97 protein-coding genes (2 of these 97 only partly in view) are annotated in these 115,343 nt (G+C 50.4%); 28 read left to right on the top strand and 69 right to left on the bottom strand.

All coding sequences use genetic code 11. The features are described from left to right. Positions 1 to 932, bottom strand: the 5' portion of a protein-coding gene (locus Pan241w_RS04765) for an aldose epimerase family protein (protein WP_232107356.1). The gene continues 118 nt to the left of window position 1, outside the view; only the first 932 of its 1,050 coding nucleotides appear in the window; it begins with the start codon at positions 930 to 932; its stop codon lies off the left edge, out of view. Positions 933 to 1,670: 738 nt separating this feature from the next. Here Pan241w_RS04765 and Pan241w_RS04760 point away from each other — a divergent pair. From Pan241w_RS04760 to dnaA, 4 genes are all read left to right on the top strand, one after another. Next, positions 1,671 to 2,303, top strand: a complete 633-nt coding sequence (locus tag Pan241w_RS04760; protein ID WP_145211718.1) for an RNA polymerase sigma factor — start codon at positions 1,671 to 1,673, stop codon at positions 2,301 to 2,303. Positions 2,304 to 2,309: 6 nt separating this feature from the next. Further along, positions 2,310 to 2,876 (top strand): anti-sigma factor family protein, encoded by a 567-nt coding sequence (locus Pan241w_RS04755; RefSeq protein WP_145211715.1) that lies wholly within the window; start codon positions 2,310 to 2,312, stop codon positions 2,874 to 2,876. A gap of 124 nt (positions 2,877 to 3,000) precedes the next feature. Continuing rightward, positions 3,001 to 3,936 carry a GNAT family N-acetyltransferase gene (locus Pan241w_RS04750; protein WP_145211712.1) on the top strand — a complete coding sequence of 312 codons (936 nt, stop codon included), beginning with the start codon at positions 3,001 to 3,003 and terminating at the stop codon, positions 3,934 to 3,936. A gap of 348 nt (positions 3,937 to 4,284) precedes the next feature. Beyond that, on the top strand, positions 4,285 to 5,805 hold the full coding sequence (gene dnaA, locus Pan241w_RS04745; RefSeq protein WP_145211709.1) for a chromosomal replication initiator protein DnaA: 1,521 nt from the start codon (positions 4,285 to 4,287) through the stop codon (positions 5,803 to 5,805). A gap of 25 nt (positions 5,806 to 5,830) precedes the next feature. On the opposite strand, the gene Pan241w_RS04740 is transcribed toward dnaA, so the two are convergent. From Pan241w_RS04740 to Pan241w_RS04725, 4 genes are all read right to left on the bottom strand, one after another. After that, on the bottom strand, positions 5,831 to 8,119 hold the full coding sequence (locus Pan241w_RS04740; protein WP_198000324.1) for a tetratricopeptide repeat protein: 2,289 nt from the start codon (positions 8,117 to 8,119) through the stop codon (positions 5,831 to 5,833). A gap of 483 nt (positions 8,120 to 8,602) precedes the next feature. Beyond that, entirely contained in the window at positions 8,603 to 9,235 is a 633-nt protein-coding gene (locus Pan241w_RS29265) for a hypothetical protein (RefSeq protein ID WP_198000323.1), read from the bottom strand. Positions 9,236 to 9,397: 162 nt separating this feature from the next. Continuing rightward, positions 9,398 to 11,560 carry a type II and III secretion system protein family protein gene (locus Pan241w_RS04730; RefSeq protein ID WP_145211703.1) on the bottom strand — a complete coding sequence of 721 codons (2,163 nt, stop codon included), beginning with the start codon at positions 11,558 to 11,560 and terminating at the stop codon, positions 9,398 to 9,400. A 465-nt stretch (positions 11,561 to 12,025) separates the two neighbouring features. Further along, positions 12,026 to 12,610, bottom strand: a complete 585-nt coding sequence (locus Pan241w_RS04725; protein ID WP_145211700.1) for a hypothetical protein — start codon at positions 12,608 to 12,610, stop codon at positions 12,026 to 12,028. 470 nt (positions 12,611 to 13,080) lie between these two features. Between Pan241w_RS04725 and Pan241w_RS04720 the strand changes: the two genes are divergently transcribed. Next, positions 13,081 to 13,674 (top strand): hypothetical protein, encoded by a 594-nt coding sequence (locus Pan241w_RS04720; protein ID WP_145211697.1) that lies wholly within the window; start codon positions 13,081 to 13,083, stop codon positions 13,672 to 13,674. Positions 13,675 to 13,704: 30 nt separating this feature from the next. Here the strand turns inward: Pan241w_RS04720 and mtnA are convergent, their stop codons facing one another. Beyond that, on the bottom strand, positions 13,705 to 14,787 hold the full coding sequence (gene mtnA, locus Pan241w_RS04715; RefSeq protein ID WP_145211694.1) for an S-methyl-5-thioribose-1-phosphate isomerase: 1,083 nt from the start codon (positions 14,785 to 14,787) through the stop codon (positions 13,705 to 13,707). Positions 14,788 to 15,023: 236 nt separating this feature from the next. Between mtnA and Pan241w_RS04710 the strand changes: the two genes are divergently transcribed. Both Pan241w_RS04710 and Pan241w_RS04705 read left to right on the top strand, forming a co-directional pair. Then, positions 15,024 to 15,698 (top strand): 3-keto-disaccharide hydrolase, encoded by a 675-nt coding sequence (locus Pan241w_RS04710; RefSeq protein WP_232107355.1) that lies wholly within the window; start codon positions 15,024 to 15,026, stop codon positions 15,696 to 15,698. A gap of 54 nt (positions 15,699 to 15,752) precedes the next feature. After that, on the top strand, positions 15,753 to 17,042 hold the full coding sequence (locus Pan241w_RS04705) for a Gfo/Idh/MocA family protein (protein ID WP_145211691.1): 1,290 nt from the start codon (positions 15,753 to 15,755) through the stop codon (positions 17,040 to 17,042). 645 nt (positions 17,043 to 17,687) lie between these two features. On the opposite strand, the gene Pan241w_RS04700 is transcribed toward Pan241w_RS04705, so the two are convergent. The 4 genes from Pan241w_RS04700 to Pan241w_RS04685 all read right to left on the bottom strand — a co-directional run bounded on the left by Pan241w_RS04700 (position 17,688) and on the right by Pan241w_RS04685 (position 22,568). After that, positions 17,688 to 18,986: a hypothetical protein gene (locus tag Pan241w_RS04700; RefSeq protein WP_145211689.1), complete on the bottom strand. Its 1,299-nt coding sequence runs from the start codon at positions 18,984 to 18,986 to the stop codon at positions 17,688 to 17,690. Beyond that, complete coding sequence (locus Pan241w_RS04695) at positions 18,983 to 20,515, bottom strand: PQQ-like beta-propeller repeat protein (protein WP_145211686.1); 1,533 nt, start codon at positions 20,513 to 20,515, stop codon at positions 18,983 to 18,985. The genes Pan241w_RS04700 and Pan241w_RS04695 overlap by 4 nt, the downstream gene beginning before the upstream one ends. A 73-nt stretch (positions 20,516 to 20,588) precedes the next feature. Beyond that, on the bottom strand, positions 20,589 to 21,620 hold the full coding sequence (locus tag Pan241w_RS04690; RefSeq protein WP_145211683.1) for a DUF1559 domain-containing protein: 1,032 nt from the start codon (positions 21,618 to 21,620) through the stop codon (positions 20,589 to 20,591). A 285-nt stretch (positions 21,621 to 21,905) separates the two neighbouring features. Continuing rightward, the gene (locus tag Pan241w_RS04685; RefSeq protein ID WP_145211680.1) at positions 21,906 to 22,568 is read right to left on the bottom strand and encodes a hypothetical protein; all 663 of its coding nucleotides are present in this window, start codon (positions 22,566 to 22,568) and stop codon (positions 21,906 to 21,908) included. 225 nt (positions 22,569 to 22,793) lie between these two features. Between Pan241w_RS04685 and Pan241w_RS04680 the strand changes: the two genes are divergently transcribed. Further along, positions 22,794 to 23,459 carry a hypothetical protein gene (locus Pan241w_RS04680; protein ID WP_145211677.1) on the top strand — a complete coding sequence of 222 codons (666 nt, stop codon included), beginning with the start codon at positions 22,794 to 22,796 and terminating at the stop codon, positions 23,457 to 23,459. Between the two features lie 143 nt (positions 23,460 to 23,602). Beyond that, entirely contained in the window at positions 23,603 to 24,064 is a 462-nt protein-coding gene (locus Pan241w_RS04675) for a hypothetical protein (protein ID WP_145211674.1), read from the top strand. Here the strand turns inward: Pan241w_RS04675 and Pan241w_RS04670 are convergent. Both Pan241w_RS04670 and glgP read right to left on the bottom strand, forming a co-directional pair. After that, positions 24,059 to 24,931: a sugar transferase gene (locus tag Pan241w_RS04670; RefSeq protein WP_145211671.1), complete on the bottom strand. Its 873-nt coding sequence runs from the start codon at positions 24,929 to 24,931 to the stop codon at positions 24,059 to 24,061. The two genes, Pan241w_RS04675 and Pan241w_RS04670, sit on opposite strands and share 6 nt — an antisense overlap. Before the next feature lie 362 nt (positions 24,932 to 25,293). Beyond that, a complete protein-coding gene (gene glgP, locus Pan241w_RS04665) occupies positions 25,294 to 27,447 on the bottom strand; it encodes an alpha-glucan family phosphorylase (protein WP_145211668.1) in 2,154 nt (717 codons plus the stop codon). A gap of 409 nt (positions 27,448 to 27,856) precedes the next feature. Between glgP and Pan241w_RS04660 the strand changes: the two genes are divergently transcribed. Further along, positions 27,857 to 28,726 (top strand): NAD(P)H-hydrate dehydratase, encoded by an 870-nt coding sequence (locus tag Pan241w_RS04660; protein ID WP_232107354.1) that lies wholly within the window; start codon positions 27,857 to 27,859, stop codon positions 28,724 to 28,726. 54 nt (positions 28,727 to 28,780) lie between these two features. On the opposite strand, the gene Pan241w_RS04655 is transcribed toward Pan241w_RS04660, so the two are convergent. Then, the gene (locus tag Pan241w_RS04655) at positions 28,781 to 29,998 is read right to left on the bottom strand and encodes a C45 family autoproteolytic acyltransferase/hydolase (RefSeq protein WP_145211662.1); all 1,218 of its coding nucleotides are present in this window, start codon (positions 29,996 to 29,998) and stop codon (positions 28,781 to 28,783) included. A gap of 432 nt (positions 29,999 to 30,430) precedes the next feature. Here Pan241w_RS04655 and Pan241w_RS04650 point away from each other — a divergent pair, with 432 nt between their 5' ends. After that, positions 30,431 to 32,947, top strand: a complete 2,517-nt coding sequence (locus Pan241w_RS04650; RefSeq protein ID WP_145211659.1) for an MMPL family transporter — start codon at positions 30,431 to 30,433, stop codon at positions 32,945 to 32,947. Positions 32,948 to 33,747: 800 nt separating this feature from the next. Here the strand turns inward: Pan241w_RS04650 and Pan241w_RS04645 are convergent. From Pan241w_RS04645 to Pan241w_RS04545, 21 genes are all read right to left on the bottom strand, one after another. Beyond that, positions 33,748 to 34,545 carry a phytanoyl-CoA dioxygenase family protein gene (locus Pan241w_RS04645; protein WP_145211655.1) on the bottom strand — a complete coding sequence of 266 codons (798 nt, stop codon included), beginning with the start codon at positions 34,543 to 34,545 and terminating at the stop codon, positions 33,748 to 33,750. A gap of 141 nt (positions 34,546 to 34,686) precedes the next feature. Next, positions 34,687 to 34,974, bottom strand: coding sequence for a hypothetical protein (locus tag Pan241w_RS04640; protein WP_145211652.1), 288 nt, complete (start codon positions 34,972 to 34,974; stop codon positions 34,687 to 34,689). Further along, the gene (locus Pan241w_RS04635) at positions 34,971 to 35,402 is read right to left on the bottom strand and encodes a hypothetical protein (protein ID WP_145211649.1); all 432 of its coding nucleotides are present in this window, start codon (positions 35,400 to 35,402) and stop codon (positions 34,971 to 34,973) included. The genes Pan241w_RS04640 and Pan241w_RS04635 overlap by 4 nt, the downstream gene beginning before the upstream one ends. A gap of 30 nt (positions 35,403 to 35,432) precedes the next feature. Further along, positions 35,433 to 35,882, bottom strand: a complete 450-nt coding sequence (locus tag Pan241w_RS04630) for an NUDIX hydrolase (RefSeq protein WP_145211646.1) — start codon at positions 35,880 to 35,882, stop codon at positions 35,433 to 35,435. Between the two features lie 68 nt (positions 35,883 to 35,950). Continuing rightward, complete coding sequence (locus tag Pan241w_RS04625; protein WP_145211643.1) at positions 35,951 to 36,406, bottom strand: NUDIX hydrolase; 456 nt, start codon at positions 36,404 to 36,406, stop codon at positions 35,951 to 35,953. 6 nt (positions 36,407 to 36,412) lie between these two features. Beyond that, the gene (locus Pan241w_RS04620; RefSeq protein WP_145211640.1) at positions 36,413 to 36,691 is read right to left on the bottom strand and encodes a hypothetical protein; all 279 of its coding nucleotides are present in this window, start codon (positions 36,689 to 36,691) and stop codon (positions 36,413 to 36,415) included. Between the two features lie 9 nt (positions 36,692 to 36,700). Continuing rightward, on the bottom strand, positions 36,701 to 37,084 hold the full coding sequence (locus Pan241w_RS04615) for a hypothetical protein (RefSeq protein WP_145211637.1): 384 nt from the start codon (positions 37,082 to 37,084) through the stop codon (positions 36,701 to 36,703). 87 nt (positions 37,085 to 37,171) lie between these two features. Then, on the bottom strand, positions 37,172 to 37,990 hold the full coding sequence (locus Pan241w_RS04610) for a DUF2314 domain-containing protein (RefSeq protein WP_198000322.1): 819 nt from the start codon (positions 37,988 to 37,990) through the stop codon (positions 37,172 to 37,174). A gap of 225 nt (positions 37,991 to 38,215) precedes the next feature. After that, positions 38,216 to 38,590: a hypothetical protein gene (locus Pan241w_RS04605; protein WP_145211634.1), complete on the bottom strand. Its 375-nt coding sequence runs from the start codon at positions 38,588 to 38,590 to the stop codon at positions 38,216 to 38,218. A gap of 129 nt (positions 38,591 to 38,719) precedes the next feature. After that, a complete protein-coding gene (locus Pan241w_RS04600; RefSeq protein WP_145211631.1) occupies positions 38,720 to 39,274 on the bottom strand; it encodes a GrpB family protein in 555 nt (184 codons plus the stop codon). A 32-nt stretch (positions 39,275 to 39,306) separates the two neighbouring features. After that, the gene (locus Pan241w_RS04595; protein WP_198000321.1) at positions 39,307 to 40,068 is read right to left on the bottom strand and encodes an amidohydrolase family protein; all 762 of its coding nucleotides are present in this window, start codon (positions 40,066 to 40,068) and stop codon (positions 39,307 to 39,309) included. A gap of 16 nt (positions 40,069 to 40,084) precedes the next feature. Further along, the gene (locus tag Pan241w_RS04590) at positions 40,085 to 40,822 is read right to left on the bottom strand and encodes a carbon-nitrogen hydrolase family protein (protein WP_145211625.1); all 738 of its coding nucleotides are present in this window, start codon (positions 40,820 to 40,822) and stop codon (positions 40,085 to 40,087) included. 68 nt (positions 40,823 to 40,890) lie between these two features. After that, positions 40,891 to 41,556: a dual specificity protein phosphatase family protein gene (locus tag Pan241w_RS04585; RefSeq protein WP_145211621.1), complete on the bottom strand. Its 666-nt coding sequence runs from the start codon at positions 41,554 to 41,556 to the stop codon at positions 40,891 to 40,893. A gap of 78 nt (positions 41,557 to 41,634) precedes the next feature. Beyond that, entirely contained in the window at positions 41,635 to 42,318 is a 684-nt protein-coding gene (locus Pan241w_RS04580; RefSeq protein ID WP_145211618.1) for a class I SAM-dependent methyltransferase, read from the bottom strand. Between the two features lie 88 nt (positions 42,319 to 42,406). Then, the gene (locus tag Pan241w_RS04575) at positions 42,407 to 43,051 is read right to left on the bottom strand and encodes a macro domain-containing protein (protein WP_145211615.1); all 645 of its coding nucleotides are present in this window, start codon (positions 43,049 to 43,051) and stop codon (positions 42,407 to 42,409) included. Positions 43,052 to 43,204: 153 nt separating this feature from the next. Further along, positions 43,205 to 43,687 (bottom strand): hypothetical protein, encoded by a 483-nt coding sequence (locus tag Pan241w_RS04570; protein ID WP_145211612.1) that lies wholly within the window; start codon positions 43,685 to 43,687, stop codon positions 43,205 to 43,207. Positions 43,688 to 43,935: 248 nt separating this feature from the next. After that, complete coding sequence (locus Pan241w_RS04565; protein ID WP_145211609.1) at positions 43,936 to 44,775, bottom strand: alpha/beta hydrolase family protein; 840 nt, start codon at positions 44,773 to 44,775, stop codon at positions 43,936 to 43,938. A gap of 216 nt (positions 44,776 to 44,991) precedes the next feature. Continuing rightward, positions 44,992 to 45,381: a hypothetical protein gene (locus tag Pan241w_RS04560; protein ID WP_145211606.1), complete on the bottom strand. Its 390-nt coding sequence runs from the start codon at positions 45,379 to 45,381 to the stop codon at positions 44,992 to 44,994. Between the two features lie 73 nt (positions 45,382 to 45,454). After that, positions 45,455 to 46,963, bottom strand: coding sequence for a glutamate synthase subunit beta (locus Pan241w_RS04555; protein WP_145211603.1), 1,509 nt, complete (start codon positions 46,961 to 46,963; stop codon positions 45,455 to 45,457). 112 nt (positions 46,964 to 47,075) lie between these two features. Then, positions 47,076 to 51,692 carry a glutamate synthase large subunit gene (gltB, locus tag Pan241w_RS04550; RefSeq protein WP_198000320.1) on the bottom strand — a complete coding sequence of 1,539 codons (4,617 nt, stop codon included), beginning with the start codon at positions 51,690 to 51,692 and terminating at the stop codon, positions 47,076 to 47,078. A gap of 267 nt (positions 51,693 to 51,959) precedes the next feature. Continuing rightward, a complete protein-coding gene (locus Pan241w_RS04545; protein ID WP_145211600.1) occupies positions 51,960 to 52,949 on the bottom strand; it encodes a LysR family transcriptional regulator in 990 nt (329 codons plus the stop codon). Between the two features lie 619 nt (positions 52,950 to 53,568). Between Pan241w_RS04545 and Pan241w_RS04540 the strand changes: the two genes are divergently transcribed. Beyond that, entirely contained in the window at positions 53,569 to 54,816 is a 1,248-nt protein-coding gene (locus Pan241w_RS04540; protein WP_145211597.1) for a hypothetical protein, read from the top strand. 108 nt (positions 54,817 to 54,924) lie between these two features. On the opposite strand, the gene Pan241w_RS04535 is transcribed toward Pan241w_RS04540, so the two are convergent. Continuing rightward, positions 54,925 to 55,158, bottom strand: coding sequence for a hypothetical protein (locus Pan241w_RS04535; protein ID WP_145211594.1), 234 nt, complete (start codon positions 55,156 to 55,158; stop codon positions 54,925 to 54,927). A 527-nt stretch (positions 55,159 to 55,685) separates the two neighbouring features. Here Pan241w_RS04535 and Pan241w_RS04530 point away from each other — a divergent pair. Further along, positions 55,686 to 56,009 (top strand): antibiotic biosynthesis monooxygenase family protein, encoded by a 324-nt coding sequence (locus Pan241w_RS04530; RefSeq protein WP_145211591.1) that lies wholly within the window; start codon positions 55,686 to 55,688, stop codon positions 56,007 to 56,009. 16 nt (positions 56,010 to 56,025) lie between these two features. On the opposite strand, the gene Pan241w_RS04525 is transcribed toward Pan241w_RS04530, so the two are convergent. Together Pan241w_RS04525 and Pan241w_RS04520 are read right to left on the bottom strand one after the other, a co-directional pair. Continuing rightward, positions 56,026 to 58,431, bottom strand: coding sequence for a M1 family metallopeptidase (locus Pan241w_RS04525; protein WP_232107460.1), 2,406 nt, complete (start codon positions 58,429 to 58,431; stop codon positions 56,026 to 56,028). A 161-nt stretch (positions 58,432 to 58,592) separates the two neighbouring features. Further along, positions 58,593 to 59,600 carry a glutamate cyclase domain-containing protein gene (locus tag Pan241w_RS04520; protein ID WP_145211588.1) on the bottom strand — a complete coding sequence of 336 codons (1,008 nt, stop codon included), beginning with the start codon at positions 59,598 to 59,600 and terminating at the stop codon, positions 58,593 to 58,595. A gap of 654 nt (positions 59,601 to 60,254) precedes the next feature. On the opposite strand from Pan241w_RS04520, the gene Pan241w_RS04515 reads away from it, so the two are divergent. The 11 genes from Pan241w_RS04515 (at position 60,255) to Pan241w_RS04465 (ending at position 71,452) form a co-directional block, all read left to right on the top strand. Further along, positions 60,255 to 61,523 (top strand): c-type cytochrome, encoded by a 1,269-nt coding sequence (locus Pan241w_RS04515; protein ID WP_145211585.1) that lies wholly within the window; start codon positions 60,255 to 60,257, stop codon positions 61,521 to 61,523. 99 nt (positions 61,524 to 61,622) lie between these two features. Next, the gene (coxB, locus tag Pan241w_RS04510) at positions 61,623 to 62,459 is read left to right on the top strand and encodes a cytochrome c oxidase subunit II (RefSeq protein ID WP_145211582.1); all 837 of its coding nucleotides are present in this window, start codon (positions 61,623 to 61,625) and stop codon (positions 62,457 to 62,459) included. Then, positions 62,456 to 64,297: a cytochrome c oxidase subunit I gene (locus Pan241w_RS04505; RefSeq protein ID WP_145211579.1), complete on the top strand. Its 1,842-nt coding sequence runs from the start codon at positions 62,456 to 62,458 to the stop codon at positions 64,295 to 64,297. Before coxB ends, Pan241w_RS04505 begins: the two co-directional genes overlap by 4 nt. A 27-nt stretch (positions 64,298 to 64,324) precedes the next feature. Beyond that, entirely contained in the window at positions 64,325 to 65,290 is a 966-nt protein-coding gene (locus tag Pan241w_RS04500; RefSeq protein ID WP_145211576.1) for a COX15/CtaA family protein, read from the top strand. A 1-nt stretch (position 65,291) separates the two neighbouring features. Next, positions 65,292 to 66,224, top strand: coding sequence for a heme o synthase (gene cyoE, locus Pan241w_RS04495; RefSeq protein ID WP_145211573.1), 933 nt, complete (start codon positions 65,292 to 65,294; stop codon positions 66,222 to 66,224). Between the two features lie 66 nt (positions 66,225 to 66,290). Further along, positions 66,291 to 67,307 (top strand): cytochrome c oxidase subunit 3, encoded by a 1,017-nt coding sequence (locus Pan241w_RS04490; RefSeq protein ID WP_232107353.1) that lies wholly within the window; start codon positions 66,291 to 66,293, stop codon positions 67,305 to 67,307. 79 nt (positions 67,308 to 67,386) lie between these two features. Next, a complete protein-coding gene (locus tag Pan241w_RS04485) occupies positions 67,387 to 67,797 on the top strand; it encodes a cytochrome C oxidase subunit IV family protein (protein WP_145211570.1) in 411 nt (136 codons plus the stop codon). Continuing rightward, positions 67,787 to 68,749: an ABC transporter ATP-binding protein gene (locus tag Pan241w_RS04480; RefSeq protein WP_145211567.1), complete on the top strand. Its 963-nt coding sequence runs from the start codon at positions 67,787 to 67,789 to the stop codon at positions 68,747 to 68,749. Before Pan241w_RS04485 ends, Pan241w_RS04480 begins: the two co-directional genes overlap by 11 nt. Further along, on the top strand, positions 68,746 to 69,606 hold the full coding sequence (locus Pan241w_RS04475; RefSeq protein WP_145211564.1) for an ABC transporter permease: 861 nt from the start codon (positions 68,746 to 68,748) through the stop codon (positions 69,604 to 69,606). The genes Pan241w_RS04480 and Pan241w_RS04475 overlap by 4 nt, the downstream gene beginning before the upstream one ends. Positions 69,607 to 69,650: 44 nt before the next feature. Continuing rightward, the gene (locus tag Pan241w_RS04470; RefSeq protein WP_145211561.1) at positions 69,651 to 71,051 is read left to right on the top strand and encodes a DUF420 domain-containing protein; all 1,401 of its coding nucleotides are present in this window, start codon (positions 69,651 to 69,653) and stop codon (positions 71,049 to 71,051) included. Positions 71,052 to 71,140: 89 nt separating this feature from the next. Further along, positions 71,141 to 71,452: a hypothetical protein gene (locus tag Pan241w_RS04465; protein ID WP_145211558.1), complete on the top strand. Its 312-nt coding sequence runs from the start codon at positions 71,141 to 71,143 to the stop codon at positions 71,450 to 71,452. Positions 71,453 to 71,473: 21 nt separating this feature from the next. Here the strand turns inward: Pan241w_RS04465 and Pan241w_RS04460 are convergent, their stop codons facing one another. Next, positions 71,474 to 72,415: a hypothetical protein gene (locus Pan241w_RS04460; RefSeq protein WP_145211555.1), complete on the bottom strand. Its 942-nt coding sequence runs from the start codon at positions 72,413 to 72,415 to the stop codon at positions 71,474 to 71,476. A gap of 321 nt (positions 72,416 to 72,736) precedes the next feature. Between Pan241w_RS04460 and Pan241w_RS04455 the strand changes: the two genes are divergently transcribed. Continuing rightward, positions 72,737 to 73,057: a Dabb family protein gene (locus tag Pan241w_RS04455; RefSeq protein ID WP_145211552.1), complete on the top strand. Its 321-nt coding sequence runs from the start codon at positions 72,737 to 72,739 to the stop codon at positions 73,055 to 73,057. 19 nt (positions 73,058 to 73,076) lie between these two features. On the opposite strand, the gene Pan241w_RS04450 is transcribed toward Pan241w_RS04455, so the two are convergent. The 10 genes from Pan241w_RS04450 to hpnC all read right to left on the bottom strand — a co-directional run bounded on the left by Pan241w_RS04450 (position 73,077) and on the right by hpnC (position 88,225). Continuing rightward, positions 73,077 to 73,853, bottom strand: a complete 777-nt coding sequence (locus Pan241w_RS04450) for an ABC transporter ATP-binding protein (protein ID WP_145211548.1) — start codon at positions 73,851 to 73,853, stop codon at positions 73,077 to 73,079. A 15-nt stretch (positions 73,854 to 73,868) separates the two neighbouring features. Continuing rightward, positions 73,869 to 74,906 (bottom strand): FecCD family ABC transporter permease, encoded by a 1,038-nt coding sequence (locus Pan241w_RS04445; protein WP_145211546.1) that lies wholly within the window; start codon positions 74,904 to 74,906, stop codon positions 73,869 to 73,871. Between the two features lie 3 nt (positions 74,907 to 74,909). After that, on the bottom strand, positions 74,910 to 75,929 hold the full coding sequence (locus tag Pan241w_RS04440) for an ABC transporter substrate-binding protein (RefSeq protein ID WP_145211543.1): 1,020 nt from the start codon (positions 75,927 to 75,929) through the stop codon (positions 74,910 to 74,912). A 135-nt stretch (positions 75,930 to 76,064) separates the two neighbouring features. Then, entirely contained in the window at positions 76,065 to 78,383 is a 2,319-nt protein-coding gene (gene metE / locus Pan241w_RS04435) for a 5-methyltetrahydropteroyltriglutamate--homocysteine S-methyltransferase (RefSeq protein ID WP_145211540.1), read from the bottom strand. Positions 78,384 to 79,079: 696 nt separating this feature from the next. Then, positions 79,080 to 79,571: an ankyrin repeat domain-containing protein gene (locus Pan241w_RS04430; RefSeq protein ID WP_145211537.1), complete on the bottom strand. Its 492-nt coding sequence runs from the start codon at positions 79,569 to 79,571 to the stop codon at positions 79,080 to 79,082. Positions 79,572 to 79,757: 186 nt separating this feature from the next. Continuing rightward, a complete protein-coding gene (locus Pan241w_RS04425) occupies positions 79,758 to 80,270 on the bottom strand; it encodes a carboxypeptidase-like regulatory domain-containing protein (protein WP_145211534.1) in 513 nt (170 codons plus the stop codon). Positions 80,271 to 80,382: 112 nt separating this feature from the next. Continuing rightward, a complete protein-coding gene (locus Pan241w_RS04420; protein ID WP_145211531.1) occupies positions 80,383 to 81,369 on the bottom strand; it encodes a DUF1559 domain-containing protein in 987 nt (328 codons plus the stop codon). Positions 81,370 to 82,472: 1,103 nt separating this feature from the next. Beyond that, positions 82,473 to 83,552 (bottom strand): ribonucleotide-diphosphate reductase subunit beta, encoded by a 1,080-nt coding sequence (locus Pan241w_RS04415; protein ID WP_198000539.1) that lies wholly within the window; start codon positions 83,550 to 83,552, stop codon positions 82,473 to 82,475. 71 nt (positions 83,553 to 83,623) lie between these two features. Continuing rightward, on the bottom strand, positions 83,624 to 86,470 hold the full coding sequence (locus Pan241w_RS04410; protein WP_145211528.1) for a ribonucleoside-diphosphate reductase subunit alpha: 2,847 nt from the start codon (positions 86,468 to 86,470) through the stop codon (positions 83,624 to 83,626). A gap of 780 nt (positions 86,471 to 87,250) precedes the next feature. Next, the gene (gene hpnC / locus Pan241w_RS04405) at positions 87,251 to 88,225 is read right to left on the bottom strand and encodes a squalene synthase HpnC (RefSeq protein ID WP_145211523.1); all 975 of its coding nucleotides are present in this window, start codon (positions 88,223 to 88,225) and stop codon (positions 87,251 to 87,253) included. 299 nt (positions 88,226 to 88,524) lie between these two features. Here hpnC and der point away from each other — a divergent pair, with 299 nt between their 5' ends. Further along, on the top strand, positions 88,525 to 89,937 hold the full coding sequence (gene der, locus Pan241w_RS04400) for a ribosome biogenesis GTPase Der (protein WP_145211520.1): 1,413 nt from the start codon (positions 88,525 to 88,527) through the stop codon (positions 89,935 to 89,937). Positions 89,938 to 90,937: 1,000 nt separating this feature from the next. Here der and Pan241w_RS04395 read toward each other — a convergent pair. The 3 genes from Pan241w_RS04395 to Pan241w_RS04385 form a co-directional block, all read right to left on the bottom strand. Continuing rightward, positions 90,938 to 91,279: a hypothetical protein gene (locus Pan241w_RS04395; RefSeq protein WP_145211518.1), complete on the bottom strand. Its 342-nt coding sequence runs from the start codon at positions 91,277 to 91,279 to the stop codon at positions 90,938 to 90,940. Between the two features lie 259 nt (positions 91,280 to 91,538). Beyond that, entirely contained in the window at positions 91,539 to 92,441 is a 903-nt protein-coding gene (locus tag Pan241w_RS04390; RefSeq protein ID WP_145211515.1) for a hypothetical protein, read from the bottom strand. Between the two features lie 63 nt (positions 92,442 to 92,504). Beyond that, entirely contained in the window at positions 92,505 to 93,377 is an 873-nt protein-coding gene (locus Pan241w_RS04385; RefSeq protein ID WP_145211512.1) for an amidohydrolase family protein, read from the bottom strand. Positions 93,378 to 93,952: 575 nt separating this feature from the next. Between Pan241w_RS04385 and Pan241w_RS04380 the strand changes: the two genes are divergently transcribed. Next, positions 93,953 to 95,803 (top strand): MutS-related protein, encoded by a 1,851-nt coding sequence (locus Pan241w_RS04380; RefSeq protein WP_145211509.1) that lies wholly within the window; start codon positions 93,953 to 93,955, stop codon positions 95,801 to 95,803. 17 nt (positions 95,804 to 95,820) lie between these two features. Here Pan241w_RS04380 and mgtE read toward each other — a convergent pair whose 3' ends face one another. The 13 genes from mgtE to csrA all read right to left on the bottom strand — a co-directional run bounded on the left by mgtE (position 95,821) and on the right by csrA (position 109,650). Beyond that, positions 95,821 to 97,167 (bottom strand): magnesium transporter, encoded by a 1,347-nt coding sequence (gene mgtE, locus Pan241w_RS04375; protein WP_145211506.1) that lies wholly within the window; start codon positions 97,165 to 97,167, stop codon positions 95,821 to 95,823. Positions 97,168 to 97,380: 213 nt separating this feature from the next. Continuing rightward, complete coding sequence (gene rpsI, locus Pan241w_RS30000; protein ID WP_390620981.1) at positions 97,381 to 97,992, bottom strand: 30S ribosomal protein S9; 612 nt, start codon at positions 97,990 to 97,992, stop codon at positions 97,381 to 97,383. Between the two features lie 70 nt (positions 97,993 to 98,062). Next, positions 98,063 to 98,530, bottom strand: a complete 468-nt coding sequence (gene rplM, locus Pan241w_RS04365; protein WP_145223192.1) for a 50S ribosomal protein L13 — start codon at positions 98,528 to 98,530, stop codon at positions 98,063 to 98,065. Positions 98,531 to 98,901: 371 nt separating this feature from the next. After that, positions 98,902 to 101,163 carry a flagellar hook-associated protein FlgL gene (flgL, locus tag Pan241w_RS04360; RefSeq protein WP_145211503.1) on the bottom strand — a complete coding sequence of 754 codons (2,262 nt, stop codon included), beginning with the start codon at positions 101,161 to 101,163 and terminating at the stop codon, positions 98,902 to 98,904. Between the two features lie 69 nt (positions 101,164 to 101,232). Next, a complete protein-coding gene (flgK, locus tag Pan241w_RS04355; protein WP_232107350.1) occupies positions 101,233 to 102,933 on the bottom strand; it encodes a flagellar hook-associated protein FlgK in 1,701 nt (566 codons plus the stop codon). A 71-nt stretch (positions 102,934 to 103,004) separates the two neighbouring features. After that, positions 103,005 to 103,526 carry a flagellar export chaperone FlgN gene (flgN, locus tag Pan241w_RS04350; RefSeq protein WP_145211500.1) on the bottom strand — a complete coding sequence of 174 codons (522 nt, stop codon included), beginning with the start codon at positions 103,524 to 103,526 and terminating at the stop codon, positions 103,005 to 103,007. A gap of 139 nt (positions 103,527 to 103,665) precedes the next feature. Beyond that, positions 103,666 to 104,040, bottom strand: coding sequence for a rod-binding protein (locus Pan241w_RS04345; protein WP_145211497.1), 375 nt, complete (start codon positions 104,038 to 104,040; stop codon positions 103,666 to 103,668). Between the two features lie 60 nt (positions 104,041 to 104,100). Beyond that, positions 104,101 to 105,183, bottom strand: a complete 1,083-nt coding sequence (locus Pan241w_RS04340) for a flagellar basal body P-ring protein FlgI (protein ID WP_145211494.1) — start codon at positions 105,181 to 105,183, stop codon at positions 104,101 to 104,103. A 38-nt stretch (positions 105,184 to 105,221) separates the two neighbouring features. Continuing rightward, positions 105,222 to 106,169, bottom strand: coding sequence for a flagellar basal body L-ring protein FlgH (locus Pan241w_RS04335; RefSeq protein WP_145211491.1), 948 nt, complete (start codon positions 106,167 to 106,169; stop codon positions 105,222 to 105,224). Then, positions 106,166 to 107,287: a flagellar basal body P-ring formation chaperone FlgA gene (gene flgA / locus Pan241w_RS04330; RefSeq protein WP_198000319.1), complete on the bottom strand. Its 1,122-nt coding sequence runs from the start codon at positions 107,285 to 107,287 to the stop codon at positions 106,166 to 106,168. Before flgA ends, Pan241w_RS04335 begins: the two co-directional genes overlap by 4 nt. Before the next feature lie 68 nt (positions 107,288 to 107,355). Continuing rightward, positions 107,356 to 108,156: a flagellar basal-body rod protein FlgG gene (flgG, locus tag Pan241w_RS04325; RefSeq protein WP_145211485.1), complete on the bottom strand. Its 801-nt coding sequence runs from the start codon at positions 108,154 to 108,156 to the stop codon at positions 107,356 to 107,358. A gap of 72 nt (positions 108,157 to 108,228) precedes the next feature. Beyond that, positions 108,229 to 109,002, bottom strand: coding sequence for a flagellar hook-basal body protein (locus Pan241w_RS04320; protein WP_145211482.1), 774 nt, complete (start codon positions 109,000 to 109,002; stop codon positions 108,229 to 108,231). Positions 109,003 to 109,431: 429 nt separating this feature from the next. Further along, the gene (csrA, locus tag Pan241w_RS04315; protein WP_145211479.1) at positions 109,432 to 109,650 is read right to left on the bottom strand and encodes a carbon storage regulator CsrA; all 219 of its coding nucleotides are present in this window, start codon (positions 109,648 to 109,650) and stop codon (positions 109,432 to 109,434) included. Positions 109,651 to 110,075: 425 nt separating this feature from the next. Between csrA and Pan241w_RS04310 the strand changes: the two genes are divergently transcribed. Then, positions 110,076 to 110,738, top strand: coding sequence for a hypothetical protein (locus Pan241w_RS04310; RefSeq protein ID WP_145211476.1), 663 nt, complete (start codon positions 110,076 to 110,078; stop codon positions 110,736 to 110,738). Positions 110,739 to 110,745: 7 nt separating this feature from the next. Here the strand turns inward: Pan241w_RS04310 and Pan241w_RS04305 are convergent, their stop codons facing one another. The 5 genes from Pan241w_RS04305 to Pan241w_RS04285 all read right to left on the bottom strand — a co-directional run. Further along, positions 110,746 to 111,609, bottom strand: coding sequence for an HDOD domain-containing protein (locus Pan241w_RS04305; protein WP_145211473.1), 864 nt, complete (start codon positions 111,607 to 111,609; stop codon positions 110,746 to 110,748). Positions 111,610 to 111,858: 249 nt separating this feature from the next. Continuing rightward, positions 111,859 to 112,743: an RAD55 family ATPase gene (locus Pan241w_RS04300; protein ID WP_145211470.1), complete on the bottom strand. Its 885-nt coding sequence runs from the start codon at positions 112,741 to 112,743 to the stop codon at positions 111,859 to 111,861. A 76-nt stretch (positions 112,744 to 112,819) separates the two neighbouring features. Then, positions 112,820 to 113,935, bottom strand: coding sequence for a D-TA family PLP-dependent enzyme (locus tag Pan241w_RS04295; protein WP_145211467.1), 1,116 nt, complete (start codon positions 113,933 to 113,935; stop codon positions 112,820 to 112,822). Positions 113,936 to 113,963: 28 nt separating this feature from the next. After that, positions 113,964 to 114,803: an amidohydrolase family protein gene (locus Pan241w_RS04290; RefSeq protein WP_145211464.1), complete on the bottom strand. Its 840-nt coding sequence runs from the start codon at positions 114,801 to 114,803 to the stop codon at positions 113,964 to 113,966. 45 nt (positions 114,804 to 114,848) lie between these two features. Next, positions 114,849 to 115,343, bottom strand: partial view of a sodium:solute symporter family transporter gene (locus Pan241w_RS04285; RefSeq protein WP_145211461.1) — the final stretch only. Its footprint extends 1,497 nt past the window's final position; 495 of the gene's 1,992 nt are visible here — the last part of the coding sequence; its start codon lies beyond the right edge, outside the window; its stop codon occupies positions 114,849 to 114,851.

Below are 115,343 nucleotides of genomic sequence, written 5' to 3'. Positions count from 1 at the left end.
AGTCCACCATTCTTGGGATATCCGCCGCTTGCTTCGGTCCCATCCAGAAAATTTCCGGTATAGAACTGAATTCCCGGTTCGGTCGTGAAGATTTCCATAACACGACCGGAGTCGGGATCTTTAACACGCGCCGTAAACGCCGGTTGTTTCTCTGAGGGATTAACGACCCAGCAATGATCGTAGCCTCCTTCAACCTGCGCAATGCGTTCGCCGATTTTATGAGCCGAGGTAAAGTCCATCGGCGTCTCTTTGACTGCAGCCAGTTTGCCTGTCGGAATTGCCACATCCGAGACCGGGAGATACTGATCACAATTCAAAACCAGTTCCTGATCCAGAATGGTTCCTTCTCCTGCCAGATTCCAGTAACAATGATTGGTCACATTGATCGGCGTGGCCTGATCGCTAGTCGCCGTATAGTCGATCTTGAATTCGTTGTCATTATTGAGCGTATAAACCACGTTCAGTGTCAGCTTGCCGGGATAACCTTCTTCACCATCTGGACTCACCAGACTTAAGCGAACTCCCACTTCATCTTTCTTGGAAAAACTTTCCGCCGCCCAGACTTTCTTATCGAAACCCTGCTCGCCGCCATGTAAGTGGCTGGGCGGGTTATTCTGGGCTAGTTGATACTCTTTGCCATCCAGCGTGAATTTGCCATCGGCAATCCGATTCGCATAGCGGCCGCAGATCGCACCAAAATAAGGACCTTTTTTCTCATACTCAGCTAAGGTGTCAAATCCGAGCGTGATATTTTCCGTTTTCCCTTCGCGGTCCGGCACATACACGGCAGTGACAATCGCACCATAGTTGATAATGCTGACACTGACCCCTTTATCATTGGAAAGCAAAAACTGGTTGATTTCCTGACCATCAGCCGTGGCTCCGTAAGGCTCACTTTGAATGGCCAATTGAAATTCATTTCCCGTATTCATCGCAGCATCCTTAGAAGTTTCATTCTCTGAAGTGGCCTTAGAAGAATCAGTCGGGGGCGACTTTTCCTGTGAGCACCCCGTCAAAAAAATTAAGAGACCTAGCAATCCGCTACATAATTTCCATTGAATCATCAAAGTATCCTCTCCCTCAGGCCTCATGAAATTGACAGGCTCAGTCCTTAATCATCAGAAAACCAGAATAACAAATCCCACCGCAAATGTAATGCAGAAACACAGATTGCCTCATCCAAACGTTCCCCTCTTGCAGCACGGCTCATACGCAAGATCTGTGAATCCAGACCCACTCACACGGGGTTGAAAACCACGCGTTTGGAACAAAACCCGTCCAAACCCCGTTTTTCTCTCCTCTCGCTGCAGGCAACAACTAGCTGCTCTACCACAAGCGCCCTATCGGGCAGATCGTTATATTCAGAATGAAAGCCAAAACGGAATCTGACGAAAATATCCTCGCAGTCACCATAATTCCATGAATATTGCGCGACCATCATGTTAACAAACCACCTAAACTAATAATCTATAAACACTTAAGGAATTAATTGTTTCCTGCGGCAAATCCTCCCCAAAACGAAGTTTTGCTAGGTATAATTAAGGGTAGGCATATTGATTAGGAGTCTTTTTAACTTCGATTACAGAATTTACAATAAATTCCCATCATTTCTCCCCTCTTAGCCGTAATAAGGTCAAAGCGTGACATTAACGCGGAGAGGGGAGGTAGACATGCAGTTAGAAATGGTCGATAAAAAAATTGAGGAAAGAGACTCTCTACCATCTGGTGGCGTAATTAGTGATGCACGTTTGGTAGAAGCAGTTCGCAAGGGTGATGACAGCGCATTCGGGGAGTTAGTCCTTCGTTATGAGAGACGGCTTATCCGAGTGATTATCCAATTTGTCAAAAGCCCGGAATTAGCAGAAGATCTGGCTCAGGATACATTCCTGAAAAGCTACGAACGGCTTGATCAGTTCGATACGTCCAGGCGTTTTGGTCCCTGGCTGTTTCGGATTGGAGTTAACCAGGCGCTGGATTACCTGCGGAAACAAAAGAGACGAGGCTGGTGGTTGTTATTTAGCGACAGCCCCTCTGAGACTCCCTTTGATCCATCCGTACCGGATCCAAGGAACAAACTTGATATCAATCAGGAAGTTCAGGCGATTCTGGAAGAAATTCCCGAAAAGTATCGGACTGTACTCGTTTTGCGAGATCTGGAAAACTTTTCGACTTCCGAAATTGCCGCAATTCTGGATCGCAAAGAAGCGACAATTCGCTGGCGATTAGCTGAAGCGAGAAATCGTTTTCAAAAACTGTGGTCAAACCGGCAAAATGTTGAAAACTCCATGTCCGGCAAGGAATAAAAAGACATGTACTGCACGCAATGCAATGGTTTAAAGTCAAGAGTCGCTCTGGCCGTCGGTAACGACTTGTCCGGCGCCGAGCTGGATCTCTTGGAAAAGCAACTCAAAAACTGTGAACAGTGTCGTTCCCAATATGAGGAACTGCAAAAAAGCTATGAAGCACTTCAGAAACAGTTCGACAGTGCTCCTGTGCCTTCATTACAGGATAGCGTCTGGCCTCAGGTTTCTGCCAAAATTGCAGCACGTCGCCGGAGAAATCGTCCGACGCAGTTCAATTTTCTCCTACCAACACTGACAACGGTTGCCTGCTGTCTGGCACTGCTTCTGGTGACAAATTCACCACAAACAGAGCAACCGACATTTGATCCGGTAACGGGTTCGCCTCATCCGGTGGGCCTATTGGGTTTTCAGAACCTGAATCCTGTCGATAATGACCTGCAGAATGCTGCGGATCGTCAGTGGGGATCTCCCGAGGGATTACTGAAAACAAATAGCAATCCCTATGGCTACAATTTACCTCGATTAAGACACGATGTGACAAATTCCTATAATTTACACTCCGTTAAATTTTAAGAACTCCTCTCCTTTCCAAACTAAGGCTGGTCAACCGACCAGCCTTTTTTTTATGATACTGCTGTAATCAGTTTGAGTTATATGCTGTTGTAATTCCTCTGCTCCCGATAAATGAAATCTGACAATGTCTATCACCGTCTCTCTCGCCACCACTGACGAACAGTCTGAAGCGTCTGCGTTTATCTTTGCGGATTCATCAGAAGCAGAGCGAGAGACACAAATCCAGGAATTTCTGGAATCGATTCACGGCGGAAAAAAAGACCAGCACCAGATTCTGATTGCCAGAGAGGGCGGAACGCTGATTGGCGCAGGCGTACTGGTCTTTACAGATACCTCGACCGCCTTCTTTTGGCCTCCCTTTACCAGAGACCATGATTGTGCCGACGCTATTTTACAGGAGATGAGCACACGCATTGAGCGTTCCGAGGTTAGTATCGGTCAATCGTTGATCGACCCGGGACAACTCAATCAGCGAAAAATACTGACTCGGAATGGCTTTCCTCACCTGACTGACCTGCTGTTTATGAGGCATCCACTGTCTCAAATCAGTCAATCCGACTCAAAGGAAACGGAACCGCTTGAGTGGGTACAATATGATGAACAGCAAAACCGCCAGAGATTTCTGGATCTTCTGGACCTGACCCATCAGGCTTCACATGACTGTCCAGTACTGAATGACATTCGAACCGCTGAAGAATCCTTAGAATCACATCGCAGCTCTGGTGACTCCGACCAGCAACACTGGTACTTGTTTCAGCGGGAGGGAATTGATTTAGGAGTGCTCCTGTTATCTGAACACCGGTCCGACAATGTCTGGGAAGTGGTCTATATGGGAGTCGCTCCCGAACAGAGGGGACACGGCTATGGAAGTGCCTTTATTCGTCACGGACTACAACAGGCACAGGCACAAAACCAGTCTGGCGTCATCCTCGCCGTTGATCACAAAAATTCGTATGCGATAAAGATTTACGAAGATTTGGGATTTGTCAGACAAAACACATTAAGCGTCCACGCACGATTACGTTCGCAATTCCCTGAAAAAAAATCAGATATTAATTAACATGTTTTGAACAAGAGCTTGTTCTGCCTGATAAAATAATTTTTCGCCAAATTTGTGATTTTCTGCTGGTAAAACGGCTTTTGATTTCGGTCTCAAAATTCTGAAAAAATTCCTCTCCGTTTCTGTTTGACTCTTTGCCAATTCAAGCTAGTATCGGAATCACTGAATGAGTAAACGCAGCGTCGCCTAAGACAATTGCCTGAGATCTTTTCGGCGCTGTTATCAATGGAGCTTTTTAGCGCATCATTTCCAAATATACCTCACAACCATGATCGATACTGAAAAAGCAGGATTTCGCTTTTTCCTGTATTATGGGTGGAAATTTTGCGCGCGGGGGGAGGGTGCAAGATGCAACCCACGTCTTTGGCAGTGGAGGGTACGCTTTGTGTTTCGTCAACAAAGCGACCAACGGAAGCCAAGCTGGGGCCTGCGACAACTGAATCCAATGCGCAATCAATCTATCAATTGCTCGCGCAGCAGGTCGGTGAACGTAGCTTTCAGAACTGGTTTGCTGGAAAAGTCAGTCTCAAATTGGATGGGAACTTCCTTGTCGTAGGAGTCGCCAGCCCGTTTTTATTGACTTGGATGCAGAAAAAATTTTCCTCACCCATTTACGCGACCGCTGTCGCCTGCATCGGCTCTGCGGCTGAATACCGCTTTGAAGTCAATCCCGAGCTGGCCGGTCAGGAAAACAACAATTCTGCAAAAAACGAATTGGCTGAGACCGACGCAGATCATTCAACGGGTTCAACAACGTCGACAACGGAACCGAAACCAGAACGCGAACGGCTTGAGCAGAATCAATCGCGCAAGCAGGCTCCTTATAAAGGCAGACGCTTTTCCGATCTCAGTTCGTTTGTCACCGGAAAGTCCAATCAACTGGCGTTCATGGCAACCCAGCAGGCCAGCGATCAACCAGGGGCTCTGTACAACCCATTATTCATTCACGGCGGTGTGGGAGTCGGCAAGACGCACCTGCTGGAAGGATTCTACCGCAAGGTCAGACAGCAATACCCATCTCTGCAGGTTGTTTTTCTCACGGCTGAATCATTCGGAAACTATTTCTCAAAAGCTTTGCAGGAACGATCGCTGCCCGGTTTTCGCCAGCGATTCCGAAATGTCGATGTCCTGATCATTGATGACATCGACTTCTTTGAATCCAAGCGCATGTTTCAGGAAGAACTGCTGCATACGATCAAACACCTGGAAAGCCATGGTCGGCAGCTGGTTTTCTCGTCTGACAGGCATCCCCGTCTGTTAACCAAAATGAGTGAGGAACTAACCACACGATTTCTGTCAGGCTTAGTTTGCCGCATGGAATCGCCGGAAACCGAATTGCGGCTCGAAATTGCCCGTCAACGCGCCTTGAAATTAAAAACCCGTATTACCGAGGGCGCATTGGAATATGTTGCCAGGCGTTTTACGAATAATGTGAGGGAACTGGAAGGCGCCATCAACTGCTTGCAAACCTATCAGGTAATGACAAATCAGAAAATTACTACATCGATGGCGCGTCAGATTCTGGCAGACCTCGAACGCGATTGCATCCGGATTATCAAACTGGATGATATCAAGCAAATTGTCTGCAACACATTTGGAGTCTCCGAGGCCGATCTGAAATCATCTCGTAGAGCGAGAAATATCAGCCAGCCCCGTATGTTGGCCATGTTTCTAGCCCGAAAACTGACTCAAGCCGCTTATAGTGAAATCGGCGACTTCTTTGGCGGACGCAATCACAGTACAGTCATGTTCGCTGAAAAACAGGTCCGTAAATGGCTCGAGAATCATTCGTCCATCCAGGTCGCACTCCAGGAATGGCCGACGGAAGAAATTCTCGAATCGCTGGAGCAACAGCTCCTGGCCAGTTAACGCACGAAATCAGAACTCACCGAGATCAATACTGCCCCTGGCGTGTGGGAAAGTGATAACGTGAAGCAGGCTGTTGCGTTGCCGGCTGGTCTGCCCCCCACTGAAAGGGTGACGATGATTGCGGAGTCGCATTCTGGTTCATCAATGCCCGGTTCTGATTCTGCACTGGATTCATCCCTTTAGGATAGCCATTTTGCTGAAGCCCCTGGTTTTGATCCGATTCCATTGTCCGCACATTGGCTGGCGCAACGGCGGGGTTACTCGAATACAAGGCAGACGGAGGTAGTGTGGACGGAACTTGTTGAACACCCTGGTACTGCAAAGACGCATTCATCACAGCCCCTTGCGGAGAGGCTTGATTGGAATACTCATATCCTGCCTGCCTGATCCCGCTATTTGACTGCTGCTGATAAACCGGCTGTCCAACCTGAGCCTGTTGGATATTCTGGCCGCCGGGTCGAAATACATTTTGTGACGGTACCTGCGCGGATGCAGGTAGAATCGTTCCTGCATTCATCTGAGCACTCATTAACGGGGAACCATTCGATTGGTTCGGGCTCCCCTCGGCAACAGGAAACATCTGACCGGGTCCCAGGTTCATACCCGTCCGTGCTGCTTCCCGAATCAACTCCTGATCGCTTTGTTGCTGGATATTTCCCGAAGCAGGTTGTCCCTGCTGCGCGGGAGACTGTGTCGCATTAATCTGGTAACCAGGAAACTGTCCCGGGACATGATACTGATTTCCATATAAAGGTTGTCCCGCCCGAGGAACATTCGCAGGCATATTTTGCTGTGGAATTTGCTGGACTCTCATTTGCTGCCCCCCGTGAGGCAGATTCTGATTCTGCACTGGTTGCTGCGGACGTACCCCCTGTGCAATGGGATTTTGATAAGGTTGGTTTTGAAGCTGTCTGACAGGGGCCTGATGTAATTGTCGCTGATTCTGATTTTGATTCAGTTGCTGTTGTTGGTATTGATTCTGTTGCTGCTGTTCTTTCAATGCCCAATAGTTTGATGCCTGCACAGCCTGGGCGATCCCCGGATCACCAACAGGAGGCCAGGCCTGAATCTGAGTTGATCCCGCTACAGGAACAGCGGCGGGCGGACTTGGTTCCGAAGGAGCGGGCATCATTGGTTGTGAATTTTGATAATTGTTGACCGGCATCGGTGCACTGTCATACTGACCTGCCAGCGCCTGATTCGGGTTAATCGCTGGCAGCTGTTGTGCTGCACTCCGTGCCTGGATTGCTTTTTCCCGTTCGCGCTTCATCATTTCTGCAATCTGCAACGTGGGATTATTGCTGGCTTGATTCATTACTGGCTCTGTTGCAGCATGAGGATTCCCAGTTGCAGCGTATTGAACCGGCTGTTGATATTCAGTCTGAACCTGCCCTACCGGCTGAATCCGGGGAACCGAGTTGTCGGGAGCAACCATCTGAACCGGATTTTGATTCGGTACCTGCTGCTGCACTTGCTGCGGTGCTACGCCTGGCTGTACTGTTGGTTGATTCGGATCCACACCTGGAAACAGTTGTGCAAACTTCAGTTGTGCCTGTGCTTCGCTGCCTGTCATTCGAAACAGAGCCAGTGCCTGGTCGTATTGTCCGGTACGTCCGTAGAACCAGCCAAGGTGATCAAGCGAGCGGACATGACCGGGTTGATATTTCAGTGCCTCCTGCAAATACCGTTCACCGTAATCATCACGTCCCTGTAACATGTAAGAATAACCTATATCGCTGAGTAGATCAGAGTTTGACGGATCTAATTTGAGTGCGCTCAGGTAATAGGCTTCGGCTGCAGGAAAATTCTGCTTTTTATCTTCAATAATCGCCAGACGATGCAATGCTTCATAGTTATCTGGATCCATAGAAAGCACGCGTTGATAATACCCTTGTGCTTTCTCAAGATTCCCTGCCCGGTCAGCATCGTATGCCAGGTTCAATTCGCGCAGGACCTTCGATTCATCTGTCGCGATCTCCGGCTGTTGAATCGGTTTTTGGGTAGAACTCAAAGGCAATGCCTGAGATTCTACTTTCGCAGTCAGACGTTTTAGCATTTCCTCTTGTGTTGAAATCTCGGCCAGACTCTCCGGGGAGTCAGATTGTGCGTTTCTCTGCTGTCTCTCCAAACGCCCTTTTTCGCGTTCCGCTGCCATCGCTTCTCGCAAATTTTTCTGGATCGCTGATTCTTCTTCCGTCTCACTCGATTTTTGAGTGAGCGACTCGTTTTTCAAAAAGCGACGAGAAAAAGGAGCAGACTGGCATCCATACACTAAAATGCAACAGAATGTCAGCAAAACAGTATGTTGAAACATTCGAGTTTTCATCGGGTATCAACCTTGATTCAGCGAGTACAGAGCAGATTGCTCTGCTTTATTTGATTCAATAATTACTTCGAAGCCATTAATCTAAAGCAACGACAACAGCAAGATTCCTGAAGAGACAGCGCAAACGCTTGACCGTTGCCTGGATCAGAATCGACCGTGTAGAGGCTTCTTCGATTGAATGAATAGCCTGGAAATGGGAATTGTGATTTAGGGGGAATTTTGAGAGAAATGATTAGACTTGAGATTCAGGCGAGGATTCTATGACGTTTCGTAAATCATGTCGATACGAATCTGAAAACTAATTACCAACTCGCATTTTCGAGAGGTTTTCAGTTGAATTGAGCCTGATGTGTTTTTCTTAAGCCACTGTCAAATAAGCATTTAAAAACGCCATAAAAGCAAAGCTCGTATGGCGTTTTTGATCGTTTGAAGATTTGAGTTCCGTTTTAACCAACAGGAACAGACCTGGAATTAAAATCCAACTCCACCGCCCCCACCGAAGCCACCGCCACCAAATCCTCCACCACCACCGCCGAAGCCGCCGCCCCCTCCAAACCCGCCGATTCCTCCGCGTGTTGAGATGAAACGATAGTAATCAATTTCGGCTTCGCGTGAATTTAAAGAGCGACCATATGGTGTAGAGACAATCGTTCGCTGATCAGCATCCTGGTTTCCCAGGTCGGTTAAAATCCGGGCAACCAACTGTCGTCGATACGCGTCTAGCTCGGGCGCGTAGTTATTATCACTCCGCTCCACAATCACAGGGTAAGGATTGCTTCGCATTCGTGCCCCAATTTCGAGAATATGATCTTTACCATTGGTCGTTAACTCGGCACTGTTCTCTACAAATTCATTGCGGTTGATAATGAAATCGACGGCTTCCGCGTTGGATTCCATCGTGTGATAATGCGCACGATTCACGCTGCCGAGTGGATAGACCTCTGGAATGGCAAATGAACGTTTATGGAATCCCCAATTGCCTCCGCCACCACCAAAGTGGCATTTTCCACACTTTCCTCCCCCCCAACTGCAGCAGCCGGCAACCAGCACGATGCAGGTAGTGGAAAGAATCATTTTATGAAATATTGATAGTCGGGCCATCATGTCCCTCAATTATTTTAACGACGTTTTTTTGCATTTATGATCTCCAGCATCCAACTTCACTTTTAAAGTCAAGCAAAATTGAATCTGGTTTCAAAACCAGTCATGATGTTCTGACTGATTTCACACAGCCAGAAAAAAAGGATTCATCATTCTGGGAATTAACTACTTTGACCTGCTCCAGGGAAATTTTGAACGACTTTTCTGAGGCTCGGCAGATTCCCGTCTCATCCGGGGATCCACATAACCAGCCGGTTGTACCCAGGTATTTTTATCAGTTGTTCGGTTCTGGAATCGCTCTTTGATCATTTGAGTGAATCCACGCTGATTCTGTTGCTGCGAGAGACTTTCCTGATACGCGGCTGAATGAGCTTGCGGCCCGCTGACCCCCGGTGCTGGTGGTGGAGGTAATGGCTGATGCTGGTTCGAACGAATCGGTCCTGGTGGTCGGACTGGTCTCGGCTGAGCCGGGAAGGTACTCCCTCGTTGAGGAATCGGCTGTGTTGTTGAGCCTTGCTGAAACGTTCCCGTGTTCATCGGCGGATAGTACGGCGAAGCAGGTGCAGGATTGAACATTCGATATCCGACGGGAACTCCTTGCCCTGCCTCACGACCATAAGGCTGCAACTGATAAACCTCTTTGTCAGGAGCCCCTTCTGTCATCGCATACTTATACAGTTCTTTATCTCCCGGAATAGTCACTTCATGTCCCGGATAAGGGGGCACTTCATCTTCTTCCATCGGTCGAACCAGCTGTGGTGTCACGGTAATCAACAATTCGGATTCGCCCCGGCTCGACTGTTTTGAACTGAAAAGATAACTGCCCACGAGTGGAATTTCTCCCAGCCAGGGAATCCGAGTCACACCCACAGAAGAATCGCTGCCAAACAAACCAGCCAGAACAATCGTCTGCCCTTCGCGCAGTTCCACTGTGGTCTGGGCTCTTCGGGAATTCAAACCGGGAATCCCCTGAACCGAGTTGGAATCGTTAATCTGACTGTATTCCGGAACGATTCGCATTCGAATCAAATCTTTGTCGATCACAATCGGCGTTACAACAATCGAGGTACCAAATCCACGGAATGTAGTGGACGTCCCCTGGGCTCCCCCGACACCAACAATTGTCGGTACAGCAAATTCACCACCGGCAAGAAAACTCGCCGAGTGACCACTTAATACCGTTAACGTCGGTCGCGCCATAATTTTCGTAGTACCGTTCTGCGCCAACGCGTTGATCAATACATTCACTTCACCGGCTTCAAAAATACCCGTCAGAGTGGAAGGCACTCCCCCCATTGTCGAACCGATAAATTGACGACCGTTGTCAAACAGCACGGCTAAATCAACACCCAGCTGCCGCATCATCGTGCGGTTCATCTGTGCAATCGTCACATGAATCATCACCTGGAATTCGCCCGGAATTTCCAGCATATTTACTATGAGAGAAGAGGCATAATCGAAATTGACCCCCGCATACGTCGAGTCAACCCCGGCCCCTCCATAGCCGACCCCCGTTGCATAAGGCTGTGGTCCCCCCAGGTTCCCGTCATAGTTGATCACTTCACCGCGAATTACCGACAGGATCTTCGCTGCTTCGGTTGCATCGGAAGCTTCCCCTTTTACGATAATCTTTCGCGACAGGGGAATCAGGTAGACTTTACTGTTCGGAAACAGAACCGCAATCTTGCGTTCCAGCTTGCCGTAATCAATCCGTCGCTGGCCTTCCAGACTCGGATCCTGAATGGTATGAACCAGGTACGTAATCGGGGTATCATCCCCTTCAAACCAGAGTGTTAAAGTCGTCGTCCCCAGCTGCAAGCCGACGATCGAAACTTCAGTCGGCGAGTAGGTGACAAATTCGATGATCGAAGGATCGGCAATCGCATACCGACGGATTCGTGAATTCGTGATGATCAACTGACTCCGGCGAATGATGATTTCCATTTCATCAAAAATTCCCGGCGTTGAACGGATCTGTGTAGGGAGTGGCTTTCTCGTAATGCGTCCCGTATCCTGCACCATCTGTACCCGTGGACCACGTGTCTGGTGTTGTACGTTCTGGATCGGGATCATTCCCTGTGGAATCTGTTGTACCTGCTGGCTCTGTTGGTATTGTCTGGAATCGCTTGGAGGCACTTGTATCGGATCGGGAGCGTACCGTGAGTCTCCTTGAGCAGCAGGAGCTGGCAACTGCAGCATAGAAGGCCCCTGGGCCTGCGCCATCGAAAGTGAACCCGTTATCACAATCGCGATCAGCTGAATCGCATTGCGAAAACGATGCTTCTTTAATAATCGAATTGCCGATCCGTGGCAGTTCTGCTTGAACATCCGCAGTTGCTCCCCAATTACCTGCAAAGAGGAAAAAGGTAATTCGCGTTATATCTGTGTATTTTTCTGGGATGAATCATCGCTCCAGAACCGGAACGAGAGGATTGAGAACCCATATTTGTATCTATTTTATGACAGAAAGTTTTCCCTAACTTACTGTTAAACAATCACTTCAGGGCATGTCTCAAATCGCGGCGATCAATTCAAAATTGGGGTCATTTATCCAAATTTGAAAAATAGAGAACGCAATTTGGGTAGATACATACCACATTGTATTGTTTGTATCGGCTAATCATGAAAATAGGATTAGACTGGTTCAACTTAATTTTCCTCTTCTATCGCGCAACTTGAGGATAACCCCTTCAAATTCAGTGACAAAAAAAACGCCCCAGCGGTAAACCGGGGCGTTTCAAGACAACAACTAATCAACGTCTGCTTATTTCAATTTTCTCTTCTTAGATTTGATTACCAGCGATAATTCGTATCACGGTTATATGTTGGAGCACCCGGGTTGTACCAGGGGCGGCGGTAACTGTAGGACGGAAATCGCAAATGACCATATTCATTCGATCGATAAAACCCGGGACCGAAATGCCGTGTATAAGGATCAGCAGACAAACCCTGATTTTGCATTCCAACGTTCGCTTCGTGATAACCACCAAACCAGGTCTGTCCGGCTCGAATACCAACGCTCGGCCCTTCCATGCCATACGTACCGCCGGGCCCTTGAGTCGCACTATAGTAATAAGGTGATCCGACTTGCGGCACCACGTTATTCGGTAACCAATATTGATTACCGCCTCTGACATACGGACCACCTCGATATCCGGGAACAGGGCGAGTCAACGCATCCGGATTTGTAGCAGGTCCTGCCTGCGGTTGAGGTTGCGCATTCGCCGCCGGGTCTGGACGTGGAGCCACATTACCGGGTGGAGGGGGTAAAGTGGCTGATTTTCCCAAATCAGCGCCGGGGATGACATCATCGGCGTAAACAAATCCGGAGCCGACGAAGATCATCACCATGATTGTAGTGATTTTATACTGTTGCATAATTGCTCTCTTACGCCTCATGTAAGTATTTCAAATGATCATCATGATGATGAAAAAGCACATTCATCACACTCTAAAAACTGCGTCTCGCTAAGTCATTTCGTATCTATCAATGATCGCGATGAATGCCGAAGAATGTCAAACTGACATCACTCGCGTCTACTAATAAACCTACATCATTTTTTGACTCAAAGCGGAACAGCACGTTTTTTTTTGAAATCTGAGCACGCTTTCGGCAGATTCTGCCGGTCCATTTTCACTGGATGATCTAACCCGATTTGAAAATATTCAGGTTGTAGCGCGCGTATGTGATTTACATCCTGCGAATTTTGTGATGAGCCTGAAGGAAAGACCGTTTGATCATCCGATAAATAAGAGTAAGGGAGAGTCTCTCTCTGATAACAAGCTTAACGATTGTGCCAGTTCACAGAGCATCGTCTCTGTCTGTTAAATACAGAGGAATTTCGGATATGTCGACCACCATTTTTGCCATTGCCATCGCAGCTGCCGTCAGCGGAGATCCTATGATTTCGAACGGAGGCTACTATGGTGCCGCCGAACTTCCGTACGAAGCAAGTTACCCCATGACCAGCGCCGGAGTCACCAGCGGACTCTATGGAGACCCGCTCTACCCCTTCGATTCCCAATACCCCTGGCAGCACGGCTACTTTCAGGAAATTTCTCCTTATAGTGGCTACCATTACTTCAAACCGTATAACTACCGGCACGTCCTTTCGCAAACACAGACCGCGTCCGGCTGGGGCATCACCCCTCAATTAGCCTACTCGCAGCATTTCTGGAATCGATATCAGGAACAGGCCACCTGGAAAAACTATGCACTGCCTCCTCGTGAACAAGACATCGAAGAAATCCAGAAACGGAAGCGGGCGTACCAGGAACAACAACGCAACTCGACTTATCTGCAGCAACAACCTGCCATGGTACCGGTTCAATATCAGACAGCCCGACCTTATCAGCAGCAACAGCCCCAGTATCAACAACAGCCAGTGCAGCCTCAGTATCAGCCAGCGACACCGGGATACAATCAGGCGCCCCGCTACTAAGATTCGAAGTTTCCCTTCTTAAACTCAACTTCAAACCGGGTCCGAAGAGAGCACGCGCATAACTTCCTCTTTCGTCACCGGCTCAATCAAACCGCGCTCGGTGATGATCCCTTGAATATATTTCGCGGGTGTCACATCAAACGCCGGGTTATACACGTCGACTCCGTCAGGCGCGGTCTGCTTGCCAAAGCCATTGGTGATCTCTTCCGGCAATCGTTCTTCGATCGGAATTTCCTCGCCGCTCTCCAGACTCAAATCAAACGTGCTGGAGGGGGCTGCGATATAAAACGGAATCTCGTGAATGCTGGCAAGCAGTGCCACCGAATATGTGCCAATCTTGTTCGCCGCATCGCCATTCGCGGCAATTCGATCCGCGCCTGTCACCACCGCCTGAATTTTCCCTTCTTTCATCACCCAGCCCGCCATCGAGTCGCTGATCAATGTCACGGGAATGCCACGCTGCATTAATTCCCACGTTGTTAATCGTGCGCCTTGCAGCAACGGTCTCGTCTCGTCTGCATAAACGTGAATCTGTTTTCCCTGTCGGGCCGCCTCAAAGAAAACTGCCAGAGCCGTCCCTCCTCCTGATGTCGCCAGACCACCCGCATTGCAGTGTGTGAGAACGCCATCCCCCTTGGAAAGCAGTTCCGCACCGACCTCACCAATCTGATGGCACATCTTTAAATCTTCAGTCTCAATCAGCCGCGCTTCTTCCAGCAATAGTTCATGCATCTCTGAATTGGAAAGATCCGGAGAACTCTCCGCCAGCTTCTGCATCCGATCCAACGCCCAGAACAGATTGACGGCGGTCGGCCTGCTCTCCGCTAAATAGGTCGCAGCTTCAATGAGTCTCTGGTCGAAGTCCGGCCTCTGTGTCCCAGTCCCGGTTTGTACCGCCAGCACAATTCCATAAGAGGCGGCAATTCCGATTGCCGGCGCGCCGCGAACGCGCAGCTTCTTTATCGCTTCCCAGACCGTCTCTACATCGCGACATTCGATTTCGCGAAACTCCGTTGGCAGCAATGTCTGGTCGATCATCTTCAGATATCCATCTGTTCCGCCAACCCAGCGCATTGTCGCAACATCTGCCCCTGCTTGATTCTCTAAATTCATATCCGTTCTGCTTCTATTGAAATGACCATGTGGGAAATCCATTTTCATATATCTTAGCGATTCTAATCAAAAATGCCTCAAACAAAAAACCATGCGCTTTCACCGGGTTTTCCATTGATTCTGGTAAACGCACTTTGGTATGCTCGATTCTGCACACCTTTTTAAAGATCCTTAAATATCACAGGATTTTCCTTCCTGACTTACAAGCAATTGCGAAATATCAAGGAATCAACACGATGCTCCAATTCACAACCCGAAAGTTTACTGCCCTCTGTCTGTTGGCGTTCGCCAGTCTCTCTGTCGAGCCTCTTGTCGCGGAAGAACATTGCGACAGCGATTTTGTCAGCATCTTCAACGGTAAAAACCTCGATGGCTGGGAAGGTGCCACCGACGGATATTATGCCAAAGACGGCATGTTGATCAGCAAAAAAGACAGCGGCGGAAATCTCTTCACGGACAAAGAATACAAAAACTTTGTTCTGCGGTTTGATTTCAAACTCGAACCCGGCGCGAATAACGGCATCGGCTTCCACGTGCCACGTCACCCCAAAACCAGCCCCGCTTATGCCGGAAAAGAAATCCAGATCCTTGATGACACAGCGAAAAAATACGCCAAGCTTCAGAAATACCAATACCACGGTTCGCTTTACGGCACCGCTCCTGCCAAACGCGGTCACCTCAAACCAGTTGGGGAATGGAACACACAGGAACTTCTCGTCGATGGCAACAAAGTCAAAGTCACATTGAACGGCACCGTCATTGTCGACTTCGATATGACCGACGCCAAGAAAAACGGCACCATCGATCACAAAGATCACCCCGGACTGAAACGGGAAATCGGGCACATCTGCCTGTGTGGTCATGGCGCGAAAATTGAGTTCAAAAATCTGCGAATCAAAGAACTCAAGTAAGCGACTGAGCTTTCCACATCGATCACTCCTTAATTCAAAACAGGATAAGTACGCATGAGTTCTGAAAAGAAAGCGGCTTCCTCTGAAGTCACGCGCAGAAGTTTCCTCCAGACCGGCGGCACTGTCGCAGCCGGCCTGGCCTGGACCGCACAAAGCTACGGCAGTATTCTTGGCGCCAACGACCGGATTCGCGTCGGCTTCATCGGCGCGGGCGGCATGGCCAACGCCCACATGAATACGTACAACGCCATCAAGGATAAAAACAACGTCGAAGCCATCGCGGTTGCCGACTGCTGGAAAACCCGTGCCGAAGAAGGAAAAACCAAAACCGGCGCCCAGCATGCTTTTGACGACTATCGCAAGGTTCTGGAAATCAAGGACATCGATTACGTCACCATCGCCACGCCGGAACACTGGCACGCGCAAATGACGATCGACGCTCTGGATGCCGGCAAAGCCGTCTATTGTGAAAAACCAATGACGCACAGCATCCCCGAAGCCCAAGCCGTCATCAAAAAACAGAAAGAGACCAAACTGCCGATCCAGGTCGGCGTGCAAGGCATGTCCGACGATTCCTACTCCTCCGCCGCCAAAGCGATTGAAGAAGGTGTGCTCGGTCAGGTCGTACAGGCCCAGATCGAATACGTCCGCCGCTACGGTTCGCAAGGCCCCTGGCGTCGCCCCGGTCTCAAAGACGATGAACCGAAACCGGCCGACCTCAACTGGGACGCCTGGCTCGGACACGCACCAAAGATCGACTGGAACCCGCACCATTACTTTGAATGGCGCAACTATTCTCAATACTCGGGTGGTATCTGCACCGACCTGTTCATTCACCGCATCACGCGAATCATGAAAGCCTGCAACCTGCTCTACCCCCGTCGCGTCGTCGGCATGGGTGGCATCTGGCAGTGGAATGATGGTCGCACCCTTCCTGATAACTTCGAAATGATTTGCGAATACCCGCGCGGCATGACGGTTTATGTTCTCGGCACGATGAGCAATCGCGTCGGTATCGATCACTTGATTCGCGGCTATCGAGGCACCCTCTACTTCACCCGTGAAGGCTGGGTCGCGAAAGACAAAGACGGTAAGGTGCTCGCGGAACATAAAAAGTCGGGTGCTGAAGATACCAAGCTGCATCACACGAATCTGCAGAATCATCTGCGCAACGGCGAAGCCCTCAACTGTCCGAGCGAACTCGGTCTGGCAGGAGTCGTCGCGGTCAACATGGCAAATGAATCCTGGCGTTCCGGCCAGATGATGGGCTGGGATACCAAAAACGAAAAGATGGCTCCTGCCAACACGCTGGAACTCAGCCACGTTCCCGAAACCAATTCCTGAACCAGAGCCGCGCATGTCGCAACGCTTCAAAAACCGAATTAAGGTTGACAGCATCAGGAATTTGCCAATCCACAAAAACGCCCTGTTTTCAGGGCGTTTTTTTCGTATGGACACATCCACGCCCTCGTCTAACATGCGGAGATAACGTCGCGCGCGCGAGTGAGCACTACTGGTTCAGGTGAAATCTCCAAACCACTGAGAAAATCAGCACCATCAAACCCGCTTGTTTCAGCACGATTTTCCAAAACCGTGCTCATCCGCACCTCAGTTATCGTGCGACATCGTAGCGCGGAATCGGGCCCAGACAGGAAATTGAAAGCACTTCTTAGCATATCATCGCTCCTTCGAAAGGTAATTTTTGTCGCTCCCTCTTGACACCTTCACGCCCCGGAAGAAAATTCATATTAATAAGTTTGTCAAATCCAGGTAGGGGCGACCCTATGTGGTCGCCCGCACTATCGACGTTGTTCTTATGGTGACTTTCGAACGTTACAACCGGTGCCTTCACAAGCAGAATACAACATCGAATCTCACCAGGCGGGCAGGCACATAGACCTGCCCCTACGAATAACATTTATCGTCGATCCTTTCAGCAACTCAAGAGCAAGTATCCTACCCGAAAGTCACACGACCCACGAACTGAAGCTACGGAACCAGTGCTGATGCAGAACTTCCCATCCGTTCCCACACCTGTTTCAATTCCGGGATGGTTGCAGGAAGTATCTCTGCCAGATTTTGACGATCGGATTCAGACATCTTTTGAGACAACAACGACTCATCATCACCGCTAATCACCCCCTTCAATCGCTGATAGACATAGGTTCGCACGGGTTCAGCTAATGATCGAAACGCCTTCGAATAAATCATGTAACTGCAGGGAAATTGAAACAGTCGTCGCTCGAGATCGAACTGTCGCAGAGACCGCCCCTGAGAATCAAAGGGGCCCTGTTTCGCAAACTCAGTTGCAAACGAGGAAGTCCCCTGGATTGGAAATTCCAGTTTCGCTTCTTTCTCAAACAACAAATACTTCACCAGCTGCTCCACTTCCTGCTTCCAGACTGCGTCCTCTTGCTCTGTATCTCCGTTATGCACATCAATCTGCCAGGCATAGTTCGTGCGGATGATAAAATTGTGCGCGTCGATCTGATGCTCAAAAACCATCAGTGCCACAAGATCACTATGCGGGCTTGGATAGTGGGCGATCTCTTTCAGTGATGAAAGATTCTTGAGATTCAGCCCTGTCTTGTTTTCAATCGGCTTCTTCGGCCGCTTTGAGGAAGCCAGGTGAAAATTTCCCATATGCGTTGTTTTTCCATGCGTGCCCGTTACATACCAGCCTCCCCAACGCTCTGAAAGCGGACTGGAATGGTCCGTTCGAAAACTGCCCGCCGAGATCACCGGCAGTCCCACCGGATCAACGAACATCGAGCGCACCAGCAGACCGGGAATATTTTTCGTGCGCGTCGAAGCATGACAAGTCATGCAACTTGCCACCTGTCGCTGAAGTTGAGGCTTCTTCGCTGGCGTCTGCTTCAACGTATAAAACACCATCCCCAGTTTTTCATCAGTCACCATCAGTTCCAGCATCCCGTCCTGAACGTAGCCGACATACGCATCGTCATTGAAATACAAAGCCCGCGGTCGATCCGGCCCGATCAAATGCCGCTGCAAACTCGTTTTTGAAAACGGCAGCATTTGTGATGAAATAGAAATCTTTAGATCCTTGAGCAACGGAAGCAGATAACCGAAATCGTCTGCATACTCCCATTTTTTTTCGCCAGTATCCAGCGCCCTCTGTAATTGGGTGATCACATTCTGCGGCGTCGCATCACTATAGTTGACCGGTGCAGCTTCAAAATTAAGAGGCGGCGCCGCCTCGGCAAATGGGCTCTGCAACAATATGACTGTGAAAAGCGCAATCAGATTTTGATGAAACACATTCATTGCGCAGCCCCTCCGGTTGTCGTCACTTTCTCTCCCTGCTGGTTTTGATCCCCAACAGGAAGTTTACGAATGCAATACAAGCGGCTCCCCGTGCGCATTACCAGCGCACCATTCACCGCCGCATACCCATATTGTACCGGATCGGCAAAGGTCAAACCATTGCGTGTTCGCGGCCGTCCACCGGTATTGCCGCTGTTTTCACCAGCAGTCCTGCTTCCGGATTGCTGCGCGGTACTTCGTCGCTTTCCAGCTTCCGCCCGACGTTTCAGGTCAGCTTCCCCCGCCTCGGTCGCACCATCAATCAGTTCGTTTTCTGCCAGAATCCGAAACTCTCGCCCGGCGGCAATCACCGTCGTCAGGCCATCTTTGCCGGGAAAGTAAATCCGATCACCGAGTCCCAAAGGCGTCGCCCAGCAGGGCTGCCCCAGCCGTTTGACATACACCTGCTGGCCTGTTTCCGCATCAAAACAATACACGACCCCCACCTTATTCACCCAGTACGCCAACCCCTGATACACCATTGGCGAACCAAAGGTCGGCATGGCTTTACTGGTTTTCCAGAGAATCGTCTGTTGAAATTCCTCACCGACGCGTTTGACCTGCATCGCAAAATTCGATTTCTTCGCGTCCGCCAGCCGCTCGTCGTGCATGCCGGGAGACGCACTGATTAAAAACTTGCCATCACCAAAAGACAACGGCGTGCAAGCCCGATTGCCGCCAACCTCTTCGTACATCCACAACAGTTTTCCCGTAGAGGGATCATAGCCGTCCACGCTGCCGCTCGAACTGCAGACGATTTGATCGGCCTGGTCAATCTTCAATAGCGCAGGTGAAGCATAACTCTGTCGGCTGAAGCGGTCGGTTTTCCATTTCGTCTTTCCCGTCTGCTTATCTACGGCCAAAAGATACGAGGGTCCTTCATGATCAATCAGCACAATCACCGTGTCTTTTGTCTGCACCAGTGAAGCAGCCAGACCAATGCGGACTTCAAATTCGCCGTAATCCTCCGTCAAAGAACGCGACCAGAGCTGCTTGCCGTCGTGGTCGAGCGCCAGTAGATTCCCCGTTTCGAAGAACGCATACACGCGCTCCGCATCCACAACGGGAGTCGGAGCCGAACGACTCTGAAAATAATTCCCGCGCACCGGCTGTGATGAGGCGGTCTTAAAATCCCAGAGTAATTTCCCCTGCTTCAGATCCAGTGCCACCACATGACAGTCGTTTTTCATCTCCCCTTCAATTGACGTCACAAAGATCCGGTCGCCCCAGATCACCGGACTCGATTGCCCTTTGCCGGGAATCTCAGTCTGCCAGGCGATGTTCCTGGTCGGTGACCACGTCAGCGGCAGAGAATCGGCAGTCAACGCTGTCGCTCCCGCGCCTTGAAAACCGGGCCAGCGCTGCACGTTTGATTTTTGGGTTGATGGTTCTCCTGCCAGACAGGCCACTAATGTAAACAGCACAATCCCCGCTGAAAGCAGGCTGCTTCGCCAGCCTGCCAATCGTGAATTTGATACACGTTGATTCATCTTAGTTTCTCCTCGAAACGTTAGAAATCGATTTTTATTATTTTGAATGAAACAGAAGGGTCAACGCCGGTTGCTAAAACTCGCCGATGACTTCACCGCCCCCTTTAGTTCCGAGAGCCCGCCAGAGAGTAAGATCGATGCTGTCACTCACAAACCGCACCGAGGCATCTCCCAGACCCACATGCACACCGCCGATATGCATACTCCGTGGCGCAAACCAGCCGAACCCGTTGCGATGCACATCGGGCACATCCGAGTTCGGCGTCATATAGGTGTTGAACGAGGTCAGGTGCTCGCGGCCCCAGATCCAGGAACTCCGTCCACGCCCGTCATAATTGCCCGCCGCATTCGCCGCGGCTGCGATATCCGGATTGTGTCCCGGCGCACTTGTGAAACCTTCACCGGCAGCCCCCATTCCGCCGCCCCGATAACGGGCCATCTGCCGCTGTGGATCAGTCACCAGACCGCTGCCGTCCAGTTTGTTCCCCATTAACGACTCTGACAGAATCAATGTATTCGAAGAACCATCCGTCAGATCCCGAAAGCGGCTGGCCGATCCCCAGAAGAACATTCCGTTCGTCCGCGCGCGTGTGTCATAATTCGTCCCGGTCCCGTCTCCCGTGCAGACGACATAATTTGTGCCGGCAAAGACGCCGCTCCCCGTATTCGCATTTTGAAAAATGGGAGACTCCGGTTCACTCGGACACAGAAACAACGGCAATACCTGCCCTGCAACCGTATTATGAACCGGATTCATCGACTGACTGCCTCCCGAACCGACCATTAGGGGGATATCAAAGTCGATCAGATTTTGCAGGTTGCCTTGATCCACAAACGGGAGAATCCGCGCCTGCACCGAGTAGCCATAGGCACTCTCGGAAGACAAACCGGGAAAGACACGATATGCACTTTCATAATTATGAATCGCCAGACCAATCTGTTTCAGATTATTTTTACACTGTGCCCGCCGGGCTGCTTCCCGCGCCTGCTGAACCGCGGGCAACAACAGGGCAATCAAAATCGCAATGATGGCGATGACGACTAAAAGTTCAATTAACGTAAACCCGCTGCGCGCACGCCGCCGGTCAAATTCAGGGAATAACATGGAGTTTCCTCGCAAGATAAAGATTAAATAGTGTGGTTCTATTCAATTCACCGCGCGTACCTTCCGCGCAGAAGTGAATGAGAAGCTTTAAAAACGTCTGAATCCGGGAGGTCTGTGCGGCCGGTGGTAGCACGCTCACAGCAGGCCCGTAACCAGCCTTGTGGAGAGCGAGCCGCGTCCCGCCGTAAGCGCACCAGCACAAGCCGCACGTCCTTCCGCCCGATTGATTCACAGTGCGCAGCAGCACCCCGGAATCAAAGCGTGGAGACGAATTCAGGCTATCGCTTATACAGCCGACAGCACACGAGGAGGTGGCTCGGGCGGCTCAACCGCACGTGCAGGAGCAGTCAGCGAAACAGGCAGCGACCAGACAACAGGATCAGCGTGAACCAGGCCGGCCTGAACTTCTGGCAGAATCGCCCAAGGCAGACTGTTCCAGAACAATCCCTGCCCCTGACATTTCTGCACGAAGACGCCGATCACAAACTGTATCTCACTCTCTTCCTCAGCCGCTTTGACCGTAGGCACATTCGCCGAATGTGAATGAGAAGAAGAACAGCAACTCTTTGTTTTAGCAGCCGTTGGAATGAGCTGGCTTGCCTTGGCCGACTTGGTTTTTGAGCAACAGCCGCCTGCTTTACAGACGGAATCGGCCGATTCTCTGGCAGCGGCTGCGATGACGTAAGTCGGCGGAGTAACACCATTTGCTTCAGCCCAGGCCACCTTTTCCCGGTTGGTAAAACAACAACAGCCCTTCCAGCACGCTTCGGCAGACTGACAACCACAGGGACGATTCTGACAGGGGTAAGCAACACTCTGGTCTTTTTTGTCCGGGGAACGGGAGGCAACCGGCAGCGGAACAAACGAGGCGCAAAAAGAGACGAGCACCAGCAAGCTGATCAGCCTGCGTGCCCTGAAACGCCTTAAATTACCGAGCCAGACAAACATCAATTAACCTCGCGCCAAATCTCATCGACGCCGTAAATAAACATCTCGTTGGCTCGCTCTCCACGCCTTCAAGATTATCAGGAACGCACACGCAAAGCAAGCAAACAGAATTGATGACCACTATTAATTCTTCGCATAAAGCACGGTGGTAGAAAAAAATAATCCGCACTGGGGCATCAACTGTGTACAATCAGTGAAAAACTCTGAGAGCGATTCATCTCTATTATGTTTAAAATGCTCAAGTCAAAATGGCTCGTTTTCTTTGGAGAGCAAATAACTAAACACGACCCTAAACGAAGTGACAATACACTGCTTTTATCAGCAAACCTTCTCTTTGCCATATTATTAATTTTAGAGCTTGGTTCACGCGAAATAATTTCTGTCCCAGTAGAAACTTTGCTATTAATTACTATTGGAACAATTCTTTATATTCTCTCTCAGGCAACGCGAATTGCCAGAAAAAAACGACCTCAGCTACAATCTGAAATATCAGAAGCTAAAAACAGTAGAATCAATTTCACGAATAAATCGACGTTCATTCAATCAGTTATTCTCTTTGTTTCTCTTTTCACGCTCGCATCATTAAAGTTCTTTGTTCCCAATATTTTAAAAATTGAAATCCCTAAGTTACATGACGGAATCGTAAGTTCTCTGGACCATGAAGATTATGATATCATTTTGAAAAACGGTGACCAGACTTTATTCTTATTCGTTAATTCAATGTTCAGAAAAAATATGAAGCAAGTTCAACTGGGAGATGTGGTTCGATTTTCTTATTCCGATCATCAATTGATAGCGATCTACAAAAAGAATCAGCCGATTTTTACCTTTGATGACTATCTCTTAGCTAGTAAAGCAATGGAACGAAGGCTAGGTATCTTTTTTTTGTAATGTCCTTCTGTTGGTTATTCTGGTTTCTGAGAGGTTTTTTCCAAGTAATTGATTCTACTCCAACAGAAGTCCATCTAGAACAGTGACTTTTACAGCATGCTGGTCACAACTCTTTGTCTTTAAAATTGATTAGAGGAACATGAATGTTCCAATCAAAACCTTTGATCTATCTCTGCATACTCATCGGCACCGGTCTGGGCTGGTGGTATGCCTTGCATATGAGTTCAGAAAAAATTGTGACGCTTCCTGGCAGAATGGTGCTTCATCAGGGCGTGGTGGCACAGTTCCATATTCTGTATTATAGCGGTGCGGTGCTCGGGGCCATTGTGGGAAGCTGGAAACAGCAAACGTCGTTCTGCCTCGCGCTCACTGGTATGACTATGGGACTGATCGTCTTTTCCATCCTCGGCCCACTGGAAACAACAATCGAATCACATCGATTTCAACTGACTTCCTATCATCTGGTGATGCACAGAACCATTCAAAACACGATCGGCATGCTACTGGGCGCGTTCCTGTTTCTCTTCTGGCCAGAGATAGGCGGGTTCCTGAATCGCATCAGTGGCACACTTCAAGCTGACGACACACCTGCGCAAAATTTATAGTGCGCCGCTGCCGGTCAGGATCACGCGGATCGTTCGGAACAGGATCTTCATGTCATTCCAGAAACAGCAGTTCTGCAAATACATCAGATCGAGCGAGACTTTTCTGCGAAAGCCTTCAATGTTGTTATCGTATCCATTCACGATTTGCGCCACGCCGGTCAGACCGGGCTTCAACCCCAGTCGATTGATGTAGTTGGGAATCTCTTTGCTCAATCCTTCAATGAACTCCGGGCGCTCGGGACGAGGGCCGACTAACGTCATTTCCCCTTTAAGCACATTCCACAACTGCGGCAGTTCATCCAGCCGTGTCTTCCGCATGAAGCGTCCCAGACGGGTCACGCGCGGATCACCTTGCACCGCAAACTGGGCACCGTTTTTCTCGGCGTCTACCGTCATCGTACGAAACTTATATAACGTAAACGGCATTCCGTAGCCAGTTTCATCACGCCGATCCGAACCGGAAACGCGACGATCAGAACTCAGATCGAGTTCCAGTAAATCAATCTGTTCCTGACGGCGATCACTTTTCGCTTTGTTTCGTAAATTCAAACCGACACGGGTCTGCTTGAAAATTGCAGGGCCGGGCGAGGTGAGTTTGACCAGCACGACCAGAAACAAGAGCAGTGGAGACAACAAAATCAGCATTGTGAAAGAGACAACAATGTCGAGCGACCGCTTCATAAAACGGGTTCGCTCCGACAGATTGCGAACATCGACGCGTGGCTCTTCCAATTCCAGACGGGTTAACCAACTGGTATTCCGCCAAAGCTCCACATCCAGATAACCATTCACCAGGTCGGATAATTCTCCCGGAGGAATCTGACCTTTATACGGAACACTGGACTGTCCTGCTGCCATCGAACTCATTGGATAAACGCCTTCTGCTGAATCGAGCTATCTGTAAAGCGTTCCCTCACGACAAAACTCGCACACCCAGATCTCAAATGCAGATCAGGCGCTGAATGCCTTGCGACATCGGCCTACGACCCGATCGAATTCCGGGAAATTTCAGGAGCCGGGGAACACTCTCGTAAGTACTTCTACTTAAAAGTTAGCTCGTGGATTCCGACGATGTTGAGCAAGAGTTTCAGAAAACCAGCCCGCAAACAGACTCCGTCTTGACAATAGGAACTGACACAAAAAAAACGGTTACAGGAAAGAGAGGGATTCCCTCTCCTGTAACCGTTGTAATGATTATAAGCCGCTGGATTGAATCCGAGGCTCGATGCTTAGAGAGAAGAGTCTCCCTTAATCTGGCTGGATAAACCACCGGCTGCCGGTAGATACATCTTTTCTGCGTAGTCCATCACCATCCGGTCAGCGTTGAACCGCCAACCCAGAGTACGAATGGCGCGTTTCATACGGTGGATCCATCCCAGAGGAAGATCGTCTTCATTGCGTTTATAATACAAGGGAATGACTTCTTCCTTGAGTACCTTCATCAGATTCAGACCATCGCGGTCATCCTGAATTTCCTGATTCACGTGCGTCCGCCCTTCTCCAATGGCAAACCCGTTGCTGCCATCAAAGGCTTCCGCCCACCAGCCGTCCAGAATGGAACAGTTGAGCCCGCCGTTCAACACCACTTTCTGACCACTGGTTCCGGAAGCTTCCAGCGGACGACGTGGGTTGTTTAACCAGACATCAACGCCCTGCACCAGATGCCGCCCGAGGTTGATATCGTAATCTTCCAGCAACACGATCTTACCGCGGAACGGCGGCTCCTGCGTCAGTTTGAATATCCGCTGGATAATCTGCTTGCCGCGTTCATCAGCCGGGTGTGCTTTACCCGCAAAGACGAACTGCACAGGCCGTTCTGAGTCTTCGATAATTTTGAGGAACGTATCCATATCCTTCATCACGAGGTCTGCACGTTTATAAGGTGCGAACCGTCTAGCAAAGCCAATCAGCAATGCATCCGGATTCAAAGCCGTTGATAAATGGCCGATTTCCGTATCAGATGCCCCGCGGCGTTGTGCCTGTTTCACCAGCAGATCGCGCGAAAACTGAATCAGCCGGTTTTTCAATGCCTGGTGCGTTTCCCAGAGATCCCCGGGCGAAATTTCTTCAATCCCCGCCCAGACATCAGCTTCCCCTGTTCGATAATACCACTTCGTCGGCAGCACACGGTCATAAATCACACGCATCGGCGCTGCCAGCCAGGTCGGCATATGCACGCCGTTGGTGATGTGGCCAATCGGAATTTCTTCTTCGCTGCGCCAAGGCCATAACGAGGCCCACATCCGCCGACTGACAACACCGTGCAAGTTCGAAACCGCATTCGCCAGACGACTCAGTTTGAACGCGAGCACCGTCATACAGAACGATTCGCCTTCGTTCTGCGGATCAACGCGGCCCAGGCTCATCAATGCATGATGATCGAGCCCCAGTTGATCGCCCAGCGGACCGACGTGTTCTTCCAATAACCCTGCATCAAACCGGTCGTGACCGGCGGGAACTGGCGTATGCGTTGTGAAGACACAGGCAGCCGCCACATCCCGCAATGCATCGTCAAATGAAAATCCGTCTTCATGCATCCGGTTGCGAACGCGTTCCAGAGGAGCAAACGCCGAGTGACCTTCATTCATATGAATCACACTCGGTTCGATGCCAATCGCTTCCAGTGCACGAACGCCGCCGATCCCCAGCATGATTTCCTGTCGAATACGCGTCCGTTGATCGCCGCCATATAAGCGGGCCGTCAGATTACGATCTTCTTCACTGTTTTCAGGAACGTCTGTGTCTAACAGATACAAGTGCACGCGGCCCACATCAATCCGCCACACCTTGGCAAAGATTTCGCCCGAACGCGTCGAGACAGAAATTGAAACTGGTTTTCCATCCGGGGTCAACGCGGGAGTAATTGGCAGGTTCTTGGTTTTCGCTTCCGTATACGATTCCTGCTGCCAGCCCTCTTTATCAATATGCTGTGAGAAGTACCCCTCTCCGTAAAACAAACCAACGGCCACCAGAGGCAACCCCAGGTCCGATGCACTTTTCAGATGGTCGCCCGCCAGCACACCCAGACCGCCCGAATAAATATGCAGCGATTCATGAATCCCGAACTCGGCTGAGAAATAAGCCGCACAGCGATGCCCTAAGATCGTGGCATTCGTGGAACCCCAGGTTTCAGAACGCTCCATGTATTCCTGCCAACGACGGTAGGCCACATTCACACGCGAATGCAGACTGAGGCTGCTTAATTTTTTATCCAACTCCTCCGGCGAGTACTCTTTCAAGAGCAGCACGGGGTTATGATTCAGTTCGGACCATTTATCTGGATCAATCAGATGAAAAATCTGAGTCACATCCGGCTGCCAGCTCCACCACAGGTTGCCGGCCAGGTCACAAAGTTTTTCATAAACAGTTTTTTTTGTAGCCATTGAAGATCCATCCAATCAATTACGATGTATGTAATTCTGTCATCCCCCAGAGTCTTTCCGAGGTTGATTCTTATTTGAGTTCCACTGCCTGATCGAACGCGCAGACGCGATGATGTGAGTATAATGAAATATATTTCATTCTAAAAAGGCAAACAAAGTATAATGAACTCTTCCCTGACGGGGAGTCTTAAGGGTCATCGTTTCAACAGGATAAATGGAAGTTCCACTCATTCCCTCCACCCCATTTTTCTCAGTCAACCTATACTAACCGCCAAGAATCTGATGCAATACTTTAGTACAAGTAAGAAAAACCGAACGACTAAACCAACGGCCATTGAAGCCGCCGCGTTCTTTGCCAAAATGAAGTCACATTTTACTCATGTTGTTTGAATTTGAAAGAAGTTTTGTCATGAATATTCAACGAATTTCTGACCTGCCCGCACTACCACAGCGTCCTGAAAATTCTCACAAGGGGACATTCGGAAAAGTTCTGGTCATCGCCGGCAGTTCAGGAATGAGTGGCGCCGCCTGTCTCGCCGGAACCGGAGCCCTGCGCAGCGGTGCGGGACTCGTCTTTCTGGCAATTCCCGAAACGATTCAATCCATTGTAGCGACTGTGAACCCCTGTTATCTGACAATCCCGCTCACGCTGGATCAGGATGCCCAACTCACTGCTGAATCCGAATCACAGTTACTCGATCAAATTCCCAGCTTCGATGCCGTCGCCATCGGTCCCGGCTGCGGACAACAGAAATGGTTCCGGAAGTTAACCCTCAAACTGTTTGCTGAAGTCGAGCAAACGTTGATTGTCGATGCCGACGCCCTGAATGCCCTCGCGCGTTCAGACAAACCGCTTCCCACCGCAGCAGGACCGCGGATTCTAACGCCGCACCCCGGCGAATTCTCGCGGCTGATCAACAAACCGATCTCCAAAATCGAAGCGCAGCGCGAAACCCTTGCAATAACGTTTGCAAAAGAACAGGGTGTGATCCTCGTATTGAAAGGTGCGCACACCGTGATCACCGATGGCACACGTCTTGCCATCAATCCTACCGGCAACAGCGGAATGGCGACCGGCGGCAGTGGTGATGTGCTGACCGGAATCCTGACGGCGCTGGTCGGACAGGGCATGCAGGCTTTCGAAGCCGCACAACTCGCCGCTTATATACATGGATTCGCCGGAGATCTGGCCGCAGCGGAAATGTCTGAAATTGCGATGATTGCCTCAGATCTCCCAGAATTTCTGCCGGAAGCCTGGCTGCAACTCATTGAGGAATAAACCAGCAGACAGGCACAGGCCCGCTGATCTGCCTGCCTGCTGGGCTTCCTGAATCTATTTCGTTTTCTGTGAAACCGCCTGACCACTAGGCATCGGATAAACGGGTGCCTTGGCATCCGGCTTTCGTTTCAGCAACTCAGACAATTGAAAACTGAAATACTTCTGATTCGCAGCCGGCTTCCCATCCGTGCTGGCATTCGCGACCCAGAGCTTGGTCGATTTGGGCTCGAACAACACATTATGCAAATTGGATTTCATCGCCACCGGGCGGCTCATCAATTCAATCGCCGACTCCGCGGTAAAGGAACCATAACCATTCTGCACGCGCTTCGAGAGTTCTTTGTACCGATCGCCGGCTGACAGGAGCGCAGCATCCTTCACCGGATTGGGAAGCAGTGGATGCGATTCGCCGGGCTGAATCAGTTCCATTTTTTCCCAGCTCGTCGCCATACCAACCGACCGGTTTGTTTTACCGTCGGCGATCACATAATAATATTCGCACGTTCGATAGTTATCGCGAAAAACGGCAATTGCTTCATCAAGATTCTTGGACGTCTCCAGCACTTCTCGTACGAGAAATGCCATCGGCACTCCCGACCAGTGCCCCAGACCCCGGCCTCCCATTTCTCCAATCGAAACGGATTCCATATTCATTCCGGTGACCGATCCGATAAAACCGGCATAGGAAACATTCACAAACGGAATGCCCCCCTTAGGCTCGGCTACCACCAGGACTGCATGATCCTGCAAACCCCAGTCGCACGCATAATCTAAGACACGACCATGGTATAAGGTCCCGTCTTTTGTCGCAGAATTCGCAATTGAAAACCCACTGCAGTGGAACATTTCCGGAATAAAATTGGTTGCCCGCACATCTTCATACGCGATCTCGGCCCCCGCAGCCAGGCCCCGCATTTCATCCACATACTTCTGAGGTGTGTAAGGCTTTTGAATCTGGATCACTGTTTCAATCGCCTGACGCGGCTTCAATTTCACCAGTCCAAAATCAACCAGTGTTGTCTCGCCCTTCTCGTTCAACAGGTTGTACATGTTCTTTCGTACGTGTTCCTTCAACAGAACACCCTGCTGATATCCCATTTCATAATGGGTCCCTTTCAGGTGCAGCACGAAGTAACCGTCAATCTTCTCCAGCCAGCCTTCGCCACAACGGGCAATCGTTTGCGCAGAAGCCATCACAGGTGACAGGCAAACCACGAAGAACAGGACTAACAATATAGATAGACCTGAAAGACTACGCTGATTACGAAACATAAGAAATTCCTTTTCATCGTCAGAACGATTGTAGAGAAATGAAGCGATTTCAGTTCAGCTCGAATTCGCCATTGATCAGTCCATTTCATACGACAATCAATACAACCTTGGGAGAATCGCCGCGGTTGCCTGATTGCCGAACACCATGGGGATGCCTATTATGACATATCGAACGGAAGATACAAAATCAATTTTCTTCTTTGATTACAAAAAATGAACATAAACACACATTTCATCTTCACATGACAATTCAGCTCTGCTTGGCCTTGCATTTGTCTACCCGAATGTGTGAAGATTGACGGCACGAAGACCTGAAGTTACTGTAGATACCTCACGCATTTTGTCCTGGTTTCAAGAAACTCTGTTGAAACTGTTTCGTGTCTTCAAAACTGTATTATACGTCTCTTCATCAGCTCTTTGTTAGCAATCTCTATGTTTCGAGTTCTAGGCAACACCGTAGTCCGTTATTGGCAAATCTTCCTGGTATGCTGGGTTCTGGCATTAATCGGAATATCATATGCCGCACCCGAATGGTCTACGGTCGTACAAAATGGCGAATTCGCATTTATGCCAGGCGACTCCCCCAGCATACAAGGCGAAAAGCTCTTCAAGCGCGCCTTTCCCGATGATCTGCTCGCCAGCAGCATTGTGATCGTCGTCCGTCGTGAGCACGGCGACCAGGGATTAATGCCCAAAGACCTCAAATTCATTGAGGAAAAACTCAAACCGAAACTCGAAGAGATTGCCCATCCGGAGGAGCATCAGGATCAGGACAAAACGCAGTCGGATCAGAAAGAGGACCTGGCGCCAAAAGGAGACTCGTCTGAGCAAACGAAGAACCCTTCAAACATCTCGCGCATCCGCACCTATACAGACAAAACCATCGGCGATTTGCTGCAAAGTGAAGACAATAAAGCTTCGCTGGTGATTGTCGAACTCTCGACAGAATTTCTCGATCAAAGTAACGGGAAAACAGTCGAGAGTATCGAGAACCTCATTCAGCATGATGATGAATTTAAGAAGTCGATTGAACCAGGCCTGGACATCGCCCTCAGCGGCATCGCCACGGTCGGCCGCGATATGATCCGCGCCGCCAATCAGAGCGCGGAAGCAACCGAACTCTGGACCGTTCTGCTTGTGATTCTACTGCTCATCATCATCTACCGTGCGCCCATTCTTGCGCTGATCCCGTTATTTACGGTGTTTGTTTCCGTGAAAATCGCCCTGTCCGTTCTCGCGATTCTGGGAGGCTGGGGCATCGTCGGGCTCTTCTCAGGAATTGAAGTTTATGTCACTGTCATTCTTTACGGTGCTGGAGTCGACTACTGTCTGTTTCTCATTGCCCGCCATAGAGAAGAACTCGACAAAGAATGTACATTCAAAGAAGCAATTTCCAACTCTATCGCCACTGTTGGATCGGCTCTGGCCGCCAGTGCCGGAACTACCATGTGCGGCATCGGCATGATGGTCTTTGCTGAGTTTGGCAAGTTCCAACAGGCGGGCGTCGCCATGGCCCTCAGCCTGTCTTTCGTGCTGCTCGCCTCGCTCACACTCTCCCCGGCCCTGCTCTGTCTCGCTGGACGATTGGCCTATTGGCCGCAAACGTTCTCAGAGCGTGTGGCGATTTCTGCTGGCTGGTTGACCCCGTCCAGCGTGATGGCCCGACTCATGCAACGCAACTGGACCGGTTCCATCTGGGATTCTGTTTCACAAGCACTGCTCAGAAGCCCCGGCAAAATCTGGCTCTCCACATTCCTGGTTCTGTTTCCCTTCGCACTGATCAGCCTGGCCTGTTATGGAAATTTAAGTTACGGCTTACTTTCAGAACTACCCAGTGAAGATCCGAGTGTCGTCGGCACCAAAGCAGTTCAAGGCCACTACCCGGCCGGCGCCACAGGGCCGCTGACTCTGCTGTTCAAAAATCCGCAGATCAATTTCTCGGATGCGGAAGGCCGAGCGGCCATTGAAGATCTCACGGACGATTTGCTGAAACAGAAAGACGAACTCGGCATTGCCGATATTCGTAATATGACCAAACCATTCGGCATCGGGGCAGCCGATGAAATGGAAAAAGCCAAAGACCTGCGCGGCCTGGCAAAGATCAGAGCGATCAGCCGTATCAAACTCATTAAAAACTACTACGTCAGTTCAGAACCTGACGACGAAGAAAATCAAAATCATGTGACGCGCATGGATCTCATCCTCGAAAAAGATCCCTTCTCGCATGACAGCATGAAACAACTGGAACGCGTTAAAAAAGCAGTCAAAAAGTCATTGCCGCCGGATTTACGCGATAACAGCGAACTCTTTTATATTGGTGCGACTGCCAGTATCAGCGATTTAAAAAACGTGACCGACCAGGATCAGGCCCGCATCGACATTCTCGTTTTGGGAAGTGTCTTCATCATTCTGGTGATCCTGCTCAGACGACCGGCGATCTCCGCGTATCTGATCGTCAGCGTCTTTTTCAGTTATCTGGTCACGCTGGGCATTACCTTTGCTGTCTTCTGGGCACTCGATCCACACAACTTTACCGGCCTCGACTGGAAAGTTCCCATGTTTCTCTTCACGATTCTGATCGCCGTCGGTGAAGACTATAATATCTATCTGATTACCCGTATCGACGAAGAACAGAAAACCAAAGGCCCCGTGGACGGCGTGATCTCCGCGTTAAAAAATACTGGCGGCATCATTTCCAGCTGTGGTATCATCATGGCCGGCACGTTTTCTTCGCTGATGGCAGGCACCCTGGTCGGCATGCAGCAGCTCGGCTTTGCCCTCGCCTTCGGCGTTCTGCTCGATACCTTTATCATCCGCCCGATTATCGTGCCCGCCTATCTCATCATGCTTTATCGCGGCTACTTCGGTTCCTGGGGCAAATATCTTGGTGCTGCCCAGTTCCTCGAAACCAAACCCCAACCCGAACTCGACTCTCCCCACGTCAAGTAAGCAGCATTCAAGCATATCCCGCGTCGCACTGTTGCCTCAACAACCGCGCGTAGGGGTCGACCCATGTGTCGACCCGCGCTATCAACATTGTTCTTGAAGAGACACTCGAACGTTGTAAACAGTGCCTTCAAAAGCAGGATATAAACTCGAAACTCAACAGGCGGGCGGACACATAGGTCCGCACCCTACGACATTCCAAATCGATCTCTATAACTTAACACGACACCGTTCTCTGGCAACTTCCTGTTGCCTACGGCAATCTCGAATTACATTCGAGACCACCCACCACCCTGTTCATTTTTTTCGTGTGTTTTCGTGTTTTTCGTGGTAGTAAAAAATGGTGTGGCACTGTTGGCTTGCCAACAGCGAATGTGAAATCGCGATTTTCAGACAAAATTCCGAGGCAACCCTATGTTGTCGCCCACAGAATCAACGTGATGCTTTTGAAAGCAATAAATCGCTATTACCCTTCCCCTCGAAAGCAAAATAATATGCCGAAGGTCACCAGACGGGCAAACACTTGCTGCCGTCGCTACAATAATCAATATCGATCTCTGCTACTGTAATCGAACACATCCACTGACAGCCCCAAACTAATTCCGGGCTCCTGATGATTGAAACCATGGAATAAATCTAGATCTCGTACCAGCACGGCCGGACAAGCCGGGCCGTGGCACACGGAGAGCAGTTTTTTTGTGATTGTGTGCCTTACTTGATGACGCTGGCGTGTGCCACCGTCGGCTTGACCGACGGTGCAGAACACTTCACGCGCACCCAGCAACATAAATGACGTTGCGAGTCTACCGGTTTGTATGAATAATCAATTCGGGAAGCGACGCCGAACGCGAACCGCTCACCGGCGGATTATCTGCAGGCCGAAACGTAAACACCGCCGAGAACTTCGGCTGGTTCGTATAATTCCGGGTCGCTGCATGAAACGTCCGACAGTGAAAAAACAGAATATCACCCGGATGCAATTCCGCAGCGACACTCGTATCGATCAACTCCTGATTCTCAGGCACATCGGGCCGTAGAAAAATCCGTTCATCCAGTTGATCGGGCTTGAATTCCATCCGATGCGTTCCGGGGATCACCTTCAAACAGCCGTTATCCAGACTCTCCTCACCCAGTGCCACCCAGACACTGATCAGCTCTTTGCGTTCAAATGACCAGAACCGGATATCCTGATGCCACATCGTATCGCTGCTGAATTCCGGCTGCTTAGTCATTACACAATTATGATGCGCCAGCGGCATCACATAATCGGGACCCAGCAATTGAGATAGACGTCCCACGATGGCCGGATGATTCACCAGTTCCGTGAAACACATGCCCCGGCTATGAGATTGCAGCAACCGCCGCACGGTTTCCCCACCCATCACATTCCGGGAAGGAGGCGAGCCCGGGTATTCCACATCTGCTTCATACTCGACCGGCTCCACCACCCGAGCCAAACCGTCTTTCGTCGCCGCCAGCATCTCCTGCCTGAGCGATTCAGGACACAGATTCCGCAGAATCAGATAGCCGTCCTGCTCGAATTTCTCAAATTCCTCCGAGGTCAACCGGTCATTCGTAACAGACTGTGATGATGAAGACATAGTTCTCAAACTCTGATCAAAAAAGGTCTTAAGTCGGCACCCGATCAAAAAACGCAAACCTCGGTCCGACTTACAGGCATATCATACAATTCGAGATCTGAAATTTAAAGTAGTGAAATCCTGTAATCTCTTCGTGTACATTCAAACCCGGCGGTGAACCATGACGCAATCACTATGTCCCGCCAGCAGGTAGGTTGTTAGTCCTAAAGCACGCTGAAACAGTTCTCCTTCGTGATCTGATTTCACCAGAATCAACGGACGTTCTTCATCCGTCTGTATGAGATTGATCAGAACCAAACCGCCGTCGTCAGATTGCAGTTCGACACAATAACCTTCCCCTTTCACAAACTCTGACCATTCGCGAAAACTTTGCGCCAGATCAGTTTCGATTGAAAAATAGGATTCGATATGAACTTCCGGTCCACTCATTTGCTTCCTCTGGCGGCCTGACCCGGATCGTGAAATTCTAAGTCATGCAAGTCAGCGGGACTTTCCTTCAACCACTTTGCCTTGTATCGGTTACTTGACTTCATAAACAGGAACACCGGACCATAGAACAGAATGTAAAGACCAAATCCGAGAACAGCCGCAAACCCAGGTAGCGGATTGTCAACCTGCCCTTCCTCCACGGTGCCCCATGTCATGACCAGCAGAGTCCCCCAGAAAGCTAAGCTCCCCAGGAGAAACCCCAGATCACTCCAGACCGCCATCAGAATCAACGGCACTACCAGTAAAGGCACTCCCAGCCAAATTTGATTTTCCTTCAGATAAGAAAGAACCAGCGGAGGTACGACGGCGAGAAACAGCAGCAGAAACCCGGTACGCGACGAAATTTGTCGTTGAAATAAATCATTCATATGAATTCCTGCGAAAACTGGAGTTACATCTCACGAACCACTTTTGAAAAGCACTTCCCGAATCTGGTCCAGATACCGACCATCAACGCCATTCAGCGTAATCGTTCCTTCAAGCGAGATCCAATACAATTCAAACAATATTGGGTCCAAATTGCCATCACCGGGTGTTTGCTCTGTATGCCGCCAGCAGTCTTTACGTTCCCCGTCGTATTGCAGATGATAAAACCAGCCGTTGATTGTTTCCGGCTTCCCAAAGGGTGTCAGATCCACTGTTTCGTTTGCGATAAAGGATCGAATCGAAAGTGACCCCAGTCCGGTCTCTTCTCGAGCTTCCCGCAGCGCGGCTGCTTCCGGCGTCTCGCACCGCTCTACTGTGCCTCCCGGAATTTGTGTGCCCGCGTTCGGAAAATCCACATGGTCAAACACCAGCAGATGGTCCCCATTCGTGATATACGTAAACACGCGATTGCGGTCAGTCATTTCATTGTCCCGGCGGGGTGGCACTGGTAGCTTGCCACCAGTGAAAAGTAGTGGGGTGATCCCTCACATCAATTGTCCCGATTCACAATCAGCTGCAGGCCAGGCTGCGGATTGTTGATCGGCTCTTTCAGAAAATCAGGCTTGAGCACGATGTCCGCCAACTGCTCCCGTGGAAACCAGGCAAACACTTCCTCATACACCGCTGGATTCCCATTCAACGCGTCCCCATTCCAGGCGACTTCATAAATCGTACAGAGTTCATGAAAGTGCGTGCCGTCCAGGTCAAAGAAATTTTCCACGATAACTGTCGGCCGGATCACCTCAAACCCCGGACCGATCTCTTCGGTCAGTTCCCGGTGCAGCGCGGCGTGAGAGTCTTCATTCGTCTTAATCCGCCCCCCCGGCAGGAACCACCAGTCATGCCCCCGAGGTCGGCACAACAGCACTTCCGTCCCGCGCGTCACAATCGCCGCCACGCGCAGGTTCACTCGATAACCATTCAGATCGACGGTGATGTCTGTCATTGGAAGTCACTTCTTCTTTCGAGGCTGCACTTTCACCCAGCCAGTCTCTTCAAAAATACACCAGCCATGATAAACGATTACTTTTCCTGTTCGTATCCGGGCTTCGATCAAGGGAAAACCGTTTTCGTCAAGCTCATGGATTTGTGAAGAATACTTTCGCTGAATCAGCTGTTTCATGAAGCGGACACAACTGGCATGCACAGTAAATTTCGGGTTATCCCATTCCTCAGGCAGACTGACAAACCGTACCCGATCATTCACTTTTAACTGTTTGGGATCAGGCATCTCTTCGCCTCAATAGTCAATCTCAAAGTGCCAGTCTATCTTCTGCTCTGCTGCCAGAATAAGGAGCCGCTGACACTCGAGTAAATCTTCTTGAACCCCCTCAGACTGTCCAACCGGATGCGTCAGCAAGGCGGAAACAGTGGTCAATCCATCATCAGCCGAGAATTGCTGGAGCTCTGGTAACTCGATGTCGTCCATGTCAGCGCCTTCTCCTTCTAGAAAAGCAGCCGCCTCTTCGGCATCAATACTAAAAAACTCGGACAAGGGACGTACGCCTTGCTCTCTTGCAGCCTGATCCAGCGCATCAATCGAGCGGGAAAGTGCTTTCCCATCTATGAATGTATCAACCCCATCAATGTCTCGTTCCAACACAATGAAAAATGCAGCCCCCATCAGAGTTCCTTCTAATCTATTCAGGTCAGTATTACTCTATGTACTCAGGTTCCTGATAATGTTCTCGGTCATCAACGAATCAATATCTCAATCCGAAAGCAATTTGATCACATGCTTCCAGCCGAAGATCCGGGCCAGATCCAAGGCCGTATCGCCGTCCGGGGTTTTTAAGTTTTTATCCGCCCCATATTTCAGCAGGATTTTGACAATCGTCGCATTGCCTGCCAGCGCATCGCGGTGCAGCATCGTCCAGCCATCCTCGTCCGTTGCATGCAACATCTCTTTGGACTCTTTGAGAGACTCTTTCAGTGATTCTCCCATGTTGATACTCATCGGATGCTCGATCATGGCCCGACGTCGTTCTTCCGGATCGATGACCGACTTCTTGCCAAACAAACCCAAAAAGCCCGCTGTCTGCTGCGGCTCGACATAAACCACTTCAATCTCTTCCGGATCGCCGAAATCCAGCCCCCAGGCCTGATCGTGCTCTTTCCTCTCTCGAGGAGACATCCGCGAACGGAGCAGGTTCACGGTATACGCACCATAAACTTTGCCTTGAATTGAAAACATCCAGTCGCTGATTTCGGACACGGGCTCACACACCGGATCCCCGGCACTGATATTCGTCAGCCACGCCGGCGAATTCAGCAGGGTGCCCGTGAACTCCTTGCCGTCACACTGAATTTCGCTGACCCACATATGCTCGGTATCTGGATCGCCGGGCGCGACGTCCAGATCGGTAAACGGAAATTTCACCGCTGCCAGATCCAGTCCGGGAATAATCCGCCGATACTCCCACGACATCTCCCGCCAGAAATAGCGAAATGTTTTTCGTGCCTGTTTGCTGACAGCCTCCATCTCCGGGTCATCGCCTTGATACATCACGATATTGTCTTCGTTACTCATAGCGTTTTCCTTTGATCGAGAATCCAGATGTCTATTCAGGTCCGGCTCCCATTATGACAGGACACATTTGTGGACCTCAAGCAGGAATCAGACTTTCTGTCCGTAACTCAACAGAAAAGAAACTCGAAGAGAAACCGGCGCGCAGCACAGACAATACACTTTGTGGAAACATCGCGAGGTGCACTCTTACCAGAGTGCCTGACTGGCACTTACGAATCAAAAAACCTATCGTCGATACGTCCCGACCGATTTCCCATTCGCCATAAAGGTCACCGTACCACCCTGTACGTTTACGTCGACTGCTTTGACTGCAACGTCAATCTTAGCGACCGGCTTGCCATCCACTTTCAATTCCCGGGGAGCTACCACGATTTTGTAACCGGCGGTATCAATCATCGCCGTATCTCCTGAAAATCGCGTCTCTAACGACCAGGCATCCGAGCGTGCCTGCACCGAACGACCATTGGCCAGTCGACCACTGGCCGATCCTCCGGAAGTGGCCCCCTGGATCAAGATCCCCGATACAAAGACCATTAACGTCAAACAGAAAACAATGATGCCGCGGATAAACCAGCCAGACTTCTGAAAACTCACTGACATCTCGACCTCCCTGTGAAAATGAGTGACTCGCCGGGGATGCACAATAAGCCATCCCCGAAAATCAGTCAATCACAGTTCTCAATGACACCGATGGTCAACCAGACCTCGAACCCGTTTCTTAGAAACAGTTTACAAGTTTCCTGCAACATGGCTCGCACGAATGATCTGTTCCACCACTTCCGACTTCGCGTCTGCATAAGCATTCATGTCGGACCAGTCCCGCTGTGCCAGCTGTCGTTTCATCTGCTCATATCGCTGTCGATCTTCAGGATGCGTGCGCAGACGATCGCGAAACGCCAGCAGTCGCTTAATTTCTGTTGCCTCGCTTGAGAAGACATGAATATGCACATCTCGTTTCGGCGTCCGTAACATTCGATGTTCCTCAAAATCCGGCTCTCGAACCCGTAACTCATAACCGACCTCTTCTAACTGCGGGAGATAGCTGGCTTCATCTGCCGCGTCCGCCACCACCAGCAATAGATCCACAATCGGCTTTGCTCCCAGTCCCGGCACAGACGTCGAACCGATATGCTCAATCGAAAGCGCGGCTGCCCCCAAGGCCTCTCTAATCCGCTGCGCCTGCTCCTGAAATCTCTGTGGCCACTCTGGATCGTAATCGCAGATTTGAATCACTCGTCGTTCCACTCCGCCAATCAGACCCGTTTCCGGTTTATCTTTACTCATGACATCATTCGTTTACGAAACCCAGATTCGTTTCAATCCTCAACGCGATAAAACTCATGTGCATTCTTTGAATAGACTCGGCTGGCGGCTTCGGTTCCCAAAGTATCCGCAACAAGCAAAAAATCCTCATCCTCATAAGGCCGCGGTGCGCGGGTGGAAGGCAAATCGGTACCGAACATCAGAGCTTCGGGATTCGCAGAGTACAAATCCTTTAACGCGCCCCGCACGTCAAAGTCGACCCGACCAAAGCCGGTCGCTTTCACACGCACTCCCTGTTCTGCCAGGCGCAGTAATGTCGAAAACCCTGCCTGTGACAATCCCAGATGATCAATGCTGACCGCAGGTAAGGCTGACAGAGTCTGTTCCAACTCGTCCAGTTCACGCGAATCGACATAGAGCTCCACATGCCAGCCGACCAACTCATAAACGCGTCGCGCCATCCGATCTAACTGAGACAGTTCTTCTGAACCGCCCCGCTTCAGATTGAACCGCAGCGCCCGTACGCCGGCAGAGTCGAGCTCCTGCAGTTCGGTATCTGTCACCGTAGCTGGCACCTGTGTGACTCCCACAAAACCGGACCCGAGTTTCTTAAGGGCATCGACGAGATACGTCTGGTCAAACGCCTGAAACGAACCCGATACGACGGCTCCGCCACACATGTTGTAATCCTGCATCCGTCCCAGGTAATCTTCAACCGTAAACGGCTCCGGCAGATATCCCTGATTGGGAACCAGCGGAAAGCGATCATCAATGATATGAAAGTGGGCATCAAACAAAGAGAAGTTTTCTATCACGGCCCATCCTTGAAACTCAAACCAATATTTCCTGCACCAGCAGGCCTTCTTCCAACAAAGGCACCTGCGCCACCACATCCCCCCCAGGGTCAATCACTGCCGTCGGTCCGTAGGAAATCTGTCCGTCCCGTTCGCCGGTCACATCGGATGAGAGCAGCCAAAGTCCCGTCTCCCGCGCCCGCTCCGCGCGAATCGCGTTGTGCTTCTCTTTCCACGTTTCGGCGTTTTCGGGATGCAGCATATTATAACAGGGACAGACCACCAGTGCCGCCCCCTGGTTCGCCACCGCAGCCGCCCGCTGGGAACATTGCGTATCGTAACAGATATTGATCCCAAACCGCAGCCCGTCCACTTCAAAAACCGGCGTCTCCGTTCCCGCCGCATACAATCGCTCGCCGGCGGTCAGTCGGTTCTTGCGATAGTGCCCCAGCAGTTTTCCCCGCTGTACCACCACCGCCGTGATATATAGACTCTCCTCGACCTTCTCAATCAACCCGATCACCAGCGTCGGACGCAACGGCTTGAGTTGTTTTAGAATTTCCGCGAACTGCACTGAGCTCAAATCGATGGCACGCCGCCTCGCCTGCCGTTCGTCGACGGTGTAACCCTGCAAATAATTTTCCGGAAAGCAAACCAGCGTCGCCCCCTCGTCGGTGGCCTGCGTGGCGTATTCGATAATTTCCTCCAGAGTCTGTTCGAGGTCATCCTGCACATCAAACAACTGACAGGCGGCAACAGTAAAGCGCTGTTTCATGTGGCCCCCAAAATAGAAATGAATTTGAAACGAGAAAAAAGAAGAGTCACCGATTATAACAATTGAAATCAACCACTGTCACAAAATTCCCGTAACAATCGCTTTTGCGCCCCACTCAACCGGACTTCAGGACGCCGCGACTGAATGTAATCCAAAGCAGCATCAGGACTTTCCGCGTGCCCCTGATAAATCAGCAGCGCCGCCGTAAACAGCCCGGTCCGGCCGTGTCCCTCCGCACAATGAATTAAAATCGTTCCTTTCAAAGCAGCAATCTGGGGGATCCAGGACTGTAGTTCGTGCAAAGCAGGAACTCCCCGATCGAGAATGGGGCAGGAGAGATAGTTTCGCTTGCGTAATTTCGCGGGCTCATTGAATTCACACGTCAAATCAATCACATGCTCAATTTGTTCGGGCAGTTCGTCAGAGAAGAGACGACGACTGATAAAAAGCGTCTCCGAAAGCTGATTCACCGCAGGTTCCGATCTCAACCGCCGCAACACATGCCAGACACCATTGAGATAGAACAGATAAGGAAACAGCAGCACTCGATTTAAAGGCGCGATGGTTCCCTGCCCGGTTTTCCCGAAGACACGTGTTCCGAGAACCAAATAACCGGCTGCCACCAGAGCAAAACTGAACGCCGGCCAGAGCAGCAACCACCACCAACCCTGGTGGATTACCGCAGCTGCCGTCAACAAAAATGCGATCGCTAGAATCAGGTAGCCAAAGTTCATGCCGTGGATACTTTTCAATCAGAGGGAAGAGAATGGTCAGCCCATCATCGACGCTGACGATCTGTTTTGCAACAAAAATCAGAAGCCACGCACTCGTAACATTTCGTTTCCCTGTTTCTGAAATTCATAGGGAACACGTCTGATTTCCACCTGATAACCGCTTAATTCCAAATGCTTTAAGACGTGTTCCAAGTGTCTCGATTTTTGAGACCCCAGTTCCAAGAGTGGAAAGAGGCGTACCTCCCGCGCCACGCGACAGAGTTCTCGAATCGATTCCAGATGAAAGTCCGCCGAAAAGTGCGCGCTGTACAGAAACAGAAAATGGGAACAGAGGGCGAGATCAAACTCCTGATCCGCAAACGGCAGCCTCGGCAAACCGGCATTCACATAGCGTTGTGCCTCAATCCCTGCTTCATAATCGGCCAGAAACTCCTGCATCGCCGCCCTGCGAATCTGTTCCAGCTCTTCTATCGATCTGATGTGCCGCCAGACAAACTCACGCTCGTTTTGCCGCGTCTGTTCCATCACGGTTTCAAACGTCTCCTCAATCCGCCGGCTGATCTCTTCCCGCGAGAACGCATACAACGGATCGACCGATACCACAAGTCCCCCTTGCTTGGTCAACGCCGCATTAAAGGCCGCCGGCCCATCGCTGCACCCCAGTATTCGCAGATCGAGTTCCCCGTCCGTGAGGTCAAACATCGCCCGATATTCTGCAAACGAACGCCCCCAGGGAACCACCTGTTCCAGTGTAAATCCCATCGTCGGTTCCGATTCTCTCTCAAAAAACGCACTTCATACGTCAACAGAGACACACGCCCGGGCATTTCACCACTATTTCCAGACGAGGCTATTTTTTCAATCGATCATGCCGTTTACGGATTTGTGATGTTGTTTCCGGAAACTGAAATTTGCCCAGGACCACATCTTCAATCGCAGCCCGTACCTGCCGGGCACATTGTACCGCGGGCATGCGTCCCACCCCCGTGCAAAGTCCCGTCAGCAACACTGTTTTTACATGTTCGCGGACCGGCTCTCCCGCATGCTGTCCAGAGGGAAAGACGCTATCGCGAATCAAAAGAAAAATCGCGCGGGCTGCCAGAAAGGCATTGATCGAGTTTTCCACGGGCATCGGCACTCGCATCGTCGGTGCCGCGATGAGAAAGGGAATCTCTGCATCGTCTGTCTCTACAATCATTGCTGCCCCGACCAGAAGTTCTCCCGCATGGTCCTGCTGAATCTGCGTCTGAACACGATCCTGCAGAACGTTTCCAAACCGTTCCAGGCAGAGCCGGTCGATGCCGCCGTCCATGAAACCGAAACTGTTCGCCGGACTCACAATCGCATCTGCATCATGATCAAAAATCGATCCACGATGAACACTCACAAAAGAAAGATCACCACACCAGCGCTCCCACGCCTGGAATAGAGGCTCATCGATGGAAGTCAATCGGATTTGCAATCGGAGCTTTTTCTGTAAAAGATCTGTTGGCATGGCAACGGTCCATATTGATGAGACAGCAGTGATCTGAAAACCATTATTGGCAGTTCAGAGCTGACACCAGAAGGACCTTTTAGGTTCAAATCAGGTCATTATCCTGATTGAATCCATGCAATAGAGAGCGAGACCGTCATCTCGACGGTTTTATTAAGCCCTTATTTGATGATAGAAAACACCAAGGTCATTTGGATCGTACCATTCCCAACTGGCATTCTCATACCGTACAAAAACTTCATTAGCTTGCAGGGCGTTCCACCAGATGTTTAACTTTGTTAGAAACAATTCGATCTTAAAGTCAGATTGTAAGTCTCCAGGAAAGAATGACAGTTCTACGGCACACAGATCTTCTTCCGGCCAATCTAAAAACAGCTGTAATTTTTTGATGAGTGCCGTTTCTGATTCGAAATATCCGCATATAAATCCAGCATCTCTTTCAAATAAGCTACATACTGCTTTCGAATCAAATTCAATTTCTACACCATCCTGGTCAAAGAAATTCCCCTTCTGGTAATCAGCAAACAGCAAACGGATCAATAGACCCACATTTTCATAAACTGCGGGAGTAAAGTTGATATCCCTATTACTGCCATCCTTGTCTAAGAGATATTCTGTGATTTTCTGATAATCCATTTCTGCCTTCGTCCTGGCTTGTTCTAACTGAATATTTTCGTTGTTCAGATTTGATGGCGCTAGAAAGGGCTAAGCCTCAAGCTGCTCCAGCCATTTGGAAAACCATGCGGCGGGCAGTTGGACTTTCGAAAATTCCAGGTTCTGTGAATCTTCCGGCGTGCAGGTATGGTCCAGAAATATCTGCCACTGCAGATGGAGATCAAGGGCCGCATCGGCGATCTCAATTCTCCATTTGTTTCTGATACCATTTAATGGCCTGCCGGACTGAAGGAGCAACCATCGTCATATGATCTCCCGACATGATCTCTAACTCGCAATTCTTGCCGGCGCGTTTGGCTTGTGCCTGGAACGCAATACTGAACTGATCCATGCCCCCCCCGTTCAGCATAAAGGATCAAGGGAATTTGTATGCTGCCCGCAAACGCCATCGGGTTCCGTACACGAACCTCTTCTGGGTCTCGAATATTGAAGACAAACTGAGCAGGATCTCCTTCGGCTGACCAGAGTGCCATATCAAGCACACCGCTCAAAGCGGCTGCCGCTTTATAATTTGAAGGTATCATTGCCACGAGAGTCGCCAGCACAGCCCCCACGCTATGTCCGGCAACAAACACCTGATCTGCATCCACATACGGCAATTCTGAAACGAAGCGCCCCGCGGCAATCGCGTCATCCACTTCGCCGTAAAATGCTTCATAATTGCCAGGGTTTCCATTCTCCCCACGCAGCATCGGCATCAAGACAACAAACCCGGCGTCAACAAACTGTGTCACATCGTCCCAATCAATCGCAGAGAAAGCCCACCCGCCATGCAAATACACGACAGCCGGGTATTTTTTCCCATCACCGGGATCGTCCGATAACCAGGCTTTGAGTCTCAAATCACCCGATGTGTACTCGACCTCGGTGACACCAGTTGGGGGAACAGCCTTTTCATACTCCTGAGGCGCCGGTCCACGTCTCGTTAGCTTAGTCGTAAATTCCTGACGCGCAGCTGCGAGATCAGTGCCGATGGACTGAGCCTGTCCCTCACATCCAACAAGCAGAACTGAAACGATCAAGGAAAACAGAATTGGTCTCAGATTCATATCATGCCTTACTAATTATATTTTGATACTCCGCATGCCGTTTCTGATGTAGTTTGTATCCGAATACAAAACATGCAACACTGATAAGTCACCCAGATATAATGCCAAACAAACAGTGCAAATTGCGAGACTGGTGCTACGTTCGTATTTCACGTCCAGTAAACGAACAACAAATCACGCCTTTCAGTCTTCGGACGAAAATGGCGTTAGAAAGGGCTAAGCTCCAAGCTGCTCCAACCATTTGGAAAACCATGCGGCGGGCAGTTGGACCTTTGAAAAATCCAGGTTCTGTAACTCTTCCAGGGTGTAGGTCTCTTCCAGATACATCTGCCACCGGACGTGCAAATCGAAGGCCACGTCGGCGACCGCGGGATCGATCGGGTTTTCAAAGTCGAACTGGGCCATGTGAAAGTTGTCGGCCCACCAGGCGATTTGCTGATGCGTATAGGGCGACTTCTCCCCCTCCAGCGCGCCGCGCAACACCTGAATCAGAGACTCTTTGGTCAGCGGCAGATCAATGACCTGGCAATTGGTTTCCGTCCATGAGCGTGCCTGCTGATTACGGTCCGGCTGTTCCGGATCGGGTTGTTCTTCGTAATCAGACATCCTGGAATTGCCTCGACGTAGACTTAGACAGTTGTGTTTTAAGACAATACAGGCTCGATGGCCGAACTGCCGCTTAGGGCAGTTCGGTGGCTCCCATCAGGTAACGGTCGCATTCGCGAGCGGCGCCGCGGCCTTCGTTGATCGCCCAGACGATCAGACTCTGACCTCGACGGCAGTCGCCGGCAGCGAACACGCCTTCGATGTTGGTCGTGTACTGCTCATGCTCGGCCTTGAAGTTCGAGCGGGCGTCTGTTTCCAGACTGAGCTGCTCGCTGATGATGTGCTCGGGGCCTAAGAAACCAAGTGCCAGGAAGACCAGATCGCATTCCAGTTCCTGCTCCGAACCGGGAACGACGCTGAACGGAGGGCCGTTCTCGACCGGCTTGGACCAGTCGACTTCACAGATCTTGATCCCTTTCAGATTGCCTTGACCGTCGTCGACAAATTCGACCGTCGACATCTGGAACATTCGTGGATCTTTCCCGAAGACAGCGGCCGCTTCTTCATGACCGTAGTCCACACGGAAAATTTTCGGCCATTGAGGCCAGGGGTTACTCGCAGCCCGTTCATTGGGAGGTTGCGGCACAATTTCCAGGTTAATCACACTTTCGCATTTTTGTCGCAGTGCGGTCCCCAGACAGTCATTCCCCGTGTCACCACCGCCGATGACGACGACTTTTTTACCTTCGGCGTTGATGAAGTTTTCGACGGGTGAATTCTGATAGTGCGTGTTTTCCAGGCCGGATTCCAACAGGCTTTTGGTATTCTTTGACAGATATTCCATCGCGAAATGTACGCCTTTGAGATCGCGGCCGGGAATCGGCAAATCGCGGGGCTTCGTGGCTCCGGTGCAGAGCACGACGGCATCGAAGTCCTTCATCAACTGGTCGGCGGTGATGTCCACGCCGATCGAGGTGTTCGTGATAAACTCGACCCCTTCATCGGCCAGTAGATCTACGCGACGTTGCACAATCCACTTTTCCAGCTTCATGTTGGGAATGCCGTACATCAACAGGCCACCGATCCGGTCGTCGCGTTCATAAACGGTGACACTGTGACCGGCATTATTGAGCTGAGCGGCAGCTGCCAGACCAGCAGGACCAGAGCCGACAACAGCCACTTTCTTGCCGGTGCGCACTTCGGGAGGATTCGCGACGACCCAGCCCTGATCGAAGGCGTGATCGATGATTGAATTCTCAATGTTTTTGATTGTCACGGGCGGCTCGTGAATTCCCAGTACACAGGCCCCTTCACAGGGAGCCGGACAGACGCGACCGGTGAACTCGGGGAAGTTGTTGGTCTTGTGCAGACTGTCAATCGCATCCTGCCAGCGACCGTTGTAGATGTGGTCGTTCCATTCCGGGATCAGGTTATTAATCGGACAGCCCGACGCCATGCCGGCCAGCGTTTTGCCGGTATGACAAAAAGGAATGCCGCAATCCATACAACGGGCACCCTGATTTTTGAGTTCGTCATCCGTCAGGTGATCGTGAAATTCGTTCCAGTCAAGAATGCGCAATTCTGGTTTTCTGTCGGCACCCAGTTCTCGCGAAAATTCCATAAAGCCCGTTGGCTTACCCATAGTTCTATCTCACTCTTAAAAATGTGTTCGCTTTTGATTCTGAGGAAGAAATCGTGTCTCGGAAAGACGTTCCTGCCGTCCGGATCAGGTCAGACAGGAACGATTTGTTTTGCTAAACGCTGGCAGCTGCTTCCGCCTCTTCAGCTGCCATTTCCAGCAAAGCCCGTTTGTAATCCACAGGCATCACTTTCTTGAACAACTCAAGCTCTGCGTCCCAGTTATCGATGATCGACTTAGCAACAGTCGAACCGGTAAATTTACGATGATTGTCAACCATCGTTTTCAGTTCGGCGATATCATCCGCCTCTTCCACTTGTTCCAGTTCGACGGTTTCCAGGTTACAGTTTTGCAGCAGCAATCCATCGGGGTCGTAGACATAAGCCACACCCCCCGACATCCCGGCAGCAAAGTTTCTGCCGGTTTCACCCAGAATCACAGCGCGACCGCCGGTCATATATTCACAACCATGATCGCCAATGCCTTCTACGACTGCCCGTGCCCCTGAGTTTCTCACGCAGAAACGTTCGGCAGCCTGACCGCGAATGTAAACTTCCCCTTCGGTGGCACCGTAAAGATTCACGTTACCAACGATGATGTTGTCTTCCGGCTCGAAGGTGGAGTCTTCAGGCGGATAGATAATAATTCGTCCGCCGCTGAGTCCTTTACCGACATAGTCGTTCGCATCGCCTTCGTGTTCGATGGTAATTCCGTGTGCCAGCCAGGCCCCCAGACTTTGTCCGGCGGAACCTTTACTGTTGATGTGGATCGTTTCATCAGGCAGCCCCTCTGCACCATGGTGCTTCGAAACTTCATGACTGAGCATCGTGCCGAAAGTACGGTCTGTATTCTTCAATTTCACATCCACCACGACAGACTCACGATTCTTAATCGCAGGCTGACACTGATCAATGAGCACGTTATCCAGAACCACTTCCAGACCATGCTGTTGGTCCTGAGTACAATAGGTACCCACATTCGGATGCGGTTTTTCAGCCAGTCTCAGAATTGGTGTCAGATCCAGGTGCTTCGCTTTCCAGTGTGCGATGCCCTCATCCAGCTGCAGCACATCGCTGCGGCCCACCATTTCATCCATGGTGCGGAAGCCCAGTTCCGCCATCAGTTCGCGGGCCTCTTCTGCCAACAGGAAGAAGTAGTTCACCACGTGTTCCGGCTGACCGGCAAATTTCTTGCGGAGTTCCGGATTCTGCGTCGCAATTCCCACAGGACAGGTATTGAGATGACACTTCCGCATCATGATACAGCCCATCGTAATCAGCGGACCGGTTGAGAACCCGAATTCTTCGGCTCCCAGCAGACAACCAACCACAATATCACGGCCCGTTTTCAACTGACCATCGGTCTGCAGTCGAACCCGGCTGCGAAGATCGTTCATCACCAGTGTCTGGTGCGTTTCGGAAATCCCCAGTTCCCAGGGCAGACCGGCATGCTTAACGCTGGTCAGCGGAGAAGCCCCTGTACCGCCGGAAGCACCTGAGATCAGAATATTATCGGCATGACCTTTGGCCACACCTGAGGCAATGGTTCCCACGCCGACTTCCGAAACCAGCTTGACGCTGATCCGTGCAGAGGGATTCGTATTCTTCAGGTCGTAGATCAACTGCGACAAGTCTTCAATCGAATAAATGTCGTGATGCGGAGGCGGACTGATTAAGCCCACACCCGGAGTCGAGTGACGGACCGAGGCAATGATCTTGTTAACCTTATGCCCGGGCAATTCGCCCCCTTCTCCCGGCTTGGCACCTTGAGAAATCTTGATCTGCAGTTCATCGGCATTGGTCAGATACCAGCTGGTTACGCCAAACCGCCCGGAAGCGATCTGCTTGATGGCCGATCGTTTGGAGTCGCCATTGTCCAATGGCTTGAAGCGCGAATAATCTTCGCCCCCTTCGCCGGTATTACTCTTGCCGCCCAGTCGATTCATGGCAACCGCCAATGCTTCGTGCGATTCGGCTGAAATCGAACCGTAACTCATCGCTCCGGTACAGAAGCGTTTGACGATTTCGGTAACCGGCTCGACTTCATCCAGCGGAATCGATTCGCGTTGCTTGAATTTCAACAAACCACGCAGGTGACATTCGCGTGTCGTCTGCTCGTTAACGGCTTTGGCAAATTGCTTATAGGCACCCTTATCGCCCGAGCTGGCAGCTGCCTGCAGGTTGGCAATGTTTTCTGGAGACCAGGAATGCTTTTCGCCATTGGCACGCCAATGATATACGCCGGGGTTAGGCAGACCGGGAACGCGATGCTGTTCCCGATGCGGATAACCGATGTCGTGCCGCATTTCGCATTCTTTGGCAACCACATCAAAACCGATCCCCTTGATTCGGCTGGCGGTACCAGCAAAACAGGTATCGATGATTTCCTTATTCAAACCAACGGCTTCGAAGATCTGGGCGCCTTTATAGCTTTGCAGCGTTGAGATGCCCATTTTGGCCATCACTTTCAGCATGCCTTTGCCCACCCCTTTGCGGTAAGCGGCGACAATCGAATCTCGATCCCACTTGGCAGCATCCAGTTCACCAGCATCCAGCGAATGCCACAATGCTTCAAATGCCATATAAGGATTGATCGCATCGGCACCGTAACCAAACAGCAGACAGTGATGATGCACTTCGCGGGCTTCGCCTGTTTCCAGTACGATTCCAATCTGCGTTCGCTGTTCATTACGCACCAGGTGATGGTGAATGGCGCCACAGGAAATGAGGGCCGGCAGACCAATTCGATCCTGGCTCACCGCACGGTCAGACAACGTGATCAGACTGAATCCGTCAGCGATCGCCTGTGATGCTTCTTCCCGGATTCGGTCCAGGGCAGCACGGAAGCCGGCTTCCCCTTCTGACTTGGGATACGTCACATCGATGGTCTTATTTTTCCAGCCACGATAATCCATGGATTTGATCGCAGCCATCTCTTCATTACTGATGATCGGTTCGGGAATCAACAACCGGTTACACTGCTCTTCCGAAGAATCGAGCAGGTTGCCTTCCGGTCCGATATAGCACTCAAGCGTCATGATGACTTCTTCGCGAATCGAATCGATGGCCGGGTTCGTCACCTGGGCAAACAACTGATGGAAGTAATCATAAATCAAGCGTGACTTATCGCTCAGACAGGCCAGTGCCGCATCGTTGCCCATTGAGCCAATCGGATCTTTCTTGGCTTTGATCAACGGAATCAGCATGAACTTCAGAGTTTCGAAAGTAAACCCGAATGCCTGTAAACGGGAGAGTAACTCAGACGTAGGAACTTCTTCCACTTCATCGGCAGGCGGAAGATCGTTCAAATGAATTCGCTGGTTCTGCAGCCATTCGTGGTAAGGCCGCTTTGTCGCGTACTTTTGCTTGATCTCTTCATCGGGAATCAGACGCCCTTCTTCAAAGTCAACCAGGAACATTTTCCCCGGTTGCAGGCGGCCTTTTTCTTTGACGATTTTCGGATCAACTTCCAGCACGCCGACTTCACTGGCCATGATGACCCGGTCGTCGTGAGTAACATAATAACGGCTGGGCCGCAGACCATTTCGGTCCAGCACAGCGCCGATACACTGACCATCGGTGAAGGAGACAGACGCCGGCCCGTCCCACGGTTCCTGCAGGGCCGAGTGATATTCATAGAAGGCACGCTTCGCGACTGAAATGGAATGATGGTTCTGCCAGGCTTCGGGAATCATCATCATCATGACTTCCGGTAAAGGACGGCCTGACATCAACAGCAGTTCCAACGCATTATCGAAGTTACCGGAGTCCGAACACTGCGGCTCGATGATCGGAAACAACTTCTTCAGGTCAGCCCCGAACAAGTCACTGGACATCATCCCCTGTCGGGCATACATCCAGTTGGCATTGCCGCGCAATGTATTGATCTCTCCGTTATGAGCCATGAAACGGCATGGCTGAGCACGGTCCCAACTGGGGAACGTGTTTGTGGAGAAGCGGGAGTGGACCATCGCCAAATGGCTGGTGAAGTCTTCTGCCTGCAGGTCCGGATAGAAGGGCATTACCTGATCGGGAGTGAGCATCCCTTTGTAAACAACGACCTTGCTGGAGAGCGAGCAGAAGTAGAACATCAACCCTTGAGGCAGGCTGCCTTGACGCAACTGTCGGCTGGAAGCCTTCAAGATGATGTAAAGCTGGCGTTCCAGATGTTCCTGATCAGCGATCTTGCCGTTGGGAGTCGAGATGAAGATCTGCTCCATGTGTGGCATCGCCCGCAGCGCAGAAGGTCCGATGTCGGCCTTTTCGGGGCTCACTGGCAATTCACGCCAGCCCAATACAACCAGTCCCTGATTCTGAACGGTTTCGGTGACGACCTTTTTGCAATGCTCTCGCTGGGCGGCATCGGTCGGTAAAAACACAACCCCCATGCCGTAATTGCCCTGCTCAGGCAGATCCAGATCCAGGTCCTGTTTAACAACCCGAGACAGGAAGTCATGCGGAATCGAAACCAGAATTCCAGCGCCATCGCCGGTATTTTCTTCGCACCCACATGCCCCACGGTGAGTCATGTGACGCAGCATTTCGTCGGCATCCAGCACAATCTGGTGCGAACGTTCGCCTTTAATATGGGCGACAAATCCGACACCACAACTGTCATGCTCGAATTCCGGATCGTAAAGCCCGTGAGCTTCCGGTAAACGCCCCACTTGAAAAATGGAGTTGCGTGCTTTGTTTTCGGAATCAATTCCACGTCGAACGGTTCGACTTGTCATCTTACTTCACCATTCAAACTAATGTTTAACTAAATCGATGCCAGTCTGGCATCCTGTTATCGCGAACAAACGTCGCACTCTGGTTTCCATATTGGCACCCTGTCCTGGAGAGACAAAGGCCTGACTCTTACCGGAATTCACCGGAACGTTTTCTGTCAAAGATCAACTATCGATTCTTCTGAGTCGCTTATCTGGAGAGTCTTCTCCTGACTCATAATCGCTGGATCCATCCGAACAAGAAAAAATACCTGCAGAGAAACAACCGATTTACTCTCGCGCTATCAAAGGACCGAATGAAAACGCATCCCGGTTCGAAGATTTCTCTTCGTCCGATGCATTCACCTCAGCCGATTCTCTGCGAGCGTTAGAGAAATTCGCGGGGTCTTCATGCAAGACTTCTATGAACTTCGACACCACATCGGGCGTCGATTTCTGTTTTCTTTGAATGATTCCAATCGGGCGAAACCATTCGACTTCTTCCAGGTGCACTACTTTCAGTGATTGATCCTGAACTTCTTTCGTCACCGTAGGCAAAGGCAGGATCGCAATGCCGGCTTCTGCTTCCACGGCACGTTTAATGTTTTCAATATTATCAAACTCATGAATCAACTGTACGTGAACACCAGCTTTTCGTAACCAGCGATCTATCTTCTGTCGAACGACTAATTCTGATGTGAATGCCACAAACGGCTCATCTTCAATGGCGCTAACCGGACACTGACCCCGATCTGCCAGCTCATGACTGGGAGGGACCACCAAAACCATCGGTTGTTCCTGCCACAGAATGCTGGTGAGATCTTTGTCCTCCTTCGGAAAGGAGACTAAACCCAGTTCGGCCTGATTTTCATAAACCCGCTGGTAAACTTCGTCCGGATGCAGGTAATCCAATGTAACCATGACATCCGGATAAAGAAACTGAAAGTGCTCCACATAATCATGCATTTGTGCTAATCCGACTGAGTAAATCGCAGCGATCCTCACTCGGCTTTTGGTTTGACCGACAGCCTGCCGTACGCGCTCTTCAACCTGCTCGAACGATCTCAATAACTGCTGGCAACCGTCAAAATAAATCGCACCGGCCGGTGTCAGTTCGAAGGGACGCTTGGATCGATCGATCAGTTGTGCCCCCAGTCGCTTTTCCAAGGCATGCACGGCCTGACTGGCTGCCGACTGGGACACACGACGAACCTCAGCAGCTTTGGAAAAGCTGCCTTGTACGACGACATCACAGAAAAGCTCGGCATTACGCAGATGCATGGAAGTGAAACCTGCCTGATTTATAAGGAAAACTAATAATAGCCGGTTTGAAGTATTTCAATTTCGAATACCGCACAGTGTAGGGATCAAAGACGCAGGAAGTCAAGCGCACGCAAGATTGAAAATAAAGCCCTGTAAACCTTACGAAAACACCCAATTACGCAAAACCATTATCAATAAACACTTACAAACACACCGTTTAATGAAACGTCAGACGAAAATTACTCCGGTCTTCAGAAAGACTCAAACCTCCTGAGTTGAAACATCATAAAATATTGCCTCTTCTGACCACTTTGTTTAATCCTGACACTAATTTTACACGTTGGGGGTATTAAATTTACTAATAGTACACAGGAAGAGCAGGCTCTATACAAATTCTGAACTATGCTTGTCATAAACTGAGTCGAATTCACGGCAGAAATAAACCGGATAATAGAAGCAATGGACTCAGTTTATGTACAAACAAAAACACAAATTTAGAAATCTGAAAAGACAAAACAGTTCGCAAACCTACTCAACTCGCCCGTGCAAAGTTAAGATCAACGGTTAATACTGCAAAAGAATACAGCTGCTCCTGTTCATCTCCCGTCTTTTCTTTCACTCGATTAAAGGAACTCTGATGAAGAAATCATTCTCATTTCTAACCTTACTTGTCCTCATCGTAACGCTCCCCATCCTCTCTGGCTGTGGAAAACCTGCAGAGCAAGGGGCACAAGAAGCAGCACAGCCCGCCAAACCATTAGGTCCGGCTGAATCAATGCAGGCACTGATTGACGGCGTCAATAACCAAGAGATGCAGGCCGTCTGGAATTTTCTGCCCGGCAGTTACCAGAAAGACGTTAACGGCCTGGTACATGAGTTCTCCACGAAAATGGATCCGGAAATGTACAACGGCACCTTTCAAACCGGCCAGCGGATTGCCAAGCTGTTGAAAGACAAGAAAGAATATATTCTCAAAAACCCGATGATCGAAGGTTTGCCTGTACCTCAGGAGAAAGTCGCCCAATATTGGGCTCCCACGGTCGGCATCCTGGCGGCCATTGTGAATAGCGACGTTTCCAGCCTGGACAAACTGAAAACATTTGATGGCGGGAAGTTTCTCTCCAGCACAGGTAATCAGGTGGCAAAAGACATCGTCTCATTCTCGGACCTGATTCCTACCAAAGAAGGGGAACTCAGTCTTTCCGAAAAAATGAAACAGACCAAAGTCAGCGTTGTTTCTACCGAAGGAGATACCGCGACGATTAAAATCGAAGCCCCCGGCGAAGAGCCTAAAGAACAGATGATGGTCAAAGTCGAAGAAAAGTGGATTCCCAAAACTCTGGCAGACAAATGGAAAACCCAGATGGAAGACGCTCACAAACAATTGGCCGAACTCACACCGGAAAAAGTAACCGCTCAGAAAGAACAGACACTGGCTGGTCTCAAGAAAACCAATGACATTCTGGCACAACTGGAAAGCGCGAAAACTGAGGAAGAATTTAACAAAACCCTCTCTCCAATTCTCGCTCCGGTTGCCATGCTCGCCCCCATGATGATGATGCAGCTAGGTGGTCAGCCAGCGATGGGTGGTCCGGGAGGCCCCAGCCTGGGAGACGGCAAACCCGCGGATCCGAACACTATGGTCACCATCGTGATCGCCAAGAAGCTGTCGAATGCAGATCAAGACCCGATTATTGAGGAACTCCTGCAATCAGCCGACGATTCTGACAACATCAATGTTGTTCCGACTGTTGAAGGGGAAACAACGATATTCGAGATTTCACCAGTTGCGGACATCGAGGGGTTTGCCAAGAAAATCAAATTTGGTAAGGCCACCAAGGTCGATCCCAAAACCCGCTCGATCACCGTGGAACTCAAAAAATAACTGCTGATTCCACTGCGATACACGAAAAAAGGCCACTTCCTGTGAACAATAGGAAGTGGCCTTACGTTTTGCTGGTTTGCGCAGCAATCATTAAATCGTCAAACGAAATCAGGCAGCTTCTGAAAGATCTTCGTCTTCTTCGCTGCAGGCTTCCACTTCGGAATCCAATTCTTCGTCTTCTTCTTCGTATACGAGATAGTAAATCTCGTTCATCGCTTCTTCCAGATAAGAACGAATATTTTCGCTGTCTGTAGATTCGATCAAGGTTTCCAGTTGTGCGACTACACGGTCGACTTCTTCACTGGTGATTTCTTCAAATTGCTCTTCGTTTTCTTCTGACATCGTTACCTCCATGTCCTGTGATTGACAACAATAAGCAGGAAAAGCACGAATTTATTTATCGGCCTTCCAAGCTTAAAGCATTAGCACTGCCCTGTGCAAAAATTACCAGACGAATCGACGAACTTTCAAAATCCGGGATTCGCCTCACGGTTCAAATTTTTCAATTGACTCTGTCGGAAAAGAAGCGAAATGCATCATCATTTCTTTTTCTTTTTCGAATCCTTCTTTGCGGTTGTTTTTTTCTTTGATTTCTTCTTTTTTTTCTCTTTCTTGACGGCCTTGTCACCAAAGATTTGGTCCCATCCTTTCGAGAAATCTTCTGTCGAACCTGTGTGGACCGTATAACCCGTCACTTGAGCTGCCTCCCTTTTGAAAAATACAATCGAATTCGAGTTTGCGTCTTAGGTAAATTATTTATGAAAGCAGAATTTGTAGCAAGCCTAAAAATCAGTAAACTCATTCTCCAGAAACGCGGTTCCAACAATCATTGAGCGCTTCTCTTTGTATTTTAAAACCAGGCGACCACCATGCATGAAACGCGAAAAATGCCCTGTTATGCTGTGATTTTTAGATCAACACAGACCGATACGCAGCAGGGATACGCGGAAATGGCGGCCCGAATGCAGGAACTGGCTCAGCAACAGCCCGGATTTCTTGGCCTGGAGTCCGTTCGTTCACCAGAGGGAAAAGGAATTACCGTTTCGTACTGGCAGGATCTCCCTTCAATTCGAAACTGGAAAGAAAACTCGGAACATCAGACAGCACAACGACTTGGGAAGCAGAAATGGTATCGGGACTTTACCATTGAAATCGCCAAAATCGAATCCGTCTCCCACTTTCCCCAAGACTGAATTTACGAAACCAGAGCTACTTTTTGTCCTGTTGCTTGTCTTCGTCCTCTGATGCTTTGCTCTTTTCTTTTTCCTTTTGTTGTTTCTGCATTTCGTTCTTCGACTTTTTCGATTTTTCCAATTGGAAAAAGGATTTGCCGATCGTACGAGGAAACTCATTGTTGGAAAGCTGCGTATCGGCGGTTTCCCGATGCGGATCAAGCGTCAGGCTCTTGAGCGGTTTTTCCGTTAAGATCAGTTTGGAAACACTCTGATTATTCCATCGCCAGATCTCTGCCGGAATCCGCAACATCTGTGTCGAGTCATCATCAAACGTCAGCTTTAAAATCACCGGCATCACCAGTCCGCCATGATTTTTCAAATCGACCAGATAAAAATAGTGCTGCGTCTCCAACAGTTTCTTTTCGTCTGCATCCAATTGCTTGAGGTGTGCCTCGAATTTTTTTCGATCGGCGTCGGTCACATCCAGATCGTCATATTCATTATAAAAATCTTTCAATTCCGGAAACTTGTCAGTTCGCTTGGGTAGTTTTTTATTCCGAATCTTGGACAGAGACTCGGGTTCTTCGTCGCGTTTCTTTTTTCGTCGCACTTTATCGACGTAAGGATCGCCGGTTTCCATCTGGTACTGCCGAACGTTCTCGACCGCGATATCAGTATGGTCGGTCGTATAGAACCAGCCACGCCAGAACCAGTCCAGGTCTACGCCGGAAGCATCTTCCATGGTACGGAAAAAGTCAGCGGGCGTCGGACGCTTAAACATCCACCGCCGTGTGTATTCCTTGAACGCATAATCGAACAGTTCCCGCCCCAACACCGTTTCGCGAAGCACATTCAACGCCGTCGCCGGTTTGCCGTAGGCATTATTCCCAAACTGCAAAATCGACTCGGAATTGGTCATGATCGGAACCTGATAGCCACTTTTCATATAGTTCACCATATCGCGCGGCTCACCACGGCGCGAGGGATAATCGGGCTCCCACTCCTGCTCAGTCAGAAACTGCAGAAATGTAGTAATTCCTTCATCCATCCAGGTCCACTGCCGTTCGTCGCTGTTCACAATCATCGGAAAGTAATTGTGTCCTACTTCGTGAATGATGACTGAGATCAACCCGTACTTGGTCCGTTTCGAATACGTGCCGTCCTTTTCGGGACGGGGACCGTTAAAACAGATCATCGGATATTCCATTCCCCCCACCGGGCCATTGACCGAAATCGCGACCGGATATGGATAAGGAAACGTGTATTTCGAAAATACATTCAGCGTATGAATGATGGCATGCGTCGAATATTTACTCCAGAGAGGCTCCCCCTCATTGGGATAAAACGACATCGCCATCACCGGGCCTTTCTTTCCTGGCAATTGATGTCCCTGCGCATCCCAGATGAATTTACGCGAACTGGCAAACGCAAAGTCGCGCACATTCTCGGCTTTGAACTCCCAGGTCTTTTTGCCTGTTGGTTTTGACGATTCGTTCTTTTTGGCTTCTTCCGGCGTGATCACAAACATCGGTTTTTGGGCGGTTTCGGCCTGCTTCAGCCGCTTCTGCTGTTCTGCAGTCAGCACCTTTTCCGGATTCTGCAACAGCCCTGTCGCTGCGACGACGTGATCGTCGGGCACTGTAATCCGCACCAGATAATTCCCGAACTCAAGCGTAAACTCGCCGCGCCCCAGAAACTGTTTATGCTGCCAGCCCGTGTTATCGGTATACGCCACCATCCGCGGAAACCAATGGGCAATCTCGTATAGAAAGTTTTTGTCCTCTTTGAAGTATTCATAGCCGGTTCGCGCGGGCCTGCTTTGAGAATCATTAATCAGATAGCTCCAGCTCACCGAAAACTGCGTGCTTTCACCACTGGCCAGAGGTCGCGGCAGATCAATCCGCATCATCGTTTTGATCACGGTGTAAGGCAGCGGTTCTCCTTTCGCATCGCGGACCGCTTCGATTTTCATACTGCCATCAAAGGATTCTTTCGCGAGTAACTGCTTCATCGATTTATATCCGACTTTACCCAGCGGCGAACTGGTGCCGGTCAGATGCGCGTCCGAATCAAATGAGAGAATATTGGTGTCCAGCTGCAGCCAGAGATAGCTCAAAGTATCGGGGGAGCGGTTGGTATAGGTAATTTTCTCCGAGCCGATAATTTTCTGCAGCTTGTCATCCAGCTCAACATCAATTTCATAGTCGGCCTGCTGCTGCCAGTATTTTTCTCCCGGCGCACCAGAGGCATTGCGAAATCCGTTTGGAGTCGGCAGCACTTCGTCTAACTGCCGGAACTTATCCTCCTGCTTGAATTTCCCGTTGCTCACAGCCTGGCCATACACGAGAGATCCCGATGTCAGCAACAGTGCCCAACACAGCAAACTGGTAAAAGGAGTCCATTGAACAAGAGTCCGGCAATTCGTTTTCATGAAGTTCATCACGGTCCATTTTCTTTATAATCACGCGTCAGGAAATGCGAGCAGAGAAACCAATATCATCATCACAGGCCCATTCTAACCTGTTTCATACCGTACATTGCAAGTGATTTCCCCTCGCCAGATCGACTTTCCTCCTGATGTCTTACGCCGGGAAACCGCATTTAGCGGGCCAGAATCTGGAGGATTCCTTCCCAGGGCTGCATATAAGTCAGAAACGGAAGCCCATCAACGGTCGGCTCCCGCTGCTTCGTCACTCCGTCAACGGCGTTGGCCTGGCTGACCATCGCTTCCAGAACAGTTTGCTGTTCATCTCTCTGCCACTCGAACAGAATCCCCGTTTCTTTTTTCTGAAGAGCGACCGCTGCCGCCAGCGCCGATGCCCCCCAGTTGCTGGTTCCTGCAACAATATTCCAGTCGGTTGCAATCCGGCAGGGAATCAACCCCGAATGATCAGAGGCGATCCGGCGGTCCAGTTCTTCCCAGGAAATCGCCCCCATGCCAATTTCATTGCCCCCATCCCCCACGCCAATCGTCTGGGCTTCCGGAAAAAACTCGGATAATCGCTCAAACATTTGATGCAGGGGAGCCGTGAACGCATCAATGATTTCGCCCCGCATATTATGACAGCGGTCAAAATGGTCCTGCGGAACCTTCGTATGAAAATCGCCCCGCTCTGTGCCAGGAGCCTCCTGCTGACCGGCCCAGGTCTCCGGCGTGTGGCTCGGCCCCACTCGTTCCACTGAGATTAAATGACTGATACTCTGTCGACCAAAAAACGACTCGAGCCAATTTTCTTCATCGGTTTGCAGTACATTAAATTGCGGCTTGGGATAGGAATACGCGTCTACAGCAGCGGACACGACGGGAGCACACAACTCATCGGTAACGACTGATGTATTGATGCCACATGCTTCCAACACCAGAGCCAGCAGAACTGCTCCCGGCGGGCCATCCGTTTCGGCAGCGGGAATTTCGGCAGAAGGAACGTAAAAACCTGTCGTAATCACGACTTGTGTGGAATTCTGCACCAGCGATCGGGTTGCATCCAGTAAATGATCCTGACAGAGAGGTCCAAACTGAACTTCTGAGTCAATCAGCCCCCGTTTACCTGGATCGCGACGAATCAGGCGATCAAATTCACGAATGATGTCTAAATCTGAGTTGCCCATTCAAGCCCATTCACTTGCACAGACGTGCGGAACACGGAATCGATTCGAGGGATCGCATGCCTGACGAGAAGTCAAAGTCAAACCACAATCGAATCTGAAAATCAAGGCGGAACTCCCTGTTTCGCCAGTTTACTCGGGTTCCTGACGAAACAACAGGCTGTACCGATTGAAAAAAAGAGACAAAGAAAATACCATATTCCACGTGCAATTCCCGCGATTGGGACCACTACCATATTGACCTTCCTGCTTGTGAGAAAAGGTTCTCTTAAGGGAAACGCTGGTTGTCAGAACGTCTGGGCATTGCCAGAATTACTTAAGTAATCAGGCTGTAATGCCTCCCACCCCGCGCAAGCAAACCTGTCAGAAAATGATTGCGGATTTGAACAGATCAGTCTCAGTTTTTTTCTTTACATTTTGGACATTGTTGGCGTTACGGGATCACCTGCAGACAGCAGGTGATTGGTAAGTACCTGTGGCTCTGTCGTATCCCGGTCTACGGGGGTGGAACTGTTTCCATCAGAGAGAAACCGGTTTTCTGTCATAAATATAAAGTGAGGATTCACTTCTGTGAGATTTGGGTTCAGTCGTCTAATCTTGTTGCTTCTCTTTCCGCTGATCAGCCTCCCAGGTTGCGAACAGCCGCAAGTCGAGTTCGTGTTCGCTAAAAAGACCAACGAGCTCATGCCGGAAGCCGCCAAGCCGGTCAAAGAAGCATTGGTGAAGCAGTTCGGCAATCCTTTTGCACTCACGCAGTTCGAAGGCCTGCCAACCAAATTCGGTGATGTCGAAGGAACGGTAAAAACCGTCGAAGCATCCGGAGCCGACCAGCCCCTGATCCGTTTTCAAGCCACCGGCCTGGCAGACTCTTATGACAAATTACAGGGTCTGCCTCTCGAATGGACGTCCGGCAAAGGGCAAGGCCACATTTCACGGATTAAAGAATACAACTTTGAGACCGGTACGATTGCCGTTGAAAAATCAGCCGAGATCGATCCTCAACCTGGGGATACCTTTAAGGTTGAATGCGTCCGTCTGCAGTTTGGCCGGGATCTATATAATCGGCACTGCATGCACTGCCACGGCATGAGTGGCGAAGGCACCGGTCCCACCTCGCGCTATCTGAATCCCCCGCCCCGCGACTTCCGTCTCGGCATTTACAAATACACGTCGACCAAGTCCACCAGCAAAGCTCAGGAAGCAGACTTGGAACGCACAGTGAAAGAAGGCATTGCCGGCACATACATGCCTTCCTTCAAACTCCTGACCGAAGATGAAGTCTCCGCAATTGTCAACTACGTGATCTGGCTTTCGATCCGTGGTGAAACGGAAAAGAAACTGGATGACGAGCTGTTTCTTGATTATTCCCAAGAAGTGTACGACGAACGCACCAGCGAAGAGGGTGGCGAGACACGCGAAGAGGTCCTCGAAGAGTTAAAAGAATTTATGGAACTCGATTTTCCTGATACATTGGAATTTGCAACCGATAGCGTCTCAGAAGCCTGGGAAGAAGCGAACGAAGAAGATGCTTTGGTCATTCCCAAAATGCCCCGAGTTCCGGATACGCCGGAATCCCGCGAGCGAGGCCGCAAACTCTATCTTAGTCAAAAAACCAAATGTGCCTCCTGTCACGGACCGCAAGGGCGCGGCAATGGTACGGCTACCCAGGATTTCTGGACTAACCCGGCAACCAACGAGAAATACAAAAATCGAGGACTGCACGATATCTGGGGGAATCAGCTTCCACCAAGAGATTTGCACCGTGGCATTTATCGGGGCGGCCGCAGACCAATTGATACATACCGCCGTCTGGCCGCAGGCATCAAAGGCACACCGATGCCCGCCTTTGGTGGTTCCTTATCGGATGAAGAATTATGGGATCTGGTCAACTACGTCATGAGCCTGCCCTATGATGGAAACCGCTGATTCCTGACAGACTGATCGAACGAACTACATAACTGATTTTCAAAATGACTTTGACAACCAATTGTATCCTCAACATGAAAACCGAACGGGAGACCTGTAGTGGGTAAAGGATGGTGTTTATTTTTTCTGTTCTGGCCAATCGCGGCCGTCGTGTCTTGCGCGATGGCTCCCTGGATCGGCTGGTCTTTCCCCTATGACAATGCGCAAGCCGCCAGTAACCTGGGCATTCGCATTGACGGGTTGTTTTATTTAATCCTGATCGTAACCGCCATCGTATTTGTCGGCACCCAGGCAGCGATCGTGTATGCTCTGTGGCGCGGTGCAAATAACCGCGAAGAACGTGCAGACTGTGTCCACGGCAACCATAAACTGGAACTCGTCTGGTCAATCATCCCCGGAGTAATCCTCTTGTTTCTGGCCATTTACCAGATGAATATCTGGGCTGATTTCCGTATCAAAAAGTTTTACCCGGAAGTCGCCGTCAAAGCCCCGATCGCCGAAGTCACCGCGCGTCAGTTTGAATGGCGTTTTCGTTACCCCGCCATCGGCAAAAAACTTCAGCAAAAACCCCAGCCTGACGACCTGCATTCCGTGAATGAACTGCACGTTCCCTTCGGCAAACCAGTCATGATTCAGCTTCGCAGCGACGACGTGCAACACTCGTTTTTTCTGCCCGCATTACGAATTAAGCAGGATGCCCTGCCCGGCTTACAGATCCCCGTCTGGTTCGAAGCCAACAAACCCGGCACCTATGATCTGGTCTGTGCTGAGCTGTGTGGCTGGGGTCACTATAAGATGAAAGCCCATGTCATCGTACAACCTGAAGAAGAGTATCAGGAATATCTGAAAACCCTCACCGAGCAACAATTCTACGATGGACTCGGAAAAATTGCCGCCACGGAGAACGGCTCGGAGAGTGAGGCGACTGAGAAATGAGTGTATTGAATCCATCACCTACCGGACTGCAGCCGATCCTGAAACCGCAGGCGCATCATGCGCCCGGTAACTTCATCACGAAATATATCTTTTCCACCGATCATAAAGTCATCGCGATTCAGTTTCTGTTTACGACACTGCTGATGATGATTGTCGGAGGTGCACTGGCACTCGCCGTTCGCTGGCAACTGGCGTTCCCCTGGGAATCAATGCCGATTGTCGGCCCCTGGCTGTTCGCCGCCGAAGGCGGGCAGATTTCTCCCGAATTCTACACCATGCTCTTCACGATGCATGCTACCGTGATGATCTTCCTGGTGATCATTCCAATTCTGGCAGGCACGTTCGGAAACTTCCTGATCCCACTGATGATCGGTGCCGACGATATGGCGTTTCCCAAGCTCAACATGCTGAGCTACTGGTTTATGTGGCCCGCGATTGCCTGCTTCGGCATGAGCTTCGCGTACGCGGGAGGCCCGGCCGCCGGTTGGACCTCCTATCCGATTCTGGCCGACCTGCCTCAGGCAGCCCCCGGTTCGGGAACTGCACAAACTTACTGGCTGCTGGGCGTCACCTTCATTGGTTTCTCATCGATGATGGGTTCGATCAACTATATGACGACCATCATCAATATGCGTGCCCCCGGCATGACCTTCTTCCGTATGCCGATGACGATCTGGGGACTGTTTATCACAGCCATCCTGCAAGCCTTCGCTCTGCCCGTGCTGACAGCCGGCGGATTCATGCAGGTCACTGACCGTCTACTGGGAACCTGTTTCTTTTATCCGTCCGGACTGGTCATCAACAACGCTGCCCCCACCGTCGGCGGTGGGCAGGCTCTGTTATGGCAGCACCTGTTCTGGTTCTATTCACACCCGGCTGTTTACATCATGCTGCTCCCTGTGATGGGCATGGTCTCTGATATGCTCAGCTGCATGTGCCGCAAACCACTGTTCGGATATAAGCCAATGGTAATCTCGATGTCGGCCATCGCCAGCCTCGGATTCATCGTCTGGGGCCACCACATGTATACAAGCGGCATGAATCCCGCCGTCGGCATGGCCTTTATGGTCGCCACCATGATGATCGCCCTTCCCTCGGCCGTCAAAACCTTCAACTGGACCGCCACCATCTGGGGTGGAAAAGTTCAATTTAACACCGTCACCTTAAATTGCATCGGCTTTTTGTCGATGTTCATCGTCGGCGGACTCAGCGGAATCTTCATGGCTGCTGTCCCGGTCGATGTCTATTTTCACGATACCTATTTCATCGTCGCCCACTTCCATTATGTACTGTTTGGTGCCACCCTGTTTGGCGTCTTTGCCGCCATCCAGTTCTGGTTCCCGAAAATGTTCGGCCGCATGATGAATGAGAAGCTGGGCAAAACGCATTTCGTGCTGACCTTCATCGGTGCCAACGGAACGTTTTTCCCAATGCACTTTCTCGGAATGCAGGGCATGCCCCGCCGCTATGCAGACCCCTATCTGCACGGCTACCTGGAGCATCTCCTGCCGATGAATCAGTTCATGACGATCTCTGCGATTGTCATGGGAGCCGCTCAAATCCTGCTGTTCATCAATATTTTCTACAGCATGTTCTGGGGCCCTAAAGCGGGTCGCAACCCCTGGCACGCAACAACCCTGGAGTGGACCGCGCCTTCGCCGCCACCGCATGGCAACTTTGATGTGCTTCCGATCGTCTTCCACGGCCCGAACGAATATGCCGTCCATAATGGGGATCACGACTTCCTGATGCAGACCGAAAAGGAATGTCAGCCCCCCAAACCAGCTGAAGCAGACGAAAATAACGATACAGACAACGATCAGGAACAATCCAGTTAACCAGCTTTTAAAGTATCAAGTAGTTTTATGAACCAGCAACAATATCATCCGTGGCTCTTTAGAATCGCACTGGCGACCGCTGTCGCTACGCTGCCGCTGATGATTATGGGTGGCCATGTCACCACCGAAGGTTACGGTATGGCAGTAGACGGCTGGCCGAGTTCTGACGGGCAAAATATGTTTACTTACCCCATATTCGGTTTACCCACTGATAAATTTTTTGAGCACGTACACCGACTGCTGGGGACGCTGGTCGGCTTCTTATCTATTGTACTGGTCATTGTTGCCTTTAAAGTCGAACAGCAAAAATGGATCCGGAATATCTGTATCGCGGTTCTGGTCTGTGTCATCATTCAAGGCATCCTGGGAGGCACACGCGTCACGGAAAACAGCAAGGCCCTCGCGATGGCACATGGACTCTTCGGTGCCTGTGTCTTTACGCTGATGGCCTTTCTGACGATGGTCACTGGCAAACGCTGGATTGCGATCGGCAATGATCCCCCCGCGCTACCTGCAGGCTATGGACGCCGTCTGGCAATCACGGTGCCACTGGTTGTCCTCTTTCAATATTTCCTGGGGGGATTCCTCAGACACTTTAAAATCGGCCTGCATCCGCACATGAGCTTTGCATTTGTGGTTTTGATCTTCGTGATCATTGAATTTCGCAGCGCTCGCAAGTCGGGTGTCAAATGGCTGAAACGACCCGCCATGGGCATGCTGCATATTGGTATCTTCCAGATCCTGCTCGGGATTGGTGCCTGGATGACCACATTTGGATTGCCCGCTGCTGGAATCGTTGCAGAAATCGGTTCCTGGCAACAATCGCTGTTCCGCACCGCGCACTTGATTACCGGGATCTTGTTCCTGATGACAACGACCTTGTACTCCATCCGGGTCTTCCGTCTTCATCAACTCAATAAAACAAATAACATACAGTCGGGACAAACTCTCTCCGCTACTGATTCCTTACCGAATGCCGAAGGTAACGCTTAATATGTCGACCACACAACAATCCTATATCGCCGTTGAAGAATCGAAAGCTGCCGCCAAACCTGTCAGTCTGGCCCGGCTTTCTGATTACATTGAATTGATCAAACCGCGAATCTCGACGATGGCGTTGATCTCGGTGGCACTGGGCTACACTCTGGCCAGCGCTCACTCCTGGTCATTACTGCCATTGATTCACGCGATGCTCGGCATTGGTTGTGTTGCCGTGGGATGCAATTCGCTGAACCAGTTGCTGGAAATCAAAAGCGATGCCCTGATGACGCGGACCGCGAATCGGCCGCTGCCCTCCGGCAGAATCTCACTCTCCGAAGTACTCATCTTTGGAATTACCGCGGCTCTCTTCGGCATCTTCTATCTGGCGATCATGGTGAATTTACTGACCGCTTTCTTATCAATGATGACTCTGGTCCTGTACGTCCTCGTATATACACCGCTCAAACGCTTTACCTCGCTCTGCACGACCATCGGTGCGATTCCCGGTGCCATGCCTCCCATTCTGGGCTGGACGGCTGCCGGCGGAAATTTGAATACATCCTCCTTTACCATCTTCGCGATCATGTTCTTCTGGCAGTTCCCGCACTTTCTGGCGATCGCCTGGCTCTATCGTCATCAGTACCATCAGGCCGGCCTGAAAATGTTACCCGCTGCTGAGCCAGCTCGCGGTACCATTGGCTGGATGTGCGTGATCTATGCTACGCTGCTGATTCCTGTCAGCCTGCTTCCTCAGTATGTCTCCCTGGCGGGCACACTGTATTCCGCTGTCGCATTCGTACTCGGAGTCGGTTACCTGATTTTTTCGATCCGATTTTTAATTGATGAATCCCGGAAAACAGCCCGGGAGCTAATCTGGTTCTCGCTGGTTTATCTCCCCGTTATGCTATTAACACTGACTTGGGATCGACTGCAACTTTTTAACTGATTTTTCCACAAGAGACCGTTTCAGAGACCAACCGCTGGTTGCGCACCTGTGAAGTGAAAGATACCAATGAGTCACGAAAGTAATTCACCACAATATCGCATGGGACTTCCCATACCACATTCCAAATTAGGCATGTGGCTGTTTCTGGCAACAGAAATCATGTTCTTCTCTGCCTTCATTGGCGCTTACATTGTGCTCCGCGCCGGTTCTCCCGGCTGGCCCACCGATGCCGAAATCACGCACATCCGCATCTGGGCAGGCGGACTGAATACATTCGTGCTGATTCTCTCCAGTTACTTTGTTGTCGTCGCACTGGAAGGCATGAAAGCGGAAGACTTTGCCAAAGCACGCCGCTACCTCGTTCTGGTCTTTCTGCTGGCCTGTGTCTTTCTGGGTATTAAAGCATACGAATATTCGGGTAAATTTGAATACGACATCCTGCCCGGACACATTCCCGAAACACCGCAAATGGCCATTGATAAATCAATGCGGGAAATGAAACAGGTCATTGACAACCGCACCATTGCTCTGGCCAACGCTACCAAACTCCCGGAAAAAGCAGAACCTGCGAATCCCGAAGAAACAGTCGAATTGTCCGGCGTCAAAGACGAAAAAACGGAAGCGCTCGAAACGCCCATCGAAGAACTCCAACAACAACTGAGGACAGAACTGGACTCGCCGGATACATCCGCAGCCCGAAAAAAAGAACTCACCGCGTTCTTCGCACTCGAGAATAAATACCGGGAATTAAATAAACAGGCCCTCGATGAATCGATCACGCTGCCCGAGATGAATCAAGAACTCGAGACGCTCAAGAAAAATCCGGAGTACGGTGCCTTCCTTGCTCCCGTGCATCACTTGCAACCAATTATCTACGGAAACCTGTTCGCTTCCGTTTACTTCCTGCTGACCGGATTTCATGCACTGCATGTTGTCATCGGCATGATTCTGTTCCTGATTGTACTGGTCCAGGGAAAACGACTTTGTGAGAAATGGAATGATTATGTCGAAAACATTGGCCTGTATTGGCACTTTGTAGACTTGGTCTGGATCTTCCTGTTCCCACTGATTTACATTATTTAAACGAGTTGAAATCATCTGAGTTCGCAGAAAACACCTACGCGTCAATCTGCCCGTTGATCTTTTTGAGAGTTATTACACGATGTCTGAATCACCAACTCACTCGTATGTCAAATACTCAACCATCTTTTATGCCCTCTGCGTCTGCACTGTGCTCTCTATCATTTTCGATGTCCTCGATCTGAAGGAAAAAGATGTCGTGGGCATCAAGGGATTTATCCTGCTCGCATTTCTGGTGCTGGCGGTTGCCTGTGCGAAAGCCCTGTTCGTGATGATTTATTTCATGCACCTTAAGTTCGAAGGCAAATGGAAATACGTCCTGCTCAGCCCGACCATCATTCTGGCGATGGGGCTGACCATCGCGATGACACCCGATATCGGCATTCATTATTACACAAATGAATCACCACAGATCGATTATCTGAAACAGGCACAACAGGCGAGTTCCGAAGATAGCTCTGCCAAAAACGCCGAAAACAGTCATGCCCAGTAATCCACAATTTCAGGAAACGGCTTCCCAAATCTGTGTCAACGAAATCTCGCACCGATACGGCGAACGGCTGGCTCTGAATCAACTCAGTTTCGAAGTCCGCACCGCAGAAATCTTCGGCCTACTGGGACCGAACGGCGGCGGAAAAACAACCCTGTTCCGCCTGCTCTCAACACTCCTGCCAATCCAGTCCGGTTCCGCCTCGATTGCCGAACTGGATCTCGCGACACACGCACGACAGATCCGCACGTTGATCGGCGTGACTTTTCAATCCCCCAGCCTGGACGGCAAATTAACGGTGCAGGAAAACCTGAAACACCAGGCTCACCTTTACGGCATTTCCGGAGCATTAATGCGGGAACGCATTCAATCGGCGCTGCAACATCTGGGACTGACCGACCGCAGACACGATCTTGCAGAATCGTTGTCCGGCGGTTTGAAACGTCGCGTGGAAATCGCCAAAGGTCTGTTGCATTCGCCAAAAGTCCTGTTGCTTGATGAACCGAGTACCGGCCTCGATCCTGGCGCACGACACGATCTATGGAAATATCTGAAACAGCTGCAGCACGAAGAGGGTGTGACCATTCTCATCACAACCCACTTAATGGAAGAAGCAGAACACTGTGACCGATTGGGAATTCTGCATCAGGGTGAACTGGTAGCGCTGGGAACCCCCGATGAATTGCGGGCTTCGGTCGGCGGCGACTGCCTCACAATTCACTCGGACAATCTCGAACAACTGAGCCAACAAATCTCAGCAAAGTTCGGCGTCACCCCACAGATGGTTAATCATAGCCTGCGACTGGAACATGCCCGCGGACACGAATTCCTCAAAGACCTGATCGACGCCCTTCCGGAACTCGTCACATCTGTCTCGCTTGGGAAGCCGACACTCGAAGATGTCTTCATCCATGAAACCGGCCATCAATTCTGGCAAGCGGAGGAATTAGTATGAACCACCTCGCTTCGCTCCCGCCTGCTGGAACTACTAAATTGTTTTTGCTGCCGATCATGACACTCGCGCAGCGCGAAGTGGTTCGCTTTGTCCGACAACGCACCCGCGTGATTGGCGCCTTGATTCAGCCAATCCTGTTCTGGATTCTGTTCGGAGCCGGCTTGCGCGGTTCCTTCAAAGCCCCCGCATGGGCCACGGCCGGCATGACCTACCAGGAATATTTCTTCCCCGGCGTCGCTGTCATGATTTTAATGTTCACGGCGATCTTCTCCACGATCTCCATCATCGAAGATCGCAAGGAAGGTTTCCTGCAAGGAGTTTTAGTCTCGCCCGTTCCCCGCACCTCGATCGTGCTCGGAAAACTGCTCGGCGGAACGATCCTTGCTGTTTTACAAGCTGTCCTGTTTATCTTTCTCGGTCCCCTGTTAAAGATTGTCGGATTAGCGCCCGATTTTGAAACGGGAATCACACTCGCCGGTCTGGTGCCGCTGATCCTGTTTCTGTTCCTGCTCGGCTTCAGCCTGACGGCCCTCGGCTATCTGATTGCCTGGCCGATGGAATCCACACAAGGGTTTCACGCCATCATGTCCGTCTTTTTAATGCCCATGTGGTTACTCTCCGGTTCCTTTTTCCCCGCTGGTGAATCGGGCTGGCTTTCCTGGATCATTCGGGCCAACCCCTTAACTTACGGCGTCACCGGCCTGCGCCGGATTCTGACATCGGGACCGGGGCTGCCAAGTGCCCCCGGTAATCCTTCCATGATTGTCTGCCTGACTGTCACTGCTCTCGTGTGTATAATTTATGTAGCTATCGCCATCTGGATGACGCAACAACGGGCCACCCGAAACGCCCGTTAATGTCGCGAAATCGAATACTTAATCACAAATAAAGATCTTTCAGAATGAACGAGACTAAACGAATCCGACGCATTCCCCTTTTTTTGATCATCATTCTCTGGGTACTGGTCGCCATCAGCGCGTTCGCCACCTGGAATCTGAAAAAGGAACACGATCTCGCCTTAGAACAAATCAAAACTGAGGAAGCAGCCTCCGCGCAAGCGAAAAAGGAAGCGCCGGAAGAGGGCACTATCGAAGTCAAATCCGATGCTCCGATCTGGCCGGAAGAGGGCATCGAGGATTTCTCGCTCACCGAACGTAGTGGTAAGACAGTCACGAAAAAAGATCTGCTGGGAAAACCGTGGGTGGCCTGCTTTGTGTTTACCCGTTGCGCTGGTCCCTGCCCCCGTGTGTCGGGTCAGTTTTATCAATTGCAAAAAGATCTGAAAGACCTGGACTTCAAGTTGGTCACGATCACCGTCGACCCGAAAAACGACACACCCGAAGTCTTAACTCAATATGCAGAGTCTGTCGGAGCCGACCCGGAAAAATGGCTGTTTTTGACCGGCGATCAGAAAGACATCTTCCATTTGATAGAAAAAAGTTTTCTGATGCCCGTTCAGGAAAACACAGGCCCGGCCCGTAAGCCCGGATTCGAAGTCATCCACACCACCAACGTCATGCTGGTTGATAAAAATGGACGCGTCCTCGGAAAATATAACGCCGTCAATGACGAAGAACTGGCGGCACTGCGAAAAGCAGTTCGCAAACTAATCGAGGATGACAAACCGGAAGAGAAGAAAACAGAGACGAAGGAAGTTAAACCAGACGAGCCTCCCAAACCAGTTACGCCCCCGAAAGCCGGAATGGTCTCGCTGAGTCCACTCATATTTCCCATGATCTCGAAGGCACTGACATCAACACTCTTCGCGCAAGCAGAAACCGAACAGCCAGCGGTGGAAGAAGAAGTTGTCACAGAAGAAACGAGAGAACAACCGGAAGAAGTCAAAACGGCACCTGAATGGGTAATGCAGCTTCCCGCCGTCAACGCCGTCTTGAATGGACTGGCGACCATTCTACTGATGGTCGGTTACTGGTTCATTCGCAAAGGGGAAAAAGAGAAACATAAAAAAACCATGCTGACGGCCTTCGGAACCTCGATTCTCTTCCTGGGCTTCTATCTGCTGTACCACTTTGCTCTGCAAAGCTACACCGGAAATGCGTCGCGCAAATTTGAAGGCGAAGGCCTGATCAGACCGATTTACTATTTCATTCTGCTCACACACGTCGTCCTTGCCGCAGCAGTACCCGTACTGGCCTGGGTAACGATCCGACGCGGACTGAAACAGCAGTGGAAAGCGCATCGCCGCATCGCCAAAATCACCTTCCCGATCTGGCTGTATGTCTCGATCACCGGCGTGGTGATCTATTTCATGCTGTATCACTTGCCCGGTGGCACCGCCTGAGAAGTGTACATAATTCGGTTGGCTTAGGCTCTTATATTTGTTATTGTAGAGCCTGTCAGACCATCATTGTTACAAAAGTGATTTCACACATGTTTAAGCGACATTCATTGATTCGATCCTGTTTACTCGCCAGCGCATTGCTCGGCCTGTTTTCCAGTCCCGCCGTCATTAGTCAGGCTGCAGCCTGTCCGATGTGTAAACAGTTGAATGAAACCGACGATCAGAAACCGCGCGCTTACATGTATAGCATCACTTTCATGCTCACCATGCCTGCCATTCTGCTGTCCGGTTTTGGCGTCGCGTTCTACAAGATGAACCGTCGTGAGCAGCAGGCATTGCGCGAGCAAGAAAAAAACCGGACCCCGCATTCATCAGATGCAGACTCCGGTTCAAATGAGTGATATTCTCACAAAGCTGATCAGTTAGTTGAGGCTTTGTCGGCGAGGCGTATTCCAGACAGTCGCAGCAGACGGTGCTGGCACAAATGCCCCTCTTGCGTTTGCAGTTCGTGAAGCAGAATCATCGTAGGCAGACTGCGTTTTCAAGTACGAATTTTGCGAAGGAATCGTCTGCCAGTCTGAGTTGGACTGAAGTTCTGGAGTTTGAAGTACGGTCGGACTTGTTGTAAAAGCCGGTCCCGAACTTGCCAGAGCAGGCCCTGAAGTCGTTCCGCCCCAGGAAACAGCCGGTTGGGCTGCCACAGTTGGATACGCGGGCACAGTAGGATAAGCTCCCACAGTCGGTGCCAGTGTTGGATACGCGCCCATATCCAATGACGTCGAAGACATTGGCGTAGGCGTGGGAACTGTCGAAGGGACTGGGGTTGGTGTCGAAGGAACAATCGAAGGACTGAGCATGGAAGGCGTTCCATTCATACAGTCGGTACAGGTCGAGGGAGAACTCATCACAGGAACTCGCTTACGAACCTGATATGGTTGTCGCACATACGTTGTTTCACGACGATAGCAAGTCTGGGGAATCTGTTTAGTGACCATTTTAGGAACCCAGACGCGTTGCCAGCATCCTTCATCCACCGTAACCTGCTTATAGGTGGTCACAGGCACGTTTCGAGTCTGGGGAATCATGCGATATTCGGTGCAGATAATGTCCTGATAGCAGACCCGTGGCGGAGGCGGTGTGCAGACACCGGGGCAACAGGATGTCACAGGAGCACAGCGACGGAAATAACGCCGGGCCAGTTTGCGACAACGATGACCGCAACGACTATGCTGTGGATAACAACAACGTGTTCCGCATCGGTTAAACAACCGACCGCCGAAGATGTGTGCTTCCGCTTCATTGTTGCTGGAAAATAAAGTTAAGACTGAGGCGACAATTACTAAATTTCGAATCCAGGGGGACATCGAAAAACTCCTTTTTTTGCTAAGTGTGCTGGATGGCACTCCTTGATTTCGTCTCTGTTTCCCACAAATGGAAACACTGGCTCGACGGGATGAACCGAAACGAAGAACCCACCTTTCTCATTTATCGGCATAATCGTTAAAGTCTCTTTATTTTAAATTTCACAATTTACGAAATTCATTCGCCCCCCGTTCCAGTGACATTGGGGCCACATTTTGAGAAGATAGGTAAATGAAATCAGACACTTTTACTCTGGTTTGTTTCCTTAAAATCATGACACGATACAACTTAAGCACTCTAACACACACAGAAGGAACCGACCGATGGCCGACACCCAACTGGCGCACATGGTTTATTTCACCCTCAAAGATGATTCTCCTGCCTCCATAGAGGCGATGGTAGAGGCCTGTCACAAATATCTGAAAGCTCATCCGGGCGTGGTGTACTTTTCCGCCGGTTCGCGTGGCCCTGAATTTCAACGGGAAGTCAATGATCAGGAATTTCACGTCGCCTTGAATGTCGTCTTTGACAGCAAAGAGTCGCACGACAAGTATCAAGTCGTCGACGATCACCTCACCTTCATTGCGGAAAATAAGGAGAAGTGGGCCAAAGTGCGCGTCTTTGACAGCTACGTTCGCAGCTAGCCGAAACGATGTGAATCCATCAGAGGACGGGCACAATCAACGGCGTCTGATATTCCGGGTGCGGCACCACTTTGACTTTGGTCTGATAGACTTCCGTCAGCCGCGCCTCGGTCAGAACTTCTTCTCCGGTTCCCATCGCCGCGATGCGCCCCTGATGGAGCAACACAAACTGATCGGCAAAGCAACTGGCCAGATTCAAATCGTGAATCGTCAGCATCACGGTCAGATCCCGCTCATGTGCCAGGTCGCGAATCAATGACAGGATTTCGACCTGGTATTTCAAATCCAGCCCCGTTGTGGGTTCATCCAGACAAAGCACGTTTGTCTGTTGTGCCAGGGCCCGGGCAATTAACGTCCGCCGCCACTCTCCCCCGGATAGTTCGGTGATCTTTCTTTGACGCAATTCAGTCAGCCCCGTCTGCTGGAGCGCCTGTTCGACATGCGCCGCATCATCAGACTGGAAAGGCTGCACCCAACCTCGGTGCGAACTCCGGCCCAGTTGAACCGTTTCTTCCACCGTCATCGGCCATTGTGGCAGTTCCATTTGCGGTGAGAGTGCGAGTTTCTGTGCGATCTCTTTACGGGACAGCCGCCTGATCTCCTGACCTTCAATCAAAGCCTGTCCTTCTTTCACATCCACCAGATTAAACAGGGCGCGCAACAGGGTTGTTTTCCCCGAACCATTGGGCCCCAGTAAGACCATCACCTTGCCTGGCTCCACACACAGGGAGACCTGTTTCAATACGTCCCGGTCTGCGTAACCACAGGAAACCTGATTGAGTTCAAGCTGATTCATGCCGATTGCCTTTGCTCATTTGGTTTGTTGTCCGCGACTGATCAACAGGAAAAGAAAAAACGGGCAGCCCATCAACGCCGTCACAATACCCACCGGAATTTCCGCCGGTGCAATGATCGTTCGCGCCAGAGTATCCGCGACGACCATCAACGTCGCGCCCAACAGACAACTGCCGGGAATCAGCAAACTGTGCCGCGGTCCGAGCAGGATACGCGTCATATGCGGCGCGATCAAACCCAGAAATCCAATCACCCCCGAAACAGCCACGCACGCCGCCGTACATAATGTAGCTGCAATCAGAATCAGCATACGATATTTGCCAATCGACAGGCCCAGTGTCAGCGCCGTCTCATCACCAAACGAAAGTAAATCCAACGGACGCGACATCAGCCACAGCACGATTCCGCTGCCCAGAATCACCGGCCCTGCCATCATAATCTCATTCCAGTGTCGCCCCGAAAAGCTACCCAATAGCCAACTGAAAATCGTCGTCAGCATCTCGTGATTCAGAAACATGATCAGAGACACGAGTGCCCCGGTAAAGCTGCTGAGCGCCATACCTGCCAGGATTAATGTCAATAGCGGCGCATTGCGACCGATGTTACTCAGTGCCGCGATCACAAACACCGCGCAGACAACCAGAATCGCACCGGCAAACGCAGACAAAATCAACCACGGTATTTGCCAGGTCGCAGTGATGACAGTTGCGCTACCCGCAATGCAGAGTAGTGCCAATGTTGCTCCCAGCGCCGCACCACTCGAAGCACCAATCACAAAAGGGTCCGCCAGCGGATTACGAAAAACGCCTTGAAACGCCGCCCCCGCGACCGCCAGACCTCCGCCAACACAGGCCGCCAGAATCACGCGCGGCAAGCGAATTTGCCAGAGAATCGTCTCGACGTGCGAACCATCGGACGAGCTCCCGAGACCTTGCCAGATCTGGGCCAGGGAAAGCTCAACCGCTCCCAGGTGAATTCCCACCACAAGCGCCGTCAGCAGGAAACCCGCCAGCGGGATCATTCGCCAGACCAGAATACGTTGCCGGGGTTGCATGAACTATTGAGTCCGCTCTGAAGATGAGTGTGCCTGATATGCTTCAGGGTACAACGCCTGAGCCATTTTTTGTAGTCCCAGCACCACACGTGGCCCCGGCCGGGAAATGAGATCATCCTCAATCAGATAGATTCGCTGATTCTTTACCGCACTCATTTGCTTCCATCCTGGCCGTTCATGCAAACGAGAAATCGTCTCTGCCAAATCAGGAGCCTCCGCTTTTTTGGTTTGCGGCATCAGAATCACATCCGGATTGCGCACGATCAACGTCTCCTCGCTGACCTGGGGATACGCAATTTTCACATCCTCAAATACATTCTCTGCCCCAATCAAGTCGATCAACTCACCAATAAAAGAAGCGGGCCCCGCAGTCATCAACGGTTGGTCCCACACCTGGTAAAACACGCGCGGCGGGCCCTGTTTCTGATAAGGCGCTACCCGTTTCTGAATCGACTTTATCTCTTTTTTGATCTTCGCGATTAATTTTTCCCCCGCTTGAGTATGCCCCGTAGCACGGGAGATGCCCCGTATCGAGCGTTCGATGTCTGCCACCGATTGTGACTCAAACGATAAAACGGGGATCTTCAACTTGGTGAGTTGCTCTGCCAACTGGCGTTGATAATCGCCCCCCAGAAAGATCAGATCCGGCTTGAGCGCAACCAGCGTTTCCAGGCTCACACTACCCGGATTCGACAGTGCCACTTTTTCGAGCTGACCGGTTTCCTCAGGATAATTGCAGAACGTCGTACAGCCCACCATTTGCTTCCCTGCACCAACAGCATACAGAATTTCGGTATGCGACGGCAGCAGCGAAACAATCCGTAACGGCTTTTTCGGAACACTGACTTCCAGCCCCCGATCATCTTTAATGACGATCGGAAAATCCGCAACACTCTGCGCTTGCGTGATCTCAGTCGCAGGCGAATCGGAACGGGACGTCGTTTCAGAGGCCCCGGAACCACAGCCGGAACTCACGACCAGAGCCAGAAGTATCAAAATCGATTTATAATAATTGGTATTCATTAATCTGTTGGTATCGAATCCTCAAGAAAATTGGAAGCGGCATACATTCTACATTATCAAATCAGCCCGGAATGAACGTTTTTGCGCATTCCGGAGCTGATCACATGATTCTCCAGAAAACCATAACACTGGAAATCAGTTTGCAGGTTTCACTTTATCGCGCAACACTTTCGCGGCTTCCACCATGTTCTTCAACGACGGTTTCACCTCGTCCCATTTGCGTGTCTTAAGTCCGCAATCCGGATTCACCCATAACTGGCGAGGCTCCAGAACCTCCAGTGCTTTTTCCAGCAGCTCTTCCATCCACTCCACCGTCGGCACGCGAGGCGAATGAATATCATACACGCCGGGACCAATTTCATTCGGGTACCTGAACCGGGCAAACACATCCAGCAGTTCCATATTGCTCCGTGAGGTTTCAATCGAAATCACGTCGGCGTCCAGCGCGGCAATGGCTTCTATGATATCATTGAACTCAGAATAACACATGTGAGTATGAATCTGCGTCTCGTCTTTCACACCTGCTGACGCCAGGCGAAAACAATCAACGGCCCATTTCAGATAAACGTCCCAGTCGGAATGTAGTAACGGCAGGCCTTCGCGGACCGCCGGCTCATCAATCTGAATGATCTTGATGCCGGCCGCTTCCAGATCCAGAACTTCATCACGAATCGCGAGCGCGATCTGCTGACACGTTTCACTGCGAGGCTGGTCATCTCGCACAAACGACCATTGCAGAATCGTCACCGGCCCGGTCAACATGCCTTTCATCAGTTTCTCGGTACAGGACTGCGCGTACTTCGTCCACTTCACCGTCATCGGTCCTTTGCGCTGAATGTCACCGAAAATAATCGGCGGCTTCACACACCGGGAACCATAACTCTGCACCCAGCCGTTTTTGGTCGCGATAAAACCTTCCAGCTGTTCGCCAAAATATTCGACCATATCATTCCGTTCGGCTTCTCCATGCACCAGCACATCCAGGCCGACTTCTTCCTGGTAATGAATATCGTCGGCAATACAGTTCTCGAGAAATTCTTCATACGCCTCATCAGCAAGTTCACCTTTCTTATACGCGGCGCGCGCTTTGCGAATTTCATCGGTCTGCGGAAACGAGCCAATGGTGGTCGTGGGAAATAGAGGCAAGTCCAGATGAGCGGCCTGGACCACCTGACGTTCCGGGTACGGGGACTGTCGTTCCCGCATTGATTCGGTCACAGCCGCGCACCGCGTTTTGACATCGGTTCGATGTACGCGGGGTGAATTGCGACGGGCTTCAATGGCGGCCTGGTTTTCTGCCAGTTCAACGGCCACACTCTCTCGTCCCTGGTTCACGCACCGCGTCAACACAGCGATTTCTTCCAGCTTCTGCTGTGCGTAGGCTAGCCACTGTTTGAGTTCGTCATCCAGATCCGTTTCATCAGCCAGATCCACGGGAGTGTGCAGCAACGAGCAGGAAGGACCGATCAGAATCCGCTCCGCGCTAATTCGATTCACTGCCTTTTCAATCAAAGCCAGTGACTGTTCAAAATCGTTCTTCCAGATATTGCGCCCATCGACGATACCCAATGAAAGCGACGTCTCTTCGGGCAGCAGATCCAAAACCGCATCCAGTTGTTCCGGCGCTCGCACCAGATCAATGTGCAATGCATTTACCGGCAATGAAACAGCCGTCTGCAAATTTTCCTTTAGCGATCCAAAATAGGTTGCCAGTAAAATCTGCATTCCGCCGGTATGGTTCACGAGCTCATGATAAGCACGCTGAAAAGCGGCCTGCTGTGCTCCGGTCAAATCCAGCACCAGGCAGGGCTCATCGATCTGAACCCACGCCGCACCTGCTGCCGCCAACTTTGCCAACACGTCACAATAAACGGGCAACAGACGGTCCAGCAGACTCAACGGATCAATCTGTTCTTCCCAGGTCTTGCCCAGCAGCAGAAAGGAAACCGGCCCCAATAATACGGGACGGGTTTCAATCCCGAGTGCTTTCGCTTCGAGATATTCGTCCACCGGTTTAGTTGAAGAGAGTTGAAACTCCTGCTGTGCCTCGAATTCGGGAACGAGATAATGGTAGTTCGTGTCGAACCACTTGGTCATCTCCAGCGCCGCAACGCCGACGGTTGATGCAGTCACCGACTGGCCCCCTTTACCGCCCCGCGCCATCGCAAAATAGGTCGAAAAGTCAACGTTACCCCCAGACCATTCAAAACGTCTGGAAACCGCTCCCACCAGCGCCGCCGTATCCAGTACCTGATCGTAGAGCGAAAAATCGTTCGACGGAATATGCGTAAGTCCTGCTGTCTGCTGCTGTTTCCAGTGCGCGACCCGCAGTTCGTGACAGACAGACGACAATTCCGCTTCGTCAATTTTTCCAGACCAGAATTTTTCGACAGCCCACTTCAGTTCGCGCTGAGATCCAATACGGGGGAAACCTAAATTTGTCGCAATAGCCATGTGGTGGCTCCTTTTATTTTGAGAAGGATATTTGAAGTAACATGGCTACCGGCATTATACGCGTTCCAATTTGCGCACCGGTAGCCGGAACGTGTTTGTGACATTTTTGAACCGCAGGCGCACGCTGCGCGCAGACCGGAACTGTGTTCACAAACCGTGATAAAAAACAGTGAGTGGGTCGATGAGTTTAATGGTCCAAAACAGGACGCCGCATACTAGCCAACAAAAGTCGCCAGGTTCATACAGGCTGCGCGCAGGCAGAAACGTTCTTCAGATCAAAGAAAGCAACAGATCTGGAATCTGCGCGAAGAGATTCTAGATGCTCCGCGCAGAGACAGACGCATTCAGACCGTGATGCGCGCAAAAAGAGTGTCCGTTTCAGACCAAGGGCATGTCAGACTCAGCGTCGTCGGCGTCTCCAACCCGTCTGTATTCGGGCGAGACATACAGTCGGTCACACCAGTGGACGCGCTGCATATATAGAGTCATACCTGTTTTCCTGTGAAAACGAAAAGGGCGCTGGAAGAAAAACCCCATCAGGGTGCGTTCTCAATTCCAATTGCGACGAGAGTAACACGCGTTTCCCGTTTCGTCAACTTTAAATCAGTCAAAACGGTCATTCGGTGCAAGGATGAATTCTGACATCATGACACACAAATCAGTAGAGAAGTTCCCATTTTTTTGCCTGTTTTTCATTTAGTACAGTCCGATGATCTCATCAAATATTTGAACAACAGAAGTTCCATAACTCCTGGCAAACTCTCGTAAAGACAAGTTATTTTGATCCCTGGCATCCGGATCTGCCCCCAGTTCAAGCATTGCTTTTGTGGTTTCCAACGTAATTGGTTTACCGACTTGTATATGACAATCGATATCAGAATCTAATGCCTGGAATATCGGAGGGTAGTTACAATCTGCACTTGTATGAAGTAAATTCCGATCAACTTCCAAAAGCCCTTTGATCAATCGGACGTCTCTTTTCTCGCAGGCAAGATGCATTAAGGACCACCCCATTGGCGGAAATGATTGATGTAAATCCCCCCCTTCCTTGAGGAACTGTCTGACTTTGTCAAAGAAATCAGAATAAAACTTATCAGGGTTGTTCGAGTAGATCGTCCTGGCAAGATTCCCAAAGTCGTCATACTGATCACGGGCACACATTGCCTCAATCAACTCATCAAAACTCATCGGGCTTCTTTTCATGAAATAGTGCGAGGGGAATTATATCTCAAGTGGTTTTCTTTTGATATAAATCTTCCCTTTCCCGAAATATAGTCACTCGGCATACGATCAGAAAAAAGGGGAAGGTCTCTTTTGAGACCTTCCCCTTTAGTATCTTCCGACGAGCTGCAAACACCCCTTGAGACTCGATGATTAGTCTTGAAAAAACGAACGCGGGGGTTTGAATTTTGAGTCGAGCTGAAACTCGAATTTTGATTCCGGCGCTTTGACTGTGGCTCCCTGGACGATCGCATGCGGCTTGAACAGGTTATAGGCTGGGGGAATCTGTTCTTTCATCCCGACCCCACCTTGTTGGGAATCGGGAGGGATCGGAGACCCGTCCGGTAGTGTGAGCTTCGAGAAGGTCACACCGTACTCCCCCGGAGGGCAACCCGGATTCGAATGATAGTCGGTCAAAGTAAACTTGCCTGCTTCATCGGTCAGGCCAAATCCGCCATTCCCTTTTGTTCCGGCAGTGGGATGAAATTCCACCATCGCACCGACGAGCGGTTGACCATCCATCGCCACGGATCCCGAAACAGGAATCATTTCAATGTCGGGACCGGAATCCGAACCCCCGCAACCGGAAAGGGAAACAAGCAGAACCGCGAACGGTATTGCCAATCCTCGAGTCAATTTACGCGTCGTATGTAAGCAAGCACTCATGTTGATCCACCAGAGCTGAAAGAAGCAGGATTGATTAAGAGAAAAAGAGCCCGTCGCTCACGGGTATCCTCATCCGTGAGCGTGGGAACATCCCGGCAAACAAATTTCCGGATCAGAACTCGCCGAGTACCTGGCTGTCTTTGATCCGGGAGAGATTGGTGCGGGTCGTGGCATCGATGTTCTCGCTGATAAATCGCACAGCACCATCCGCGAGCAGGATCATACATCCTCCGACATGGGAACTTCCGGGCATACTGTAAGATCCCAGTACGCCGGGCCGTTCCGTCATCGGAGGAGTCCAGGAGCAACAGAGCCAGTAGTTGATTCCGCGGCTGTGGGCCAGGTTGACGCCATTGCCCGCGTAGACGCTACATCCCCAGTAGTTACCGGTTCCATCCCGCACCTGACGAGTCGTTTCGCATACCATGACAGTATTACTGGCGCCATCCTTGATCTTCGAAATATCGGAATTGGAATTCTCCCCGAAGAGCGCTCTCGTGGTAATTCCTTCATTTCCCCACAACGCCCAGGGTCCTGTGCCGGAGCTGACGCTGAACCCGTAGTTGGTCATGGCACTTCCCGAGACACCACAGCCGTAGTAGGAAGTCACGGAATTGTAGGTCTGGTTGTTGTCATCACTCGGACAATTGAAAACGGCGATGACCTTTTTTGTCAGTTCCATATTCGCGGTAATGTCCGCAGTCGACCCCATCACCGTTCCCGCACTGGTCGAAGACCACCCGCTGAACGTACTGTCGCGCTGGGCGGCGGTGAAGTTGAATTGATTATAAAGCGCAGACTGTTCCAGATAGGGCAGCAGCAGCGTCCAGCCGGATGTATTCAGAATCGGATCTCCGGCCTGCTTCCAGACCATGGCATTGTTGGCACTCGAGTAGGGGAACTTGGTGTGCGCGTCGTGATAATTGTGCAGCGCCAGGCCAAGCTGCTTCATATTATTCTTGCAGGAGGAACGGCGAGCCGCTTCGCGAGCCTGCTGCACGGCAGGGAGCAGCAATGCGATTAAAATGGCAATAATCGCGATGACAACGAGCAGTTCAATGAGGGTAAAACCCTTCTTTCTGGATATGTTCCTCGACATCAAATAACTCCCTCTTTAAATTCATAGGATTAGAAATAAATTCACAGGATTAGAAAGCGTTGAAGCTGGTATGTGTGATGCAGTGGTTTTGTGGTGATGTAATGGGGCAGGATACTCATAAGCAATGATTGATATTGTATTTCAGTTCTAACGTATTAGTAGTGGGAATAGAATGATATTTATTAAATATTTATTAAATAATGATTAAGCCGCTTATTCGACACGATGTCCTCAAATGACCATAAGTCCCTGAAATAAAAGGGAGTAGCCAACGAAAAAATCTGGCTACTGACTCACCTTCTGAATCGCCGTTTCCAGGAAAGAAAAAGGGGCTTACAGAATGCACAAGGAATTGTTTTCCAATCAGTAACTCATGTTCTTGTCCCGGTGTCGTAGTTGAGTGGTATGAAGCAAGAAAACGTTCAACCTGAAGGCTCGTCTAGAGGTCTTCAACAGGGGGAGGACAGAGCACCATGTTCCAGCACACAGTTCTGCAAAGAACGTGCCGCCGGGAGTATAAAAAGGTCGGTCAAAAAACCCAGCTCACCGGCCGCCAAAACACAACCTGTTTTCGAATATTGACTTACGGGAAATACTATTTCATCGTCTCAGAAATTTCGGACATCGAGACGACAGACAATAACTCAGTAAGTGCCATAACTTTTTGAAGATTGCCAATTAATTTCGCACCAGATCTCACCAGGATCACATGACGGTGAACTCTCCATTCCCTCATTTCAGGAGTGAACCTGTGACAGAATCAATACAGCGACCTGAGCGGGAACTGTACAGAAAGTATTATCCGGGACAAATCATTTTTCCATCTCCATTTTACAATCAGGGCAATGCGGGGTTGTATTCATCAGAATCTCCAGAAAGTCATGTGTTCAGAAAGGCTATCTGATGCTTAACGCATGACGCCCCCCCAATTGGATCATTATTTTTTGAACTCCGGAGAATCAGGTACAGGTCCCCTTGCCCCGACCAAGGGTATCCCGGCTGCTTTGTTTCACTGCTGATAACATCAAACCTTCACGCACAAAAAAAGGGACCACCGGCTGGTGGTCCCTTCGAGGGTGCCTTGTTTTTTTGTCGTGGACAAATCAGTCCCAGCTTAAAGAACCGGAGCTCTGATATTCGGTCACTCGGGTTTCAAAGAAGTTTTTCTCTTTGGACAGGTCCATCGTTTCGCTCATCCAGGGGAATGGATTCGAAGAACCATACTGAGCCGGCAGGCCGATACGTTCCAGACGACGGTCAGCAATGTGCTGCACGTATTCGCGGAACAGATCGCCGTTCAATCCCAGAATTCCGGTAGGCAGGCAATCCTTGGCGTATTCAATTTCCAACTCGGCAGCATACTTGATGCGGTCGATAATGGTCTGCTGGAATTCAGGAGTCCAAAGCTCAGGATTTTCCTGTTTGATGCCATTGATCAAGTCGATACCAAAGTTCAAGTGAATCGTTTCATCCCGCAGGATGTACTGGAACTGTTCGCCAATCCCCGTCATCATATTGCGGCGATGGAACGACAGCACCATCACAAACCCGGTATAGAAGAAAAGCCCTTCCATGATCAGGTAGTAACCGATCAGGTTCTTCAAGAAAGCCTGAGCCCCTTCAAACGTATCCGTAGTGAATTCAGGATCGAGAATTTCAGACGTCAGTTCCATTTCCAACTGATCTTTTTTGGCAATCGCTGGAACTTCATGGTACATGTTGAATACTTCTGACTCATTCAGTCCGAGGCTTTCGACAATGTACAGGAACGTGTGAGTATGCACGGCTTCCTCAAATGCCTGACGCAGCAGATACTGACGGCATTCCGCATTGGTCACATGCTTGAAAATCGCCAACACAATGTTATTGGCAACCAGGCTCTCGGCTGTCGCAAAGAAACCGAGGTTCCGCATAATCACAAAACGTTCGCCATCACTAAGTTTGCTGGAACGCCACATTTCGATGTCTTTGGTCATACCAACTTCGGTAGGCATCCAGTGGTTGGCACAACCATTCAGATAATGTTCCCAGGCCCAATGATACTTCAAAGGCATCAATTGATTGACGTCGACCTGAGAGCAATTAATCAGTCGCTTATTATCTGCTTTAAAGCGTCCCGTGGGAGTATCTCCCACAGGTGTGACTGCTGGAGTAGCTGCTGTATTCGAATTAAGAATTGTCATCATAACACCTCTTTAAAATCCATTAGTAAACTTAAACTGAGCACAATTGATTGTGGAACGAAACATCAGGCTTACTGACATGCTTCACAGTCACCATCCAGGTTGCAGGTCTCACCGGGAGTGACCAGCGTGGCTGCTGCCCGTTCGACCTGAATATCACCTGACGCACTTGCGTTTTTCATCCAGCGAGGCTGAATTCCGAATTTGTTGACGTCCACGGTTGATTTCTCAACCTGAGTCGCTGCCAGAGTTCGCAGATAGTAGGTTGTCTTCAACCCGCGTTCCCAGGCCAGCATATACATCTCATGCAGTTTCTTACCCGAAGGTTCTGCCAGATACAGATTGAGTGACTGTCCCATATCAATCCATTTCTGGCGATGGGCGGCACATTCAATCGTCCACTTGGGTTCGACTTCGAACGCCGTCAGATAGCGGGCCTTCAAGTCATCAGGAATGCGTTCGATCTCTGTGACCGAACCATCATAATACTTGAGGGCTTCCAGCATGTCCGCATCCCATAATCCAAGCGCCTTCAAATCATCCACCAGTAAGCGGTTGACCTGAGTAAACTCGCCGGACAGGTTGCTCTTCACATACAGATGCTTATAGGAAGGCTCAATTGATTGAGATACACCAATGATGGTGGAAATCGTCGCCGTAGGTGCAATCGCCATCACGTTGCTGTTACGCATCCCATTCTGTGCGATCGAATCCCGAACGACTTGCCAGTTCAGGCGGGTCTGCCGATCCACTTCAATCGGAATCTCCCGTTCTTTTTCGTGCAGGTCCAGTGTGTCAATCGGCAGCAAACCGCGGTCCCACTTGGAACCAGCGTAAGAGCCATAACGACCACGCTCACCCGCCAATTCAGACGAAGCCAGGATCGCGTAATAGGAAATCGCTTCCATGCTGGCATCAGCAAACTCGACGGCCTGCATGCTGGCATAACTGATCCCCTGGGCCAGGAGAGCATCCTGGAAACCCATTACACCCAGACCAACGGGACGATGACGTGTATTCGAATTACGGGCTTCATCCGTCGGATAGTAATTGATGTCAATCACGTTATCCAGCATTCGCATCGCAGTCCGAACAGTCTCTTCCAGCATTCCGAGATCAAGCTGACCATCAACAATGTGCAGCTTGAGGTTCACAGAACCCAGGTTACAGACAGCCGTCTCATCCCGGGAGGTATTCAACAGAATCTCGGTACACAGGTTACTGCTGTGAACCACACCCGTATGGTCCTGAGGCGATCGCAGATTAGAAGGATCTTTCCAGGTAATCCAGGGATGACCAGTTTCAAACAGACGGGTCAGCATCTTACGCCACAATTCGACAGCAGAAATACGACGGAAGAGTTTGATCTCGCCGGTTTCTGTCATCTTTTCGTATTCGGTATAACGCCGTTCGAACGCCTGGCCGTAAAGGTCATGCAGATCGGGAACATCATTCGGGCTGAACAGAGTCCACTCGGCATCTTCGCGAACACGACGCATAAACAGATCGGGAATCCAGTTCGCCGTATGCATGTCATGGGTACGTCGTCGGTCATCGCCTGTGTTCTTACGCAGGTCGAGGAACTCTTCAACATCCATGTGCCATGTTTCCAGGTAGGAACAGACGGCACCTTTGCGTTTGCCACCCTGGTTCACAGCCACAGCAGTATCATTCACGACCTTCAGGAACGGAATTACGCCCTGACTTTGACCGTTGGTACCACTGATGTGCGAATTGGTCGCCCGGATTTGAGTCCAGTCATTCCCCAGTCCGCCGGCCCACTTGGAGAGCTTGGCGTTGTCGGCAACACATTTGAAAATGTGGTCCAGATCGTCGTCGACGGTCGAAAGATAACAGGAGCTCAACTGAGGATGCAGCGTGGCCGAGTTAAACAGGGTCGGTGTCGCCGAGGTAAATCGGAACGTAGAGAGAATGTTATAGAACTCAATCGCCCGTCCGGTAAAATCGCCGGCTTCCTGAATCGCCAGTCCCATGGAAACACGCATCCAGAAATATTGAGGCGTTTCAATACGGCGACCATCAATGTGCAGCAGGTAACGATCGAAAATAGCCTGCAATCCCAGATACTGGAACAGGTGATCGCGTTCCGGCTTGAGAGCCAGAGCAATCCGGTTCAGATCGAACTTGTGCAGATCGGGAGTCAATCGTTTGGCTTCAATTCCATCATTGAGGAACTGTGTAAAACGATCCACATAGAGTTGATTTAATTCATTGACGTCAGAGGGCGCATTTCCCAGAGCGTCGTTGTAAATAATCTTCAGCATCAAACGTGAAGCAACCGTATCGTAGGCAGGATCACGTTCGATACGAGTCCGGGCTGCCAGAATCATGGCACGATACAATTCTTCGACAGAAATCCCATCGAAAATCGAACGCATCACTTCTTCGAGCAGATCCTCAGCCGAACAGTCCCCTTCCAGTCCGCGACAAGCTTCGGAAAGCCGTGCTAAAATTCGTCCTTCATCAAAGGGAACTTTGGTTCCGTCTTTGAGAATGACATGAAACCGGGGGGCCGTTGATTTGATCTCATCAGACTCATCCGCCAGCTCATTCGATCCGCGTAACGCACGCAGCTTGGCACGTTCAGCACGGTAGACAATGTAGCGACGTGCAATACGGTAGTGACCGCGTCGCATTAACATCATCTCGACGACGTCCTGAATCTTTTCTACTTCAACACCAGAATCACTACTGGCGGCGGCAGCAATTTCATTCGCCACCGACTCGACCATTTCCGGAATTTCCATCCGAATTTCGTCGTCGAGTGGCTGATTATCTGCGAGATTCAGTTCTGCGCGGAAAGCGTTAGAGATTGCACGACCGATCAACGATGCATCAAAGGAAGCTGTTCTTCCCCCCCGCTTCGTGACGATCCATTCTGTTTGCGCTCGAATCATTCGATTGCCTCCTTAAAATGGAATGCTAAAAATCCGGCTGTGTCCATGCCGACAGCAGCTTGTTGTATTCATAATTGGGATGTGGTGATACCAGCATCTCGTGGCACACAATACACTCGCACCAGATTGCCAGAAATGACAAACAGAAAAGAAGGGAAACATAAAGAGACAGGGAAAGGCAGACAACATCACCTTGGTGCGTGAACTGGCAACTCCCTTTGCTCTTAAGAACCCTCACTGATCTGAAATTCAATTTCTAAAACCATCTGAATGTGAGAGCTAAGATTTCACCAAACACCTGAGAGACAGGTTTTTCGAGCATAAATCAGACACCATGTCCGCTCTGATCAGAGACAAAAACAAGGCCCGCATCTATTCAAAAAAACACTGGTTAAATATCTGGCAAAATCAACTTTATCGTGCCCCAAACAGAACCACTTGTATAGCGTTTTGTCTGAGCCACTCACTCATAACACCCAATATAGTGTGTATATTTCAGTAGTCAATACTAAATGTTGGACATCGTCCAAAGATGTCAAGAATCATTAGCAAGACTCAGCAAAACCCTATATTTGTAGAAACTACACACAAATTTCATTCAAATCCAATCCCGAGATCATGAAAAAGTGCAAAAGAAATCTTTCTCAATCCACTGACCGTCAAACTTTAAAATGCCCGTTCATCTTGTGGGAAGACACCAGCTTGAAGAAGGGCAAATCGAGCAATGATGCGACTCTTCATGGGAACTTCATATGCAATTCAAAGAGATGCCAGCGCGGCTCATTTCCGATGGGAACCGGAAAACAGCCGTCTTTTCAGACTTTGAATCAGCATCAGAGCAAACTCAAAGCGGGACACCACAGGGCGATTTTTCCAGACATTGAACCGCTGCCGTTCGATGTGATCCAGGATTTTCAGGCCGCCACGAACAAACAGATCTATGTCAACCTGCAATCGCCCGGGAAGCTGAGCAACCAGTGGTAAACCATCCAAGAGAAACTGGCGGGCGCGCTGCACTTCAAATGCCATCATTTTTTGAAATGATTCATTAAACTCGTTTCTCTGCAATTCTTCATCGGTATAGCCGAATTGACGTCGATCTTCGGCGGGTAGATAAATGCGTCCCATCGCAAAATCGCGTGCTACGTCCTGCCAGAAATTCGCCAGTTGTAACCCGGTGCAAATCGAATCGGACCAGGCCAGCGTCTCAGACGAAGCGGATCGGCAGAGATGCAGCACCAGTCGCCCCACCGGATTGGCACTCTTCTGGCAATACTCCTCTAGCTGCGCAAACGACTGATACTCGGTGACACGCTGATCCTGCTCAAAGGCTTGAATCAGATCATCAAACGCATCTTGAGGCAGCGCAAACTCCTTGATCGTTGGCGCCAAAGCGACAAACACCGGATGCAGGCGCGGCGCAGGCCTTTGTGGATCGGCGTTAGTGCTCGAGATCCCCTGATAGCATTCCTCTAGCTGGGATCGCCACCAGGCGAGCATCGCGAGTGAGGTCTCTGCGTCCTGAATTTCATCTCCCAGATCATCGGCCCAGCGACAGAAAGCATACACGTTGAAAAAGTGCGGGCGCAGGTCACGCGGCAATGCCCAGGAGACAACGGGAAAATTTTCGTAATGCCCCAGGGCAATCTTACGGCAGTATTCCCGGGCCTGCTCCACGTCGATTGGAGCATCCGTTCCCTCATAATAGGAAGAATCGGGCCCCCAAGCGGTCAATTCTTGCTCAAATACCGTCATTTAGCCGGAAGTTCCCAAACGCAATGCTCCAGTTGATTAACAATCGTCCGCTAACTGGATATTCTATGGATATATGACTCAGCCGCATAATATGCCATCACCGTCATAAGACGGATTGCAGAGTTCTGTTTCTTGCCGCCCGGCATCAGCACAGAGAAAAACTCCGAATCGACGGGCGCTCAAAAGATTCTGATACCAGCACACTCAGGGATACAAGCCCCGGGTCTGGAAATCAAGCGAGCAAACCCAATCCCCGCCGATTCCAACTGAAAACGATTTCTTTAGAAAAACGTAAAATCATGGCCGTACCAAAAATTGCCATCGTGGGCCGACCCAATGTAGGCAAAAGTTCGATTTTCAACTGGCTTGCCGGTCACCGTGTCGCCATTGTCGACCCGACAGCCGGTGTGACCCGCGATCGGGTTACGTACCTGGTTCATGAAAAAGATCGCTACTTCGAACTGGTGGATACCGGCGGAATTGGAATCACCGACAGCGACGACCTCTCGGAAGATATTGAACGCCAGATTCAGGTCGGCATTGATGAGGCCGATCTGATTCTGTTTGTCGTTGACGGCACCATGGGCCTGGCCCACCTCGATGAAGAAGTCGCTCAGAGACTCAGGTCGATCGAAAAACCGAAGATCCTCTGCATCAACAAATGCGACTCAACAAAAACCGATGACGAAGCGGCTCAGTTCTTTCGCCTGACAAATGCCCCGGTGGTCTTAACCAGCGTCAAAGGAAATCGGAACCGTAACGAATTGATCCAGGCATTATTGGATCAACTGCCTCCCGCCGAAGAGTTTGAAGAAACGGAAGGCGAAACACTTTCAGCCGAACCCGAGTTGAAAATTGCCATCGTCGGCCGCCGCAACGTTGGCAAAAGCACGTTCATCAATGCCCTTGCGGAATCCGAACGCATGATCGTCAGCGAAGTTGCCGGCACCACGCGCGACAGTGTGGATATTCGATTTGAATTCGACGACAAATCATTTCTCGCCATTGATACTCCCGGCGTACGCAAACGCAAAAGCCTCGCGAATGACATCGAATTTTACGGTTTAGCCCGCGCCAAACGCAGCATCCGCCGCGCCAATGTCGTACTGATGTTTTTTGATTCGCAGCAAACAATTTCCAAAGTCGACAAGCAGCTCGTCACCGAAATTGAAGAGAATTATAAGCCTTGCATCTTCGTGATCAATAAATGGGACCTGGGCCGCGAGAGTAAGATGACCTCTGAAAAATGGGATGAATATCTGACCTCACAATTCCGCACCATGCGGCATGCCCCCGTGGCATTCGTAACCGCCCGCGATTCACGAAACATTAAACAAGTCATCAACCTGGCTCAGACGATTTATAAACAATCCCGCATTCGCGTTTCGACGGGACGACTGAATAAAATTGTCCGAGCGGCGATCCAGAATAATCAGCCTCCCTATTCCAAAAACCGTCGTCCCAAAATTTTCTACGCCACCCAGGTCGCAACAGAACCACCGACGATTGTTCTGAAGTGTAACGATTCGAAACTCTTTACCGACTCCTGGAAACGCTACCTCAGCGGCGTCCTGCGGGAACAGCTCCCGTTCAAAGAGATTCCGATCAAAATCTATTATCGCTCGAAAGATCTCAAAGAAGACGGCGGCCCCAGTCTGGATATGATCGACCATGACGATTTCCAGGAAGACTTCGAGCCGGAACGATCATAACGCCACAAAAGGGGGCAGGGTTTGCGTTCATACACCCGCTGATTCTTCCCCTTTCATGTCTGGCTTTTCTATTGTTGGCACGATATCAACGTCAATTCAGCCCCCGTCCCGCGCGTATCATTCCTCTTCGAAACCAATACAGCATCTTCACGTCTGAACCTTCATCGCGCTCTGCTGAATAAATTCATCTTGACCGCCTCGCGCCCTCTAAAATGATGTAGCGTAGTTAGCGTCGCGCGCGAAAACACTACTGGTTCAGCTGAAGTATCTGAATCACTGAAAAAACCGGCACCATAAAACCCACTCGTTTTAGCACGATTTTCCAAACCACTACTCACCCGCACCTCAGTTATCAAACGACATCGCAGGCCTTCACTCCGCAATCCCAGAGCTTCATAGAACGATCCCAGGAGATCACATGACGATCCTAAAGAAAATATGCGGACGCCCCTTGACTCACCCACGCCATTGACGATGATCTTTTTCACAAACATGATTTCTTCCGCAAAAAGTAGGGAGCGGCCCTATGTGGCCGCCCGCCTGGCGACATTCAATTTCAAATCACCGCGTAAATGGAACCAGCGCGGCCTGCAAAAAAGTGAGCAGCGCGGCACCAACCGCCGTTTGCAACCAGAGTGCGAAAACAAATCAGCGGCAAACCAATCCTACCAGATATCACCAGCCCCTCTCAGATGAACATACCGCACCAACGGCTGAATGGAACAGCGACGAATTGACAGAGAACTCGTTCTTTTCGCGTGTTCGTGTTTTTCGTGGTAGTCATCAATCCAATTACAATCACACCATTGAACACGATCCCACAGACGGGGAAACGTTCCTGTGTGCCACCGCTCGGCTTGTCCGACGGTGCTGGTTTAAATACAGAGACCGTAAAAGACCGGAGACCGTAAAAGGGGTCAGGAACCTATAATCAAAGAGTCCCGACCCCTTTTAATCTGCGCCTGCCCCCTTTTAATCTGCGACTGATCCAATTGGATCCCTAGTCCGTCCCGGTGTCTTGATTGCCCACACCGAAGCCGTGAGGGTGGGACGTAGGAACTTCCAATACGTGCTTCCAATGTTTGGCGAAGGTTTCCCCGTGCTCAATTTCCAAGCGTTGCTTCTCCTCCTCCACGCGCTTTAGGACCTCCGGCCACCAAGTGGAATTGAGATAGGCAACGCGGCGGTCGTGTTCTTCCAGAGAGATCCCCTCCTCGTCAGGATCGAGCCCTTCCTCCTCAAAATTCATGTCCCGCCAATGATCGCCGGGGTGGGGCACAAATCCTTGTGTATCATAAGGAAACTTGTGGTTGTATGAATCCATTTGAGACTTGTGAAACATCGGAACATCTCCTTTGCATTCCAGAATGCGAATCGAAGTAAAGCGTCTAACTCTATTGGAGTGTTCGGCTCGAAAGTTTTCAATACTGAATGCCGAGTAGATACGAAGAAATTCCCATGAGACAGTGAAGGCAAAATCGCTTTTTGGGGGTTTTGGTATGAATGGACAGGAAAAGGCCTTTTATTTTTCTGCCCCCTTTTATTCTTGAATTCGTGTTTTTCGTGGTAGTAAAATCACAACAGATCACACACTCGACATTCTAATCGAAGTTCATCTTCTTGATGTGCTCCGCCGCGGCGTCTGCCAGGACGTCGCGGAACATGCGGTCGGGATTGTCGAAAAAGGCGATGCTGATACCGCGATCGACGGAGCGGGTCGCCAGCAAGGTCAACATGGGTGTCGGTGGCACATAACGCTCCATGTATATGAGCCGCATGCCGGGTCCCTTGAGATTCAACAGACGCTCAAAATACTGCATGGCCAGATTGCCCTCGCGGGCCAGTACGGCGCCTTTCACCGAGACGCGTAGTTTCTGCCATTCTTCAGGCGTCATTTCTTTTTTCCAGGCCATGACCTGCCGATGCATGGCATCAAGTTGGCTCGCCGCTGCTCCGGCAATATTCGCTTGAATCATCGGCAGCATACTCCGCGTGAAAGCATGCAGCTCCTCGGTGCTGAACTGCTGCTGTTGAATCACCTTCTCCAGGAACTGCTTCGAACCCGCCAGAAGCTGTTTCTGCCGATTGAGTTTTTCGCCTTCGAGCCCCATGTGATCGAGCTGTTTCTCGACCCGGTCGATCTTTCCGTGATACTCAGCCAGTTGTTGCAGGCGTTGCGTGTCGAGCTTGCCGGCGCCGGGTGGGCCGAGCATGAGGTAGATCGCGACCGGCATATGGGCAAAGACTTTGAGCGTATCGTACCGGGAAAGCAGAATTTCTGACGTCGTTTCCTGCCCGTTGCGAATCAGCACAAGCTTGCCATCTTTAAGCAGAATGATCGGCCCGCCAGACGCGAGGTCCAACTTTCGGGCGGCCGTGTGCGCATTAATGAAGTCACCATTCAGCTTCATCAGCGCGTCTCCCGCTGCTGCATCGATCTCTTCCGTGAATGCCACCTGGGGCAGAATCATCAGAATCAGGCCCGCGAAAATCATTCGTCTCATATTCCTGCCTCCCTGGTACAGAATCAGCTTACAGATCAACTCACAATAGGGGGTTGAAAAGGGTCAACTCAAACGATAAAACGTTTCTGCATTGTCGTGAAACAACTTCCGCTGAAACGTTTCTGATCGGTCCTGGACGATCCATTTCAGCGCGTTGAGCCAGGACTCGTACGAGGACGTCATGGTGCAGACCGGCCAGTCGCCGCCGAAGAAGACGTGGTCTTCCCCGAATGTGTCCAGACAGAAGTCAATATTCTGTTTTAGATCTTCGGGCTGCCATTTCCCTTTCGTGGCGGTCGCGACGATTCCGGAAATCTTGCACATCACCTGTTCGCGCTCTGCCATCTGTCGCATGCCGTTTTCCCAGGCAGCTCGATCCACCTGCTGATCAGGCTGCACGCTCATATTGCCGCAATGATCGACGATAAACCGCGTCTTCGGGCAGGCGTCGACCAGTTCGACCGCGTCCTGAATTTCGGCCGGCCGCATACACAAATCAAAACTCAAGCCATGCTCGCCCAGCAGTTGAATGTTCTGTTTGAACTGTGGCTGTAAACACATGCCCCGCGGCCGATCCGGATCGTGTAAAATAGTCCTGACCCCTTTTAAGAATGGGTTGTCGGCAAACTCTTCGAGGTACTTGCTGAAGCTTGCTTCTCCCGGCCTGCCGCCTATCACCGCACCGGCCAGCGGATTGTCAGCCTGACTGCACAACTCCAGAACAGCTCGCGCCTCCTGTTGATGCAGGTCCGGGTGGACATTGACTTCCATATACACCGACTTTTCGATCTGACAGTTCTGCGTCGCTTCCAGATAATCATCCATGCGAAAACTGCACCGCAGTGGATCCATGCCGGGTAATTCGAGCCAGGGCAGGTCAAACAGATCCAAATCCCAGAGATGGTGATGAGTATCAATAACGGGCATTGGATGCATGGCAGGGCTCCGCTGTTAGGAAATAGAATTGATGCCTGGGTAGCGTTCATTAATTGGTTTTGAGTGCGATTCTCATGATTGTAACCTTATCGAGATCGGCATTAACCGCGGCTAACGCCGTGCGGCTGATCCGGTTTTTGGTGATTTCCCAACCGGAATGACTTATTAGCCGAAGGGCGTTAGCCCCGGTTTCTTCCATTTGCCAAGAGGCATTCGAATATCAGAAACGTTATCTGGTGCTTTCTCAAGCTAGAAATTGAAGGGTTGGGAGTATTGTTGACGTGCTCCGTTGTCGTACTCTCGTTATATTTATCAACCCAATATTTAAAAATGAAACTCCACTAGTGCTTTGTCAAGCTAGAAATTGAGGGTTGGGGGTGTTGTTGACGTGCTCCGTTGTCGCACTCTCGTTGTATTTATCAACCCAATATTTAATAATGAAACTCTACTAGTTTTACTCTGTACACAGACTCATTGCAATTCACATTTCACTTCTGTTTACGCTGGTATTGAACCGTTCAATCGGTTAGAAGTGAGCTTTACCCAATCAGCGTTTTCGATGAATTATTAACTCGATGCAACCTTCCCCAATCCAACAGAATCCCCAGTCAGAATATGAGCAACGGCTCGAAAGCCGGGCAAGCAAGGTACGGGCACTGGTTAAACAAAGTGACCAGTTTTCGACCTTCAGAGGCCTGCTCTTCCTGGCCGCGATTGCTATTTTGATGGCCTCCACAATCTGGGGACTCCTCAGCCTGAAGTGGATCGGACTCCCGGTGCTGAGCTTTGTGATTCTCGTTATCTTACACGCCCGCTGTATCCGCCGCCTGAAGCAGGCGCGACAGGCAGAAACCTACTACAAAACCTCTCTGGACCGGCTGAACGACCAGTGGATCGACGTCCGCCCGACGGGAGACGAATTTTATGATCCCGAGCACATGTATGCCGGCGACCTCGACCTGCTGGGACGTGGCTCCCTGTTTCAACTCATCTGCAGTGCTCGCACGAAACTGGGAGAAGAAACCTTAGCACGCTGGCTGCTGTCTCCCGCGACCACAGATGAAATCAAGCAGCGGCAAGAGTCTGTTGAAGAACTGCGCAACGAATTGGACTTCCGCGAAGAACTGGAATTGCTGGAAGCGGAAACTCATAGCGACATTGAACAGACTCATCTTGCGGAATGGGTCAAGCAGCCGCTGACCGAAGTCCCCGCTGTATTGAAATGGGCCTCCATGATCACAGGTGGCTTCGCCGCGTTATCCGTCGTCAGTTGGCTGCTCTCGTATAGCGGAATCGCGCCGATATGCGTGGCAATTATCATCCAGGTCTGCCTGCTGTTTTTCATTGGTCCCCGCATTCGCGAATTATTGAACCAGACCGATGAAGTCCGCGACGGCTTATCCGTTCTCTCCGATGTTCTGTCTCTGATTGAACAACGACAATTTGAATCTCCGCACTTAAAAGCGATCGTGACAGCGCTGCAGACAGACGGCGTTCCCCCTTCGCGATCGATTGCCCAGTTACGACGACAGATTCAGGGGCTCAACAACTGTTTTCGCAACCAGTTTTCCGCCCCGCTGGCGGTGCTGCTGGGAATTCCCTTTCATTACATGTTTGCCATTGATCGCTGGTTAAAACATGTCGGCCCGCATTGCCCTGAATGGCTCTCCGCTGTGGGAGAATTCGAAGCACTCTGCTCGCTGGCCGGCTACGCGTACGAACACCCGCAAGACCCGTTTCCCGAGATTGTGGAAACAGAGGCTGACGGCCCCCGGCTGGAGGGAGTTGATTTAGGGCACCCGCTGATCCCCTTGCAGCAGGTCGTCCGTAACGATGTCACCTTGAACGCGGAAAATCGGCTACTCATGATCAGTGGCTCAAACATGTCGGGCAAGAGCACCTTGATGCGAACCGTCGGAACGAACTTTGTGCTGGCGATGACAGGCGCCCCGGTACGAGCGACCCGCCTGACCGTCTCTCCCATGCAGGCGGGAACCGCGATGCGGGTGCAGGACTCGCTGCAACAGGGTGCCTCGCTGTTTTATCAGTCCGTCGCACGACTTTCTGCCGTCGTCCACCTGGCAGATAAGCCGATGCCGGTTCTGTTTCTACTGGATGAAATTCTACAGGGCACGAATTCACACGACCGTCGGATCGGGGCCCAAAGCGTGATTGAAACCCTGATCGAACGGGGAGGCATCGGCATTGTCACGACACATGACCTCGCTTTAACCGAAATCACCGCTCAGTTTGGCACACAGGCAAAGAACGTGCATTTTGAAGACCAGCTGATTGATGGCAAAATGACCTTCGATTACCGCATGCAGCCAGGCGTCGTCAAGCATAGCAACGCCCTGGAACTGATGAAGATGATGGGCATCGTACTGAAAGATGTCAAAACGGAAACGGAACACGAACCTTCATAACGCCGTCCGAGAGGCACTCAGCTGACCAGATACATGGCGACCTGAAAATAGATGATCAGGCCCAGGATATCAACCAGTGCGGTAATAAACGGGTTCGACATCAAAGCCGGGTCCATCCCTAAGCGCCGGAACCCCATCGGCAGCATCCCCCCTGCCGAAATCCCCATCAGTACGACTAAAAATACAGCCAGACCTACGACAGACGCCTGAATCAATTGAGCCGTAAACGCCCAGGAGATGAAAAAACTGATCAAAGCGAGTCCACTTCCCAGCAGTAACCCCAGCTGTAGCTCTTTTCGTAATAAGGCACGTAAATCCCCTTGCTGAATGTTCGACTCCAGTGCCATCGCACGAATGATCAACGTCGCCGACTGTGAACCCGCATTTCCCCCACTGGCGAGAATCAGCGGGATAAACAACACCAGCCATTCGTATTTATCTGAGATCGCTTCGTAATGCTCGAGGACCTTTGCTGCCAGAAATGAGGGAACCAGCAGAAAAATCAGCCAGCCAATTCGTTTCTGAATCACAGTCTTGACCGAGGTAGACAAATAACTGTCTTCCAAGGGCTCGACCGCAGCCAGACGATACGTATCTTCCGTTGCCTCTTCCTGCATAATGTCGATCGCATCGTCGTGCGTGACAATCCCGACCAGTTGATTTTGACGATCGACGACAGGAATCGCCACGAAGTCATATTTTGCCATCTGCTGTGCGACAAATTCCTGGTCATCATCCACACGTACGGAAATCACATCCCGATTGATCAACTCCGACAGAGGACGTGTGGGACGGGCAAAGATCAATTCTCGCAATGAAACGATCCCCTGTAATCGACGCCCCTCATCAACGACATAGATATAGGAAATAATTTCACTATCCGGTGCCTGCAGACGCAATCTTTCCAGTGCCTGCGACACGGAAATATTTTCCGGAAGCGACGCATATTCGGTCGTCATAATCGCGCCGGCACTGTCTTCCGGATAGGAGAGCAGCTTGCGGATATCCCGCCGCTCTGCCTGCGCAATTAGCGGCAGGAGCTCTTCGACGTGATCATCGTCCATCCGCGACAACAGGTCGACCCGGTCGTCAGGTGCCATCTCTTCGATCAGCTTGGAGAGAGGCTCCCGGTCAATCACGCCCACAATTTCAATCTGTTGCGGTAACGCGAGAAACTGAAAAATCTCGGCCTGCTTCTCGGGAGTACTACAGGCCAGCACGCGCCACACATCCTGGCTGTTCAGCTCTTCCAGAATTTCCGCTGTGACGGCGGGATAGAGGGCATCACAAAACTCCTTGACACCTTCCGTATCATTTTCGTTCAGCATCACCTGAAGTTCTGGCAGCAATAATCGACCATACATTGTTGATGTCCCTTTGTCTTACCGATATTGCTTGATCAACAAACTTGACCTGGGCAAAGCGCCTGCCAGTACAGATATTATGATTAACGGTCGTCTTCAGCCTGAGAATTACCGTAAAAAAACACCCTCACTGGAATAAGTTGCCAGTCAGGGTGTCGATGACTTCATACAGACAACACACAGAAGCATCGCCTGAAAATAACCATTCGCAGATCAACGCTTGGAGAACTGAAAGCTCTTACGTGCTTTCTTGTAACCAAACTTCTTACGTTCAACCATGCGGCTGTCACGTGTTAAGAATCGTCCTGCACTCAAGGTTTCATGGAACTGGTTATTGTATGCTTCCAGAGCACGTGCGATACCCAATACAATCGCTCCGGTCTGCCCTGTGGTTCCGCCGCCGTTGACGCGAACCCAGACATCAACTTTACCATATGTCTCGGTTGCCTTCAGAGGCGCTTCCACCATCTGGCGATCACGTTCGACTTTCAGATAGTCTTCCAGAGAACCGCCGTTGATCGTCAGATTTCCGGAACCAGCTTTGATTCGAACACGGGCCACAGCAGTCTTACGACGTCCGGTTCCCATGGCGACACCGTGCTTGTCCAGCTTACCACGAATGATCGGTTCTGGCTTGATGACGTCTTCCGCATCGCCTTCACCTTCAGTCGGTAGAGTGGAGCCCAGAGTCAATTCAGGAACGCCAGAATCGGTCGTCATCGACTCCGCAGTGGCTTCTTCTGAAGTCGCTGTTTCCGCCTCGACCGGCGTCTGCTGTTCTGTCGTTTCTTCTGTTACATTTTCTTCCGGAGTCTCATTTTCCATGACGGTCAACTACTCTTATCTTATTATTTTGAAAAGGAATAAATAGAAGTTCGTATGCCTGTGATTCTACTTATGGCAGCAGATGGGCTGGCATATCTTGAGGTTGCTGCGACTGATGTTCGTGAGTCGGACCTGCAAACAACTTGAGCTTCTTCAGCATCTGACGCCCCAGCTTATTCTTGGGAAGCATCCGGCGAACCGCTTCAGAAAGCACTTGCGTTGACTGGCCTCGCTCCAGTTTCTTTTCAGCAGTGACCACTTTCAAACCGCTGGGATAACCACTATACGAAGCATAGCCTTTATTCAGCATCTTCGATGAGAAATAGGGATGAGAGTCGTGAGCAAGTTCCTTACCGGAAAACTTTACTCTGTCACAGTTTACGACGATCACATAATCCCCGGTATCGACGTGGGGAGTATATGTGGGCTTATGCTTGCCCATTAAAACAGTCGCAATCTTTGTGGCCAGACGTCCCACAATTTGATTATCTGCATCAACAACGAACCATTTTGGGTCGACAGTGGATGCTTTTGCCATATAAGTTTTTGTCGTAGACACCGGTCATTCCTCAAACGTAAACGATATAATATTCTACACTTATGTCAATATGCACTTCAAAAAGGCATGTCAAATTGTAGTCAATCTCCCTCGTATCGATCAGAAAAACGCCGGCAAAGCGAGCGCATACCAATCGCAAGGGAGCGGATAACAGTAACCTTTTTAAGGTCCCTCTTCAACTTCAGCGAGGCGGAAAATCTGAGCTGGAACACAAAAAAGCACAGAAAAGCCACTTTTTTGCTCGGGATCTATCTGGAAATCAGAATACCTGAATTCTCCACTCCCGAATTCCCCTACATTATCACAGACGGAGTCTCTGAACCACCATTCTGAAGAGAGAATTCAGTTGATTACAGGTAGGACAGCAGACTCAACTGGAGCGACTGCGACGTGATTTTCAGATTCGCCTCAAAGGCGGTCTGACGCTGAGTAATCTCGACAATTACTTCTGTCAGATCGGTGTGAAATTCGTTGGAAATCGCCTCTTCTATTTTGACTTCCTGATCTTTGAGGCGGTTATCCGCCTCTTCAAGAACCTTCATTCGGCTCCCGATATCCGCCCGCACACGATTCATCCGACCGATTTCGACATCCAGCAGGACTCCAATCCGCTCAATTTCACGATCATCGCCATTCCTCAAGCCCTTTTCCAGCCGGGACAGTAAGCTGATGACGCCCGTGGATTCCTTTGGATTTGGTTCTTTTCCGACCAGTCCCACCAGGGGATCAGTGCCGGTCTCAACACCATCAATGCCCAGGGCGTAAGCAATTTCAATGGGAGGAATTTCCAGAGGACCGGTTCCCGAGGCATCGAAGATCGTGAGACCATTGCCCGTCGTATTGAGCGTGGCCTGCAGCTTGATTGGAATAAAATTCCCCTGCAGCGGCACGGTATTAATCGCCCCCGGCTCCGTCACCGCCAGCCCCAGTGCATCAGAAACCACATTACTGGCGATACTCAAGGGCCCCGCCCCCGAGTTATCAGTGATCTGAATGGCATTCGTAGTGGGATCGATACTGGCAACCAGGTTTCCCGGATCGACGGCATTAATCGAATCCAGTACGTCCTGAACGGTCGCATCACCGGCCAGGCTCACATTCACCACCGATGCATCCCGGCGCGTAATATCCAGAGTGGTCGCCCCCACGGGAACACCCTGCCCCAGATTCAAATCCGCCAGTAGTGTGGTTCCGTCGAACGTCTCAAAATCATTGATCTTGTCGATCACATCCTGCACGGTGACCGAACCGCTGAGGTCCAGATTGATGGTTGTTCCATCACGTCGGATCACCTGGAGTTGATTCGTGGAATCGACATCGACTCCCCGCCCGTAATTCAATTCGGAAAGGGGAGTACTGGCAGAGAACGTAGCAATTCCCAGACCGGCGGCATTCGTGCCTCCATTGTTCTCACCGATTGAGAAATCTGCACCGCTGATCCGACTCGAAATCGCCAATCCGTTCTGACTTTGATTAATACCCAGATTGAGATCAGGGTCTTGTGTGCGAATCAGATTAAAAACATCTTCGATCGTAGTGGCAGTGGAAAGGTCAATCGTTTCCGTTTTCCCGCCGTTATTGATGACCAGACCAGTGCCGACGGTCGAGCCAATTCCCGTGCCGCCGTTCAGCGATGCCAATGTCGTCTGCAGCGTGATTCCCGGATCGAGGTCCAACCCATTGATCTGCGCGACCGCAGTACTGGCGATTCCCAGTTCGGTGGCGGACGTCGATCCCACCACATTGGAAACCGCAACCGTACCCGCGGAGGGAGTGAACCGCAGGCCATTCTGACTAGCGGGATCAATGTCCACCGTGAGTGTCAAAGGCCCCGCTGAAAACGCGTCTTCCAAAACGGTCTTGAGGTCCTGGATGGTTTCGGCACCAGACAGATCCACCGTTTGTGTCTGCGGAGTACCATTGTCCAATGTGACTGTGATGGATCCCAGATTGAGACCGCGACCACTGTTCAAATCAGAGATTTTACTCTGCAAAGTTAACGCAGGATTGATATCGCCGCCAACCTCGGGCGTGCTGGCAGCGAATGCGGAAATCCCGTCATAGTTATTGGGTAATAAAGTTTGCACATCGATATAGGATTGAATCTGGTGATTATCGCCATGATAAACCACCTGACCGTCCGCCCGTTCCTCAAAGGGAGTGGTATTGGTCTGACTCCCGGAAAAAAGATACTGTCCCCGGAACGTCGTATTGCCGGCATTCACAACCTGCGTTCTGAGTGAAGCAATTTCATTCGCCAGCGCAACGCGCTCGGCTTCAGTCACCGTATTCCCCACGCCCAGTAATGAAATGGATTTTGCCTGGTTTAATGCGTCTCCTACACTTCCCAAAGCGGATTCGCTCATCGTCAGTAAACTGAGATTGGTGCCGATATTTGTCTGGTACTGCGCCTGGCGTTCGTACGTTGACTGCAGAATAATCGTGCGCAGCGCTGCTCCGGGAGATTCGCTGGCAATGGAAAACAATTGCCCCGTGGCCACCTGTTGTTGCAGATTGACTAATTCACGCGCATTGTCATTCAGCGAAACCTTCAACCGCTCGGAAAGCATTGTTGAAGGCAGACGGCCTGGCAATATAGGACCAATACCCATGATTCATCACACCAAAAAAGTCAACGAAACAGAAATTGAGAACCGATCGGGTCTCAAAAAATTTTGCTTTCAAATATTCAGTAAAACCGTAAACAATTCATCAATCGTGCTCACCAGCCGCGCTGCTGACTGATACGCTCTCTGATACGTCAAAACATTGATTGTTTCTTCGTCGATACTAACGCCGGAAAACTGCTCGCGCTGTCCCAGCAATGAGTCCCTGAAGGCCTGCGATCCTTCGGACAGTGCGGCCTCAGAAGCTGAAGCCTGCGCAATATTCGAAACCACTTTTTCGTAATACCCATCCAGACTGATGCCTCCCAGGGAATCAATGGGATTCTCAGCAAAAGCAGCCAGCAACACGGCATTACTCCCGTCAGAAGGACCTCCCCCCTGACCGGTTGCCAGAAACTGCTGATTTTGCTGGATTACGGAATTGATTTGAATATCACTGGAGTCCGCTCCCGTGAACAGGGTATTGATGCCAATCGCAGCTAAGGCACCACTGGTATCATTCGAAAAACGAAACTCGTAATCAGAGCCGGCGGTAATCGAGAGTCGTCCGTCTGTGGACACAGAAGAACTTAAATTGGTTACACCGCCAATGGCCGCCGATAAACTGTTTAACGTGGTATCAGCGCCAATCCCATCCAGGTCAACGTTAATCGTGGTCGTGTTGGTCAAACCCGTTGTTTTGTTAGTCACCTTGATCTGGAAACTACCGTGCGTTGCCTGAAACGGAAGTCCGGACTGGGTGGAATTCAACGCGGCCGTTGGATCAAGGGCGCTGGACGCGGCCGTCAATTGTTCGAAACCAGCCGTCCCCTCGCCGGAAGCATGAATCTTGTTAAACTCAAAAATCAAATTAGAAGTGTATGTATCCAGCTGATCGACAAAACTCCCCAGAATATCATCCCGGCCTTCGATCACTCCTTTCAACTCGCCCCCCGTACGCGAAATATTACTGTTCGTCCGCGAGAGTAGCACTTCATGAGTCACCACACCGCGATCAGTCCCCGTTTGTAACGTCAGCTTCTGAGAGGATCCCGCCAGAACCAGATAATCAGAACCGGTAAATAAATCAATGGCACCATCAGAGCGTTCGCGATAACGAATGGGAATCAATTCGGAAAGTCGATTCAGAGCAGTATAACGTTGCGTTCTGAGTGCGCCGGCGTCGCTCTGCAGTAAACCGGAAGCTTCCAGTTTGGAAATTTTGGGATTCAGTTCAATGATCGTATCAATCAGCTCATTGGCTTCTTTGACCAGGTTTTCGACATTGACAGACTGCACTTCTCGAAGGTCATTCACGCGCAGGCGCAAGGAGCTGATTTCGGCTGCAAACTTTTCCGCTTCATTGATGACAAATTCACGATCCGGAATCGAATTCGGCTGATTCACGACATTATTAATGGTCGCTAAAAACTCATTCATCCCTGAGGAAAGGTCCCCTTCGGTTAGTTCCCTTAACTCAGCCTCTAACTGTTTATAAATCAGGTTTCGTTCTTCGATTGAGGAGTATTCCGTGTTGGCAGAATGAATCCGCGTTTCCAGAAACAGATCGATCTGCTGCTGAATACCAGAAACTTCGACCCCCGTCCCCAGAACGAGTGCCCCCTGGCGAAATGGATCGGCGGCATTGAGAACTAATTCTTCGCGGATATATCCGGGAGTGCCCGCGTTGGAAATATTCTGGCCGGATACCTGGATCCCGGTCCCGAATATTTCAAGCGACTGCTTGGCCATTGATAGCGCTGCGTTAAGTCCCATAGCAACAATCCCGTAACGAATGACGCGATCTTAGCACATCGATTCGACCCTCCCGTCCTGGAGAGAAGAACTTAAGCAGATGCGTCAAAAATCGCCCCCCCTGTACTGCTTTCATTTTGTCCGCGTGAATATGTGGGAACTTTTTGTCCTGCATGGGCAATCAGTTCCAGAATCTGCGAGTAGTGCTGATACGACCGCTGTGAAACAATCCACTGCACCCAGCTTTCGTGTCGTAATTGCTGCGAACGCTGCTGTGCTTCGTCAATTTGCTGAAAAATGGCGGCACTTTCAGGCACCCCCATTCCGGTTAGCAGTTCCTGCAACGAACCGGAAGGCAAACCTCGCTGTTCGGCAGCCTGAAGCAACTGCTGTCGCCGGAGCAATACGAATTGCAGTTCCCGTGTCAGCTCTTCTTCCACCACTGCCAGCTGATCAATGCGTTTGACATCAACCTGCTTGAGTGCCTTCGATTTTTCCTGATACAGCGCGAGCAGTTGTGTCTGGATGGGTTCTAAATCTTTGATGATCCCGACCAACTGCCCCTGCATTTGCTGATCATTGGCCTGCGTAGACGCAGTCTGTTCTGCATGCATGGGAGCCCCCTTTCTCCCGGATTACATATTCCGCCCCGCAGAGCGGAGAAAATCGCCTATCGTTATAATCGGCACAATCGATCCATCTCTCGCGTCTGATTTAACCAGAATCCTTTTTCCTTGCGTAAAACCTGCCTGATTAAGGGATTACACTGGGAGCCGATTCGAGAGATTTCACCGACTGTGCGTTCATTTGTCGTGAAAATGCGGAAAACAGAGTATCCGAGAAGGCACTGCCCTGACCTTTCGCCAGATCTTCTGAGATCTGCTGATCCAACTGGGCCTGAAACATCTCTTCCGCCTGACCCCCATGAAAATAAGCAGGCTTATTTTGTGCAGATCGCAACGATTTGAACATCTGCTTGTAAAACGTTCCCGCGACAAAATCCTGAAATGCTTCTTTGAGTTCAGGCGACTTTTTCTTTGCCTGATCTAAAGTCGAAGGGGCGCTTGTCGCCTCTGATAACAGTGATGTCTGATTGAGGGATGGCTGAATTCCAGACAGGGATGTCATGACTGGTTATTCCTGAAATAGGGGGAAAAAAAATCGGACTCGGTTTGAAATCAACGGGAATCAATGCTCGTCATATTCGGCATGCAATTTTCCCGAGCGATGCAACTCGCGAATGATGCTGATGACATCCTCGGTCGGTACCCGCAGCTGATTCAAAGCCTCGACTAACTGCTGCAGACGTTGCGTGCTCTGCTGTCCCTGCTGATCCACGAGCGGCACAAAGCCTCCCGGTAGTCCCCCCTCAACATTGCCAACGCCAACAGTCAAATTTTTATGTGAAATGATGACCGGACTGATTTCCACTTCGCCGGTCACAACGACAGTTTGCGATTTCGGATTCACCACAACACGCGCCTGTTGATGGGGACGATCAATGCCCACTTCCATCACGGCAGCAACGAATTCAACGGGTGACTCCATATACTGTTTGGGAATTCGAATAAAGACTCTTCCCGGTCCCTGTGCAATCGCCAGCGCCTGATTCCCGGCTTCAAAGCTGAACTCCGAGTTGATGACACGTGACACCTCACTAGCGGTATGAAAACCGGTATGCTGCCTGTCAATCAGTAGAGTAATCGAACGCGTTCTACGGTCAATAAACGGCAGCTCGAAATTCCGTTCCATGACCAGACCATTGATAATTCTTCCGGTGGCCAGGGATGTTTCATCTTCCAGGATCACAGCCCCGGAACAGAGCCCTGCTAAAACTTCATTTCCGATTTCCGTTGTCGACGCGGGCGCGACCAACAGACGTCCGCCACGCAAACTTTTGGCTCCCAGCATCGAGCTGACAAAACAATCCAGTTTCTGGCCTTTACGAATTCCACTTGCCGGGATTGTGGCTTCAATCAATACCAGCGCCACGTTATTCGCAGCAGTCAGATCTTTTAAATCAACCACAGGATTATTTAAATGTTTCAAAGCCGCTGCCAGGCTGCGTATGGTAGGTAGATTTTTTCCACCATCACCGGTTCCATCCAATCCGACGACCAGCCCCATGCCAGACAGTTTGATTTCTTTCATTCCATAAACAGTGCAGATATTTTCGACGCGTGTCCGCGCCCAAAGTGTTGTGGCAGAACACTGTAGGAAGCCGACCGAAAGAATCAGCAGGGCAACAGATTTAAATGACCGGGTTTTCATAATACCTTCCCGAGGCAGATCAACATAAGGACATTGGATTAAAAGGGAAAGAACCAGTCGTACAGAACAACTCCCCACGGTCGCTTCGTACTCTGATAAACTTTGCCCCTCTGGTGTTTTTCAATATTCAGGTTCGCAATATTTTCACTTAAGGCAGTGTTGTCACGGTTCACATCTTTACTGCGAATTTCCCCCGTCAAACGATACTCCCACACATCGCGATTGGTACGAATGCTCTTGCGAGCTTCCAGAATCAGATTCCCGTTAGGCCGAATATCAACCACAATCGCAGCAATCCGATACTGAATCCCTTCACGGTCTGCTAACTGCCCTGTACTTTGCAGTCGTCCCTGAAGCTGAGTATCGATCTTGGGACTGTCCAAGGCGGCTGGTGCCAGGTTCCCCATTTCATTAATTCGCATGAACTCTTTTAACTCGGCTTTTAATGTTTCTGTACGATTCCGGTTAAAACGGGAATCCACAGTCACACTCGATTTTTCATCAACCAGAATCGAAATAATATCGTGAACTTTCACGACAATGGGTTCCGGCGCTGGTACATAAATCAGAGAATAATCTCGAATCAGTGGTGGCTTGGGAGAGTTCGTATATAAGTCTCCCTGACCAAACGTGTTTGCCAGAGACGAAGTCAGTCTCAAGGGTTCGGCTGAAAAGCCGAACTCATCCACCTGGGCCGCCACTCGTTCTGTTCGCCTTTGTCGCTTGATTTGAGGTGATTTTATTTGCTGTGAGTCATTGGCGGCGGAAGTACCCTGGGATGATCGAATTGTCGTGTTTGGATTTGCCTGTACTGCTCCTTGCACTGCTGGAGACTGTGCTTGAGCTACCGAAGAACAAAACAATACGATACATCCCAGGGAAATCGCCTCCCGTAATACTGCCAACAACCCTTGCTGCTGGCAGATTCGCTCACTGTTTCCCTGCATCTCTCTGAGAGACTGCCATTTTTTCGTGTGCCATTTCATCTTCGAATTCCCCCTCTTCGAATCGCTGGTCCCCTTGCATTGCGGACCCCACCGGTGCGTTGAATAGAACCGGTGGGTTCTGCAGTACCGGAAATGAATTGAATCCCTGCTGAACGTTGGACTTCACTCGCGGGCCGATAATTCACCTCAGCCTGATTGTACCCGGTGACGGTTGCCGTCAATCGATCGCGGCCTTCCAGAGCAATCAGTGTGATTGAATCACCCATTCCCCCTGTGCCGCGTGCTCGCATTTCTCTTTTGACACTGATCCCGCCACGTCGTGCATAAACCGTTACGATGGCACCGTCTCGAATCAGAGGCACCTCCATCAGATCCTGGCTCCGCATCACATTTGACTGGTGCACGGTTCGCGTCAACTCCCGACCGATGACCAGCCGGGGATCGGTAATGCCTGTCTGGTTTTTCTCAGGCCTGACCCACATCAGATCATCCGCACGAATCACGGTCCCTTTATTCAAGGAATATTTGGCTGCCAGAATTTCCGGTACATTTTGGATCCGGCAGAAGAGACGTACCAGCCGGGCAGTCCCCTGAGCATCGATCAAATTCATGCCGACAATCTGTTCCGTGTCCGCAAACCGGTTCAGTCCTGGAAAACGGAATGAATCGGCTCGATTCGCAAGAATCAGAGAGGCATCCGCAGGCTGAACGCGCACGGTAACCGTAAAGGCACTCGCATCGGGATAATATACCTTGATCCACTCGGAGAGCGCCTGTTGTACTTTCGCTTCTGCTTTCTGTATGGTCTGTTGTGTGGCAACAGGATTCTGAGAAACCGTTGGGGTCGCCTCTTTCAAAGTCACTCGTACCTGGCTTTTTCCAGTCAGTTCCAGCCGACTGAGATCCACACCCAAGGCCTGCAACCGACCGCGAATTTCGGAAACGGTAATCACACGGGTTCGTCCCTTTGATGGCGCGGGCAACAAGGTCATCTGTTCCATACGAGCAGCCTGTTCCGGATCCGCGTTCAGAACATCGGCAACATCACCCAGACGTACAATCGGTGAATCAACAACAGCTGCCGCCTTCAGACGTAAAATCTCCGCATTCAGCTCGCCTCCTCTGCTCAGACAGCAGATGACCAGCAAACAACTCAAACACGAATTAATCCCAAGGCGAAACATAAAAATAAACTTTGTGTTAGTGATAAATCGTTGAACTCAGTTTAGAACCGGCGCAAGTTAGCAACAGTTTGTAACGCCTGGTCGGCGGCCTGAACCACCTGACTGTTCAATTCAAAATTTCTTTGTGTTTTGATCAGTTCCACTAATTCTCGAACTGGCTCCACATTGGATTGTTCCAGAAAACCCTGACGTATCAGTCCGCGTCCTTCTGTTCCTGGATTTCCGACCTGCGGATTCCCAGACGCGGTTGTTTCTGCAAACAGGTTATCTCCCTGACGCAGGAGGCCTTGATTATTGATAAATCTGGCAATCTGAAGATTGCCGGCAATCTGAATCTGGGGCGAACCCTGCTGTTGATAGCTGACGACGCCATCTCCGGAGATCGAAACATTAATCGCGTCCTGTGGAATCGAAATATTCGGTTCCAGAAGATAGCCCGTATCCGCAGACGCCATCACAATATTGCCATTTGCATTCAGTGTAAAATTTCCGGCACGGGTGTAGAGAGTTTGCGTGCCGTCGTTCACCTGAAAAAAGCCGTCGCCGACGATCGCCATATCATACGTACCATCAGTCGGCAAAATCGAACCCTGGCTGAAGTCCCCTTCGGTACTCTGAACCCGGGCTCCCAGACCAAGACTGATTCCGGTGGGAGTGAGATTTCCCTGGTTGTCCTGCAAGCCTGGTAATTTAAAGTGTTCATAGAAAATGTCTTCAAAATTCGCCCGACTCTGCTTATATGCAGTCGTTCCTGCGTTGGCCAGATTATTCGCAATCGTATCAAGATTGAAATCATTGACGGCCATTCCGGATGCACTGGTATAAAGGGCTCTGATTGCCATTGGTAGTCTCCTTACTCCCACAACCTGTGTTACTGATTACAACAGGTTCACTTTCTATTCTAAAATGCTTTCCTAGCGACGCGGCATACTCTGTAATAAACGTCCCAAAGATTCATCCTGTAACTTGATCATGTTGATATTAGATTCAAACATCCGAGAAGTACTGACTAATTCCATCATCTCTTCGACCGAGTTCGTGCCTGATGCTTCCAGAAAACCCTGTGAAATATTGACCGGTGCTTTTGATGGCTCAACACGCCCCTCTGTTGTGTAAAGACTGTTCCCCATTTTGACTAAACTATCGAGCGAGGAAGGCATCATCACCGCCAACTGACCAACAGGCCCCAACGATTGCCCATCCTTGGCAAAGGGAGTGACAAGTCCATCCGTCGAAATTCCTACATGCACCGCATCGGCAGGGATCTCGATCGGATTTCCATCTTTGGCAAGAATGGGCAAACCCTGATCGGCCGTCACAAGCCGACGGTCAGCGTCAATCGTCAACGCCCCGTTGCGAGTCAGAAATGATTCTTGTCTGTTGCCAACCTGGAAGAACCCCTGCCCTTTCAATGCGATGTCAAATTCGCCTTCGGTGGGGATCAAGGAACCGTTCTGAAAGTCCGTAGTAATGGCTTCTAGAGAAATGCCGCCGGTGTGATTTTCTAAATCACCGGGCAATGGACTCAGGTTCCCCTCCTTCTCATCACGAGGAGGGTTCATGCGAAACAACGGAACATCACGCTTAAAGGATGTCGTGTTTGCATTTGCCATATTGTTTGAGAGCACATCGAGCCGGACCGAATTTGCTTCGGCTCCTTGAGCTGAGAGGTACATGCCGTAAATCATCGTGATACCTGACTTGAACCGCTGCTACCGACTTCTCAATCTGATCGCAACGAGAACAAAGAGTTTCAATAGACACTTCCCCCCATCTATCTATCGGATCTCTTTAACAGGTATCTTTAACTTAATCGGAAAATCTAGACCAAATATCCTATTTTCACATCCAAGGGATAGAAAACAATCTATTCTGGCTTACTTGATGAGCAAGCACTGCTGGCTTCGATTAATCAAATGATCGTGCTCGGGGGCCATGATCGGCCGACCTGGTAAACGGGGTCGTTTGGCGGGGTAGGTAAAGGACGTTCATGCTACATTTAGTAATGCAGGAAAACAAAGAACAGACCATTCATCCCTGAAAAATCCAGCCATCTGAAAAAAGACGAACTGGTCAATCAGCGACCAAGGTGTTAGTTCAGCAACCTGGGTGATTGCTTAGAAACCACAACTTTGAACGGGAACGCACTCGGGCTTTTTCTCGAGATCGACCTCAAACTGACCCAGAAACTTTTGGATCTCGGCTCGATTCACCTGCACGTCGTCAGGCGCTTCCACTCCCAAGCGAACTCGGTTTCCCTTTACTGATAGCACTTTAATAGAGATGTTTCCGTTAATCAGGATTTCTTCATCCTTGCGTCTCGTCAGTACTAACATTGATGGACTCCTTTCTTCGGGGTACATTCCTTTGAAAAAATTTAACCGGCCCTGTCTCATTCTAGAGTTTACGAGTTACATCCATCTCGTTGACAATTATACGCAGCAAACTAAGTTCCAGTTGGCAGAAAATTCAGAAAAATTAAAAAATTTATCATAACCCTTAAAGTCTCCTGAAATAACCTTGTCTCTCTTCTATTGCCACAAAACTGCCTAATTTGAACTCACACAAGTCTATAACGCAAGATGATACACATTTGCGACAAAAAAACGGCGCATTTTGCAACAGGAGGGTAAACTTATGATAGACGGTTCAGCAAATCGATCATGCATTTCGTTTTGGGACGAGGCAAGAATCTGGTCGATATACATCGAAAGGACTCATTCTTTTCCTGCTTTGTCTTTCTTCAGGAGTGCACCCACTGATGTCATACTTTCTCAATCAGCGATTTTGCGGAATCCTGTTTTCCATTCTGATTCTGACGACGCCAGCCTTCTCAGCCGAACCTAAAGCAAAGAACAAGGCAGCTTTACCTGAAATCGTCCCCGAGACTCCCGATTCCAAGAAAATCCCTCCCCTGGAAGAGGTGCTCACCATCACCCAGAATTACTTCACGGGCTGGAAAGGTTACCAGTCAGGCGATTTCCTGACGCGCAATAAAATCAAACCTCTGTTCAGACAGCTCCAGAAAGCGGGCTGGACCGTCAAAGCAGAAAAAGACATCCTGAAACGAATCCATCCGGAAACGGATTACCTGTCCAGACAATTGAGTACCCCCAAGGGAATCAAGTTCATGCGCCGCGTTTCCCGTATGCCGGGAGGCTATGATCGACTGGATCGCCTGCTGGTCATGCCGTATGGCAAACGAAATATCCGAGACTTCATCAATTCCCCAGGCGGCTTTACGATGATTGAATACATGACAACCACCAAAGGGGGAAAGAATCTCGGAAAATATCTGTCTCAAGCGAAGACGGGCAAGGGGTTTAATAAACCGACTCGCTACATCTACACCGAGACCGAATTGATCCAGGCGATCAAACAGGCTTACGAAACAGAAACCGGGAAGAAGAAAAAGAAGAGGTAATGGTTTCTCAGCCTTCCAGATTGACTCCGAAGAACTCGGCACTCTCTGCAATATCTTGCTTACAATCTGCAATTAATTTCTCGATCTGCTCTTCATCGAGATCGAAAAATGAAACCAGGATATCTTCGGCTTCCAGATACTCAGTCGAAGAGATATTCCATAATGATCCAGCCAGCAGCGTACCTGTTCGCAGTGCAACTCCCAGCGGACAGCCATGTTGATTTGTACCATGATGATTTTCGACGGCGGTCACGATTTCTACCGGAATATCCCAGTGATCGAGCAGGCGTGCCCCGAGTAATGCATGATCAAAACCAAAATACTGCCGTTCTCCTTTGATCAGTGCTTCGCCGTGCGGATAACTCTCATAAATCAGGCTGTATTGTTCGCGCTCGACTTGTGAAAACACCAGGATCCCCACATCGGCTAATAAACCTGCCGTGTAAGCTTCGTCCTTTTTCAGACACTTATGGTGATCGGCCAGATACGAGGAGATCGAAGCAATCGTCAACGCACGTTGCCAATAGTCACAAAAAATGCGGCCTTTACTTCGTTTCGTCAGCGACTCCACCATCGAAAAGCTGATCGTCAACATCCGAATCGCGTCTTTTCCCAGATAGGAAACGCCATGCTTGATACTTGTGATCTGCCGGGCAACACCATACTTGGATGAATTCACGACCTGCAGAATTTTGGCAGCCAGGCCCGGATCATGCTCGATACATTTCACAATATCATCAATGTTACTGTTGGGATCGCGCGTTAACTGCAAAACCTGTTGAGCGACTTTCGGAGCAGAATGTAATCGGTCCAAACGTTGTACAAATGCATCAGCAAGATCAATGGGGTCTACTCGACTATCTACTATCATGACCGTCCTCTTTTTGTTGTTGCTATCGTTTCTCAGTTAGAAAACCCGATGATTACCGTTCCAACAGGATCATCCAAGCAAATCTATCTTTGAGAAAAAGCAGGCACGGTCTTAAATTGAACTTCGAAAACCAATTTCATGATTCTCTGATGCGACTCTTCCAGAAAAAACGATCAGGCCGATTATAGCGGAGCAGGACCAAAAACAGACTAGAGTGAAATCCCTCCCAACCCAAACTGCCAGCGCTGTTTATTTCAGAAGCTGAAGTCCCGACTCCTGAATCTCATAAGGCACGAGCGATTCATCGACGGGACTGCCCCGATGTTTGGCAATGTGCAGCGCACGGCTCATCCGGTTCCCCTCCCGGATTTTTCCCATCAGAATAATCGTGTTGGCGTTGGATAAGACATCGCCACTTTCGATCGGACGCTGAATTAAATCATCCAGCATCACTTCGTGCGTCGTCAGCAACAACAGGCAGCCGATCTGCTGAAAATCGTAGCGGTGCTGCTCGACCTCGGCTTGATGACTGCGAAACTGTGCCCGAAACAGATCACGGGCCACCCAGTCGTATTCTTTGCGTAAAATCTGGTGGTACACATATTCAAAGGCATGGAACTGAAACGAATCGCTGGCGCGGTCTGTCGGCTCAATCCCGTCAATCACCGTCCGCCGGACTCCGTGCACAAAATTGGCGTAGAAATAGGCAATCGCGGCGGCCAGTTTTTTGACGAACTCCAACTTCCATTCTTTCCACTCATCCAGTTCCATATCACGCCGGGTCACTCTGCGGCCGCTTTGACGAAACAGATGCTGATAATCTTTCCGCGCCAGATCCGCATCCCAGATTTGATCCAGATCGAACGGCGCATCAACAAGCTGTTCTCGCAGCTTCCACTGAAACAATCGCTCCGCATAGTCGCTGTGACTTTGAGAATCACCGCGGGTCGCCATATCGAACAGAATCCCGGCTTGCCCTTCCTGCTGCAAACCCGCTTGTGCGAACTGCAGTCCCAGCTGCGTTTTGCCAATGCCGGTCGCGCCCAGCACCACCGTCAACTTGCCAGGCAATAAACCTCCTGAGAGCATTTCATCCAGTTCTGGAATTCCCGTTTGTTGTCGTAGCTCTGCCATGTTCGAAATTTTCTTCGCGGAAAGACCGTCCGCGCCTTACTGTGATTTAAGTGATGAAATACTTGGAAGCCGAAGATTAGACGGAGATGAACCGATCGCGGGCAGCCACGTTCCAATGGTCGACGACCTTCCCGCCACTGACCACCGTAACCGATTTATGCAAGGCGGAAGTGGGGCAGACGTGGCGGGGGATCGCCAGTAGTTCATCGCCTGGTTGAAATTCGTTCGCCCGCTGGCTCATCACAACCAGATGTTCTTCATTCTGTAATACGGCTTTCGCATCCGGCAGATCGGGAAACCGGCAGCGATTTTCCATCGCCGGGTCAGAGGCAATCGCCTTGTAGCCTAAATCAAAGGTAATGCGATCCGGCCCGGGTCGACTGATCACGCGTGTTAAAATCAATGCGGCGGGGGTGAACTTCAGATCGGGAAACAATTCACCGTAACCCACGTCATGCAGCACGCAGGTTCCCGGGCAGACTTCGATGTCTGGATCATCAATTTTGGCGAAAATCGGGAATGAACCAGTCGCGCCTGCCACAATCCGGGGCACCTTCAGGCCTTCGGTAATCAACTGATCGCGAAGCTGACTCACATCGTTCCACACAGCCAGCACCGCGGTTTCACGTTCCTGAAAATCAACCTGATGATTCTGGCCGTCATACACGTGCAGTCCCGCGGCAATCAGACCCGGCGTATTCGCAATCATCTGATATAATTCGACCGCAGCTGGCCCCGGTTCCAGTCCGGTTCGATTCTGCCCGGTATTCAAATCGAGCAGAACTTCGATCTCGACTCCAGCCGCCGTCATCGCTTCGCCCAACTGTTCGATTGGCGTTGGATGATCGGCCGTGACCTGTAGCGACACATCGGGCCAGCGTTTGCGGAACTCAACGGCCCGTGCAATGTTCGGCCCCACCAGGTTATAAGCCAGACAGATATCTTTGACGCCTGCCTCCGCCAGCATTTCTGCTTCTGCAAATGTAGCCGCCTTGTGCTTGACGATTCCCAGCGAAAGTTCCAGCTGAATGATTTCACGCATTTTATGCGTTTTGCAATGCGGGCGTAAGCGAGCGGGATCGCCGACCAACTCGATCATCTTCCGCAAATTGTCTTCGAGCAGATCCTTAAAAATAATCATTCCCGGCGAAATAATCTGACTCGTATCGTCTATCTGATAACATGCATCCATGAGAGGACCTGAATTACTCGTTTAAAAATTAAATACCCTGGAAGAATACGTTTTCCGCCGTCTTTTCCAGAATCCACTCTTTGTCATTCGCGGACAGAAACGGCAAGCCGTTCTGGATCAATCCGATTGATGCCTGATAGGAATGATCGCCTTGGACCTGATAGGGACAATCGGTAGCCCACATCAGGCGATTGGCGCCAAACGCCTGATACACTTTTTTGATCAGCGGCAACAGATCATGATACGGCATCTTCTTCTTACCCAACGCATAAAAGGCGGACACTTTCACATACACATTCGGATGTTTAGACATCTTGCACAACAGATCGACTTCTTTCGGATCGATCTCACCTGTGACGCCGATTCTGGCGAGATGGTCAATCACTACGGTCGTATCCCGATGCTTCTGGCACATCTTATCCAGTGCGGGCAGGCCGTCAGGATTCATCAGACAGCACATCGCCATGCCTTCTTTGGCTCCGGTTTTCCACATCTGTTCCATGCAGTCACCGTCCAGCCACTCATCCACTTTTTTGGTTTTGGGAGCGATTCGGAAGCCACGCACGCCTTTCTTTTTCAGCGCGAGCATCTCCGGTGTCGGATTATCTCCATTCTGATTGATGACTGCCACGCCCGAAAACATACCCGGATACTTGGCCATGCAATCCAGCATGTAGCTGTTATCAAATCCGTAGAAGGACATCTGGATCAACACCACCCGGTTCACGCCAACGGTCATCATCTGTGCCTGCAGCTCTTCCGCAGTAAAACTGGGGGGCTGCATATCAGAGACCTTGTACCCTGGCGCCAATGGATATTTTTTAATATCAGGAGTCCAGACATGCGAATGTGCATCGATATATTCCATAGCATGATCCTCTGATGAAAGTGTGTTTCAATGACAAAGCCGAAATCAGGATTTGGCTTTGGTCGTGTAAAAATATTTTTGTACCAGTTCATCGGAAGGTGGGGCAGTCAGCTTGGTGACCACAAAACCGGAGATGAACGAAACAGACAGTCCGATGATGATCGGATCAAAGTTAAATAACTGATACGGCTTGAAGAAGCTGCCATTCACAAAAAAGCCGGTGACATACATTGCCAGATGCACAGAGAACCCGCCCAGCATCGCCCCCATCGCACCGGCGGCATTCACGCGTCTCCAATACAGACCGTAAACAATTGGTGCCAGGAAGCTCGCGGCCAGACCACTGCCCACATAGACAATAATATCCTGCAAAAACTTCGGCGGGTTAATCGCCACGATCATCGCCGCGGTTCCCACAACAAACGTGACCAGATAGCTTAACAGTTTAATCGATCGTTCACTTGCTTCCGGATTCAAATTCCGCTGATAGACATCGCGAACCCAGGCGGAAGAGATCAGTAACAGGAAACTGTCCACGGT

The sequence above is a fragment of the Gimesia alba genome, from assembly GCF_007744675.1.
GTDB classification, from domain to species: Bacteria; Planctomycetota; Planctomycetia; order Planctomycetales; family Planctomycetaceae; genus Gimesia; species Gimesia alba.
This window is presented reverse-complemented; position numbering and strand designations above follow the sequence as displayed.

Bases quoted from the DNA above. Each gene is read 5' to 3' on its own strand.
- Pan241w_RS04750 (WP_145211712.1), top strand. From the start codon at position 3,001: ATGTCTATCACCGTCTCTCTCGCCACCACTGACGAACAGTCTGAAGCG.
- Pan241w_RS04335 (WP_145211491.1), bottom strand. From the start codon at position 106,169: ATGAAATGGCACACGAAAAAATGGCAGTCTCTCAGAGAGATGCAGGGA.
- Pan241w_RS04445 (WP_145211546.1), bottom strand. From the start codon at position 74,906: ATGCAACCCCGGCAACGTATTCTGGTCTGGCGAATGATCCCGCTGGCG.
- Pan241w_RS04385 (WP_145211512.1), bottom strand. From the start codon at position 93,377: ATGCATCCAATGCCCGTTATTGATACTCATCACCATCTCTGGGATTTG.
- Pan241w_RS04545 (WP_145211600.1), bottom strand. From the start codon at position 52,949: ATGCATCTGCGTAATGCCGAGCTTTTCTGTGATGTCGTCGTACAAGGC.
- Pan241w_RS04650 (WP_145211659.1), top strand. From the start codon at position 30,431: ATGTTTCGAGTTCTAGGCAACACCGTAGTCCGTTATTGGCAAATCTTC.
- Pan241w_RS04655 (WP_145211662.1), bottom strand. From the start codon at position 29,998: ATGTTTCGTAATCAGCGTAGTCTTTCAGGTCTATCTATATTGTTAGTC.
- Pan241w_RS04700 (WP_145211689.1), bottom strand. From the start codon at position 18,986: ATGAATGTGTTTCATCAAAATCTGATTGCGCTTTTCACAGTCATATTG.
- Pan241w_RS04590 (WP_145211625.1), bottom strand. From the start codon at position 40,822: ATGAAACAGCGCTTTACTGTTGCCGCCTGTCAGTTGTTTGATGTGCAG.
- flgN (WP_145211500.1), bottom strand. From the start codon at position 103,526: ATGCATGCAGAACAGACTGCGTCTACGCAGGCCAATGATCAGCAAATG.
- Pan241w_RS04465 (WP_145211558.1), top strand. From the start codon at position 71,141: ATGTTTAAGCGACATTCATTGATTCGATCCTGTTTACTCGCCAGCGCA.
- Pan241w_RS04695 (WP_145211686.1), bottom strand. From the start codon at position 20,515: ATGAATCAACGTGTATCAAATTCACGATTGGCAGGCTGGCGAAGCAGC.
- mtnA (WP_145211694.1), bottom strand. From the start codon at position 14,787: ATGAATTTAGAGAATCAAGCAGGGGCAGATGTTGCGACAATGCGCTGG.
- Pan241w_RS04670 (WP_145211671.1), bottom strand. From the start codon at position 24,931: ATGAGTTCGATGGCAGCAGGACAGTCCAGTGTTCCGTATAAAGGTCAG.
- Pan241w_RS04660 (WP_232107354.1), top strand. From the start codon at position 27,857: ATGAATATTCAACGAATTTCTGACCTGCCCGCACTACCACAGCGTCCT.
- Pan241w_RS04615 (WP_145211637.1), bottom strand. From the start codon at position 37,084: ATGGGGGCTGCATTTTTCATTGTGTTGGAACGAGACATTGATGGGGTT.
- Pan241w_RS04710 (WP_232107355.1), top strand. From the start codon at position 15,024: ATGCTCCAATTCACAACCCGAAAGTTTACTGCCCTCTGTCTGTTGGCG.
- Pan241w_RS04740 (WP_198000324.1), bottom strand. From the start codon at position 8,119: ATGTTTCAACATACTGTTTTGCTGACATTCTGTTGCATTTTAGTGTAT.
- Pan241w_RS04475 (WP_145211564.1), top strand. From the start codon at position 68,746: ATGAACCACCTCGCTTCGCTCCCGCCTGCTGGAACTACTAAATTGTTT.
- Pan241w_RS04440 (WP_145211543.1), bottom strand. From the start codon at position 75,929: ATGAATACCAATTATTATAAATCGATTTTGATACTTCTGGCTCTGGTC.
- Pan241w_RS04450 (WP_145211548.1), bottom strand. From the start codon at position 73,853: ATGAATCAGCTTGAACTCAATCAGGTTTCCTGTGGTTACGCAGACCGG.
- dnaA (WP_145211709.1), top strand. From the start codon at position 4,285: ATGCAACCCACGTCTTTGGCAGTGGAGGGTACGCTTTGTGTTTCGTCA.
- glgP (WP_145211668.1), bottom strand. From the start codon at position 27,447: ATGGCTACAAAAAAAACTGTTTATGAAAAACTTTGTGACCTGGCCGGC.
- Pan241w_RS04585 (WP_145211621.1), bottom strand. From the start codon at position 41,556: ATGAACTTTGGCTACCTGATTCTAGCGATCGCATTTTTGTTGACGGCA.
- Pan241w_RS04380 (WP_145211509.1), top strand. From the start codon at position 93,953: ATGCAACCTTCCCCAATCCAACAGAATCCCCAGTCAGAATATGAGCAA.
- Pan241w_RS04725 (WP_145211700.1), bottom strand. From the start codon at position 12,610: ATGCAACAGTATAAAATCACTACAATCATGGTGATGATCTTCGTCGGC.
- Pan241w_RS04760 (WP_145211718.1), top strand. From the start codon at position 1,671: ATGCAGTTAGAAATGGTCGATAAAAAAATTGAGGAAAGAGACTCTCTA.
- Pan241w_RS04630 (WP_145211646.1), bottom strand. From the start codon at position 35,882: ATGACTGACCGCAATCGCGTGTTTACGTATATCACGAATGGGGACCAT.
- Pan241w_RS04340 (WP_145211494.1), bottom strand. From the start codon at position 105,183: ATGAAAACCCGGTCATTTAAATCTGTTGCCCTGCTGATTCTTTCGGTC.
- Pan241w_RS04570 (WP_145211612.1), bottom strand. From the start codon at position 43,687: ATGGATTATCAGAAAATCACAGAATATCTCTTAGACAAGGATGGCAGT.
- Pan241w_RS04490 (WP_232107353.1), top strand. From the start codon at position 66,291: ATGAGTCACGAAAGTAATTCACCACAATATCGCATGGGACTTCCCATA.
- Pan241w_RS04690 (WP_145211683.1), bottom strand. From the start codon at position 21,620: ATGTTATTCCCTGAATTTGACCGGCGGCGTGCGCGCAGCGGGTTTACG.
- Pan241w_RS04620 (WP_145211640.1), bottom strand. From the start codon at position 36,691: ATGCCTGATCCCAAACAGTTAAAAGTGAATGATCGGGTACGGTTTGTC.
- Pan241w_RS04425 (WP_145211534.1), bottom strand. From the start codon at position 80,270: ATGAGTGCTTGCTTACATACGACGCGTAAATTGACTCGAGGATTGGCA.
- Pan241w_RS04705 (WP_145211691.1), top strand. From the start codon at position 15,753: ATGAGTTCTGAAAAGAAAGCGGCTTCCTCTGAAGTCACGCGCAGAAGT.
- rpsI (WP_390620981.1), bottom strand. From the start codon at position 97,992: ATGGAAAATGAGACTCCGGAAGAAAATGTAACAGAAGAAACGACAGAA.
- Pan241w_RS04540 (WP_145211597.1), top strand. From the start codon at position 53,569: ATGAAGAAATCATTCTCATTTCTAACCTTACTTGTCCTCATCGTAACG.
- Pan241w_RS04720 (WP_145211697.1), top strand. From the start codon at position 13,081: ATGTCGACCACCATTTTTGCCATTGCCATCGCAGCTGCCGTCAGCGGA.
- Pan241w_RS04640 (WP_145211652.1), bottom strand. From the start codon at position 34,974: ATGAGTGGACCGGAAGTTCATATCGAATCCTATTTTTCAATCGAAACT.
- Pan241w_RS04420 (WP_145211531.1), bottom strand. From the start codon at position 81,369: ATGTCGAGGAACATATCCAGAAAGAAGGGTTTTACCCTCATTGAACTG.
- Pan241w_RS04685 (WP_145211680.1), bottom strand. From the start codon at position 22,568: ATGTTTGTCTGGCTCGGTAATTTAAGGCGTTTCAGGGCACGCAGGCTG.
- cyoE (WP_145211573.1), top strand. From the start codon at position 65,292: ATGTCGACCACACAACAATCCTATATCGCCGTTGAAGAATCGAAAGCT.
- Pan241w_RS04485 (WP_145211570.1), top strand. From the start codon at position 67,387: ATGTCTGAATCACCAACTCACTCGTATGTCAAATACTCAACCATCTTT.
- Pan241w_RS04395 (WP_145211518.1), bottom strand. From the start codon at position 91,279: ATGTTTCACAAGTCTCAAATGGATTCATACAACCACAAGTTTCCTTAT.
- Pan241w_RS04410 (WP_145211528.1), bottom strand. From the start codon at position 86,470: ATGATTCGAGCGCAAACAGAATGGATCGTCACGAAGCGGGGGGGAAGA.
- Pan241w_RS04530 (WP_145211591.1), top strand. From the start codon at position 55,686: ATGCATGAAACGCGAAAAATGCCCTGTTATGCTGTGATTTTTAGATCA.
- Pan241w_RS04605 (WP_145211634.1), bottom strand. From the start codon at position 38,590: ATGTCAGTGAGTTTTCAGAAGTCTGGCTGGTTTATCCGCGGCATCATT.
- hpnC (WP_145211523.1), bottom strand. From the start codon at position 88,225: ATGACGGTATTTGAGCAAGAATTGACCGCTTGGGGGCCCGATTCTTCC.
- metE (WP_145211540.1), bottom strand. From the start codon at position 78,383: ATGGCTATTGCGACAAATTTAGGTTTCCCCCGTATTGGATCTCAGCGC.
- Pan241w_RS04680 (WP_145211677.1), top strand. From the start codon at position 22,794: ATGTTTAAAATGCTCAAGTCAAAATGGCTCGTTTTCTTTGGAGAGCAA.
- Pan241w_RS04430 (WP_145211537.1), bottom strand. From the start codon at position 79,571: ATGAGTTTTGATGAGTTGATTGAGGCAATGTGTGCCCGTGATCAGTAT.
- Pan241w_RS04305 (WP_145211473.1), bottom strand. From the start codon at position 111,609: ATGATAGTAGATAGTCGAGTAGACCCCATTGATCTTGCTGATGCATTT.
- Pan241w_RS04470 (WP_145211561.1), top strand. From the start codon at position 69,651: ATGAACGAGACTAAACGAATCCGACGCATTCCCCTTTTTTTGATCATC.
- Pan241w_RS04600 (WP_145211631.1), bottom strand. From the start codon at position 39,274: ATGAGTAAAGATAAACCGGAAACGGGTCTGATTGGCGGAGTGGAACGA.
- Pan241w_RS04635 (WP_145211649.1), bottom strand. From the start codon at position 35,402: ATGAATGATTTATTTCAACGACAAATTTCGTCGCGTACCGGGTTTCTG.
- Pan241w_RS04625 (WP_145211643.1), bottom strand. From the start codon at position 36,406: ATGACAGACATCACCGTCGATCTGAATGGTTATCGAGTGAACCTGCGC.
- Pan241w_RS04415 (WP_198000539.1), bottom strand. From the start codon at position 83,552: ATGACAATTCTTAATTCGAATACAGCAGCTACTCCAGCAGTCACACCT.
- Pan241w_RS04575 (WP_145211615.1), bottom strand. From the start codon at position 43,051: ATGCCAACAGATCTTTTACAGAAAAAGCTCCGATTGCAAATCCGATTG.
- Pan241w_RS04610 (WP_198000322.1), bottom strand. From the start codon at position 37,990: ATGAGTAACGAAGACAATATCGTGATGTATCAAGGCGATGACCCGGAG.
- Pan241w_RS04500 (WP_145211576.1), top strand. From the start codon at position 64,325: ATGAACCAGCAACAATATCATCCGTGGCTCTTTAGAATCGCACTGGCG.
- Pan241w_RS29265 (WP_198000323.1), bottom strand. From the start codon at position 9,235: ATGATGGCCCGACTATCAATATTTCATAAAATGATTCTTTCCACTACC.
- der (WP_145211520.1), top strand. From the start codon at position 88,525: ATGGCCGTACCAAAAATTGCCATCGTGGGCCGACCCAATGTAGGCAAA.
- flgK (WP_232107350.1), bottom strand. From the start codon at position 102,933: ATGGGACTTAACGCAGCGCTATCAATGGCCAAGCAGTCGCTTGAAATA.
- Pan241w_RS04310 (WP_145211476.1), top strand. From the start codon at position 110,076: ATGTCATACTTTCTCAATCAGCGATTTTGCGGAATCCTGTTTTCCATT.
- Pan241w_RS04480 (WP_145211567.1), top strand. From the start codon at position 67,787: ATGCCCAGTAATCCACAATTTCAGGAAACGGCTTCCCAAATCTGTGTC.
- flgG (WP_145211485.1), bottom strand. From the start codon at position 108,156: ATGGCAATCAGAGCCCTTTATACCAGTGCATCCGGAATGGCCGTCAAT.
- mgtE (WP_145211506.1), bottom strand. From the start codon at position 97,167: ATGTATGGTCGATTATTGCTGCCAGAACTTCAGGTGATGCTGAACGAA.
- Pan241w_RS04525 (WP_232107460.1), bottom strand. From the start codon at position 58,431: ATGAACTTCATGAAAACGAATTGCCGGACTCTTGTTCAATGGACTCCT.
- Pan241w_RS04580 (WP_145211618.1), bottom strand. From the start codon at position 42,318: ATGGGATTTACACTGGAACAGGTGGTTCCCTGGGGGCGTTCGTTTGCA.
- Pan241w_RS04320 (WP_145211482.1), bottom strand. From the start codon at position 109,002: ATGATTTACGGCATGTACCTCTCAGCTCAAGGAGCCGAAGCAAATTCG.
- Pan241w_RS04730 (WP_145211703.1), bottom strand. From the start codon at position 11,560: ATGTTCAAGCAGAACTGCCACGGATCGGCAATTCGATTATTAAAGAAG.
- gltB (WP_198000320.1), bottom strand. From the start codon at position 51,692: ATGACAAGTCGAACCGTTCGACGTGGAATTGATTCCGAAAACAAAGCA.
- Pan241w_RS04555 (WP_145211603.1), bottom strand. From the start codon at position 46,963: ATGGGTAAGCCAACGGGCTTTATGGAATTTTCGCGAGAACTGGGTGCC.
- Pan241w_RS04290 (WP_145211464.1), bottom strand. From the start codon at position 114,803: ATGGAATATATCGATGCACATTCGCATGTCTGGACTCCTGATATTAAA.
- Pan241w_RS04295 (WP_145211467.1), bottom strand. From the start codon at position 113,935: ATGGATGCATGTTATCAGATAGACGATACGAGTCAGATTATTTCGCCG.
- Pan241w_RS04565 (WP_145211609.1), bottom strand. From the start codon at position 44,775: ATGAATCTGAGACCAATTCTGTTTTCCTTGATCGTTTCAGTTCTGCTT.
- Pan241w_RS04675 (WP_145211674.1), top strand. From the start codon at position 23,603: ATGTTCCAATCAAAACCTTTGATCTATCTCTGCATACTCATCGGCACC.
- Pan241w_RS04535 (WP_145211594.1), bottom strand. From the start codon at position 55,158: ATGTCAGAAGAAAACGAAGAGCAATTTGAAGAAATCACCAGTGAAGAA.
- Pan241w_RS04755 (WP_145211715.1), top strand. From the start codon at position 2,310: ATGTACTGCACGCAATGCAATGGTTTAAAGTCAAGAGTCGCTCTGGCC.
- csrA (WP_145211479.1), bottom strand. From the start codon at position 109,650: ATGTTAGTACTGACGAGACGCAAGGATGAAGAAATCCTGATTAACGGA.
- Pan241w_RS04645 (WP_145211655.1), bottom strand. From the start codon at position 34,545: ATGTCTTCATCATCACAGTCTGTTACGAATGACCGGTTGACCTCGGAG.
- Pan241w_RS04460 (WP_145211555.1), bottom strand. From the start codon at position 72,415: ATGTCCCCCTGGATTCGAAATTTAGTAATTGTCGCCTCAGTCTTAACT.
- Pan241w_RS04300 (WP_145211470.1), bottom strand. From the start codon at position 112,743: ATGGCAGAGCTACGACAACAAACGGGAATTCCAGAACTGGATGAAATG.
- Pan241w_RS04455 (WP_145211552.1), top strand. From the start codon at position 72,737: ATGGCCGACACCCAACTGGCGCACATGGTTTATTTCACCCTCAAAGAT.
- Pan241w_RS04390 (WP_145211515.1), bottom strand. From the start codon at position 92,441: ATGAGACGAATGATTTTCGCGGGCCTGATTCTGATGATTCTGCCCCAG.
- Pan241w_RS04520 (WP_145211588.1), bottom strand. From the start codon at position 59,600: ATGGGCAACTCAGATTTAGACATCATTCGTGAATTTGATCGCCTGATT.
- flgL (WP_145211503.1), bottom strand. From the start codon at position 101,163: ATGGGTATTGGTCCTATATTGCCAGGCCGTCTGCCTTCAACAATGCTT.
- Pan241w_RS04345 (WP_145211497.1), bottom strand. From the start codon at position 104,040: ATGACATCCCTGTCTGGAATTCAGCCATCCCTCAATCAGACATCACTG.
- Pan241w_RS04505 (WP_145211579.1), top strand. From the start codon at position 62,456: ATGAGTGTATTGAATCCATCACCTACCGGACTGCAGCCGATCCTGAAA.
- rplM (WP_145223192.1), bottom strand. From the start codon at position 98,530: ATGGCAAAAGCATCCACTGTCGACCCAAAATGGTTCGTTGTTGATGCA.
- Pan241w_RS04560 (WP_145211606.1), bottom strand. From the start codon at position 45,381: ATGTCTGATTACGAAGAACAACCCGATCCGGAACAGCCGGACCGTAAT.